General features: G+C 59.6%; 80 protein-coding genes, 7 pseudogenes and 2 riboswitches (2 of these 89 only partly in view). Of the genes and pseudogenes, 30 read left to right on the top strand and 57 right to left on the bottom strand.

Annotation, left to right across the window (positions count from 1 at the left end):
- A protein-coding gene (gene cobN / locus AYM40_RS25520; protein WP_063498969.1) for a cobaltochelatase subunit CobN crosses the window boundary here: on the bottom strand, positions 1–1,941 show its 5' portion. It extends 1,860 nt beyond the left edge of the window; only the first 1,941 of its 3,801 coding nucleotides appear in the window; the start codon lies at positions 1,939–1,941; the stop codon falls past the left edge of the window.
- 6 nt (positions 1,942–1,947) lie between these two features.
- Positions 1,948–3,048 carry a cobalamin biosynthesis protein CobW gene (gene cobW / locus AYM40_RS25515; RefSeq protein WP_181448463.1) on the bottom strand — a complete coding sequence of 367 codons (1,101 nt, stop codon included), beginning with the start codon at positions 3,046–3,048 and terminating at the stop codon, positions 1,948–1,950.
- A gap of 197 nt (positions 3,049–3,245) precedes the next feature.
- A riboswitch (cobalamin riboswitch) is annotated at positions 3,246–3,519 on the bottom strand.
- Positions 3,520–3,598: 79 nt separating this feature from the next.
- Positions 3,599–3,827, top strand: a riboswitch (cobalamin riboswitch).
- 223 nt (positions 3,828–4,050) lie between these two features.
- Between cobW and cobA the strand changes: the two genes are divergently transcribed.
- From cobA to bluB, 5 genes are read left to right on the top strand one after another with little or no spacing between them, the layout of a single operon-like run.
- The gene (gene cobA / locus AYM40_RS25510) at positions 4,051–4,947 is read left to right on the top strand and encodes a uroporphyrinogen-III C-methyltransferase (protein ID WP_420488517.1); all 897 of its coding nucleotides are present in this window, start codon (positions 4,051–4,053) and stop codon (positions 4,945–4,947) included.
- Positions 4,944–5,567: a cobalamin biosynthesis protein gene (locus tag AYM40_RS43845; RefSeq protein WP_148662299.1), complete on the top strand. Its 624-nt coding sequence runs from the start codon at positions 4,944–4,946 to the stop codon at positions 5,565–5,567. Before cobA ends, AYM40_RS43845 begins: the two co-directional genes overlap by 4 nt.
- The gene (cobO, locus tag AYM40_RS25500; protein WP_063498968.1) at positions 5,564–6,166 is read left to right on the top strand and encodes a cob(I)yrinic acid a,c-diamide adenosyltransferase; all 603 of its coding nucleotides are present in this window, start codon (positions 5,564–5,566) and stop codon (positions 6,164–6,166) included. The genes AYM40_RS43845 and cobO overlap by 4 nt, the downstream gene beginning before the upstream one ends.
- A 3-nt stretch (positions 6,167–6,169) precedes the next feature.
- A complete protein-coding gene (locus AYM40_RS25495; protein ID WP_082855298.1) occupies positions 6,170–7,549 on the top strand; it encodes a cobyrinate a,c-diamide synthase in 1,380 nt (459 codons plus the stop codon).
- The gene (gene bluB, locus AYM40_RS25490; RefSeq protein ID WP_063498967.1) at positions 7,533–8,192 is read left to right on the top strand and encodes a 5,6-dimethylbenzimidazole synthase; all 660 of its coding nucleotides are present in this window, start codon (positions 7,533–7,535) and stop codon (positions 8,190–8,192) included. The genes AYM40_RS25495 and bluB overlap by 17 nt, the downstream gene beginning before the upstream one ends.
- Before the next feature lie 16 nt (positions 8,193–8,208).
- Here bluB and AYM40_RS25485 read toward each other — a convergent pair whose 3' ends face one another.
- The 4 genes from AYM40_RS25485 to AYM40_RS25470 all read right to left on the bottom strand — a co-directional run bounded on the left by AYM40_RS25485 (position 8,209) and on the right by AYM40_RS25470 (position 13,642).
- On the bottom strand, positions 8,209–8,868 hold the full coding sequence (locus AYM40_RS25485) for a DUF4136 domain-containing protein (RefSeq protein WP_063498966.1): 660 nt from the start codon (positions 8,866–8,868) through the stop codon (positions 8,209–8,211).
- On the bottom strand, positions 8,865–11,378 hold the full coding sequence (locus AYM40_RS25480) for a CHASE2 domain-containing protein (protein WP_063498965.1): 2,514 nt from the start codon (positions 11,376–11,378) through the stop codon (positions 8,865–8,867). Before AYM40_RS25480 ends, AYM40_RS25485 begins: the two co-directional genes overlap by 4 nt.
- A gap of 66 nt (positions 11,379–11,444) precedes the next feature.
- Entirely contained in the window at positions 11,445–12,908 is a 1,464-nt protein-coding gene (locus AYM40_RS25475) for a FecR family protein (protein WP_063498964.1), read from the bottom strand.
- Positions 12,905–13,642 (bottom strand): response regulator transcription factor, encoded by a 738-nt coding sequence (locus AYM40_RS25470; protein WP_063498963.1) that lies wholly within the window; start codon positions 13,640–13,642, stop codon positions 12,905–12,907. The genes AYM40_RS25475 and AYM40_RS25470 overlap by 4 nt, the downstream gene beginning before the upstream one ends.
- Before the next feature lie 243 nt (positions 13,643–13,885).
- On the opposite strand from AYM40_RS25470, the gene AYM40_RS40620 reads away from it, so the two are divergent.
- The 3 genes and pseudogenes from AYM40_RS40620 (at position 13,886) to AYM40_RS42710 (ending at position 15,067) form a co-directional block, all read left to right on the top strand.
- Positions 13,886–14,077, top strand: a complete 192-nt coding sequence (locus AYM40_RS40620) for a hypothetical protein (protein WP_148662298.1) — start codon at positions 13,886–13,888, stop codon at positions 14,075–14,077.
- 300 nt (positions 14,078–14,377) lie between these two features.
- Positions 14,378–14,626, top strand: a pseudogene (locus AYM40_RS43840) (Arm DNA-binding domain-containing protein); the annotation flags it as partial.
- A 162-nt stretch (positions 14,627–14,788) separates the two neighbouring features.
- Positions 14,789–15,067, top strand: a complete 279-nt coding sequence (locus AYM40_RS42710; RefSeq protein WP_236721084.1) for a hypothetical protein — start codon at positions 14,789–14,791, stop codon at positions 15,065–15,067.
- A gap of 11 nt (positions 15,068–15,078) precedes the next feature.
- On the opposite strand, the gene AYM40_RS25460 is transcribed toward AYM40_RS42710, so the two are convergent.
- The 8 genes from AYM40_RS25460 to AYM40_RS25425 all read right to left on the bottom strand — a co-directional run bounded on the left by AYM40_RS25460 (position 15,079) and on the right by AYM40_RS25425 (position 25,022).
- Positions 15,079–17,091 carry a hypothetical protein gene (locus tag AYM40_RS25460; protein WP_236721083.1) on the bottom strand — a complete coding sequence of 671 codons (2,013 nt, stop codon included), beginning with the start codon at positions 17,089–17,091 and terminating at the stop codon, positions 15,079–15,081.
- The gene (locus tag AYM40_RS25455; RefSeq protein ID WP_063498961.1) at positions 17,088–18,362 is read right to left on the bottom strand and encodes a hypothetical protein; all 1,275 of its coding nucleotides are present in this window, start codon (positions 18,360–18,362) and stop codon (positions 17,088–17,090) included. Before AYM40_RS25455 ends, AYM40_RS25460 begins: the two co-directional genes overlap by 4 nt.
- A gap of 171 nt (positions 18,363–18,533) precedes the next feature.
- Positions 18,534–18,980 carry a hypothetical protein gene (locus AYM40_RS25450; RefSeq protein ID WP_236721082.1) on the bottom strand — a complete coding sequence of 149 codons (447 nt, stop codon included), beginning with the start codon at positions 18,978–18,980 and terminating at the stop codon, positions 18,534–18,536.
- 84 nt (positions 18,981–19,064) lie between these two features.
- Positions 19,065–19,472, bottom strand: coding sequence for an SMI1/KNR4 family protein (locus AYM40_RS25445; RefSeq protein WP_063498960.1), 408 nt, complete (start codon positions 19,470–19,472; stop codon positions 19,065–19,067).
- A 13-nt stretch (positions 19,473–19,485) separates the two neighbouring features.
- On the bottom strand, positions 19,486–20,073 hold the full coding sequence (locus AYM40_RS25440) for an HNH/ENDO VII family nuclease (protein ID WP_063498959.1): 588 nt from the start codon (positions 20,071–20,073) through the stop codon (positions 19,486–19,488).
- Positions 20,070–23,375 carry an ATP-binding protein gene (locus AYM40_RS25435; RefSeq protein WP_063498958.1) on the bottom strand — a complete coding sequence of 1,102 codons (3,306 nt, stop codon included), beginning with the start codon at positions 23,373–23,375 and terminating at the stop codon, positions 20,070–20,072. The genes AYM40_RS25440 and AYM40_RS25435 overlap by 4 nt, the downstream gene beginning before the upstream one ends.
- Positions 23,376–23,380: 5 nt before the next feature.
- On the bottom strand, positions 23,381–24,403 hold the full coding sequence (locus AYM40_RS25430; RefSeq protein ID WP_148662297.1) for a hypothetical protein: 1,023 nt from the start codon (positions 24,401–24,403) through the stop codon (positions 23,381–23,383).
- Positions 24,324–25,022: a hypothetical protein gene (locus AYM40_RS25425; RefSeq protein WP_063498957.1), complete on the bottom strand. Its 699-nt coding sequence runs from the start codon at positions 25,020–25,022 to the stop codon at positions 24,324–24,326. The genes AYM40_RS25430 and AYM40_RS25425 overlap by 80 nt, the downstream gene beginning before the upstream one ends.
- Positions 25,023–25,132: 110 nt before the next feature.
- Here AYM40_RS25425 and AYM40_RS25415 point away from each other — a divergent pair.
- A protein-coding gene (locus tag AYM40_RS25415) for an IS3 family transposase (RefSeq protein WP_148662111.1) occupies positions 25,133–26,694 on the top strand; the annotation gives its coding sequence in 2 pieces (ribosomal slippage) (positions 25,133–25,571 and positions 25,571–26,694; 1,563 coding nt in all).
- Here AYM40_RS25415 and AYM40_RS25410 read toward each other — a convergent pair.
- The 7 genes from AYM40_RS25410 to AYM40_RS25380 form a co-directional block, all read right to left on the bottom strand.
- Positions 26,641–28,140 carry a dynamin family protein gene (locus AYM40_RS25410; RefSeq protein WP_236721081.1) on the bottom strand — a complete coding sequence of 500 codons (1,500 nt, stop codon included), beginning with the start codon at positions 28,138–28,140 and terminating at the stop codon, positions 26,641–26,643. The two genes, AYM40_RS25415 and AYM40_RS25410, sit on opposite strands and share 54 nt — an antisense overlap.
- Positions 28,141–28,247: 107 nt before the next feature.
- Complete coding sequence (locus AYM40_RS25405) at positions 28,248–29,333, bottom strand: dynamin family protein (protein WP_201788179.1); 1,086 nt, start codon at positions 29,331–29,333, stop codon at positions 28,248–28,250.
- Between the two features lie 79 nt (positions 29,334–29,412).
- Complete coding sequence (locus AYM40_RS43290; RefSeq protein ID WP_082855294.1) at positions 29,413–29,691, bottom strand: H-NS family nucleoid-associated regulatory protein; 279 nt, start codon at positions 29,689–29,691, stop codon at positions 29,413–29,415.
- A 127-nt stretch (positions 29,692–29,818) separates the two neighbouring features.
- A complete protein-coding gene (locus AYM40_RS25395) occupies positions 29,819–31,450 on the bottom strand; it encodes a nuclease-related domain-containing DEAD/DEAH box helicase (protein WP_063498954.1) in 1,632 nt (543 codons plus the stop codon).
- A 51-nt stretch (positions 31,451–31,501) separates the two neighbouring features.
- Positions 31,502–32,521: a helix-turn-helix transcriptional regulator gene (locus AYM40_RS25390; protein ID WP_063498953.1), complete on the bottom strand. Its 1,020-nt coding sequence runs from the start codon at positions 32,519–32,521 to the stop codon at positions 31,502–31,504.
- 95 nt (positions 32,522–32,616) lie between these two features.
- Positions 32,617–33,546: a hypothetical protein gene (locus tag AYM40_RS25385; protein WP_063498952.1), complete on the bottom strand. Its 930-nt coding sequence runs from the start codon at positions 33,544–33,546 to the stop codon at positions 32,617–32,619.
- 180 nt (positions 33,547–33,726) lie between these two features.
- Positions 33,727–34,530: an SIR2 family NAD-dependent protein deacylase gene (locus tag AYM40_RS25380; protein ID WP_063500687.1), complete on the bottom strand. Its 804-nt coding sequence runs from the start codon at positions 34,528–34,530 to the stop codon at positions 33,727–33,729.
- A 300-nt stretch (positions 34,531–34,830) separates the two neighbouring features.
- Here AYM40_RS25380 and AYM40_RS25375 point away from each other — a divergent pair, with 300 nt between their 5' ends.
- From AYM40_RS25375 to AYM40_RS39020, 4 genes and pseudogenes are all read left to right on the top strand, one after another.
- Complete coding sequence (locus AYM40_RS25375; protein WP_335341235.1) at positions 34,831–35,766, top strand: GlxA family transcriptional regulator; 936 nt, start codon at positions 34,831–34,833, stop codon at positions 35,764–35,766.
- Entirely contained in the window at positions 35,763–36,518 is a 756-nt protein-coding gene (locus tag AYM40_RS25370) for a hypothetical protein (RefSeq protein WP_148662296.1), read from the top strand. Before AYM40_RS25375 ends, AYM40_RS25370 begins: the two co-directional genes overlap by 4 nt.
- A gap of 73 nt (positions 36,519–36,591) precedes the next feature.
- Positions 36,592–37,826 (top strand): IS3 family transposase gene (locus AYM40_RS25360; protein ID WP_236721080.1). Its coding sequence is split into 2 segments (ribosomal slippage): positions 36,592–36,946 and positions 36,946–37,826, totalling 1,236 coding nucleotides; the frame shifts between segments, so codons are not numbered across the junction.
- A gap of 87 nt (positions 37,827–37,913) precedes the next feature.
- Positions 37,914–38,453, top strand: a pseudogene (locus AYM40_RS39020) (IS5 family transposase); the annotation flags it as partial.
- 64 nt (positions 38,454–38,517) lie between these two features.
- Here the strand turns inward: AYM40_RS39020 and AYM40_RS25350 are convergent.
- From AYM40_RS25350 to AYM40_RS43835, 3 genes and pseudogenes are all read right to left on the bottom strand, one after another.
- Positions 38,518–39,825, bottom strand: a pseudogene (locus AYM40_RS25350) (methylmalonyl-CoA mutase family protein); the annotation flags it as partial.
- A 1,011-nt stretch (positions 39,826–40,836) separates the two neighbouring features.
- Positions 40,837–41,199, bottom strand: a complete 363-nt coding sequence (locus AYM40_RS25345; protein WP_063498945.1) for a helix-turn-helix domain-containing protein — start codon at positions 41,197–41,199, stop codon at positions 40,837–40,839.
- A gap of 429 nt (positions 41,200–41,628) precedes the next feature.
- The gene (locus AYM40_RS43835) at positions 41,629–41,823 is read right to left on the bottom strand and encodes a hypothetical protein (RefSeq protein WP_420488508.1); all 195 of its coding nucleotides are present in this window, start codon (positions 41,821–41,823) and stop codon (positions 41,629–41,631) included.
- Positions 41,824–42,848: 1,025 nt separating this feature from the next.
- On the opposite strand from AYM40_RS43835, the gene AYM40_RS39005 reads away from it, so the two are divergent.
- From AYM40_RS39005 to AYM40_RS25320, 4 genes are all read left to right on the top strand, one after another.
- Positions 42,849–45,995, top strand: coding sequence for an EAL domain-containing protein (locus AYM40_RS39005; protein WP_158515324.1), 3,147 nt, complete (start codon positions 42,849–42,851; stop codon positions 45,993–45,995).
- A 567-nt stretch (positions 45,996–46,562) separates the two neighbouring features.
- Positions 46,563–47,306, top strand: a complete 744-nt coding sequence (gene phbB / locus AYM40_RS25335) for an acetoacetyl-CoA reductase (protein WP_063498944.1) — start codon at positions 46,563–46,565, stop codon at positions 47,304–47,306.
- 1,054 nt (positions 47,307–48,360) lie between these two features.
- Complete coding sequence (locus AYM40_RS25325; RefSeq protein ID WP_063498942.1) at positions 48,361–50,742, top strand: YjbH domain-containing protein; 2,382 nt, start codon at positions 48,361–48,363, stop codon at positions 50,740–50,742.
- 20 nt (positions 50,743–50,762) lie between these two features.
- A complete protein-coding gene (locus tag AYM40_RS25320; RefSeq protein ID WP_063498941.1) occupies positions 50,763–51,485 on the top strand; it encodes a hypothetical protein in 723 nt (240 codons plus the stop codon).
- A gap of 124 nt (positions 51,486–51,609) precedes the next feature.
- Here the strand turns inward: AYM40_RS25320 and AYM40_RS25315 are convergent.
- Positions 51,610–52,227, bottom strand: a pseudogene (locus AYM40_RS25315) (UTP--glucose-1-phosphate uridylyltransferase); the annotation flags it as partial.
- A 407-nt stretch (positions 52,228–52,634) separates the two neighbouring features.
- Positions 52,635–53,645, bottom strand: a complete 1,011-nt coding sequence (locus tag AYM40_RS25310) for a GlxA family transcriptional regulator (protein ID WP_335341234.1) — start codon at positions 53,643–53,645, stop codon at positions 52,635–52,637.
- Between the two features lie 381 nt (positions 53,646–54,026).
- Here AYM40_RS25310 and AYM40_RS43830 point away from each other — a divergent pair.
- From AYM40_RS43830 to AYM40_RS25275, 8 genes and pseudogenes are all read left to right on the top strand, one after another.
- Positions 54,027–54,238, top strand: a pseudogene (locus AYM40_RS43830) (GDP-mannose 4,6-dehydratase); the annotation flags it as partial.
- Positions 54,239–54,406: 168 nt separating this feature from the next.
- Positions 54,407–55,831 carry a UbiA family prenyltransferase gene (locus AYM40_RS25305; RefSeq protein WP_063498939.1) on the top strand — a complete coding sequence of 475 codons (1,425 nt, stop codon included), beginning with the start codon at positions 54,407–54,409 and terminating at the stop codon, positions 55,829–55,831.
- Between the two features lie 3 nt (positions 55,832–55,834).
- Entirely contained in the window at positions 55,835–57,151 is a 1,317-nt protein-coding gene (locus AYM40_RS25300) for an FAD-binding oxidoreductase (RefSeq protein WP_063498938.1), read from the top strand.
- Entirely contained in the window at positions 57,148–57,888 is a 741-nt protein-coding gene (locus AYM40_RS25295) for an SDR family oxidoreductase (protein ID WP_063498937.1), read from the top strand. The genes AYM40_RS25300 and AYM40_RS25295 overlap by 4 nt, the downstream gene beginning before the upstream one ends.
- 39 nt (positions 57,889–57,927) lie before the next feature.
- Positions 57,928–58,326, top strand: a complete 399-nt coding sequence (locus tag AYM40_RS25290) for a GtrA family protein (protein WP_063498936.1) — start codon at positions 57,928–57,930, stop codon at positions 58,324–58,326.
- 230 nt (positions 58,327–58,556) lie between these two features.
- On the top strand, positions 58,557–59,876 hold the full coding sequence (locus tag AYM40_RS25285; protein ID WP_063498935.1) for a hypothetical protein: 1,320 nt from the start codon (positions 58,557–58,559) through the stop codon (positions 59,874–59,876).
- 181 nt (positions 59,877–60,057) lie between these two features.
- Positions 60,058–61,146 (top strand): annotated as a pseudogene (locus AYM40_RS25280) (IS5 family transposase); the annotation flags it as partial.
- A gap of 408 nt (positions 61,147–61,554) precedes the next feature.
- A pseudogene (locus AYM40_RS25275) lies at positions 61,555–62,877 on the top strand (IS5 family transposase).
- A gap of 62 nt (positions 62,878–62,939) precedes the next feature.
- Here AYM40_RS25275 and AYM40_RS25270 read toward each other — a convergent pair.
- From AYM40_RS25270 to AYM40_RS25185, 18 genes are all read right to left on the bottom strand, one after another.
- Positions 62,940–64,031: an IS110 family transposase gene (locus AYM40_RS25270; RefSeq protein WP_063498934.1), complete on the bottom strand. Its 1,092-nt coding sequence runs from the start codon at positions 64,029–64,031 to the stop codon at positions 62,940–62,942.
- 536 nt (positions 64,032–64,567) lie between these two features.
- Positions 64,568–65,650, bottom strand: coding sequence for an acyltransferase family protein (locus AYM40_RS25265; protein ID WP_158515323.1), 1,083 nt, complete (start codon positions 65,648–65,650; stop codon positions 64,568–64,570).
- Positions 65,651–65,663: 13 nt separating this feature from the next.
- The gene (locus AYM40_RS25260) at positions 65,664–67,010 is read right to left on the bottom strand and encodes an IS4 family transposase (RefSeq protein ID WP_063495219.1); all 1,347 of its coding nucleotides are present in this window, start codon (positions 67,008–67,010) and stop codon (positions 65,664–65,666) included.
- Positions 67,011–67,275: 265 nt separating this feature from the next.
- Complete coding sequence (locus AYM40_RS25255) at positions 67,276–68,307, bottom strand: nitroreductase family protein (protein ID WP_063498932.1); 1,032 nt, start codon at positions 68,305–68,307, stop codon at positions 67,276–67,278.
- A 99-nt stretch (positions 68,308–68,406) separates the two neighbouring features.
- Positions 68,407–69,717: a polysaccharide pyruvyl transferase family protein gene (locus tag AYM40_RS25250; RefSeq protein WP_063498931.1), complete on the bottom strand. Its 1,311-nt coding sequence runs from the start codon at positions 69,715–69,717 to the stop codon at positions 68,407–68,409.
- 43 nt (positions 69,718–69,760) lie between these two features.
- Positions 69,761–71,221, bottom strand: coding sequence for a lipopolysaccharide biosynthesis protein (locus tag AYM40_RS25245; RefSeq protein ID WP_063498930.1), 1,461 nt, complete (start codon positions 71,219–71,221; stop codon positions 69,761–69,763).
- 373 nt (positions 71,222–71,594) lie between these two features.
- On the bottom strand, positions 71,595–72,839 hold the full coding sequence (locus AYM40_RS25240; protein WP_063498929.1) for a glycosyltransferase: 1,245 nt from the start codon (positions 72,837–72,839) through the stop codon (positions 71,595–71,597).
- Complete coding sequence (locus AYM40_RS25235) at positions 72,836–75,175, bottom strand: DUF4838 domain-containing protein (RefSeq protein WP_063498928.1); 2,340 nt, start codon at positions 75,173–75,175, stop codon at positions 72,836–72,838. The genes AYM40_RS25240 and AYM40_RS25235 overlap by 4 nt, the downstream gene beginning before the upstream one ends.
- Before the next feature lie 26 nt (positions 75,176–75,201).
- On the bottom strand, positions 75,202–76,029 hold the full coding sequence (locus AYM40_RS25230; RefSeq protein ID WP_063498927.1) for a glycosyltransferase family 2 protein: 828 nt from the start codon (positions 76,027–76,029) through the stop codon (positions 75,202–75,204).
- 45 nt (positions 76,030–76,074) lie between these two features.
- Positions 76,075–77,160: a glycosyltransferase family 4 protein gene (locus tag AYM40_RS25225; RefSeq protein ID WP_082855290.1), complete on the bottom strand. Its 1,086-nt coding sequence runs from the start codon at positions 77,158–77,160 to the stop codon at positions 76,075–76,077.
- Between the two features lie 3 nt (positions 77,161–77,163).
- Positions 77,164–77,982, bottom strand: coding sequence for a glycosyltransferase (locus AYM40_RS25220; protein WP_420488516.1), 819 nt, complete (start codon positions 77,980–77,982; stop codon positions 77,164–77,166).
- A gap of 196 nt (positions 77,983–78,178) precedes the next feature.
- The gene (locus tag AYM40_RS25215; RefSeq protein WP_063498925.1) at positions 78,179–79,408 is read right to left on the bottom strand and encodes a hypothetical protein; all 1,230 of its coding nucleotides are present in this window, start codon (positions 79,406–79,408) and stop codon (positions 78,179–78,181) included.
- Entirely contained in the window at positions 79,395–81,635 is a 2,241-nt protein-coding gene (locus AYM40_RS25210; RefSeq protein ID WP_236721078.1) for a polysaccharide biosynthesis tyrosine autokinase, read from the bottom strand. Before AYM40_RS25210 ends, AYM40_RS25215 begins: the two co-directional genes overlap by 14 nt.
- Positions 81,632–82,813, bottom strand: a complete 1,182-nt coding sequence (locus tag AYM40_RS25205; RefSeq protein WP_082855289.1) for a polysaccharide biosynthesis/export family protein — start codon at positions 82,811–82,813, stop codon at positions 81,632–81,634. Before AYM40_RS25205 ends, AYM40_RS25210 begins: the two co-directional genes overlap by 4 nt.
- Positions 82,814–82,932: 119 nt before the next feature.
- The gene (locus tag AYM40_RS25200) at positions 82,933–83,484 is read right to left on the bottom strand and encodes a hypothetical protein (RefSeq protein ID WP_148662295.1); all 552 of its coding nucleotides are present in this window, start codon (positions 83,482–83,484) and stop codon (positions 82,933–82,935) included.
- 152 nt (positions 83,485–83,636) lie between these two features.
- A complete protein-coding gene (locus AYM40_RS25195) occupies positions 83,637–85,016 on the bottom strand; it encodes an undecaprenyl-phosphate glucose phosphotransferase (protein WP_063498922.1) in 1,380 nt (459 codons plus the stop codon).
- A 50-nt stretch (positions 85,017–85,066) separates the two neighbouring features.
- The gene (locus AYM40_RS25190; RefSeq protein ID WP_063498921.1) at positions 85,067–86,599 is read right to left on the bottom strand and encodes a mannose-1-phosphate guanylyltransferase/mannose-6-phosphate isomerase; all 1,533 of its coding nucleotides are present in this window, start codon (positions 86,597–86,599) and stop codon (positions 85,067–85,069) included.
- 84 nt (positions 86,600–86,683) lie between these two features.
- A complete protein-coding gene (locus AYM40_RS25185; protein WP_236721077.1) occupies positions 86,684–87,586 on the bottom strand; it encodes a helix-turn-helix domain-containing protein in 903 nt (300 codons plus the stop codon).
- A 1,336-nt stretch (positions 87,587–88,922) separates the two neighbouring features.
- Between AYM40_RS25185 and rfbC the strand changes: the two genes are divergently transcribed.
- The 3 genes from rfbC to AYM40_RS25175 all read left to right on the top strand — a co-directional run bounded on the left by rfbC (position 88,923) and on the right by AYM40_RS25175 (position 91,032).
- Positions 88,923–89,471, top strand: a complete 549-nt coding sequence (rfbC, locus tag AYM40_RS25180) for a dTDP-4-dehydrorhamnose 3,5-epimerase (RefSeq protein WP_063500683.1) — start codon at positions 88,923–88,925, stop codon at positions 89,469–89,471.
- A gap of 112 nt (positions 89,472–89,583) precedes the next feature.
- On the top strand, positions 89,584–89,853 hold the full coding sequence (locus AYM40_RS43825) for a DUF1488 family protein (protein WP_082855288.1): 270 nt from the start codon (positions 89,584–89,586) through the stop codon (positions 89,851–89,853).
- A 174-nt stretch (positions 89,854–90,027) separates the two neighbouring features.
- Positions 90,028–91,032, top strand: coding sequence for a GlxA family transcriptional regulator (locus AYM40_RS25175; RefSeq protein WP_063498919.1), 1,005 nt, complete (start codon positions 90,028–90,030; stop codon positions 91,030–91,032).
- A gap of 70 nt (positions 91,033–91,102) precedes the next feature.
- Here the strand turns inward: AYM40_RS25175 and AYM40_RS25170 are convergent, their stop codons facing one another.
- The 3 genes from AYM40_RS25170 to AYM40_RS25160 form a co-directional block, all read right to left on the bottom strand.
- A complete protein-coding gene (locus tag AYM40_RS25170; protein ID WP_063498918.1) occupies positions 91,103–91,405 on the bottom strand; it encodes a hypothetical protein in 303 nt (100 codons plus the stop codon).
- 461 nt (positions 91,406–91,866) lie between these two features.
- Positions 91,867–92,250, bottom strand: coding sequence for a hypothetical protein (locus tag AYM40_RS25165; protein ID WP_063498917.1), 384 nt, complete (start codon positions 92,248–92,250; stop codon positions 91,867–91,869).
- Between the two features lie 598 nt (positions 92,251–92,848).
- Complete coding sequence (locus tag AYM40_RS25160; RefSeq protein WP_063498916.1) at positions 92,849–93,655, bottom strand: IS5 family transposase; 807 nt, start codon at positions 93,653–93,655, stop codon at positions 92,849–92,851.
- Between the two features lie 1,373 nt (positions 93,656–95,028).
- Between AYM40_RS25160 and AYM40_RS25155 the strand changes: the two genes are divergently transcribed.
- Positions 95,029–97,161, top strand: a complete 2,133-nt coding sequence (locus AYM40_RS25155) for a S53 family peptidase (RefSeq protein WP_063498915.1) — start codon at positions 95,029–95,031, stop codon at positions 97,159–97,161.
- A 27-nt stretch (positions 97,162–97,188) separates the two neighbouring features.
- Here AYM40_RS25155 and AYM40_RS25150 read toward each other — a convergent pair whose 3' ends face one another.
- Both AYM40_RS25150 and AYM40_RS25145 read right to left on the bottom strand, forming a co-directional pair.
- Positions 97,189–98,223 carry a helix-turn-helix domain-containing protein gene (locus AYM40_RS25150; RefSeq protein ID WP_063498914.1) on the bottom strand — a complete coding sequence of 345 codons (1,035 nt, stop codon included), beginning with the start codon at positions 98,221–98,223 and terminating at the stop codon, positions 97,189–97,191.
- A 142-nt stretch (positions 98,224–98,365) separates the two neighbouring features.
- Entirely contained in the window at positions 98,366–98,641 is a 276-nt protein-coding gene (locus AYM40_RS25145) for a hypothetical protein (protein WP_063498913.1), read from the bottom strand.
- Positions 98,642–99,506: 865 nt separating this feature from the next.
- On the opposite strand from AYM40_RS25145, the gene AYM40_RS25140 reads away from it, so the two are divergent.
- On the top strand, positions 99,507–100,433 hold the full coding sequence (locus AYM40_RS25140) for a helix-turn-helix domain-containing protein (protein WP_236721076.1): 927 nt from the start codon (positions 99,507–99,509) through the stop codon (positions 100,431–100,433).
- 180 nt (positions 100,434–100,613) lie between these two features.
- Here the strand turns inward: AYM40_RS25140 and AYM40_RS25135 are convergent, their stop codons facing one another.
- The 8 genes from AYM40_RS25135 to AYM40_RS25100 form a co-directional block, all read right to left on the bottom strand.
- Positions 100,614–101,294, bottom strand: a complete 681-nt coding sequence (locus AYM40_RS25135; protein ID WP_063498911.1) for an SOS response-associated peptidase — start codon at positions 101,292–101,294, stop codon at positions 100,614–100,616.
- Between the two features lie 174 nt (positions 101,295–101,468).
- A complete protein-coding gene (locus tag AYM40_RS25130; RefSeq protein WP_063498910.1) occupies positions 101,469–101,738 on the bottom strand; it encodes a hypothetical protein in 270 nt (89 codons plus the stop codon).
- 106 nt (positions 101,739–101,844) lie between these two features.
- Positions 101,845–103,209 (bottom strand): aminotransferase class I/II-fold pyridoxal phosphate-dependent enzyme, encoded by a 1,365-nt coding sequence (locus tag AYM40_RS25125; RefSeq protein WP_063498909.1) that lies wholly within the window; start codon positions 103,207–103,209, stop codon positions 101,845–101,847.
- Between the two features lie 85 nt (positions 103,210–103,294).
- Complete coding sequence (locus AYM40_RS25120) at positions 103,295–110,893, bottom strand: type I polyketide synthase (RefSeq protein ID WP_063498908.1); 7,599 nt, start codon at positions 110,891–110,893, stop codon at positions 103,295–103,297.
- A 91-nt stretch (positions 110,894–110,984) separates the two neighbouring features.
- Positions 110,985–111,728 (bottom strand): outer membrane lipoprotein-sorting protein, encoded by a 744-nt coding sequence (locus tag AYM40_RS25115; RefSeq protein WP_063498907.1) that lies wholly within the window; start codon positions 111,726–111,728, stop codon positions 110,985–110,987.
- A gap of 21 nt (positions 111,729–111,749) precedes the next feature.
- Entirely contained in the window at positions 111,750–113,000 is a 1,251-nt protein-coding gene (locus AYM40_RS25110; RefSeq protein ID WP_063498906.1) for an ABC transporter permease, read from the bottom strand.
- Entirely contained in the window at positions 112,997–113,734 is a 738-nt protein-coding gene (locus tag AYM40_RS25105; protein ID WP_063498905.1) for an ABC transporter ATP-binding protein, read from the bottom strand. Before AYM40_RS25105 ends, AYM40_RS25110 begins: the two co-directional genes overlap by 4 nt.
- Positions 113,735–113,815: 81 nt before the next feature.
- Positions 113,816–115,343, bottom strand: the 3' portion of a protein-coding gene (locus AYM40_RS25100) for a polyketide synthase dehydratase domain-containing protein (RefSeq protein ID WP_063498904.1). The gene runs 332 nt beyond the window's last position; 1,528 of the gene's 1,860 nt are visible here — the last part of the coding sequence; its start codon lies beyond the right edge, outside the window — the gene reads right to left on this strand; the stop codon is at positions 113,816–113,818.

The raw sequence follows: 115,343 nt of genomic DNA, 5'->3' as shown, positions 1-115,343 counted from the left end.
CCTCAACAGCTTCGAGCGGCGTGGATCGACCATCAGCGCTTCATAGTATTCGTCGACCTGGCGTTCGAGGTCCTGCAACGGCCCGTAAGTTTCGGCGCGCGTGAGCGGCGGCATCAGGTGATCGATGATGACGGCTTGCGCGCGGCGCTTCGCCTGACTGCCCTCGCCCGGATCGTTGACGATGAACGGATACAGATGCGGCATCGGCCCGAGAATCAGATCGGGCCAGCAGGCATCGCTCAATGCGACGCTTTTGCCCGGCAGCCATTCGAGATTGCCGTGCTTGCCGACATGCACGACCGCATCAATGCCGAACTGATGACGCAGCCAGAAATAGAACGCCAGATACGCGTGCGGCGGCACGAGCTCAGCGTCGTGATAGCTCGCGTAATCGCCCTGTTCACGAGAACGCGACGGCTGAATCCCGACGAACACCTGCCCGCAGCGCCAGCCCGCGATCATGAAACGGCCGCGCCGCAACGTCGGATCCTGGTCGGGCGAACCCCAGCGCGCGTTCAGCGCATGGCGGGCTTCCGCCGGCAATGCGTTGAAGTACACAAGATAGTCGTCGAGTGCCAGGCTTTGCAACGCGGGCCGCAAGTCTCGCACCACAGGATCGTTGGTCACGCCTTCGGTCAGCTTCTTCAACAGCGCGTCGCCGTCAGCGGGCAAATCGCCTAACCGATAACCTTCATCGCGCAGCATGGACAGAATACCGACAACCGAGGCCGGCGTATCGAGCCCCACCCCATTGCCGATCCGCCCTTCGCTCATCGGATAGTTGGCGAGGATCAGCGCGAGTTTCTTGTCCGCGTTGTCGAGCGTGCGCAAACGGCACCAGCGGCGGCTCAGTTCAGCCAGAAAACCGACGCGTTCGAGGTCCGGTTGATAGCGGACCACATCGACCTCGGTGTGCGGACAACGATAGGCAAGCCCCTTGAAACTGATCGCCCGCGTGATGATGCGGCCGTCCACCTCCGGCAGCGCGATATGCATGGCGATATCGCGCGAGTTGAGGCCCTGATTGTCCTTGAGCCAATCCTTGCGGTTGCCGCCGCTCAGGATTACCTGCATCACCGGCGCGTCGCCAGCGAGCGCAAGCGGCTCCGGGTCGTCGATCGCAGACGCGGCGAATGCTGTCGTATTCAGCACCAGCGCGACATCATGTTGCGCGCACAGCCGCTGAACGACGTCGCGGCTCATTGCATCTTTCAGCGAGGTAATTGCGATCGGCAGCGGATTCAGGCCTTGTGCTTCGAGCGCATCGATAAGCGCATCGAACACGGCCGTGTTGGCCGCTTGCAGATGTGCCTTGTAGAAGAGAATCGCAGCGACCGGTGCGCCCTTACGCCAGCGTGCCTGCCAGTCGGCCACGGTCGGTGAATCGCGTTCGGGATGGTAGAGCGTTGCGGCGGGCAGTGCGCGCGGTGGCGCAGGCTCGCGACCCCAGCCAAGCGAGCGGTACGCGATGCAGCGCAGGAACGCCTCCGCATTCTGCGGGCCGCCTTCACGCAGATAACGCCATAGCTGATGACACAGATCGGCGTCGGCGGTGCTGCGCGCGAGCAGATTCGGGTCCTCCTGCAGATCGCCGGAGAACATCGCGAGCGTCTGCTGCTTGCGCTCAGCGAGCGCGACCACCTGTTCGATCCCGTACGGCCAGTACGCTTCGCCGCCAAGGTGATCGACCACGACGACACGCGCATGCTGCAGCACGTCTTCGACATAGAAATCCACCGAAGCCGGCTGCCGCAAATACGTGACGTTCGCGAGCCGCACGCTCGGAAAACCGTCGCCCAGGCGCGGAAACACGCTCGCGAGCAGCGACAGCGTGGTGTCGGCGGAGCTGAGCACCACGATATCGGCGGGCTGCTGGTCGATACGGATCACACCTTGCGTATCGTCGACAAAACCGCCCGGCGTGGTGCGCAGCAGATGCATGACCGGTTACGCCTGTTGCGGCTGGGCGCTCGCCACGGCGCCCAAGGCGGCGTCGAATGCCTGTTGCAGCGCGGCCTGGTCGAGGTCTTCGCCGATCAGCACGAAGCGGCTTTGCTGGCCTTCGCCTGCTTCACCCGCTTGCCAGCGCCGGTCGAAGTAACTATCGAAACGGCGGCCCACGCCCTGGATCACCAGACGCATCGCCGCGCCCGGCAATGCCGCGAACCCTTTCACGCGGTAAATCGTGTTCGTTTCGACGAGCCCTTGCAATGCTGCGATCACGGCCTCGCGCGACGAAACATTCGCGTGCACCACCACCGAATCGAATTCATCGTGGTGGTGATCGGCGTCGTCAGCCGAACCATGGTGATCGTGGCGCAAGTGGATCGTTTCTTCCGAGGCCGCTTCGAGACCCAGCAACGTATGCAGGTCGAGCTGGCCCATTTGCGCACGCACGATCTTCACTTGCGGCGGAATTTCTTCGCGAATGACGGCTTCGACAGAAGCTTGACGCGCTTCGTCGAGCAAATCGGTTTTGTTCAGAATCACCAGATCGGCTGCCGACAATTGGTCTTCGAACAATTCGTGCAGCGGCGATTCGTGGTCGAGATTCGGATCGGCCTTGCGTTGCGCATCCACGGCGACCGGGTTGTCGGCGAACTGGCCGCTCGCTGCAGCCGGGCCATCTACCACGGTGACGACCGCGTCGACAGTAAAGCTATTCTTGATCTGCGGCCAGTTGAACGCCTGCACCAGCGGCTTCGGCAATGCAAGACCGGAGGTTTCGATCAGCACGTGATCGATCTGCTCGCGGCGCTCCACCAGCTTTTCCATCACCGGGAAAAATTCTTCCTGCACGGTGCAGCACAGGCAGCCGTTCGCGAGTTCATACAGTTGCCCTTCGGTTTCGACACCGTCTTCATCGCAACCGATGCCGCAACCCTTGAGGATTTCCCCGTCGATGCCGAGTTCGCCGAACTCGTTGACGATCACCGCGATGCGCTTGCCGCCCGCGTGCTGAAGAATGTGCCGCAGCAGCGTGGTCTTGCCGCTGCCGAGAAAGCCCGTGACGATGGTGACGGGGATCTTGCGCATTTGAGTTTGCATCGTGAGGTCTATCCGTAGGAGTTGCACGAGCACGCCGACGCGCCTTCGCGTTTTGTCTGCATAGGTCATGCGAGCGGGTTCATGCCCTGCAGGCAACCACAATAACAAAGCACGGGGACGAACAACGGCGTTGCCGAGGCAACCGAAAAACAGAAAACGGGAATGAAGTCCTGAACGCACCGCCGCATCCCCGCGGTGGTCGTTCTTCCTGGTCTGGCCGGTATCCGGGCTGGCGAAAGCGCCGCTTCCCCTTCCCGGACGAGTGGTTTCTCGCCCAGTGGTTATATGCCGACGCGGCCTTGCGCGTGGACATCGAAGCCGGCTCCGCGGCGCTGGAGAACGCACCGCTTTTCGCTTACCGTTGCGGGGGCAGCACAGGTTGACCCGATCCATTGCAGGCGGGCACCCTGTTTCCCGTTTAACTGCATGCGCACGAGCGCGCACACGAGCACCAAAGTGCGTGCGAGTTTAGGCCGAGAGCCCTGTGCCGTCAAGGAAACGCCGGCCGCGGCAGGGCTTTTGCGCAGTGCCGGCGCGGCCTGCCGTGTGCTATCGTATGCGCGCGTTTGGTGCCCGCATATGCGTTCGCATGTGCAGTTAAACGGGAAACAGGCCGCGCTCGCTGCGCTTAACCTGTGCTGTCCCCGCAACGGTAAGCGACCTGCGGTGCTCTCGCATCGCGCATGCGTTTTTGATGCCACTGTCTGACGAATCCGGACGGGAAGGCAAAACGCATGAGGCCGTCAGCCCGGATACCGGCCAGACGCGGAGGCAGTGAACGTCACGCTGCCGGCCGCCGGAATCCGCGAGGGACGGATGTGAAGGCGCTAAAGCACGACGTGGCGCAGCCGCTAGCGTTTTCCTGAGGGAAACGCAGCGAGCAGCGTTGTTCGTCGCGCGTAATCTGTAGCACCGCATGACCTCGATTTCCGCCGCCTCCGGCCGCATCAAGCCTCACCCGCTCCCGCTAGTCACGACATGGCGCGCGCCATGCATGCCGCGATGACCCGCGCCTGGCTGATCGGCGCCGGCCCCGGCGATGTCGAACTGATGACGCTCAAGGCGACTCGCGCCCTGGCGCAAGCCGATGTGGTGCTGGTCGACGATCTGGTGAACCCCGACGTGCTGCAGTTCGCACGCGCCGACGCGCTGGTCGTGTACGTCGGCAAACGTGGCGGGCATCCGTCGACGCCGCAGGCCGGCATCGTCGCGCAGATGCTCGAACACGTGCGGGCCGGACGCAGCGTCGCGCGTTTGAAAGGCGGCGATCCGTTCGTGTTCGGCCGTGGTGGCGAAGAACAGCAGGCGCTGCACGCAGCGGGCATCAGCGTGGAGGTGATCAACGGCATCACGGCCGGGATCGCGGCGCCCGCGGCAATTGGTATTCCGGTGACGCATCGGGATTACGCGCAAGGCGTGGTGTTCGTCACCGGGCACGGCGCCGGCAGCAGCGAGCCGGACTGGGGCGCGCTTGTCGCCACGCGGATGACGCTGGTGATTTACATGGGCATGCGGCGGCTGAACGATATCGCCGGCGCGTTACTCGCGGCCGGCATGAGCGCAGATACGCCGTGCGCGGCGATCGAATCGGCCACGCGCCCCGAGCAACGGCATGCGCTCTCGCAACTCGGCGAGTTCGCGGACGCGGTCGCGCGCGCCGGACTCGGCTCGCCGGCGATCGTGGTGATCGGCGGAGTGGCATCGCTGGCTTTGGCGCGGGATGCTGTGAGTTCTGGCGCGGTGCGTGAGGCGGGTGCGGTGGGGGCGGTGGGGGCGGTGGGGGCGGTGGGGGCGGTGGGAACGGCGGAAATGGCAAATATGGCGAACTCAGCCAGAGCGGCAGACGCCGCGGACGCTTCGGATACCGCGGAAGATTCAAACGCCGCGGACGCGCAATGAAAACCCTCAGCATCGGCATCGGTTGTCGCTTGCACAGTTCGGCTGAGCAGATCGAAGCGGCCGTGCGTGCCGCACTCGGCTCGCATGCATTCGATGAAATCAGCGCGATTGCCTCGGTCGACACCAAAGCCCACGAAGCCGGCCTGCTCGAATTCTGCGCCCGTCATGCGCTGCCGCTGAAGCTGTTCAGCCGCGCGCAGATTGCGGCGATCTCCGTGAGCGATCCGTCGGCGGCCACGCGCGAGCATCTCGGCATAGACGGCGTCTGCGAGCCATGCGCCCTGCTCGCCGCGGCGGCCGAATCTGATGCGGGCAGCGCAGTTCGTGCGGCCTATGCATCGGCATTGGCATCGGTTGCCTCTGGTGCATCGGGTACCTCAGTTGCCTCAGCTGCCGCAGTTGCCTCAGTTGCATCAGTTGCATCAGTTGCATCAGTTGCCTTAGCTGCCTCAACTGTCCCAGCCGCCTCAGTTGCATCGATCACGCCCAATCCCCCCAACGCACGGCTACTCGTGCGCAAAACCATCCACGGCGGCGTCACGGTTGCGATCGCCTCGATCACCGCCCAGCCCGCCCGCGAACAGACAAACAACGCCCATCAGGAACAGGACCTTTCATGAAAACCGACCCCGAATCGCACCAACGCATGACCGAACGCCGGCGCGAAGGCCACGAGAAAAAGCAGGCCAACGCCACCGTCGAAAAAGGCCTGCTGATCGTCAATACAGGCACCGGTAAAGGCAAAACCACCGCCGCGTTCGGCATGGCCGTGCGCGTGCTTGGACACGGCATGCGCCTCGGCGTCGTGCAATTCATCAAAGGCGCGCTGCACACTTCGGAGCGCGACTTCCTCGGTGCGATCGCCAATTGCGACTTCGTCACGATGGGCGACGGCTACACCTGGAACACCCAGAATCGCGACGCCGACATCGCCACCGCGCGCAAAGGCTGGAACGAAGCGCGCCGCATGATCGAGAGCGGCGACTATCAGATGGTGATCCTCGACGAGCTGAACACAGTGCTGAAGTACGAATACCTGCCGCTCGACGAAGTACTGTCGGTACTGAACGCACGCGCCGAAATGCTGCATGTGGTGGTGACCGGCCGTCACGCGCCCGACGCGCTGATCGAAGCCGCCGACCTCGTCACCGAAATGCGCATCGTCAAGCACCCGTATCGCGAGCAAGGCGTGAAAGCGCAGCGCGGCGTGGAGTTCTGAGCAATGCCCACCCGCCCCGAGAGCACTTCCTGCGGAACGTCGCCCAAAGGGACTTCCCCCGGGGCGTCCGCCAAGAGCACCTCCCCCGGGGCGTGCCCCGCCCTGTTCATTAGCGCGCCCGCGTCGGGTCAAGGCAAGACCACGATTACGGCGGCTCTGGCACGCTACCATCGGCGGCTGGGGCGACGCGTGCGTGTATTCAAGACCGGCCCCGACTTTCTCGACCCGATGATTCTGGCGCGCGCCAGCGGCGCGCCGGTCCTGTCGCTCGATCTGTGGATGGTGGGCGAGCCGGCCTGCCGGAACCTGCTCGCGCAAGCGGCCGCTGAAGCGGATCTGATCCTGATCGAGGGCGTAATGGGTCTGTTCGACGGCACGCCGAGCAGCGCGGATCTGGCAACCACGTTCGGCGTGCCGGTGCTCGCGGTGATTTCAGCGAAAGCGATGGCGCAAACCTTCGGCGCGGTCGCCTTCGGCCTCGCGCACTTCAGGCCGCAAGTGCCGTTTTACGGCGTGCTCGCCAATCGCGTCGGCTCGCCAAGGCACGCGCAGATGCTCGAAGAGGCATTGTCGCCGGCGCTGCGCTGGTGTGGGCACGTCGCCGGCAACGACGAAATCGAGTTGCCCGATCGCCATCTCGGCCTGCATCAGGCCGCGGAGATCGACGATCTGGACACGCGCCTGGATCGCGCCGCCGATGCGCTCGCGCAAACCGCGCTGGCTGAATTGCCGCCGCAGGTCGAATTCGGCGCGCCCGTGCCAGAAGCGCTGCCGCGTCTGCTGGAAGGCAAGCGCATCGCGATTGCGCGCGATGCCGCGTTCTCGTTCATCTATCCGGCCAACGTCACGCTGTTAGACACGCTCGGCGCGCACGTCGACTATTTCTCACCGCTCGCCGATGAAGCCCTGCCGGAGCACGCCGACGCCCTGTACCTGCCAGGCGGCTATCCCGAGCTGCACGCGCCCTTGCTGGCAGGCAACACGCGCAGCGCCGCAACGATTCGCGCGCACGCGGCCGCGAGCAAGCCGATCGTCGCTGAATGCGGCGGCATGCTTTATCTGCTCGACCGGCTCACCGACACGCGCGGCGCCAGCACGCCGATGCTCGGCCTGCTGCCCGGCCATGCGACAATGCAGACGCGCTTTACCGCGCTCGGCATGCAACAGATCGACAGTCTGCACGGTCCAATGACCGGCCACACTTTCCATTATTCGAAGCTGACGACGCCGCTCACGCCGCTGCGTTCAGCCACCCGGCCAAATAGCGATGGACCCGGCGAGGCCGTGTTCCGCGCCGGGTCCATCGTGGCGACCTATATGCACGCTTATTGGCCCTCCAACCCGGCCTTCACGGCCGCCCTGTTCCATGGCGAAGCCTTTTAACGATTCCGAGCGTGCCGCCGTCTACCGCGCGATTTACGAACGGCGCGACATGCGCCACTTCGTGCGCGATCCGGTCGACCCTGCCGTGTTGCAACGCCTGCTCGACGCGGCGCATCATGCGCCGAGCGTCGGCTTCATGCAGCCGTGGCGCATCACGCGGATCACCGACCCGGCTTTGCGCATGGCGTTGCACGCGACCGTCGAAAGCGAACGCCTCGCCACCGCCGACGCACTCGGCAAGCGTCGCGAAGAGTTCATGAAGCTGAAAGTCGAAGGCATGCTGGAATGCGGCGAACTGCTGGTGATGGCGCTGATGGACGGCCGCGAGCGGCACATCTTCGGACGCCGCACCTTGCCGGAGATGGACCTGGCTTCCGTGGCGTGCGCGATCCAGAACATGTGGCTGGCGGCGCGCGCGGAAGGCCTCGGGATGGGCTGGGTGTCGCTATTCGACGTGGATACGGTCCGTACGCTGCTGCATATGCCCGAGGGCGCGCGGCCAGTGGCGATCCTGTGTCTCGGCCACGTCGATCGGTTCTATAGCGAGCCGATGCTGGAAACCGAGCGCTGGGCAAGCCGTATGCCGCTCGCCGATTGCGTGTTCGAAAACCGCTGGCCGGAAGAGAACAAAGCGCCAGAATAAGGCGGGCGCGGGCGTCTTACGGCTGCGGCTGAAGACGCTGAACAGGTTTAAGCGAAACCACCTCCGGCACACCGCCCGTCGTCTCGGTGCGCAGTTTCACGCGCCAGTCGGGCGGAGCATCGAACGGAAATTTAGCCAGCGCACTTTTCACGAGCACCGGCATGGCGTGCAACGGATCGGGATCGCGATCGCTGCTGGCGGCACTCACTTTGTAAACTTCCTGTCCACTCGACCGCTCGAAAAACCGCAGTGTCAACGCGTGCTGATAAGCGCGCCCGCCAAACAGCGAAAACGGCGCTTCGGGCGAGCGTTCGCACGCACCTGGCACGCAATCCTTCGCGCCCACGCCGACCGTGGCCGGCCGCGTGTCGTACGCAATCGACAGTAAATAGTGCGCGGACTTGCCCGCTGTATCGACCGTATCGATGAAGCCGTTCTTCGCCAGCTCATCACGCAGCATGGTTTCGAATTGCGGGTAATCCGCGCTCGCATCCTGCGACGGCATACGCGCAATCGCATAGGTGCGCTCGCCCTGCAGCACGGCCGAAGGGTTCGCCGTGTGCACGTCGGCGTTCAAGCCCGCGCATCCGGTCAGACTCGCCGCGGCCAGCACGGCACAGATCGATATCGCTTTCACCAGCTTCTCGCTTCGATAACGTGAGGGTTCATGGATCATGAGCGCATCGTTACGGCGGAATCGGACTGCGCATCATCGAGTGCCGGCAGGGAAATCGTGAAAGCCGTTCCCTCGCCAGGCGCGCTGACTACGTCGACATCGCCGCCATGGCGCGTCACGACGATCTTGACGAACGCCATGCCCAATCCCGCGCCGCCCACCTCCGGCCGCTCCGTCTCGTGAAAGCGCCGGAAGCGCTCGAACAGACTCGTCTGCTGCTCCTTGGAAATACCGTAGCCTTCGTCGCGAATCGTACACGACACGCGTTTTGCCGCGCCTCGGGCGGCCGCCTGTGCGAGGCCGCCCGAGGCGCCGAGGCTCTTCAGACTGCACGTGATCCGCGTGTCCGGCGGACTGTACTTGACCGCATTGTTCAGAATGTTGACGAGTGCGCGCGTCATCAGCGAGCGGTCGGCGCAGATCCAGTGCCCCTCGTCGGCAGCGGTCTCGCCATCCGCATCGGTTTGCAGCGTGATGCGTTTGGCGTGGGCCTGCGGCCAGACTTCGTCGCTGGCGTCGATCATCAGCTCGGCCATGCTCACCGGTTCGAGCACATAGGTTTGCGATTCGGCGCGCGCGAGTTGCACGAAATCGTCGGCGAGCGTCAGCGCACGCTGCGCATAGCGCTCGATGCGCTCGAGCAGGCCGCGCGCGAGCACCGGCTCGCTGCGCGCCCGCTCGATCTCCACCAGCGCCAGAATCGAAGCCTGCGGCGAGCGCATATCGTGCGACAGCAGCTGCAATGCGTCTTCCCGTTGGCGCTCGGCCGCATGCAAGGCCGATACGTCGACGAGACCCGCGATCCAGCCCGTCGTCTCACCTTGCTCGTTCGTGCAATTCGCGTAGCGCAGCAGATGGTCGCACGCATGGGCGTCGCGCACCTCGACGCCTTGCGCCATCAGCGCGGCGAACTCGCGGCGCGCGGGATCGAGCAGCGCCGGCCATTGGGCGTGAGCAAGCAGATTGTTTTCGGCGTCCGTCGCCGCGCCGCTGTCGATGGTCTTGACCAGCGTCAGCCCGCCCAGCACGGCGCGCATCGACCGGCCTTCCGGCAGCGGCGCGCCAAGGCGCGCGAAATGCGCCTTGGCGGCATGGTTCGCGATCAGCACGATACCCTGCACGTCGCTCACCAGGATCGGCTCGGGCATGCTGTCGAGGCTGTCCCATACAAAGCGCTTCATGTCCTGCACGCGCTGCGCGGCCTGCGCCATCAGCGCCATATGCTGCTCCAGCACGTCGCCGCCGAACTCGCGGCGGCGCTGGGGCGTTTCCGGCAGAAGGTGAGGCTCGTCGGCGAGGCGCTGCAGCTCTTTGCGCAGATAGGCCATCGTCATTTCGAGGCGCCGCCAGTTCCAGATCGGATACACCACGATCAAACCGAAGACCGCCGGCATCGGCGACATCCATAGCCGCGCGCCGTATAGCAGGACCGCGCTGCCGGCCGTGGCGAGCACACCCAACGCGACCGTCAGCAGCAACGAGCGGCGCGGCGACAGCACCAGAAAGCCCGCGAGCAGCGCAGCGAGCGGCCACAGCGACACCGCGAACAGCACCCACGGCTCGGCGGGCTCGAGCTCGCGTCCGGTCAGCAGCGTATCGAGTACGTTCGCGTGGATATAAACACCGGGCAGCGGCCCGAGCTCGCCCGACACCGGGGTCGCAAAGCGGTCGTACAGGCCGGACGCGGTCACGCCGATCAGCACGATGCGCCCGCGCAGCCTGTCCGCAGGGACATCGCCCGCGAGCACGCTGGCGAAACTCAGCTTCGCATAGTTCTGCGCATTCGGACCGAAGGGAATCAGGAAGCGGCCTTCGCCTTCGCCATTGTCATTGGATGGGGTCGCCGCCGCGCCGGACGACTGCCAGCGCGGCCGCTCGCTCAATCGCAGCGCGCCGCGCTCGACGGCCTGAGCGACCGGCACCATCAACTGCGGCCAGCGCGAACCCGGGTCGCCCTCGAACCGCGCGACGCTGCGCACAATGCCGTCGCTGTCGACTTCAAGATTGATATGCCCCAGCCCGGCCGCCGCCTGCGCGAGCGGCGCCACCGGTTCGACCGCGACACGCCGGCCGGCGCTGTCCGGCGGAGTCAGCAGCATCGGCAGATAGGTGGGACTCCGGGCGATCGCGCGGGCGAGCTGGGCGTCTTCCGGATTAGCTTCGGTAAAGAGCACGTCATAGATCACCGCAGCGGGCTTCGCCTTCGCAAGCTGTTCGAGCAGCCGCGCGTGGACGCTGCGCGGCCACGGCCAGCGGCCAAGCCGCGCGATGCTGGCGTTGTCGATTTCGAGCACGACGATGTCGCGCAGCAACGGTTGCGCGCGCAGGCTCAGAAAGCGGTCGTAGACCAGGTTGTCGACGCTGGCGGTCAGATGGCCGAGCGAGCTGAGCAGAATCACCGCAATGCCGAGGCAACCGATCCCCACCCATTCGAGCAGAAAGCGGCGGCCGGCGCGCCGTCCGAGGCGGGCGTGCGGGTCGAGGCTCAGGCGCGTGGGTGGGTTCGGCAAAGCGTGGCGTGGTTGAGAGCTAAGGAGCGGCTGGGCTGTTGGCTCGGTCCGATGAATCTACCAGCGTCAGCGTGCAAGCGTAAACGAGCGGACCGCACTGCTCTTCTCATAGAAGCGGCCGTTTTCGAATTGCTCGGCGACGATCGTCCAGTAGTAAACGCCGCCAGGCAGATCGCTTACCACGAGCTGGCCACCCGTCAGATCGGTCCGATCGACGAGCGGATGGCGCAGATCGGCGGTCGTGGCCAGCACGAAGCGAAAGCGCGTCTCGACCGTGGAGCGGCTGACGAACCAGCGGAACTCGTAGTCGCGGCTGCCGGCGCGCGGGCCCGCCGATGCTGCCAGACCCAGTTGACGCCGCTCGAAACCGTACACCTGAGGCAGGCCTTCGAGCCCGTTCACGTCGATCGCGGCAATGCGCACGAAATACGTGCCGTCCGCCAGATCGCCGAAGTCAGCATGCGGCGCACTCACGCGCAAATCGCGGATCAGGTCGAGCTGATCGGCATCGCGCGCAATCTGAACACGATAGGCCACGGCGTGCTCGGCGGGTACGAGGTCGAAGGCGACCGTTTTGCCGTCCTGCACTTTGGCCGGCTCGGCGAGCGACGGCGCGGCCAGCAATTCCACCGGACCGCCAATCGCGCTGCCTGCCCGCGTGATGCTGCCAAAGCGCGCCTTCACGAGTTGCGCGGACGCCTGCAGCGGCACGCCGGGCGGCGGCGCAGAGGCCTGGCCGCCGACTGCGGCCGGGTCGACGCCGACCGCGCCGTCCAGCACTTCCACCGCCGTGGTTCGGACGTCGCCGTCGTAGGCGACCTTGAAGCGCGTACCGCGCACGCCCGCTACAACCGATGGCGAGCGGATCTGGAAGCGGTCGTCCTTTTTGGTGGCATGCGTGACCTGGCTGTCGACTTCGCCACGCCGCAGATCGAGCACGCGATCGCCTGCGCCAGTCAGCACGGTGCGCCGCAGCTTGTCGATATCGAGCAGGCCATCTTGCGACATCGTGACGTGCGAGCCATCCGGCAACTCCAGCGTGACAAAGCCGTTGTCGCCGGTGCGGATGCGATCGCCCTCGCCGAGCGCCGTGCCTGCCGAGAGCGGCGTGTAAGGGCTCTCACCGAAAGCGCGGTCGGCCGGACCGCTCGTCGCCATCACGCGCGCCGACTCGGAATCCTGTCTGAGCCTGTCGGCCGGCAGACGCAGCGCGATCCCGGCCGGCATGCGGCGTGGCGCGGGCACATGATTCAGGCGGCTCAACATGGCCCAGTCGCCGGCGTCTTGCAGATAGCGGCCGGCGATTTCGTACAACGTGTCGCCGTCGTGGGTCACGTAGGGCACATAGACTGGCGCAGTCGTTCTGGTGCGTGGCTTCGGCGCGCGGGACGATTGCGCATCCGCCGATACCGGCGCGAAGCACGTCAACGCGATCAGGCCAGCCGTTGCCAGCAGCGCGCCGGTGCGGCGGCCCGGTGATACGGCGCAACCGGTGCGGCCGGGCACTGCCACATCGAAAGAAACCGTCACGCGTCCCCCGCTTCGGGGCGTGCCTCGGTCACCGCGGGCGGCGTGCCGGATTCCATCCGCTCGAGCCGGTACCCATAGCCGTAGATCGGCGTCAGACGATAGCCGTGCTCCGGGCGCAAGCCGAGCTTGCTGCGCAGCATCGACACGTGCGTGTCCATCGTGCGCGATGGAATGTCCGTCGCCTGCTTCCAGATCACGTCGAGAATGTGCGCGCGCGACAACGGCCGGCTCAGGTGCTGGAACAGCAGCAGGGCGAGCTCGAACTCCTTCTGCGTCACGACGACAGTCGCACCGCGCACCACCACGTGCTTCGCGCCCACATCGAATTCGAATTCGCCGAAAACCTCTTTCGTCGCGGGCGGCTTCAGGTGATACGCGCGGCGCAGCAACGAGCCGACGCGCGCCAGCAGGACCGCCGCGGAGACAGGTTTGACGACGTAATCGTCCGCGCCGGTGTTGAGGATCGAGGTGATATCGGTTTCGCGGCCGCGGCTCGTCATGAACAGGACCGGCAAGCGCTCGGAGAGGCTTTCGCGCACCCAGCGCAGCACCTCTTCGCCCGACATGTCGGGTACGTTCCAGTCGAGCACGAGCAGGTCGAAGGTCTGGCGCCGCAACTGCCGCACCAGTTCGCGGCCCGCCCCGTACGCGTGACAGACGTGACCGGCCGCCGACAGCGTTTGGCAAACAAGGTCGGCCTGCGCCGAATCGTCATCCAGGACTGCAATTCTCATAAAACCCCGCAACGCGACATCGTCCTTCGTAACTGGTGGCCGGCGAGCCGGCAGATGGCCGGGATGACGGCACTCACACCGACAATCCAGCTCCCTGTTTTCATCTTCGGCTGCACGCTTATTCGATTAATGGACCGTTGCCTCGCGCCCCGTTCAGCTTTGCTGCCGTCTTGTCTCGAAATTGGCGCGTATTTTTGGCTTTAGCGCGCTGATTACCGAGGGGGCAGACCATCATAAGCGAAAATGACCCTGCTTTTTCCCGGATGCAATGATGCGGCGATCCGGCTCGGCTCGGCCACGGCGAGCCGCTCAATGGGATTTTCCCCAAACATCTCTCAAGCTCTGCCGGTTATTGAAATCGACCTCGATGGGTCGTTATTCGGGTCGGCTGGTCTCGCCCGCACGGTGATTGGCCCCGCCCGCCTTTTGTCATAGGTGGCCGTGCCCGGCATTCGGGTAACGGCGATTCGACAATTTGCGAGTCAGTATAGGAACAGTCTCAAAATAAATCGTTTAAGAATTGTCAAACCGGTTTGAGGATGCGATGGCAGATATACATCGAAACACACAGACACCGCAAAAACAACTTTAAAAACAAACACTTAAAACATAAATCGGATCAATCAACGTAGTGGCGACGTGCGCTGTCGCGTTGCAAAACTTCGCGGCCAGCGTAACATTTAGCGTAGGTTTTTTTCCAATCTAAGTAGTCCGGAAACCGACATCAGACCCAAGATGAAGTTCGACGCCAGACGAGCCAAGCTCCTCCAGCCGCAACAACATATAGCGTTCGACGACCTCCCCAGCTTACGACTTGAAGCTACGGCGACGCGACGCACTTGGACGTACCGATACCGATCGCCTCTCGACGGTAACATGCGACAAATCAAGCTCGGGGATTGGCCAGCAATGCCTCTCGCCGCCGCAGTCGTTCAGTGGGAGACAAAACGAGGCATCCGTGATACTGGCAAAGATCCCGCCCTCGCGCGACGCCGGGCCAGGGGGCACGTCGCCGTACTGGATGCCAAACATGGTCTCGGTGCATATACCGTTCGGTGCCTCGTCGCCGATTATCTAGCTGGACACGTCGAGCACAACGCTAGCCCCGCAGTGCAGGCAAATACTCGATACGCACTCGGCAGCCCCATGGAACCGATTCTGGACAAGCTTCCTGAAACCGTCACTCGCAAGATGGCCTTCGACCTGTTGGAAAGGTTACGAGATCGCCCAACCTATGCGAACCGCATCAAGATGGAACTTAGCGCGGCATGGGACTACGCGCTCGATGCCGGCCGGCTTCCCGAAAATACCCCAAACTGGTGGCGCCAGATCATGCGCGGGCGGCTGCGCAGCAAGGGCCGCAGTCGCAACGGTGAGCGTGTCACAGACAAGCGTGTACTGACTGGCCCCGAGATCACTGTTTGAACCGCCCCCGTTTAATGACTCACTTCCCGGCCAATCTCCTTGCGAAACCAGGCAAGAAAGCCCTCGACGCGTGTCTGCGTGGCCTCGCCGAACATTGACCTGAAGGACTCCGATTTGCCGAGCAGGGTCACCATCTCTGCATGAAGCGCAGCGATCTCCGCTTTAATGTCATTTCGCAACGTCTCGGGCGACTCGAATGGCTTCATCCCGTCCAGACGCGCGACGATGTCGTGCATCTCCGACAACTGGATATAGCGGCCGATCTTTTCCTCGTGCGTAATCGCGGCCTGCGCGGTGATCGCCCGATATAGCGTCACGGCGCCGTGTGGTGCCAGTTCGTCGTATGGATCACGCCCGCCCCCCGGACTGCCGGGCCGCTGGTAATACTCGAGGAGCTTCCACGCCCCCTGAAATAGGCCAAAGAAATCGAAGGTCGGATCGGCAGGTACTTCTTCTCCGTCCCCCCCACCGTCAGCGAGATCGGACAGTGCGCGCTCCTTCGCCTTGCGATCGGATGGCTGCGGATTGAGGCCGCGCAGCAATTCGAGAACTTTGCTGAGCCGCGGGCGGGGCTGATAGCCGAGTTGATCGTCGTCGGCATTGACCTGAGTGATCAGGCCACGAAAGGTCATGGGTTCGCTCTGGCCGGCGCGGTAGGTGACCGAGAACGAACGCACCGGTTGCGCGCCCTTATGCCACCACTCCGACATAACCTGCGTCTGACCGGAGACGGCAGCGTTGAAGCAGTGGTGACGGCTGCCAATCCAAAGCGCGATATCGCTGACCGGCACATCACCCGTGACGGTCAGATGCGCGCGAAATTCGCCCACCGCCCAGTCGTATAGCACGGTTACATCGAACGGCGGAAGCGGAGGCGCGCCCTCATCCTCGTCGTCCGGGGCGGCTTGCGCGAAATGCGGCGCCTCCAGCGGCTGTAGCAGTGCGCTCCACGGGTCAGGCACGCCGCCGAGGTCATAGCGAAGCATCGCCTCGATATTCATCAACCGCTGGTCCTGCGCAGTGAGCATCGCCGCCTGGGTGAAATTCGCCGAACCGATGCAGAGTACGCGCTGCTCCTCGTTTTGGAGGAGGAGTGCCTTTGCGTGCGTGTAGCGTTCACCACCATTCCTGAATCCGGCAAATGTATGACGCGTCAGGTCCGACGAGTCGCGCGGAAAGCGGTACAGGCCGTCTGCAGTGAGCGATGGCACAAAGCGGCATTGCTCGACACCGAGCGCCTGAACCAGCGTGTCCACCGCGCTCCAGTACGGCGATACGACCGTAGCCGTGTGCCAGTTGCTCCCTCCTTTCAACGCGTGGAGCATTGCGCTTTTTCCGTACCCCGCGGGCAGAGAAAGATGCAGCGTCGGCGTGCCTGGCGTAGGTGGCGCGAACGGATTGGCGCCGTCCAGCGCAGCGTGCAATTCGTCCAGAATGCGCCGAACGTCGCCCTCTTCCTTGCACCCGGCGTTGCCCCCGAATTCGAATTGGCGCACGGCCTCGGCTTGCAGCCATGTGATCAATGGACGCAGTTCCTCAGCATGGCCAGAGGTCACAGGTGTCATGCCGACGACTTCGCGATTGATCGCCCAACCGGACAGCGTCAGATTGCTACTGCCGGCCGACAACCACATGCCCTGCTTCTGCGTGTCTTTCAGCGTGCCGGCCATCAACATCAGCTTGGGATGAAAGCGGCCGCCAGCAAGGCCAACCGGCAGCAAGCCGTAGCGCATGTCGCCCTTGGGCTCGGGGCAGGTCGAGCGGTCGCACACCACGAGGCATTTGACAGTATTCAGGTCCTCGTTGATCGCATAGCGCGTCTCCGAAGCGCCTTTCAAATCGTTCACGTTATCGCCGACGAGCAGTGGCAACACGTTGGCCTCGAAAAACCGTGACGCAAAGTTAAAGGTCGTAAAAAGAACGTAACGGGGATGATCGGTCGAGAAGCGGTCACGGATATGCTCGAGCGTGGTACGCATGACGTGGTCGACGCCGGATTTGGGTGAAGTTATATCGGTACTCAAAATACCTGCTCGTAGAGATTCGATGCAGTGTTCAGGTAGTAGTCGTTCATCCACGGTTGGCCACTTGCGAGGCGCTTCCTCGCGTCTTCCCGGCTTCGGTCGCCGGTCACGGGCAGCAACACCGCGTCGCCTTCGATCAGCACCATCGGGTCGCGCCCGCGCTCTTTCATGCATCGCGTGTGATAGGCGACCAACTCGCGCAGGAACGCCATCAGAACCGTCTCGTTCAATGGGGCCACGGTAGTTGCAGCACTGGCAAGAATGTCGGCTAGCACCTGCATATGTTTCATGCGCATGGAATCCTGTTCACCCGCGAGCGTCACAAAGCGGACAGCGCGCTCGCGCATGGCCGGCAGCATGGCGTCCAGTTCGCGTGCGACGAGATCGAGTTTTTTGCCAGGTGAGCTGCGCAAATAGTCGAACGCGTCCTGCATGACCAGAAGAAACGGTTCACATCGCTGGACACAGTCGATCGCATGGGCGAGCTGCGGTAATACGAGCTCGCCGACGCAGTCCTGAAAATGCCACTTTTTCGTCTCGGCGAGATTGCGTAGCGCGAGGAATTGACGAGCCAGTGTTTGCTGATACGTATCGCCGAACAGGCACTCCTGAAGCGTTTGACGAAGCGTGTCCTGATTGAAGACACCCGTCAGCGCACTCGCCAACGCACCGCTGAGATGTTGCGCGGGAAACAGCGACTTGCTGGCGGTTTTGAGCGGTTCAGCCAATGCGGCTTCGAGTTCGGCTGTTGCACGCTCCGTCCAGCAATCGGCCGTTTGACGGGCGACGCCGGGTGCAACTACCCAGCTGTCATTCACAAGGCCGGCGCGCCTGCACGTGCCGCGGTAATACTGGTAAAGCCCGTTCGCAACGGTCTTGCCCATCTTCGTCGTTACACTGAAGTTCACTCCCCCGGCTGCGAGCGCGTTGTAGCCGAAGCAGGCTGAATACCCATTGTGATACAGCCAGTATTCGACGAGACCTTCCATCAGCCGGAAAAAGCGTCGACGGGCACCGTCGCGCTCGAGCAGCGGTTGAAGTTCATCCAGATTGACGAGCCATTGGATCAAGACCACTGCCTTGATGCCGTTCATCTGGCCAACCGGCGACGCCAGGTTTGGAACGAGTCTGCGCCCGAACGCGCTCCATACCGGTAGCAAGCCCAAGGGATCGCGGCCGCCGGACGATCTGCTCAACTCAGGGTCCGCATCGGTGAAATACGGAAGACCGCCCGCCGGCATGGCGGCGGCATTGCTGTCAAAGTCGGTCATGAAGAGCCGTCAAATGTGTGGCAAAAAAATGGGGGAAACGCCCAAAGACGTCTTCCTCCCGGTAGAGAATCCGATGCATTCGAGAATATGAAAAACCAGGGGAGCGCCGCTCGCGTTGCCTGCATGGACGTAGGTGTGCACAGCCTGTCCGCGCGCCGCCGACACCCGGCTTTAGAAATTTTCCGCCCAACGCTCCCAGAAACCGGGTTCGTCGTGATGCGCGTTCGTCATCGCAACATCCAGCGAAAGCACCCAGAAACGCATGTTCGGCAAACGCACAGTGCCGTCGGGCAACTCAAGCAACGCAGCCAACTGCTGATAGACCGGATCGTCCACGTCGTAGCAAACGTCGACATAAATGCTGCCTCGATAGCCGCGCATCACATTCGGATTGGCGATTTCGCCACATTCGCGCCACGCGATACCGTGTGCGTCGAGCCACTGGATAACCTGTGCGCGCGTTTCATTCTCCGGCCATTCGCACGCGGTTCGCTTGCCCTGCGGATCGTCAAAAAAAGTCAGGTACAGCACGTCTCGCTGTTTCTGACGAGCGATAGCGTCTATATGTTCGAGTACAGTTGGCATATCAGCAGCGACCGGCCACAAAAGAGGGGACACCCATCCTAATCCTGCAAGGAGACAAATCGTGTCCCGGCAGAATGTGCTCCCATCTCCCACAAGCCGGACGCGTTTTCACCAGGACTATTCGCCGAAAATCTTCTGCGACAGAAACGCTTCGAGGCCTTCATCCAGTACACGAACGATGCCACCATTCGGCATGGCCCACAGTACGATCCGCTGTGCCTTGTTGTCGTATAGATAGTACTGGCCATCCCCGACTTCCAGCAGCGGCACGGCATTCGCCGGATAGCTGGAATCGCGGCTCAGGTCGGCGTAGGCATTGAGCACGTTGAGGTAGTGGTCTTCCGGCACGCCAAGACCATAGGTCTCGTAGGCGCCGAACACAATCACGCCGAAATCCGAGAGGAATGATTGATACTCGCTCGACAACGGAAAAGGCAGCTTCTGCTCAAGCGCCTGGATGCTTGCCTGGTCTGCCGGACGGGTATTGGCCTGATGGCGTTCAACCAGTTGTTTGACGATTTGCATAATGAACTCGCGGTTAGCTTTGTGACTCGATCTGTTCGGCCCTGGCCTTCCAGTACTCTTGCCGCTCTTTGCCGAAATCTTCCCGATTGATTTCCGACTCTTTCAGCTTATTGTGCAGCACGTTATCGTTGCCGTTGCCGCGATGCTCAGCGCAGGTGAGTTCGGCAAGGGGAGAGTCCTGCTTCTGGCCGATGTGGTGCAATTCAATCGGCCGTCCATTGGCATCGAGCGGCGACCGGCCATCCTTCATCCGCTCAAGGTTGGTCATGCCGAAGAGGTCCACCTTGTCGTAGTCGATGTCCGTTCGGATCAAGGCATCTTTGCCGTTGACCACCGTTGCCTCGAGATTGGCATTGTCATAGATCTGGCCTTCGGCATCACTGCCAATAGCGTCCAGGACGCTCTCCGGAAAGCCATCGCCCTTCAGTTTCTCACGGGTTTCGCCGCTGAGCGACGGGAGCTCAAGGCGGTTTTCCTGAGTCAGGAACATAGGGCTGTCAAGCTCGACGACATCCAGACACAGGTCGGGGATCTCGCCGGCTAGCTCCGCCAGCTTGTTGGGGACGTCGGTCTGCTCAAGCGCGAAGGTTTCAAAATTCACAGGACGCTCCCTTTTTCAACACTGGCTCGCCAGGCGGCGTAGATCTCTAGATAGCCTTCTTTCTGCATGCTGTAGTCCTTCATCAGACACTGCTGGGTCGCGAGGAGCAACTCCGCTGTCAGACCGTCGGCGAGCGGGGACAGCAACGCGTCCAGCAGCTCACGTAGTGCGTCGAAGTCAGGCGCGGCCTGGATGGCCTGCTGGACGCTGGAACGGCAACCCAGGACATCCACGATCAGCGCAGCGGTGAATGCGAAGCGCTCCGGTTTCCACAGCGTAAGTGGCTGCTCGCGCTTCGACTCGTTGAGGGCCTGATAGAGGGGTATCTTGCTTCCCGTGAGCAACGGCAAGCTCCGCATGCCCTCTTCGATCAGGCTCACATCGGCTGGGGCGGTGCTACGAATACGCGTCGCCAGTAGCAGCTTGAGCACCTGCTCGTTGAACGCGCTTCGGTTTGACATCGCTCTGTCCGCCGGGCGGTAGACATAAAGCGTTTCATGGCCCGCGAATTTTCTGACCTGACAAAGTACCGGCTCCAGCCAATCGTTCTGGTAGACGATGGCGACGCCCTTCGGCAGTCTCGCGATCTCTTCAAGCTGGTCGTCGCGCAAGGCAACGGATTTGCCGATCAGGCGCCTGTCCATTTCATCCGGCAGGCGCATGATGATTTTCGTATTGGTGTTGCGGATCGCGGCAATATCCACTGCGTGCGGCGATTGATCGGCAATGATGAAACCTTCACCATACGTGCGCATCTCGGCAATCGCATTGGTCAGCATCTCAACGGATTTGCCGATCACGCTCGACCCTTCGGCGCCGCTATCGCCTGCGCTACGCTTGAGTATGTTGTGTGCTTCCTCGAGAACGGTGACATGGCGTAGCTGCTGGTTCATGCCGCCGTGAGCCATCCGGTATTCACTCAGGCGCATCACCAGAATGCCCATGATCAGGGCCTTGGTTTCCGATGAGCCAACCCGGCTCAGGTCCACGATCACGTTGCTGTCGAACAAGGTGGCACTGTCGATCTCGTCGGCGACGAAGATCTGACCGTTCAAGCCGTTGGTCAGCGATTTGATCCGCGTCGATAGTGAACCGATGTAGTTACCCTTGAGCTCCTGCGAATAGGCAGATGCCGTGATCACGCTTTCGAGAGCAATCAACAGATCGGCGAACGTCGGGAAGAGACTGTCGCTGTAGCGGTTAGCCGACGCTTCGAGGTCCCAGCCGCACTGCTCGTAGGCCTGGAGAATGGCGTCCTTGAGCACCGCCGGCATCGCTGCGTACATCGGCCAGCAGACGTTGAAAATCTCCACTAGCCGATCCACGTGCTCAAGCAGATGAATGGCTGCGGGGAATTTGAAGGGATTGATCCGCAGCAGTTCGCTGTGCGCCGGATACGTGCCGAACACGCTTACGTCAGGGCGTTGGCCGAAGATGTGCTTGTACTCGCCCTTCGCCGGCTCGATCACCAGAAACGGCACGCCCGCGGCTTCGATCTGGTTGAGCATTTCATAGAGCGTATTGCTTTTGCCCGCGCCGGTCGAGCCACTCACGAACACATGGCTGGACAACTGATTCAGATCCAGCGAAATAGTTTGCGGCAGGTTTTCCCAGAGATGGCGGATGTTGCCGAGGGTGAGCGTTCTTCCCGCGCCTGCCTCGGCGAAGGTTCCGTCGAGCCGCTGCACCTTGCGTCCGAATGCCTGCGTTTCCAGCACAGCCACCGTGGAGGTCGACCGGCGAGGCAGGCTCAATTGAATCGCCAGCTCCTTACCCGAAACAAGGGTGGCGGGTGTCAGGTAGCTGATCGGTACATTCTTTGAGAAATTGGGCCTGAGTTGCGGATGGCTCAACGCGGTCAGCCAATCGATGATTGATTTCTTACGGCCTGATTGCCAGGTCGTCAACGCAAAGTTCTCGTGGCTGGATTTGCTGCCGCGGATCAACCCGAGAAAAATGCTGGCAAGGGATTCGGAAGACGCGGTGCTATCGCCGATAAAGTACGCGGCGGAATTCCAGCCACCATAGGTTTTGGCCTCGTCGATACGTTCGAGGTGGTGGTCGATCTTCGACAACAGGCGCTCGATGGTCTTGTCGATCGCCTCGATCGACATTTGCCGGCTCGATCCGGTAGTCTGATTCAGCGAGCGGGTGTCTGTCGTACTCGTCGTCCTGGTGTTCGAGGTCGTTCTGGAGGCGGCTTCGCTCCACGACGTGCCGCGGCTTTCGCTACGGCCATTCGACGTGGATTTGCTTGTGCCGGTGGTCTGCTGCTCGTTGAACGCCGTCGCGGCCGCGTTGGCGACCTGACCGGCAACGACCATCGTCAACGGCGCGAACGGCCCGGTAGCCACAGCGGCGGCCACGCCAGCCATGCCAATCGCCGCGCCCGCCACGGAGCCGCCGATCGAAGCGATCTTTGCCGTCGTGGTTTGCGAGCTCAGTGAACTCGACGTACCGGTGGTCTCCGTGGTATTCGTTCCGATCGTTTCGGATGTGCCCTTGGTTTCCGTCAGGCCGAGGCTTTGCCCCAAGGATTGACTCAACCCCTCGCTGATGCTGAGACCAACACTGTCGCTTTCCTGCTGCCCGAACGACACCTGTTGCTTCAGCAGCGGGGAAAGCTGGGTGGCGACCTGCTCGTATCCGGTGCGGATCAGGTCCAGGCTCGATGAGGACACGGGTTCGGCCAGAATGATCGCTTGATAGACGCGGCTTTCGGCGGCGTCGATAAAGCGTTCGAGACCTTGCATGAAGTGTTCGCGATTTTCCGTCGACAGTGCCGGCACGCCCGTGACTGCGGTAATGCTAGCCGCCGCATTGTCTTTTTCGACCGCTACGCCGTCGAGCAATGCATTGACCTCCTGGACATTGAGCGGGCGCAGCGAACTGCCCGAAAAATGGCCTTTGAAGGTCTCACGCAAAAGCTCACCCGCATTCTGCCCGAGCGTTCTTCCCGGCTCGCCTCGCGCGCCAATGAACACCTCCGTTTCGACGCCATCCGAGCGCAGAAACAGGAATACCGAATAGCCCGCGGCACCCAACGCCGTATAGGCCGCCGTGGTGCTCTCGAGCACCGACTGCTTGTTGCCCTGGACGATCCGTTCAATGCGGAAGATCCGCACGTCGCTGGCGCGGTTGAGCGGGACGCCCTTTTCGGTGAAGGCGTGAACGGGATAGTGCTCCAGTTCCGCCAGATAGCTGCGGTTGATCAGGGACCGCCCGGCTTCGAGCATAGTGGCGGTGTTCTGATTGATTGAGGGAATCTGGATCTCAGGTTGGCGTACGGATGTCACTGTCATGGCGCTTATTTCACCAGCGAGAGATAGACCACCACGGCCGCAAGCGCGCCGCCGAATAGCAGGGCAATCTTGAAGATTGGATTCAGTTCCGGGCGCGCCGTGCGTGATTCGGGGCTCGGCGTGGATGATGCCTGATCCGCCGTGGGCTGGGCAGCGCGCTGGCGTGGGGCCGGTTGGGGGCTCTGTGTGCTCGGTGTAGCGATGGAAGCGACGGGAGCGAAGCCTTCCACGCCGAGTTGACGCAGGTGCTCCCGCACCTCCACGAGGTGCAGGAAACGCTCTTCTGAGAAGTTGGTCTTCAGATAGACGGTCTGGTTGTTGTAGTACTCCGGAAGCCATTGATTCCGGTCCGGGTCGATCGCGCGTGCGAAGTGTTTCTCCGCGTACGACTCGCAGAGGCCGGGTAGTTGTCCTTTTGCCCAAGCCAGCGCATTCTGAAGATCGTGCCCGCTAACCCGGCTATCGTTGAGTTCAAATCGCAGCGCCGTTCGAATGGTCAGCAAGTCGCCTTCGTCGACGAACTTCTTCAGGTTGCTGGACGGCCGATAGGCCGAAGGCGTGCCTTCGAAGCGCCTGGCTTGAGAAACCTTGTCCGAACCGACGCCTCCGCTGCTCGCTGCCTGCGGGACAAACCCTTTATAGCCTTCCTGCCGAAAATAGTCGCGAACGGCGATCAAGTGTTCCAGACGCTCTTTGGAGAAGTTGTATCCTGCACAACGCTTCTGCCGGCGGTAGTATTCGACATCCCAATTGGATCGCGCCGTATCGATATCTGCGAGCATCTCGTCCGCAACATATGAATCCAGCAGGTTGGGCGTAGCGTTTTCCGCCTGCACCAGAAACTGCATCAAGAATTCACCAGTGACTTGCGTTTCGTCGAGCGCCAGTAGAAATTCACGGCGGGCATTGTTGACAGTCGTGTCTATTGTGTTCATGAGTTCCCCGATCTCAAACAGCCAAAGTTTGATCAAGTTTGGACTTGAAACTCGTGATCCAATCGCGCAGGACCTTGGCCTCCTCAAGAGCAAGCTCGCGCTCCTTGCGCTCAGCTATCTTCCCTCTCAGCGAGTCCAACAATGCGTTAAACCTGGGTTCAAACTCATTATTCATGTATTCGATGAAGCGGTCGGTCAGTTTATTCTTTCCGTTCTCGATTTCATTGCGTGCATCCTGTATCAGCCGCGTGAAGGCGATCTCGATCTGGATAAAGCGCTCCTTCCAGAACTCACCGAGATCAACGTATTCCTCATCTCCGTACACGTTTACAGTCTTCTTTCTTGTCCATGAAAACGGGTTGTACCAGCGGCTGTCGCTCTCTTCACGCTGACCCACGACCACGCGCCGTTTTCTGATATCGTCGCGCTGAAGCGTGAGATTCAACGAAATGTCGCCCATTTTTCTCTGGATGCCTTCGAGAACCGGCAAATTCAAGTCCTGGCTTCCCGCGAATAGTCCCTGGATGTATCTCTCGTAGTTATTCTGAAGCTCTTCGCCAATGAGATCCTGACTGGAGACAAACAGCGCCTCATAAGCGTTGATGATTTTCTTGTACTCGAACCTCAGCTTATCTTCCGCCTGGTCGACCTTCGTTTCGGCTTTCGCTATCGAGACCGTGCCCTGGAAATCCCCTTGCATCACAAGGATCATCGCGCCCGTCGAGGCCTCGAGTTCAACGAGGTCATCCTCCCCCCCCGCGTCAGAATACTTGTCGCTCCATTAGAATCGGTGAACCCCGGGGGCGATGATGAGAAAGCGAATTGGCAAAATACGGACAAGCATTCAAGGACAGAGCGGTTGCGCGGTTGCTGCCGCCGGAGAGCGCGACGTTGGAAGACGTTGCGCGTGAGGTTGGCGTAGGCGTGGGGACGCTGGAGCGCTGGCGCAGTGATGCGCTGTCCAGGCCCGCTCGCGAGCGGGCCTGGACAGCGGTGGCCCGATTCGACGCCGTGCTGACGACCGCTGCGATGGATGAGGCTGCCAGGAGCGCATGGTGCCGCGCCAACGGTGTGTACCCGCATGAACTGGCTTGCTGGCGGCAAAGCGCCACACAGGCGCTGGCCGAGCCCGAGGAGGCGCGCGCCAGCCCGCAGCAGACCCAGCAGGACCGGCGTCGCATCAAGGAACTCGAGCGCGAACTGCGTCGCAAGGACCGTGCGCTGGCTGAGACGGCCGCGCTGCTGGTCCTATCAAAAAAAGTCGCGGCGATCTTCAGCACGGGCGAGGACGAATGATCGGCCTCGAAGATCGCCAGTCGCTGGCTCATGATATCCACACCGCGCACAAGGCCGGCGCGCGGCTACGCCTGGCCTGCGAGACGGCCGGCATCGACGTGCGCACGCTGCAGCGCTGGAATACCGGCGCGGGCCTCGTATTGGGCGATGGCAGGCCTCATGCGGTACGCCCGCAACCTGCCCATGCGCTGAGCGTCGCCGAACGTGCCGAGGTGCTGCGCGTAGCCAACGAGCCGCGCTTCGCCGATATGCCTCCTGCGCGTATCGTGCCCATGCTGGCTGATGAGGGCGTGTACATCGCCAGCGAGTCCACCTTCGCCCGCGTGCTGCGCGAGCATGGGCAAACCACACATCGCGGCCGGGCCAAAGCACCCAGGGCGGGTCGACCGCCGACCACGCACATCGCTGGCGCAGCACGGGAAGTCTGGTGCTGGGATATGACCTATTTACCCGCCGAGGTCGCCGGTCAATGGTTTTACCTGTATCTGATCCTCGATCTGTACAGCCGCAAGATCGTCGGATGGGAGGTGCACGAGCGCGACGATGCCAGCCATGCTGCCCATCTGGTGCGGCGCACAGCGCTGGCCGAGGGCATCGCTACTCTGGCGGACAAGCCGGTGCTGCACGGAGACAACGGCTCCACGCTCAAGGCCACGACCGTGCTGGCCATGCTTCACTGGCTTGGCGTGAAGCCCTCGTACTCGCGCCCACGCGTCAGCGACGACAACGCCTTTGCCGAGGCGCTGTTCCGCACGGCCAAGTACCGACCGGAGTTCCCCAACACGGGCTTCGCCGATCTCAATGCTGCACGCGACTGGGCAACCGACTTCGTGCATTGGTACAACTTCGACCACCGTCACAGCAGCATCCGCTACGTCAGTCCGGCGCAGCGCCATGACGGCGACGATCACGCGATTCTTGCGGCGCGTCACGAGGTGTATGTTCGGGCGCGGGAACGCAACCCGGCACGCTGGTCACGCTGCACGCGAGACTGGACGCCAGTCGGCGCAGTCACCCTCAATCCGGAGCGCGAGTCAGTCGTCACGATGGCCTCGCACGCCACACTTAAACAGCCTTTGGCTGCATGACTGAGGCGACAAGTACCTTGACACGCGCCGCTCCACAGCGCGAGGCAATGCCATGCCCTCCGCCTGAACCTTTTCTCTGTAGGCATCCGTTTCAAACCCCTGCTCCTGCCGCGCCTTCAACGCTGCGATTTCCGCCTCAACCCGGCGAAGCGTCGCTTCATCCTGATCCAGTTGCTCGACCAAGCCAGTTTCGTTGAGACCAACCTCAATCGCTTTACTCAGCGCATCGTAGGCACGCTTAACGCGATGCGGGAAGTTGTACTTGTCGATGTATTCATCGATCATCGCCTCCACTGCCGGCAGGCCACTACCCAGCAGAAGACTGGAGAGATTTTTCTCTTCCAGATTGCGCCTGACCCTTGATGTAATCGGCATGTACTGCAGCATGTTCATGCGAGGTTCCTCGCTGAACAGATCCGCCATACTCTTGTAGTCATTACGCTCTTTACGCGTATGTTCATCGCTCGGCTTGCGAATCAGTCTCGCCAGGTTAGCCGAGATCGGATAGATCGTCGGGTTCTGAATCCCGTTGCTGTCGAGATAGTGCCTGACGCGCGTCAGGACCGACGCCGGGTCCTCGCCGTTCTCAGGATCGAACACATCCATCTTGTTGATAACGAAGATAAACCGATCCTTGCTCTGCTTGCCGCCTTTGCGCATCGTCTTCGCCACCAGACCGAGCAGATGCTTGTCATCGTTGGTGCCAAGCTGGCTGGCATTGAGCACGTAGAGGATCAACGGATTGCGCCGGGAATCCTGCACGAAGCCCATCGTGGTGCGTTGGTGTTCTTCGTCCTGGCTATTGTTCGGACCGGGCGTATCAGTCAACACAAGACGAACGTATTCCCGCTCTTCAACGCCTTCGATATTGCCCTCGATATCGATAAGCTTCGTGTCCGCAGAGGTATTCCAGTCTTTGATCGTCTCCGCCGTGACGTTCTCCGAACTCGCCAATACCTGCCCTTGTGCGCCCACGCGTTTGGCCGTGAAGCACTGCTCCATCGAATCGTTGTCGGTGATTCTTGCGATGGTGGCCGTGGTCGCTTCATTGGCGGCGGGGAGCAGATCGCGGCCGAGCATGGCGTTGATCAGCGTCGATTTCCCCGAAGACATGGTGGCGACGACGTAGACGTCGAAATCCTTATTGAATGCTTCCAGGAAGGATCTCTGCGCCTCTTCGTTTTCGGAGATGAAAAGTTTGAACTCCGGGTGTTCGGTGGCTTCGTCCATCAGGCCGCGGATTTTTTCGAGGCGAACCTCGCTGGAGTCGATCTGTTCCCAGCTCACCGTCACCTGCATGCCGCCCGCGTTGGCCACTTCAGCCGCCGCAACCACGTCCAGAAAGTCCGATTCAACGCCGGTAAAGGTGACGTCGAAACGCGTGTCGCCATTGAACAGAAGACTCAACTCGTCGAACAGTTTCTCCACCCACACTTGCAGGCGCATTTCCTTGTAGCTCGACAGCTTGCAACCTGCGGCAGGAGGCTGGCCATTGGCAAGAAACTGGGTATCGACGATGAACGGATTGTGGATGATGTCGATTCTATTCATTTTTATTCGGCCAAACGGCGTTGACGTTGAATGAGCATCTCTACAGTCCTGAGTCCGCTGTAGATGATCAGTTGCTTCAGTTCGTTTTCTTCTGCGAGTTTCTCGTCGGAAGCAAGCGCGCCACTGCGCTGCTCCAGGCTGTCCAGTTCTTTGAACAGCCGCCTTTTCACGGCGTCGGGCGCGGTTGAGACGTGGATCAGCGAGCGTTTCCTGTCGCTGAATTCATCCAGCGTTCGATTCAGCTTCGAACGCTGAAGACGCGTCATGCTCGATCGATTCAACGCTTTCCTGGCGTAGAGTGCCGCGTCAGCAATGGTGGGAATGACAATGGGATTGTGGAAACCGGCGTCGCTCAGATACTTGTGCGCACGCTCGACGTGATCCCCGACATGCTCGCCGTTTTCCGGATCAAGCAAGTCGATTTTATTCAGAACAAAGTAGATCTCGTGCGTGGGATCGTCTGCCAATCCGTTAAGCAACAGGTCGAGACACGCACGATCATCGACCGTGCCTAATTGACCCGCGTTCAGCACGTAACACAACGCCTTGAACGGAATCTGCTGCACGGCCTCGCGCATTAATTGGCCATGCCGTTCGTCCTGACTGTTATTCGGCCCCGGCGTGTCATAAACGACGAGCCCTGAGGCGGGGCGCGGGGCAACGTTAAAGCTGCCCTTGAGTTCAATGCGCTTGACACGGCCATCCGAATTCCAGTCGCGAAGCAGTTCGGCCGAAGCATCGCGTTGCGTGGCCAATACCGCACCCGAGTCGAGATAGCAGACCCCTCTGAAAGACTGAACCCCTTTTCTGTGCTCGACCCGTGTCAGACAGGCGGTCGTAGCCTCATTGGCGACGTGCAGGAGTTCATCGCCAATCAAGGCGTTGATGAACGAGGACTTGCCAGCACTCATGGGCGCAGCGACCAATACCTCGAACAGATTCTTCGTAGAGGACGTGGTCCTTCTTTTCCCCGGCGTACGCGCTCTCTCCTGCGCGGATTTTTTCATATTTTCACCATCGACATCACTAGCTCCGTCCCGGCAATGCGCTAACGCGCGGATGCCTTCGCGATCCCCTTCGTCTCCCATCGTTAATGGTTGCCACGAGACAGTGCGAGTAGACATACCGGTCTGGCCGGCATCAATTTCGGATGCATACTGGGTGAGACTAGGGGCGGCTCCCGCTGGGAAAGGGCCAGGCCGCTGCGGGATTCAGCGACGTCTTGACTGCCGGTGCCGGATCTGGTGAATGGTGTTCAGCGACAGCAGCTTCTTCTACCACGTTGGAAGACGCCCCAGCGCCAAACACCTGCTCGACGGTAAGTCCATACTCCGTCACACGCGCACGAACCTCATCGAGCACAACCTGCAGTTCTTCGAGTCGGGCTTCTTCAGCTTGTGCAGCGAGAGCTTCGGCTTGCGCTTTGAGTTCAAGGTAATTTGCCATTTTGTGCCGCCTTTATAGGAGATTAAAAATGCCACTCACGCCGCAATATCGACCGCTTTTAAAAATTCTTTAGTCTGTAACGGAGAATAATGGCTGGACGGGACATTTCGAGTCCCAAACGCCAAACTCATATCCGGGCAGTCACCTCACGGGCCGCACGTTCGGACATCACCAGCACGAGTTTCATCGTGGCGCGTGTGGCACCGACGAAAAGACGCCGCAACACTGCCTCATCCAGCGTGTCGAAATCTATCTCCGCGAGGATGATGCAAGGTGCGCACTGCTCTTTGAATCGGTAAACCGACTCGAACAGCAAGTCGCCGTCGCGATAGATAGGCTGCCCGTCTCTGTCATACGTGCCGGTAAAGCTACTCAGCCGATATTCACCTAGCCTGTCAAGCGACGCCAACGCAGACTTCTCACGGCCCTTGAAGCTGAGCACGACGATATCGTTAAGCCGGAAGCCGGCCGCGCGTGCAGCGCTCACCGCCTCCTGAGTGGCATGCGCCGCAGTAGCATTCGCGTACGAGAATGCGCCGATTTCAGAATCGTCGAACGGACTCGCCGCGTCAGACTTCAGCTTTCCGCCCGAGATCCGCTCCAGCGTCCGCAAGATGTCCCGCGGTGTCCGGTAGTTGAGCGACATTCGCACCTCAACCCAGCCCGTCAATGTCAGCGGCGCGCGCGAGTACAGGTTCTGCATCGGGTCCTCAAGCCGCCACCATCGCGCACCGGACCCGAGCTGCCGCTGGCGTGCCTCTACCCACGTCTGCTGGAAGTCCTGCCCTTCATCGACTACTAACACGTCGTATTGGACGTGCCCCGGCAGCTCACAATGCGCAAACGCTGCTTCGAGCCTCGAAAACGCGTCGGGCTGGGTGAAATCGAAACTGATCCCCTGTGGCTTCAGCAAGGACACGCATAGCTGGTGGTAGCTCATCACCGTAACGCCCGACGGCACAACCGTCCTGAGATGTTCCGCAAGGGGCCTGTTGTAGCAGACATACAGGGTTCGCTTGGCCGCCGCCATGGCGTCTTGCATCACGCCAACCGCCAGCTGTGTCTTGCCCGACCCCGCTGTACCCGTAACACGGAGGCGAAACGGATCAAATTCGATATTCCGCGCCCACGTTGCGGGTCCGTCGGAAATGCGGGTGGTCAGCTTGGACGACTCGTCAATCATCGCCGCCACGTCAGGCAGGAGAGACAGTTCGTCGGCAAGAAATGCGTGGAGCTTCCCTGCACACGGCAGCGGCATCTCGTCCTCGGGCAGGACACGTTCGATCATCGCGGCGAGGTTCGAGCGCCGTGTCGCATCGACGATGCGCGACGGATTGACGCCGGCAATCGACGGGTCCCTGACTGTGTAGTCCGGGCAATACAGCAGTTCTTCGATCTTGAAGTTACCTGTCCCGAACGCCGTCGACATGCGGCTGTACAGGTTCGAAACCGTGCGCGCAATCTGAACGCCCACAGACTTGCGCTGATTCGAGTAGATCTTGAAGAGGCCGTTCGGCGTTTCTTCGAAAAAACCGGATTTCTGCTCGATCACCATCAAGCAGCCCGAGGGGCTCACCACAATGAAATCGACCTCTCCGAAGATTGAGAAACCGCTACGCAGGCGCGTCCAATGTACACCGTGATACACCGAGTAACGATCCGGCAAGTCTGCCCGCAACATCTCGAGCGTCTCGATTTCTCGCAGGGCTGCGCCAGTCACGGCCATGTGATTCCAGCCGGCCGGGAAGATCTTCGCCATTTCTCTGGCACTCGAATTTAAAATCGGATCGACCGTCGCGTCGGGATTGACTTACTGCGGGTAGAGCTCAGCCAGCGCGCGTGCTTCCTGCGCGAACTCCGCACGCAGGCTCTGCGGCCCGATCACTTCAACGTACGGCCCAAACGAACGCAACCACCAGCGTAGGCGCTGGCTCAGCACTGCGGTGCCTTGCACTTCGAGTCCATCGCCGGTCTGCTGGGCCTCCTGATCCGCAGCGAACGGGGTCTCCAGAAGGTGATTGCCGGCGTCATTCAGGAACCGCAACGTGAGGGTGACTTCGCCTTCAACCATGAAGTCGAACTGCCGCTGCTGCTTCACATAGTCGTCCAGCTTGAAGGCGCGCGGATACGAAAATGACTCCAGCATCATCTTCGCGCTGTCCAGACGGTCCAGTCGGTACATCGTCGGATTCGGACGGCCTTCAGTGCCGCCGATCAGGTAGACAAGGCCGCCCACCTCGACGAGGCCGAGCGGCAAGATGACCTTGCACTTGTCATTCGTCACATTGGAGCGCGGGCGGTAAACGATTTCCAGCTTGCGTTCGTGAAAGAGCGCTTGGGAAACGATGGCGAAGATCTCGGCATCGATCGCTGGGTAACGCAGCGCGAACCCGCTGTTTTCCACGGCAACCTTGTCCGCCCATCGCCTGTAACGGCGCTCGTCCTCCGTCACCGCCGCTTCGAGACGCTTGTCCGCGACCTCGAACAGGTCGACAAGCGCTTCCGCGACGAGGGTCGGGATCTGCCGCGACGTGAAGCCGCGTAGCATATGCAGGGCCAGCGCTTCCTCTCGCGTCATGATCGCGCCGGATTTCCCCGCCATGCCGCCCGCGCCGGAACCTTTGCGCCAGTACCAAGCCGCGCCGCGTTTCTCCATGTCGACGATTCCCTCGAGCTGTAGCTTCTCCAGACGCCGTTGCACCGTTTTGATAACCGGCGCATCAGACTCAATGATCTCCAGCTTTTTGTGGACCGCCGGCGTGCTGAGATACTGATTGCTCGCCCCGGCATTAGGCAATACGCTAATGATCTTGCTATCAAGAATATCCATGCGGGAGAACGCTCGCTGAGTTGTAGGCTGCATTACATCGTGGTTAACGGCGACGCGCGGCAAATCTTAAGCGGATGCACCAAAGATTGGATTTCTTATTTGGCGTCAATGGCTTGCGTGCCGTTCAGATTGCCGGCGAGGCATCGCACGTCATAGCCGATCATGAATAGCGACGCTTCAAATGCATGGAGGCGCGAGTGTGGTTGTGCACTCAACAATTGCGGAGCCTGTCTGAGTATGTCTTCCGCGATCCAGCCAAGCCGCAGCTTGGCCGATGCCCAACGGGTCGACATGTCGGGCTGGGTGTAGTGCATCAAGGCGCCTTTGGAAATCAGCGCCCCGGTATGCAGGCCGATCAATTTACGGCGCGCTGAAGCGTCCATTGTCGGGAATAGAAGCCGAGCCGGAACCTGCCGCCATGCACGCCGAGTTTTGATGCGGAATAGTTCGACGAGGGAGGCCATTGCGGCAGCCACGCGCGAGTCGTAAATCGGCAGCCCATCATCCGATGCCAATGCATACACCTTGGTCAGCATCGAGTTGACGTTTTCGATCGCACCGAGTTGGTCGAGACGCCCGCTGCTCAGGCGAAACGCCTCACGCGCTGCCTTGAGATAGGTGACGAGTTGTCCGCTCGCGCGTTTTGCCTCAAGGAATGGCCGCGCACCGACGCCAATATTGCGCTCGCCGCCCCACTCAAAGATCGCGCGGCACGCTCGCATCGCAGCCTCGTCCGACTCGCTTGCCAGCGCCGCCCTCAATGTCTCTCCGAGACGTTTGAGGCTGCGCGCCGTGCTATTCCAGCACAGCGATTTCACTGGCGATCCCCTATCATCGGTCCAGTCTGCGCGCCAGACATAGGTGTCGATTACGCCGTCAAAGCCGTGCACGGTCTTGACAACGCCCTGGGGCATGCGCCCCGACCTGCCGATGTCCAACGCGACCGGCAAGCGGCCTGCAAAGCCGGCGAGCCACGTGACGAATTCTGCGACCTCGGGGTCGTCTAGGAATTGTTGACGGTTCATCTGGTTGGCGCCTCTCTGATCAAATAAGTCGCCTGGCGAGCGGCTCTTGCGGTCCTTGCGGTCCTTGCATTTCGCCGCGACAGCCTTATATCGGCGTCAGAGGTGATTTCTTTAGGCAGAGCCTCGAAACACAGCATGTCCCGAAGCGTTGTGCGATCAACTAGCGGCTGATCCTTTTCGCTATGCGCACAGTGCCGCGTCTATCAACGTCAATACGTCTAGCGCGCGCCCTTCCAAACCGATCCCGATTGCAGGATCAATCAGAGGCTTGCGGGCATTGATGCGAATGACGCGAGGGCCGTGCCGCTCGCTGAAGCGCCGAACCGTAGGCAGTGCCGTGCCCGCGCCCACCTCCAGAACAACGAGGCGCTTGACTGACGCAAGCCACCGGGCACGGCGCGCCGCCTGCGCGTCAGCACGGGACGACAGCCACGCCGAGTCCCAGAACATCAGGATATTCGGCCTCGCCACCGCGCCGCAGTGCTTGCACCGCGGCAACGGACCGGCGTGGCGGCATGCGCGTTCGTCTACCTGCGGCACGAAGTCCGTCGCCGAATCAATACGCGACGAACAAGGTTCGGTGCACTGCAAATAATGAATCGAGCCGTGATGCTCCTCGATCCGGTCCTCTGCGAAACCCGCCTGTTGGAAGTGTCCATCCACGTTGGTCGTGAAGACGAACGCACCGCGCTCCGCGCGTTCGCCCCAACGTTTGAGAATCGCAAAGCCTGGGTGCGGTTCGGTCTCGCGATAAAGTTGGAGGCGGTGTCCGTAGAAGCCCCATGCGAGCTCCTGCTCGTCTTCGAAGGCGCGTGGGTTCGCAATGGACTGAAAATCCCGCTTCGCCTCGGCAAGGGCCGGGTAAGCACGCCACAACCCCGCGTTGCCGCGAAAATCCGGCAAGCCCGAGTCGACGCCCATCCCCGCCCCCGCCGTGACGAGCAGACCATCTGCTTCGCGTAGCCACGCGACCGCTTGCTGCATACGCGCTTTCTGCAATGAGGTTTCCTGCACGTCATTGGATGTTGAATACCGTCCCAGCCGGTATTCGCGTCCGGGCTCCGATCAACGCGACGCCCATACCAACGCCCATACCATAGGCCGTCATGCTAGCGCGTCATTGGGACAATCAAGGTCTCGATACGGCGGCCTCTCGCCAAAAAACGCATGGGACAGCAGTTGTCCGAAAGCGTCGCTATCTTCTAGCCGTGCCGACGTCGAACCACGCCGGCGTTCAAGATAACTCTGCTTTGAGAGGACACGAAACTGCTCGATACAAATACAGTGAAACACATTGGCATTGTCTTGTTCAACGGCTTTGCGCTCCCCGAGGCGGCGTCTGTCGTCGAAGCATTTCAGTCGGCGAATACCGTTGCTGGCAACGCGCCGCACGGCGCCACGCGCTATGACGTACGGCTGTTATCAACCGCTGGCGGCCGCATCGCTAGTTCGTCGCTCGTGTTTGTCTGGACTGACAGTGTGGAGGCGCACCGCCAGGCAGACAACTTCGATGCGCTCTTCATTGCAGGCGGAGAAGGGGTACATAACGCGACCCGCGATGAGCGGTTGCTGACGTGGCTGCGCCGCACGTATTACCGCAGTGAATTGGTGCTCCCTATCGCGGAGGGTCGGTTCCTGCTCGAAGCGGCCGGATTTGCACATCCGCCCGATAGCGGACGCGACAACGAGTCCATGCCATACGGCAGCCGTCGTGGAAGCCTCGATCTGAAAGCATCACTTGATGTATCGAGCCCACTGCAGACCGCGTTGAGTCTCATCCGGGATGATCTCGGCGCGGAGATCGCGCGTAAAACGGCCGAGTGCATCGCGCCGCCCGCATCGACGCCATTCACAGCGGCCTTGTGTAGAACCGGCTCGCGAGCCGTCAGCGAAAAAATCCGGAACTCGGCGCGCTGGCTCGAGGCAAACTGCGGTCAGCCGGTTGTCATTGACGAAGCAGCGCAACTCGCCGCCATGAGCGAGCGCAATTTTTTGCGACGCTTCAAGATGGAAATGGGCGTAACGCCGTCGGATTATCTGGCGTATGTCCGGCTTGATATGAGTTGCCGACTCCTTGTCGAGACGACTCTGCCGGTCGACAAGATTGCCCGTCGTTGCGGCGTGGGCAGCGGTGGGCAACTCGCGAAGCTTTTTCGCAAGCACCTTGCGGTCACACCCACCGGATACCGTGCAAGCAAACGTCCATCGGGCGCCTCGTGACAGCGCTTCCCTCTAAAGCGATCGATCTGGTTCAAAACGCAACGACGATCGACGGCTTTTGTAGGCATGCCAAGACATTGTGGATCTATCAGACACGATTTGACTCCGTAGGCCGCCACACTATCAATCTACTGAAAAGCAAGGAGAGCGACAGTATGCGAAACCTCAATTCAAATGCACTTGAAATTACGGCACGTCATGGCAATCAGCCGACGCGCACGGACAGCGCTACGTTACGCATCGGCCTGCGGTTGTGGGGTTTTGTCGAATCCGAGGTCAGTATGTGGATCCCGGGTCTGCCAACACTCGGCGGATTGCTCGCATGGGAAATCGCCCAGCAGCGAGACGGCGAAGGTGCTGGCATGATCATCCACCTGGTCAAGTCCTCGTCGAACGCATTGGGATCATTCTGCTGGAACTGCCTGGGCGCCAACGAGGCGATTCGTGCTTCGGCAAATGCAGCGCGCGTTGAAGTCGCGTTGTTCTCCGGCGATGTGCGCCGCTTGCCCGCCGTCCGATCCGGACTCTGGGCGATGGCCGGTACTCGTCCGGTCGAAACTGCGCTTCATACCCTAGCCCATGCAGTCACCATTCCGCAACTAATGCATGATCGCGCGTGCCAGAAAGTCTGGTGCGGTTCGCGTGGCGCCGCCGCGCGCCGTTCTAACGGGTGCCGTGACTTGACTATCAAGCTTGCACAGCCCAGTCTTTATGGACTTGATTTTGGGCAGCGGATAGGCACCGACAGCTAGTTGCATTATTGGGCCGGCCCCGGCGAAAACCGGACACGAGGTAACGCTTAAACTTTGAGGTAGTCTTACGCCTATGTTTAAGCCCAGCTCTAACGTGGAACCCATTGAAGTTTTGACCCAGCCCGAACAGCGCCGCCGGCGCTCCGTCGAGGAGAAGCTTGCGATAGTGCGCGAGACCTTCGAGCCCGGCGCAACCGTATCCAGAGTTACCCGTCGTCGTCAGGTGAATGCAAACCAGGTGTTCGCCTGGCGCAAGCTCTATCAGGACGGAAGCCTGTCAGCAGTCAGTGCCGGCGAGCAGGTGGTACCGGCATCCGACCTGGCCGAAGCGATGAAGCAGATTCGTGAACTCCAGCGACTGCTGGGCAAGAAGACGATGGAAGTGGAAATCCTCCGCGAAGCAGTGGAGTACGGCCGGGCAAAAAAATTGATTGCGCGCTCACCATTGCTGCCGGGGGACGACCGATGAAGACGGTCTGTGAAGTCCTGGGTGTGTCGCGCTCTAATCTCACGGTGAAATCAAAGCGCGACGCTGAATGGGTCGACAAGCGCAAGACGCCCGCCCGTGACGACATGCCGCTCGTTGCGGAGCTGCAGGGGCTGGTTGCTGATTTGCCTACTTACGGCTACCGGCGCGCCTGGGCCCTGCTACGGCGAAACCGGGACGCACAGGGGCAGCCTTGCGTTAATGCAAAACGGGTTTATCGGGTCATGCATACCCACGGCCAGCTGCTCGAGCGCCGCCCTCGACATCCCCAATCCACGCGCCGGCACGACGGCAGGGTCGCGGTGGACCGGAGCAATGCGCGCTGGTGCTCGGACGGCTTCGAATTCCGTTGTGGTGACGGCTCACCGCTGCGCGTCATCTTTGCACTGGACTGCTGCGACCGGGAGGCCATGAGCTGGGCTGCGACCACTGGAGGCTATACCGGAGACATGGTGCGTGATGTCATGCTTCAGGCTGTAGAAAACCGTTTCGACGGTGCGCTGAAGGCCGACAACGAAATCGAATGGCTCAGCGACAACGGTTCCTGCTACATTGCCGAGGAGACGCTGACGTTCTCGAAAAAAGTGGGCCTGAAACCCATCACGACGCCGGTCCGAAGTCCGCAGAGCAACGGGATGGCCGAGAGCTTCGTCAAAACGATGAAGAGAGACTACGTCTCGTGGATGCCCAAGCCGGACGCGAGAACGGCGTTGCAGAACCTGGCCATCGCGTTTGACCACTACAACGAGTCGCATCCGCACAGCGCCCTGAAATACCGCTCACCACGCGAGTTTCGCCAGCGAGCAAATTCACCAACCTAAGCGTGACCGCATGTCCGGTCATGCAGGGGCAAGTCCATGATCATTGCCCCATCGATTTACGTGCACACGCTCACTGAAAGGCTCTGACTGCTACTTGACAAGCTGCGCGAATCTGGCCAGCTCGATTTCTCATATGCGGCTGTCGATTCATCGTCCGTACGAACCGTTGGGGCGAGCCAAAAACTGGGCCAAACCCCACCGATCGCGCACGACCAGGGTCCAAACACCACGTCCTCGTAGACGCGATTCTGACCGCCGCGAACCGCAACGATGTCACGCAACTGCTGCCGCTGGTCGACGCTATCCCACCGATTCGCGGCACTCGCGGCCGACCGCTTCGCAAGCCCAAGGTCATCTAGGCCGACCGCGGCTACGATTCCGACTCGCATCGCCGCCGGCTTCGCGAGCGCGGCGTCAGACCGGTCATCGCCAAACGCCGCACCGAACACGGCTACGGCCTCGGCAAATTCCGTTGGGTCAGTCGAACGGACTCATTCGTGACTCTATGGCTTCCGTCGTCTTCGCATTCGCTTCGAACGCCGATCTGACATTCACGAAGCATTCCTCAAACTAGCCTGCTCACTCGTCTGCTGGAACATCTTCAGCCGAACTGCACAGCCTTTTTGAACTGGCCTTTAAGAGGTCCCCGTGCATTATCTGGACACGGATTCACGGACTCGGATCGCCCCTGTCAGGGCACTCGAGCGCGACAAGCATCACGCGTGGCTTCGACACATGCGCAAAGCGATCGGACAATCTCGTCTAGCGGCGTGCCGGGCCCGAATATCGCGGCAACACCCATTCTGGTCAGAGCAGGCACGTGCGCGTCGGGAACGATTCCGCGAAGCACGATTTTGCTCGACAACCCGCGCGAAGCCAGTACCTCGAGCAGACCTCCGACGAGTTCGAGATGCGATCCTGACGGCGACGAGATGCCAATGACATCGACGCGTCCTGCGTCGGCATGATCTGCAATCGTAGTCGGCTGTTGAAACAAGGGCGCCAGCGCGACGTCGAATCCCGCATCCTCGAGCGCGGATGCGACGACAGCGGCCCCTCGGTCATGACCATCCTGCCCGAGCTTCGCATCGACCTCACGAGCTTGATGCCCGCCGGTCCGGTCGTCCGCCACAAACCGGTTGACACCGACAACAACCTGGCGGGCTGCGTCAACGTCTGCCTGAGTCGCCGCCGCCGCGGCCTGGACGCGGCGCTTGATCCAACCGGATTCGATCGCTTCAAGAACGCCGCCTCGTTTCTCGAGTTCCGCCAGTTCGATACGCACGCGCGCCGCCAGGTCACTGGTGAGCGATTCCATCATGTACGATCCAGCCCACGGATCAGCGGTGTCGCGCAGCCCCGTCTCATACTGCAAAATCAGCTGGGTGCTACGTGCAAGCCTCGCAGCGGCGGCTGACGGCAGCGCAAGCGCCTCGTCGTATGCGTTCGTGTGAAGCGATTGCGTGCCTCCGAAAACCGCCGCCATCGCCTGCGCGGTCACACGCACGATGTTGTTTTCGGGTTCTTGGGCGGTCAGCGACCAGCCCGAGGTCTGGCAGTGCATTCGCAGCGCCCGCGCTTTGACCGATTCGGCGCCGCACGCAGCAGCCATCTCTGCCCACAACAACCGGGCCGCTCGCAATTTCGCGATCTCGGTATAGAAATCGCTGCCGACACCGAAAAAGAAGCTCATTCGCGAGCATGCTTCATCCGGATGCATGCCGTGGACTTTCAGCGCATCGACATACGCGCGCGCGTTTGCCAATGTCAGCGCAAGTTTGAGTACTGCGTCGGCCCCCACCTCCTGAAAATGATATCCGGATACCGACAATGCATTGAATCGTGGCGCGTGCCGCGCAAGCCAGGACGCGACATCTGCGACGATGCGCATCGAGGGCTCCGGCGCGAAGATCCAGGTATTGCGGACCACGTATTCCTTCAGAATGTCGTTCTGGATCGTTCCGGATAATCTTCGAGACGGTACCCCCTGCTTTTGCGCTCTCCGCCGCTTTTATCTGGACCTGCTGATTCTCAACAGGCCTCAGGAGGAATCGATCTGCGGCCCATCGCCCGGAGGTGGAAACACATGCCAGCATCCGTCATCGTGCCGAAAAAAATATAGCGTTCGCACGCCGTCCGGCTGGGGGGGCGCGAGGCGTACGCGGACATAACGTCTGCGGCCCAAACGAGTGCGACTGAATTCGATTACGCGGACCGGAACCGTTGGACCTGGGGCGAACCATTTCTCGACCTGGAAACGTAGGGACTGCGCATTCACGCCTTTCATACCCGTCTCCGTCACCACGGTCATTGTTCGGCGAAGCCGGCTAAGGGACCGACAATTATCCTGACAGCCGATGCGATAGCGGCGCGTGTTACCGGGCTCCAGTGCGCGTCGCCACGAACTTCGCTCCTGGCTGAATGCGTCGAGAGTCCCCCGCGCGGCGTGCGATTCAAACCTGGATGGCGGCGATGCGATCAAGCAATCGCTGCAGTCGTTCCTGTTGGGCTTGCGTAAGCCCGGGCGTCGCATATACCTGAAGAGATCGACCGTACCAGTAGGCTTTAGGGAATAACGTATCTGCCCATTCCGAGCTTAGGGCTCGCTCGAGATGGACAATTGCGCCGTCGATGGTTTTTGCGTGTACGGATTCATACTCTCTACATTTCCATTAAACTGCTTCATTGCGTACCCTCCCGGTCGAGTCCGCTTGGTCGGGGCGGCGGACGTCGCGTTGATATTGCTCCTGGCAATCTCCGCCACTTGTTTCGTAGCTTTCTTTTACAGAGTTATTAGTCATACTGATCGCCTTGGTGAACGCCTTCCATGTTGCCACGGCGGTTTCGCTTCCAGCCGGTGCGTTCCTCTCAAACTTGTCGGCGAACTCTTGCGGCTCACGATAGTAGTGCTGGAGCTGTGCTTTACCCGCCGCCGCGAATTAACCTCGTGTTCTGGAAACGATTGAGTAAACGTGGCGCCAGTACGATTGCAATATTAGACGACGGGTGGCTATGTCTTTCGGAAAAGTGTCATAGGAATCAGACAATCGTGGGTAGCTGGGGTAACCCGACCGTGCGCGTCCTGCACCCCGCAGGCCAGCGCGATCAGTTGCAGCCGCACTTCCTGCGTGATGCGAGCCGACCGACCGCTACGCTCGCCCTCCCAGATACCTCGTGCACCTTGCCGCGCAACACGCTGGCGCCACTGGCCGACCGTTTGCACGGACACGCCCAGTTCCTGCGCGATCGCTGCGCCTGAGTGGCCCTCATGGGCCATTAACGCGATGCGCGCCCGCGTCACATCACGCTGTGCCGCCGTCGTGCGCCTGATCAGCGCCTGCAGCTCCTCTCTGTCCTTCCTCGCCGGCTTCACTAACGTGGCCTACGACCTCGCAATATAAGCAGTACTTCGCATATCGATCTCGCTCGCACTTCGATCCTTACCGCGACAAAGCCTCCACGCTTCCTCCCCACGCCCGTTCACCCTCACGCAGTTGCGCTGCGCTCGCTGTGATCAACTTACGGTGGAACTTGCACCCACAAGAGTGCGCCCATGCTGGGCGCACAAAAAAAGAGCCCGCTCGCGCTGGGCGGCAGGCTCAAAACTCCGAGAGGATCCGAGGGCTTATCTGACCTCCCCTCGGAGGGCCAAGTGGGATCATAGATCGACAGCCACGTATCGCGGACGAGATTGGCCGACTGAGCCACCGTGTTGACCGAATGCGACAACAGAATGCGGTTCTCCAATCTGCTCGGCGACCTGTGAGCTTGGCATCGGCAACGGCATCCCTGCGATCTCCGATCAGCGCAAGTAAGGCATTTCGTACGTTTCGTGAACGCGAGCGGAAGGCCGACGGTCTACAGGTTGGATAACGGGAGCTGTGTAAAAGTTGGTACCGGTAAGGGCGCCGCTGCCACCGGTGCCGACTTTGAAAATCCAGACCGCGTTCGGGTTGCCCTGTCCGTCGAGCGTCAACGTGGCGCTGCTGAACGTCACCGCCCCCGTACCACCAGGCGCCGCACTCAGGACTGCGAAGCTTGATACCGTACCCAGTGCTGGTATGGTTTGAGCCCGTGCCCACGGAGCTGTGGAAAGTGACGCGCCCAGCGCAATCAGGCACGCAAAGAGATGTTTTTGACAGTAATTCCCAGCAGGTCTCTCAAAAAAATTCAGAAATAAACAGGAAAATCACATACGGATATGCGCTGAGTAGCCACAGTCAATAACACATGCACAACTCGGCATCGCAGGCTAACGATGCATGAAACATTGTTCACTTTCAACGACTTGATAATGGTTCGAGCCCTCAGTGACGCACAGCTATCCCATGCACTGCTATGGCGCCTCTCCTGCCGTTCAATGCCCCAGCCAGTTGAAGGCTGGGGACATTGCCGAGGAGGTCATGCGATGTAAGGGCGCCTGGGTGATAAACCCAAAAAAACAATCGAACCTGTCTGGAAGGTTTATTGCGTTTAAAACGCGCTAGCTGCGATTCGCAAAAAAGCGTTGCGTCTTTGCGTGATTGCCAGCTTTACCTGCAATCTGTCAATCAATCGCGAAATAACTATAGACTCTTTAAGTCAAATATTTCGGACATTTTTTTGGCGATTTTTGAATGTGCATGAAGATTCATGATCTGGGCGTTAGGTATTCGCCAACAGCATTGTCAAAATCCGCCAATGCAAAACCGGATACTGATCCTGGCCGGGACCGTCAATCCAGATATGGTCCGGAAACGACAGAAACAAAAAACCCGCGTACGCTGGTGATATCTTTCCCATTTAGTCGTGCAATCTTCCGGGGAACGCGACATGACATCTCACCGTCTGCCTGAGTACCGGGCTGCGCGTCGCGCCGGCGATATCAATGCGACCATTGCCACCGGCACAGCTACGTCAGTTTTTGAGGAAGTCGCCCGCGTTGCCGCGGCGATTTGCGAGGTGCCGATCGCGGCGGTGACCTTGCCGGGCGTAGACTTGAACTGGCTCCATTCAGATGTCGGACTATCCGCAGAAGCGTGGATGGCCGCTGAAGCAGCATTCTGCCGGCTCGTTCCGGGCAACGATCAAGGAATCGAGGTGGTCGATACGGCTGACGATCCACGCGTTGCCCAGAATCTGCTCGTCTTCGATCGACTTGAGATCCGGTTCTATGCGAACGCGCCGATCATTCTCCCGATGGGGCACTGTATCGGTGTGGTGTCAGTAGCAGCATGCGCGCCCAGACACCTGACTCATATACAACGAGCCGCACTGGACGGCCTGGCTCACATTGTCAGCTCCTGTCTACTCAATCTGTCTACGGGCGCCCTCGCCGGCAACTTGTCCGGAAATGACTCCGATGTGAACACGCTCCCTGAACAGGAAGCAGACCTTATCGTGCTCGCCAGTTCCGGTGGAGAGATTGGTTACATGGGCGACGCCTCCGCCCGCTACGGAGACGGCTCCTCGTTGAGGCTTTTAGGCACCAACCTGCTTGACACCGTTGCCGATGAAGACCGCGCATCGGCGGCTGTGGCTCTGCGCGACGCGATGACGCGTCGATCAGGCGCGACGCTTGTCGCCCGTATGGCCTCAATGGATAACGCCGAGCGATGGGTGCACTGGAACTACCGGCCGATGTCAGACATGGCTGGACGGACCGTCGCGATCTATGCCGTGGGACGCGATGTTAGTGAACGCAGGCGCGCCGAACAGGCGTTGACCGAGAGCGAGCGGAGATATCGCGAACTCTACGAACGCACGCCGGCGATGCTTCACTCGATCGATATGCAGGGCAAGCTCATGAGTGTGAGCGACCTATGGCTTCACACGCTTGGGTATAGCCGGGCTGAGGTACTGGGGCGCTCCTCATCCGAGTTCCTGACACCGGCATCGCGCGAGTATGCACGTCAGGTGGTGCTTCCCGAATTCTTCCGTGTTGGCCATTGCCGCGACGTCGAATACCAGATGGAGCGGAAGGACGGGGAAGTGATCGACGTATTGTTGTCCGCCGTTCTCGAGAGGCAGAGCGATGGCACGCCATGGGGATCCATGGCCGTTATCGAGGATATCACTGACCGCAAGAAGATCGAGGCGACCCTGCTCGAGAGCGAGGGCCGATATCGCGCGCTGTTTGAGCACATGCAGGTGGGATTCGTATTGCTGGATATTGTTAGCGACGCAAACGCGAAAGTCGTCGACTTACGGTTCATCGCGGCAAATCCGGCAATTGCGAGGACGAGCCGTATTCCGTCCGAACTCATGATCGGCAAGAACGTCTCGGAGGTGTTTGCAGGTCCGGCTGATCAGGGATGGGACTGGCTCGGCACGCTGACTTCGGTTGTACTAACCGGCGAGCCAGTTGCGCGACAGGATCTACCTGCAGCGGGCGGCGGCTGGTTTGACATGGTTGCATATCGTCCCGGACCCAATCAGTGTGCTGTTCTGGTCCTCGAGACGACTGAACGCAAACAGATGCAGGCGACCCTGGCTGAACAGCATGAATTCCTCCGGATCACGCTGCATTCAATCGGCGACGGCGTCGTCACGACCGATCCGGACGGTCGCGTCACCTACCTGAATCCGGTCGCGGAGCGGCTAACTGGCTGGCTCGTTGCCGAGGCGCGCGGCCTGGACCTTGAGGACGTATTTGATGCCCGCAACGAATCGACTCGCGTACGCGCTCCAAGTCCCGCTATGCAGTGTCTGAGCGAGAACCGCGTCGTGAGCAGCACCGACAATTCGGTCCTCATATCACGGGGGGGTACAGAACATGCGATCATGGATTCCGCTGCCCCGATCGTCAGTACGATTGGAGAAGTCCTGGGTGCCGTACTGGTGTTTCACGACGTGACGGAAGAACGTCGGCTCGCCAAAGAAATGAGCTACCGTGCCACGCATGACGCCCTGACCGGGTTGCTCAATCGCGCAGAATTCGAAACGCAACTTAACCGCGTGCTATCCCACGCACGCGAGGCCGGCAGTAGACATGCCATGCTGTACATCGACCTGGATCAATTCAAGGTTGTGAACGATACCTTCGGTCATATCGCCGGCGACCAGTTGCTGCAGCAGGTGACGAACCAACTGGGACAGTGTATCCGGAATACCGACACCCTGGCCCGGCTGGGAGGCGACGAGTTTGGCGTCATACTGGAGCAGTGCGATACGGAGCGGGCCCATTGGGTCGCTTCCCGGATCTGCGAGCACCTCGACGAATTCCGGTTTGCCTATAACGAACGGCGCTTCCATATTGGCGCAAGCATTGGTCTGGTGCCCATTGACGATCGCTGGCCGACGACTGCGGCTGTGCTCCAGGCTGCCGATAATGCATGCTACGCCGCCAAGGACGCCGGACGTAACCGGGTGCACGCGTGGTTCGACGCAGATAAGGCCGTACTTGCACGGCACGGCGAGATGCAGTGGGTCACGCGTCTGGAGCAAGTCCTCGATGAAGACCGTTTCGAGCTTTATGCCCAGCGCATACAGGCGCTTGGTCGCGAGGAGAGCCACGTTCGGTGCGAACTCCTGTTGCGTCTGCGCGAGCCGGATGGGAATCTGGTCCTGCCCGATGCTTTTCTATCAGCGGCTGAGCGCTTCCACATGGCCTCACGCATTGATCGCTGGGTGGTCAAATACGTATTCACATGGATGACCCGCAATCGCGACCAGCTGAACCACGTTGACAGTATCGCGGTGAACCTCTCCGGCCAGTCCATTGGCGACCACGCCTTCCATCGGTACGTGTGGGATCTGGCTGACGCATTGCAATTCGACGCGCATAAGCTTTGCTTTGAAGTAACAGAGACAGCGGCGATCACGAACCTGTCGGTGGCAACGGAGTTCATCCAGTCGCTGCGATTGCGAGGCATGCACTTCGCCCTTGACGATTTCGGAAGTGGCGCTTCATCGTTCGGTTACCTTAAAGCGTTGCCCGTGGATTACCTGAAGATCGACGGACAGTTCATTACCAATCTGGCACATAACCTCATTGATCAGGCAATGGTACGGTGTATCTGCGATGTGGCAAAGGCAGTCGGCAAGCGAACCATTGCGGAATTCGTCGAAACATCAGCCGTCGCGGCATTGCTGAGAAACATGGGCGTCGACTATATACAGGGATACTTCGTCCACGCACCTGCTCCCATGGAAGAAGTTCTTGTTCATGGATTTGATGCACGTAGTTGACAGGCGACAAGGTCCCCCTGGGAGCCGCTGTGCAGGTAGTGGCTTGTGCAAGAGGCACGAAAAAAAAATGCCTGCCGGAGGGTAAGCGGCAGGCTAACCTTCGAGGGAGTTGCACATCTGAGAGACCCTCGAATGGACCGAGGAACAGTGTAGGGTGAACAATCGCACGACGATCACCCGTGGCGGATTGGGCCAAGCTGTTGACTGAACAGGACAAAGGCGCATTCGCTTAAATCGGTTCGATGGGCCGTGGGACGTCGAATTTCCAACGACCCGACGCTGACTCCCCGCGGCTCCCGCTCCTGCATCGCATTCGCGAATGGCGGATTACACCAATCGCTTGACGGAATCGACGTTACCTCCCCTCTTAAGATGATACGACCAGACCCGTCTCGGCCAGACGCCGTGTCTCTCGAGGCGCGCAGCCTTACGCAATGCAATCGATGTTCAACCGACTACCTGAGCAGGTGAAGGTGGCGGCGTATTGCTGAAATGCATTGGCGGGATGTGCGGGACCGCCACGAAATGCGCAGGACTCCCGCAGATATCACAACCAGGAAAAAAACGATGGTGAAGCGAATCGCGGTAGTGACGGGTGGCATGGGTGGACTTGGGGAGTCGATCAGTACAAAGCTGCATGACGCGGGTTATTCGGTGGTGGTCACACACTCGCTGAACAACCTCGGCGTCGCTGACTGGCTGGCCGACATGGAGGCTAGTGGACGAAGCTTCCGCGCTTACCCGGTAGACGTCACCGACTACGACTCATGTCAGCACTGTGCAAGCAAAATCCGGTCTGAGATTGGCCCCGTCGATATTCTGGTGAACAACGCCGGCGTCACACGGGACATGACGCTCCGGAAACTCGACAAGATCAACTGGGATGCAGTCATTCGGGCCAATCTGGATTCGGTCTTCAACATGACCAAGCCGTTGTGCGAGGAGATGGTCGAACGCGGTTGGGGGCGCGTCATCAACATTTCCTCGGTCAACGGTTCGAAAGGATCTATCGGCCAGACCAACTATGCGGCGGCCAAAGCTGGCATGCACGGTTTCACCAAATCGCTGGCGCAGGAAGTGGCGCGCAAGGGGGTAACCGTCAACACCATTTCACCTGGCTATCTCGCCACCAAGATGGTCACCGCTATTCCCCAGGAGATTCTGGATACGAAGATCCTGCCGCAGATCCCCGTCGGCCGGCTCGGCAAGCCCGAAGAAGTGGCAGCGCTTGTGCTCTATCTATGCTCGGACGATGCCGGTTTTGTAACGGGGTCCAATCTCGCCATCAACGGCGGCCAGCATATGCACTGAGTCCACGGCAGATCGACTGATCGCACGCACCGCAACCTTTCACCTGGGCGTCGCGGTGCGCTCAATCAGGCTCGGGCCATCCCGCCTGTCCGCCCAATTTCATGCCCACCTGCCTGAGCACGGGTCTTGCGCAGATCCTCCGTTGCAGCAGGCACCATGCGCGATACGAAACGGCCTCGCGAGGTCAACAGTACCTCCTCCCCGCTCTCCTGTGACAACAGCTCGCGAACGAGCAACGCTTCTGGTGCGTCGCAGCCCATAAACGAGCAACGCGAGAAGGTGTCGGGCCGCATTCGCCAACATCAGGTCGCATTCGGACACTCGATGGCGGAAGTTTTAGTCGTTCTATAGGATCGACCCCAACGACTAGAACTCCTCAGTAAAGACCCGGACATTGCAGCGATGAAAGATGTGATGTGGGACAACAGGATAGTGAAGCAGTGACGAGTGGTGGGCGACCCTTGAGCCTTTGCCATAGAAAGTGCCGCGTTCTCTGCACGGCAGCAAGCCTCGGTTGAACCGCCCCAATGATGTCAAACAGCACGGTCCTTTTGCTGCGTACAGGTATCGCCAGGGAGATTGGCCTTGTCGCAACCGGAGGTTTGCCAGGGCGGCCGCGGCGGCGTCCACTACGGCTTTATGCCGAAGAGCTACAAGCACGCGCAACGCAGGCGGATTGAATATCTGCAAGGCTCGACGTTTCGATATCCGGACTGCGCTGCCCCGGTCCGCCGTCGCCAGATGCGCCAGGACCCTTGTGGCCGCTCCCTCTCCTATTCCGTCAGCCGGGTCAACCCAACACCGCCCAGGCGGATCGCGTTAGTGCGTAAAGCGGGCACCGGATCTGCCACGCCCATACAGCGTTTGGCCTTGCCACGTGGCGGTCAGGCGTGGCCGTGTTGTGTACGTTCGTGCGTGCCGACGACACCTTCTTGTTCGTCGAAAGAAGCTGATGGTATGGAGCACATCCACGGAATCGGTCTGCTCTATCGCGCGATCCCTGCTTTGCAACCTCGCCCGTCAACCGGTTTATCGCTAAAAAGGACTCAGCAGATTGCGCGCAAATCGACCTCAATTCGCCCCGCAAGCCTTGGCACTCGGCGCTGCACTGGCATTTTCCGGGTCGGCGCATGCTGTCGATCCGGCGCTGAACTCGCTTGGCCAGGCAGGCGGGCTGGTGATCCCCTATGCGTTCGCATTGCCGGAAGGTGTTGGCGAAGCACAGTACAACGATTACATCGCCCCCCGCTACGGCAAACAGGCGACGGGTTCTCAGATCTACTGGGGTGCGTTCGGACTCCTGCCGTATGTTGAGCTGGCTGGCGGGTTGGTGAACTATCCGGGGGATGTGCCGGCGCCGTATGCCGGCGCGGACCACTTCATTTTTCGTCATTTGATAGCCGACGTTAAACTGGAAGTACCGCAGTTCTTCAAATATCAGCCGGCCATTGCGTTCGGCATGACCGACATCGGCGGTCAAACCCATTTCTTTCGCTCCAAGTACGGCGAGGTGTCACAGCCCTTCGGGCCGCTCAACCTGACAATCGGCTACGGGCAAGGCGATCGGCTTGACGGCCTGTTTGGAGGTGTCCAGCTGTCGCTCTGGCAGACGGGACTGTCGCTGCTGGCGGAAGATGACTCGAAGACACCCTACGCAGGCGTGCGTTATCAGTCGCCCCGCATTAGCTGGCTAGCCGACGCCAACATCATCGGTACGGTGACGCGCGCGCTCAGATCGACAGACGGTGTATCGCCGCGCACGTCGATCTCGGTGGGAATTCAGATACCGCTCGGCAAGCGGTTCAGTCCACAGCGCTGCGCAGGCGGTCTGTGCGACGATACCAACGCTCAGGTACAGCAGGGACCGACCGACCCAGGTGCAGGTGCAGGTGCAGGTGCAGCTATCGTGCCGCGTAGCTTGCCGCCGCCTCACGAACTGGCCGTGGCGGAACACCCGAATGATGTTGCCCAAGAAGCGATTTCATTTGTGCCGCCGCTGCAGTCCTACGCGTCCGTCGTCGTGGCCGATGCATCCCCTGCGGTGCCCGCTGAGCGCACGCCGGTCATTCCCGAGCCGGTGGACACCTCAGCGCTCGATTCGATCGCTGCGCAACTGTTTGCCGCGGGCCTCGAACACGTGCGAGTAGGGATCAGCGGCCAGGATCTCATCGTCGAATACGAGAACCACCGATACAACCAGAACGAAGCTGACGCGCTCGGCATCGTGCTGGGTGTGGCGAGCATCAATGCACCGCGTGGCATCAAGCGAGTTCATGCGGTAGTCAAGAAGGCCAATGAACCGCTCGCCGACGTTGCCGTCGATCGCGAAGCCTACGCACAATTCCTCGCCGGGGGGGCACCCGCAGCGGCAAGCGCATCGATGACGATGCGAGCGCAACTGAACTATGACGCAGACTCGATTGTGTGGTACGGCAATGACCGGTACCACGGGCTCACGCGCATTCAGATCTCACCCGTTACGAGCTATCTATACGGCACCGAATATGGAAACTTCGACATTTCGGTTGGGGCGAATATTGAAGGATTCGTTCCGCTTTGGCGGGGTGCTGAGCTGTATGCAAGCTATATTGCGCCGCTGTACAACACGAAGAACATGGACGACGGTCGCGTGTTCAGCCAGTACCGTCTGCGCGGCGGGCTGTCCAGTGCGGCGTTGGCACAGAGTTTCTGGATCATGCCGCAAGTCCTGAACGTGGCCGCCGTGGGCAAGTTCGACTACCAGTACGTTGGCATCGAGAACGAAACCACGGCATTTGTCCCAGGCCGTCCAGACATCGTCCGACTGCGTCTCGCGTATCTGCACCAGGAGCCCGGCCGGGAGACGCTGCCGCACGAAACGAACGCGATGCTCACCTACAGATGGGTACAACCTTCGTGGAAGCTATGGATCGAGGCTGGCGTGGCCCGCTATGTTGGGGGCGACAAGGGCCCGCTCATCACGCTAACGCGCTGGTTCGACGATGTATCTGTCAGCGTATATGGCGAACATAGCGGCCGAGGCAGCTTTGCAGGCGCAGCCATCAGCTTCCCGCTCACGCCGCGCCAAGGTATGAAGCCGGGCATTACCCAGGTCTCTGGCTCCGGGGCGTTTGCACTGGACTTCCGCACGCGCGTGGGCTCGACCAACTACCTGACGCCTGATGCAGCGCAGAACCTGAGCTTCGCGTATAGCACCGACCAGGTTCTTCTGAACCAAGGGCGCTTTAGCGCGGCGTATTTCGCGACGCAACTCTATCGAATGCGCGACGCGTACGACCGTTATGCAAGACCTCACGACGATCCGTCGAAATTGGATCGTCATGGCGAGCCAGCCGGTCCTTCTGCTGCGATAACAGTGGCGCCGGCCGGTGCCTGTGAAGCCAGTTTGCAGGATGTGACGAAAGTGCAGGCTCAGTTGCCTGCCAATTGCGAGTGACTTTCTTTTGGAGAAAATCGATGAAGCTATTTGACGCCCGCGCGTGGCGCACGCTGCAGTTTGGATCAATTGCGCTGGCAAGCAGCGCGCTCGTTGCGTGTGGCGGAGGCGGTAGTTCGCCCACTGCGACCATCCATGGAACGGCGGCAGTCGGCGCTGCACTGGCTAATGCGACCATCCAGTTGAGCTGCAAGAACGGCTCAGGTAGCACGACTTCGAATTCAAGCGGATCTTATTCGGATACGTTCAGCTTCGACGGCCCGTGTCTGATTACAGCGACAAGTGGTTCGATCGTCCTCAATTCGTTTGCTTCCGGTGCTGGGACATACAACGTTACGCCGCTCACGCAGTTGCTTCTGAGTTACCTGGCCGGACAGCTCGGCACGACGCTCAATGGCTTGATTGCCGGCATCACGACCAATCCGACCTACCAGAGTGCGCTGACGAATAGCACGGTGATAGCAAACGCAGAAAACGCCGTCGCGCAACTGATAAAAAGCACATATGGCGTGACGTTGTCCACGAACTCGTTCTTGACCGTATCGTTCACGCCAGGTCAACCTGGAGCCGACGCGGATCTCGACACCCTGCAGACGGATGGGGCGATTACGAGTGAAGGCCAACCCGCCGCATCTCTTGCGGCCGCGGCAGTTGCCGCGGGCGCTGCCGCGCCCATTTCAGGTGGCTCCGCGCCAGGCAAGACAACCGGCGGTACGGGTGGCACTGGCGGAGCGGGGACGTAGACGAGGTGTCTGCCTGCCGGCCCCCAAGACGAGCAGGCTTTTTTTCCCTCGGGTCGAGCCTGTATAGAGGCGATCACTGACGTCTCCAGTTCGCAGCCTCAAGGCGAGACAGTGAGCCTATCCATCAACCAACCTGCGGCACGGCCAGATGCTCTTCCAGGTATGCCCGGAAGTCTTCGCTAACTTCCGGGTGCCGCAGTGCGAACTCGACGGTGGCCTTCAGATAGCCGAGCTTGCTGCCACAGTCGAAGCGCCTGCCGTGATATTTGTATGCCAGCACCTGCTCGTCGGCGAGCAGCGACTGGATCGCGTCCGTCAACTGCAGTTCGCCGCCGGCGCCCGGCTTTAGCGCGCGCAGGTGTTCGAAGATCCGCGGCATGAGCACGTAACGGCCCACCACGCCGAGGTTCGACGGCGCAACTTCCGGCGCCGGTTTCTCGACGATGCCCGACATCTTGATGATCGACTGTTCCCACTGCTTGCCGTCGACGATACCGTACGACTTCGTCTCCGACGACGGAATCTCTTCGACGCCGATCACCGAGCTGTGATAGTGGTCGAACACCTCGATCATCTGCGTCATCACGGGTGGTGTGCCGTACAGCAAGTCGTCCGCGAGGATCACCGCAAACGGGTTATCGCCGACCAGCTTCTCGGCGCACAGCACCGCGTGGCCGAGGCCGAGCGCCTCAGGCTGGCGTACGTAGAAGCAGTCGACATGGCTCGGCTTGATGCTGCGCACTGGCACAGAAGAATTAAAAAAGCCTACCCTCCTGAAGGAGAGCAGGCTCAAGTTCCGAGGCACATCTGCTCGTCCTTCAGACGTCGTTAGGGACCCATGCTGGAGCAGTCAAACCAGGCAACTTCTGAAATCGCAATCGTTTGTGCAACCTGAATCAGGCTCACTCAATATGTTTTGTCCACCTGACAATTGATCTTATGATGACAAATGCCCTTCTTCAGGCACTATTCGGCAAATCTCAACTATCGAATTCCATCCAGCGAATATAAGCTTGTCATTCGATACGATGCAGTGTTCTTTAACAGCGCATCGCACCGCATTATATGGCGTTATATGGCATTGCACACAAATCGTAATCCGCGGTCTTTATGGCGGCTAAACCGCCATTACCGCAGACAGATCGGTTATCACGACGTGCTCATGAGACGCTTGCTGGCGCGGTACTCGGTTGGCGTTGTCGCAAGATGTTTGCGGAAGAGTTTCGCGAGCCAGCCACCACCCCCAAGTCCGCAACGGCGCGCGATCTTGTCGACCGGCAGATCGGTTTCGACAAGAAGGCGGCAACACATGTCGAGCCGCACATACGACAGATACTCGGACGGCGTGACGCCCATTTCGATCTTGAAGCGACGCAGGAAGTTTCGCTCACTCATTGCGGCAACCTGCGCCGCCTCATCGATGGAGATCGGTCGGTCGCCATTCGCCTCCAGCCACTTGGCCGATGCCTGAATCTTTTCGCTCACGTAAGCGGGTGCATTCTCGCGGATAGTCGCCGTAAAGCGCGTCTGATGGGGCCGAGGCAGGACGTGATCTTCGATCAGGCGCGCGATTTCAGTACCAAAATCTTCCTGAACGACCGCCAGCGCACTGTGCAACGGACTAGCGAAAGCCGTCGAGACGCCAACGGTGGGAGCACAGTGTTGGAAGGTTTCCGAAGTGCGTCCGCCCCCCCAGCGCTGGCTGCTGCCAGCGCGTCCGAATCCGGCGGCTTCGAGCAGCAACCGCCCTTCGCCGATCGGGACTACCAGTCCGCTGCGCGGGCACTCGCGACGCAGCCAGGTAGTCAGGCGTTCATCACGTGTTGCATTGCGCACCCCGCCTCCACCGCCAACAAATAACGCGTGGAAACCGTCTGAATAGCGACGCGCCTCGACACCTTCGGTCCAGACGAACACGGAAGACGAACTGTCAACCCGGCCACCGGCCGCCGATATAAGGCAAACCTTGTACCGTATCTGGCCGCCCTGTGTAGTCTCTGTCTCGGTGAGCGCATTCGCCGACTGGAATATTTCCAGGACTGTGGCTGCTTCCGGCAACGCAAAGCCGCTGAACAAGACTATGCCGATATTTCTCACCGTGCGCGCGTCTTGCAGAACGTGTAGCCGCGCTACGCTGTTACTGTGAACCGCCTCCATCATAATTTTTCCCCGGAATTTAGTGGACGTTCCAGCTTGCGTTGAGCTGGATTTATTTACGGATTTTATCCTACAAAAAAAACTGCCCTTTCAATATGTACTGGCCGAATCTCTCCACATGTTGGCGGTTTTAGGCAATGTGAAAGATGGATGTAATTTGCATGCACCAGAAATGGAGATTCCCCAAAGTTGGGCGTGATCGAAAAAAACCGAAAGATAAGCAAGCGAATTTCGGCTCGAATCGGTGGCCATCGCAAAGATAGCATTGAAATTCAAAATGAGTTCAGTAAGCGATTGCATTCAAAATGGGCGTTGTTGCATAAATCCGGCTGCTGCGTGTTGGGGGCGACGTTTACACGCAACAAACGGAACGGTACTGCTGGTTTTACAGCCGAGAGCCACGTCGACCGCTCGATTAACGGCCCGGCTGATTTCGTTCAGACCATGCGGTCGGCACGTTCACGCTGCTGGAAGCGACCCGCTCGTACTGGAACACACGGAGCGATGCCGACAAGGCAGCCTTCCGCTTCCTGCACGTTTCGATCGACGAAGTACCTGGTTCGCTGTCCGCAACGGATCCGCAGTTATCGGAAAGCTGGATCTTATCCGGAAGAACTGGAACGTTTAAGTTAGCGTCTAGCACTTTTTGGAACCGACTCTCGACGGAATCAACCAACGTTTTGGCGGAAGCGGTTAATTCAAATCGAGGATCCTCCTTCATGAGATTCCCGATCCCCGTTTCCACCGTCTACAGGGCCGACTGAATGCGCGGCATACCACTCGTCGTCGATCTTGATGGCACATTGATTCGCTCAGACATCCTGATCGAATCCGGGCTTGCCTATTTGAAAGCAATGCCGCATCGGTTCTATGAACCGCTTCTTTGGCTCACGCGTGGCGGCAAGTCAGTGTTGAAAGCACGCCTCGCCGACGCGACGAACGTCGATGTTACCGTCTTACCCTATGACGCGACCGTACTTGAGTGGCTAAAGGCCGAGCGCGATGCGGGCCGCTCGCTGGTGCTCGCCACTGCGAGCCACGAGCGCTATGCGCTAGCCATCTCTACGCACCTAGGCCTTTTTGACCAGACATTCGCATCACACGATGGCCTCAATCTGTCCTCGCACAAGAAGCGCGAAAAGCTTGTCGCCGAATATGGAGAACAGGGCTTCGACTATGCCGGCAACTCGCACGACGACGTCGAAGTCTGGCGATCGGCCGAGCGCGCCTACGTGGTCAACCCCGGCAACGGCGTCGAGCGAGCCGCACGCAAGATCGGGAACGTTGAGCGTGTGATCGAGTCACGCCCGCCCGCAGCGAAAGCGTGGGCCAAATCGCTGCGGCTGCATCAATGGCTGAAGAACCTCCTGATCTTCGTGCCCTTGCTGGCCGCACACAAATTGTCGTCCCCGGAATCCGTCTTTGCGGCCCTATTGGCATTCTTCACGTTCGGCCTGTGCGCTTCAAGCGTTTACCTGCTCAACGATCTGCTTGACCTGGAAGACGACCGCCATCACCCCGTCAAGCGCAAACGCCCCCTCGCTTCGGGTGCGTTGCCGCTCACCGGGGGGCTATGGCTGATCCCTGTCTTACTTGTCGGCGCATTCGCTGCGGCATGGATCTTCCTGCCCTGGCGCTTCTCCGTCGTGCTGCTCGGCTACTATGCACTGACGCTTGCTTACTCGATGTTCCTCAAGCGCCAGGTAATCATCGACGTAGTCGTGCTCGCGATGCTCTACACGATCCGCATCATCGCGGGCACTGCAGCCGTCGGAGTGCACCTGACGTTCTGGCTTCTCGCCTTCTCGATGTTCATTTTCCTGAGCCTTGCCCTCGTCAAACGATACGCCGAATTGCATTCATTAAAAGCGCGTGGCCTCGTCAAGACTCGAGGGCGCGGGTACGACGCGAGCGATTTGCCGCTGATCTCGTCGCTCGGTACGGCATCGGGCTACCTGGCGGTGCTCGTACTTGCGCTTTATATTCAGGATGCAAAGACGGCCAGCCTGTACCGTCATCCTCAAGTGATCTGGCTCGCCTGTCCGCTACTGCTCTACTGGGTCAGCCGCACCTGGATCATTGCGCACCGCGGTTCGATGCACGACGACCCAATCGTATTCGCCGCGCGCGATCGTATAAGCCTCGCCATCGTCACGCTTTGCGGTCTCGTTTTTTGGGCGGCGACCTAGTCGATGAGCGCCGCGCTGTCCTGGGGGCGCTACCCCAACTCGCCGCAGGAAGTACACGCCGTCGCATGGCGTGACGCAGCTCGCAACGCGTGGGTCGAAGCCAGCCGCGAACACGGCACAAGCCTCGTCTTCGGCAATGGCCGCAGCTATGGCGACAGTTGCCTCGCCGCCTCGGGTCATGTCGTCCAGACGTTGTCGCTCGATCGCCTGATCGCGGCAGACTGGCAGACCGGTGTGCTGCGCGCCGAGTCCGGCGTCACGCTCGAACAGATTCTGAATGTTGCCATTCCGCGCGGCTGGATGCTGCCGGTGACGCCTGGAACCAAGTACGTGACATTGGGCGGCGCCATCGCCAACGACGTTCATGGCAAGAATCATCACGTGCGCGGTACGTTCGGGCGGCACGTACGCCGCTTTGCGCTGGCACGTAGCGACCGCACCCAGTTCGAATGCGCGCCGGACGAGCAGTCGGAGTTCTTCTCCGCCACGATCGGCGGACTCGGGCTCACCGGCATGATCTTGTGGGCGGAAATCCAGTTGATGCCAATTCGCTCGAGCATGATCGATGTGACGAGCATCCGCTTTGCGAATCTCGACGAATTCTTTGCGCTTTCCGAACGACTCGATGCGCTGCATGAATATAGCGTGGCCTGGGTCGACTGCCAGAGCCGAGGCTCAGCGCTCGGTCGCGGCATCTTCATGGTCGGCGACCATGCCAAGGACGGACCGCTTGAACTCGCGAGCAGGAAGAAGCGCACCGTGCCGTTTACGCTGCCCATCCCCGTGTTCAATCGGGCCACTCTGCGCGTCTTCAACGAGCTTTATTATCAGAAGCAGCAAAGCAACGAAATCCGCGCGACGGTCAGCTACGACGCCTACTTCTATCCACTCGACAGCCTGCTGGAATGGAACCGCATATACGGCCGCGCGGGGTTTCAACAGTATCAGTGCGTCGTCCCTCCGGGCGCGGCGCGCGACGCGAGCCGCGCGATCCTCGACGCTATTGCCGGGAGCGGCACCGGCTCGTTCCTTGCCGTGCTGAAGCGGTGCGGCGACGTGTGCTCGCCGGGTCTTTTATCGTTCCCCCGGGAGGGCACGTCGCTGGCCCTCGACTTTCCGCAACGCGACGCGTTGAACACACGGCTCTTTGCCCAGCTTGACGCGATCGTGCGCGAGGCAGGCGGCCGCATCTATCCGGCCAAGGACGCGCACATGCCGGGTGCCGACTTTCGCGCCGCTTACCCTCAATGGCAGCAACTCGAAGCACTACGCGACCCTGCTTTGCTATCGCGCTTCTGGGAACGGACCACTCGACCATGAAAAACATTCTTATTGTTGGCGCCACCTCGGCGATCGCTATTGCCTGTGCCCGCCAATGGGTCAAAGAAGGCGCACGCTTCTTTCTGGTTGCCCGCAACGGCGAGCGTCTCAAGCAGGTCGCGGACGATCTGACCGCGCGTGGAGCGCAACTCGCGGCCTGTCATCAACTCGATATCGATAGCCTCGACAGGCACTTCGGCATGCTCGAACGCTGCGCGAGCGAACTCGGCGCGCTCGATATCGTGCTGGTGGCGCCCGGCACATTGCCGGACCAGGCGGCGTGCCAGGCGGATCCCGCTGTGGCGGCGCGCGAATTCAATACCAACGCGGTTTCCGTGATCGCTTTGCTGACGCCGATCGCCAATGTTCTCGAAGCGCAGAAGCGTGGCGCGCTGGCGGTGATTTCCTCAGTGGCAGGCGACCGCGGGCGGCCTTCGAACTATCTGTACGGTAGTGCGAAAGCGGCGCTTTCGGCGTTCTGCGAAGGTCTGAATGCACGGCTCTTCAAGGCCGGCGTCCATGTGGTGACAATCAAGCCGGGCTTCGTCGCTACGCCAATGACGGCAGGACTGCCGTTGCCGGGGCCGCTTGTGGCGACACCTGACCACGTGGCGACGGACATCGTGCGCGCGATCGAGAAGCGCAAGGATGTGCTGTACACGCGGTGGTTCTGGACGATCATCATGTTGATCATTCGGTCGGTACCGGGATTCCTGTTCAAGCGCGTGTCGCTGTAACTCGCCGTTCATATAGATAACCATCCTCATCAATCCACCATGACCGGTTCAAAAATTGTCTTTCTTTATTCCCTGTTCGCTGCCATTTCGATCGGAGCAAACCTCGGAACGCAGAAGGTGTTCCTGATTACATGGCCCTTGCTTTACGCAGTCCCTCTATCCGTACTGACCGGCACAATAGTAGGACTAGCGGCAAAATTTATCCTGGATAAGATCTGGATATTTAAATTCCGGCATCGTGACTTAGCACACGGACTCAGGAATTTCATTCTTTACGCGACCATGGGTCTCGGAACAACGGCTATTTTTTGGGGATTTGAATTCGGTGCAGACCGACTTTTTTATACCGAGTCGGCCAGACTGGGTGGTGGAGCGTTGGGGCTCACGATGGGGTATTTAGTCAAGTACCATCTGGACAAAAAATTCGTATTTTCATGAATCGCAATGTAGAAAACCGCGTAACCTCTGACTGAAAGCAGGCCAGGTATCAATTTCATATTCAATGCCCATGATTCATTATGCAAATCTGCCCCGCTGTCCGGAAGCATCTGCATCTCTGATGCGCGCTGCTCTGCTTAGGGAGGTAGCACTGAGTGATACGTGGCACAGAATTAGCGTTCATAATTCCCCAGAAGCGAATGGATTCCACTAAAGGACAGCGAGGATAAATGAAAACGAACGAGATTTGCATAGATGGAACCACCAAAAAAACAATACAGAATTTTTCTGTCGTATTTGTTGTAATTTTGTATTATTCGATTGTTGTGAAATTCTGCCCAAATGCACCGTATTTTGATGATTTTTTTTCGATCCTGGAACCGCTTACCCGTATTGCGGAAAATCCGTCACGTTCAAACATTATAGCCAGTCTGGTAAGTCAGAACAACCAGCATCGCGTCATTACGACTCATATCGCCGCAATTTTCAGTTGGCTTGTGGCCGGCAAGGTATCGTTTTGGGCGCTGAATCTATTTGGAAATACACTCCTGCTCGTTGCAGCTTTTGCGATTGTTCGGTCATTACAGCCAGCCGATCAATCCATGGAAAAATCGAATGAAGTCGGCACGTACAAACTGGTGGTTGCATTTCTATTATTCAATTTGTCATTTTTCCGTTTGCTATCTTTTCCGATGGCGGCAGTCTCCAATTTCGGTGTTTATGCTTTTGCTATACTTGGGTATTGGGCGCTCTTTTCAGGCCGAACGGTAGTGGGCTTCCTATCTCTCGTCGCCAGCGTCGCCTCTCAAGCCAACGGCTTGATCGCTCTGCCGCTGGCCGCGATCTATCTCGCTCTAAACAGGGACTGGCGCCGGGCGGCCTGGGCCTCAGGTTTGAGCGTTGTTACAATCGGGTTATATTTTTTTCATTATGATTTCCACGCGACTATGTCGCCCCTAATAATCGCAAATTCCCAAACCGACGGCGGGTCATCGGTTTCCCTACCCACGCGCCTACTGTACCTGTTCGTCCAGATTGGTTCGCTTGGTATGTTAAATAATCGCGCCGTAACCCTGCCCAAAGAGCTGGTGATAATTCCCGCTCTCACTGGGGTGGCGTTAATTATTTTACATTTTAGACTATTATGGGTTGGCGCACTCAAGGAGCGCCGTGCATTATCGGCATTTCTCTGGTTCCTGCTAGCTGCTTTCGCGGCAATTTCAATTGTGCGCATCAATTCTAATATCGATGATTGGGTTGCCGTTCGCTATAAATTGATATCCTGCCTCTACGCGGCGAGCCTCTTAGGACTAGTCGCGAAGACTACAGAGAAAAAGATTTTTGCAAAATACTCTTGGAGTGGAGTCTTGATTTCTATAACGTTTATTTACTGGACGACGTCATTTGCATATCTTTTACCTCATATCTCTCACTTTAGGAAATTTACCGCCCCACTTACCACGGAACGATGGGACTCCAAACAGGAAGCTGATGCAGCAGCTCTCGTATTGAGCAAAGCCGAAAGCCTTAACATCTATAAGTGGAAATAACACAGTTCCGATTTGAAGCGTAGCGAGTTTGCGTCACCGCGTCAGCCGATCAATCAAAGTTATGAGATGAAAACATTTCAGCAAGTTTTTTGCGTCATGGATTTGTAGGGTTTCGAGTGAGGTTGCTGTCGCTTTGAGATTCCTGTTCGATGACGGAACCTATGCCGTGCGATGAGGGCCAAGGCGTACGCCAGCAAAGTCGCCGCGGCTGCTTGAGGGGTGGCTGTATTTGCAGCACACGTTCGATCTGTCCGACGAGGAGGTCGTCTGGCAATGGGTGGAGAACCCGTATTGGCAGGTGTTCACCGGCGAGACCTATTTGCAGACCGAACCGCCGATCGACCCGTCGAGCCTGACACGCTGGCGCAAGCGACTGGGTGAGGCCGGCGTTGAAGAGTTGCTGGCCGAGACGATCGAAGCGGCCAAACGTGCCGGCGTGATCAAGGCATCGAGCGTGAAGCGCGTGATTGTAGATACGACCGTCATGGAGAAGGCGATTGCCCATCCAACCGATTCGCGCTTGCTCGAGCGGTGTCGCGAACATCTGGTGAAGGCCGCGGCACGGCATGGCCTGAAGCTGCGGCAGAACTACAACCGCGAGGCGCCGCGTCTGGGGCTGCAGATTGGCCGCTACGCTCACGCGAAGCAGTACAAGCGCATGAGGAAGGCCTTGCGCACGCTGCGTTCGCGCGTTGGCCGTGTCATGCGCGATGTTGAGCGACAGGTCGCTCAGGTGGCAGACTCAGGTCGTACTGTGTTGCTGGAGCTGATCGCGAGCACGAAGCGGATTCTGTCGCAAAAGCCAAAGAACAAGAACAAGCTGTACGCGCTGCATGCGCCGGAAGTCGAATGTCTGGCCAAAGGCAAGGCACGCACCCCTTACGAGTTCGGCGTGAAAGTGTCGATCACGACGACCCACAAGGAAGGACTGGTAGTTGGCATGCGCTCGATGCCGGGCAATCCGTACGACGGTCATACGCTGGCTGAAGCGCTGGAGCAGGCGGCAATCCTGAGCGACACGACGCCAGAGGTGGCGATTGTGGATCGCGGCTACAAGGGTGTCGCGATCGACGGCGTGAAGATCTACCACCCGGGCTTGCGGCGGGGCATCACACGCGGACTACGCGCGATGATCAGGCGGCGCAGCGCGATCGAGCCAGCCATCGGTCACATGAAGACCGACGGAAAACTCGACAGAAATTGGCTCAAAGGGGCGCTCGGCGATGCGATGCACGCGGTGCTGTGCGGCGCGGGCCACAACCTCCTATAAGGACTTTCCCTTTTTTGCAAGCTGGGGTTGATTTATCCATTCATCCATTCGATTCCCATGTCATCGGGGACACATTCGGCATTCAGCGGCGAGACAGACTGCACACCTATAAGCGGCCTTGTTGAGCACCATCGTTGCGGGTGCCCGGGCCCGGATAGTAACCGCGCAGCAGGACTCCATCCGGATGACGGCGAATACATGCGATGTAGCGCCTGAAGGTTGTTCGAGTTCGCCCGCTGCCGGTCTGACCTGTCGCTATCCTTGCCTTTGCGTCCTGGGTTACGAAGTCGAGCCTGAACAATTCGGAGAGCCTCGCGCGGCGGAGCTTTGAGGCCGAAATGGTGTTGTGAGATTTGCAGGAACCTGGCACATTAACGCAAGAATCCTGCATTTTTCGACGAGGTGCAGATGGGTCCGAAGACGCCTGTGCCGGAGGGAGATTTCTTCCGGCAACCGCTGCGCGAACAGATCAACCTGAAGCATCCGCTGGTACGCCTGACTGACCTGATCAACTGGGAGCGGCTGGGCGCATTGATGAGCGAGAGCTTCGTGTCGGGCAAAGGTCGACCGGCGAGCTCGCCGCGGCTGATTGCGGGGCTGCTGTACTTGCAGCACGCGTTCGATTTGTCCGACGAAGAGGTCGTCTGGCAATGGGTTGAAAACCCGTACTGGTAGGTCTTTACGGGCGAGACGTACCTGCAGACGGAGCCGCCAATCGACCCGTCGAGCCTGACGCGCTGGAGGAAGCGTCTGGGCGAAGCCGGCGTTGAAGAGTTGCTGGCCGAGACGATCGAGGCGGCAAAACGTGCCGGCGTGATCAAGGCCGCGAGCGTGAAGCGGGTGATCGTCGACACGACGGTGATGGAAAAATCGATCGCCCATCCAACCGATTCACGGCTGCTCGAGCGGTGTCGCGAACATCTGGTGAAGGCGGCCGCGCGGCACGGCCTGAAGCTGCGGCAGAACTACAACCGCGAGGCGCCGCGTCTGGGGCTGCAGATTGGCCGCTACGCTCATGCGAAGCAGTACAAACGCATGAGGAAAGCACTGCGCACGCTGCGTTCACGCGTTGGACGGGTGATGCGCGATGTGGAGCGACAGGTCGCTCAGGTGGCAGACCCCGGCCGTGCAGCATTAATGGAGCTGATTGGCCGCACGAAGCGCATCCTGGCGCAGAAGCCGAAAGACAAAAACAAGCTTTATGCGCTACACGCGCCTGAAGTCGAGTGTCTGGCCAAAGGCAAGGCCCGCAAGCCTTACGAATTCGGTGTGAAAGTGTCGATCACGACGACTCACAAGGAAGGGCTGGTAGTTGGCATGCGCTCGATGCCAGGCAATCCGTACGACGGTCATACGCTGGCTGAAGCGCTAGAACAGGCGGCAATCCTGTGCGACGCCAGGCCGGAAGTGGCCATCGTCGACCGTGGCTACAAGGGTGTCGCCGTCGACGGCGTGAAGATCTACCACCCGGGCTTGCGCCGCGGCATTACACGCGGACTCCGCGCGATGATCAGGCGGCGCAGCGCAATCGAGCCAGCCATCGGCCACATGAAGACAGACGGAAAACTTGATCGCAACTGGCTCAAAGGTGCGCTCGGCGACGCGATGCACGCGGTACTGTGCGGTGCCGGCCACAACCTGCGGATGATCCTGAGGAAGCTGCGGCTTTTTTGCGTCTTCGTTCTCGCTGCTTTGCTCAACCGCTGCATTGCCGCCGACGTGATGGTGTGACGTCGGCGGCCCGGGAAATGAATTGTTCAGGGTCGACTACGAAGTCACACTTTTAGGTGACGCTACGAATTTACCTGTTCGTGCTGTTGTCCTACCGTGGCTGGCCTCAGTGTTGATGGAGTGGAGACATACGAGGGATCGAAGCGCTCGCCCTTGGCCAGAATCGCCCACAGGATGCGCGCGTGCTTGTTGGCGACGGCCACCAGCGTTCGATACCAACCTACGCGTGCCTGGAGCTGAACGATCCAGCGCGAGAGCCGGTCGGTTCGTCGATGAGCGCTCGTTACGGCCGAGCGCGCGCCCTGGAACAGCAGCGTGCGCAGATACGTGTTGCCCTGTTTGGTGATGCGGCCCAGCCGGGTCTTGCCGCCGCTGCTCGCCTGTTTGGGCACCGTGCCGAGCCAAGCGGCAAATTGGCGACCGTTTTTGAACAGGCGAGCGTCGCCGACGGTGGCCACCGTGGCCGACACGGTGAGCGGCCCGATGCCGATGACCGCCATCACGCGCTGCGCGTTGCTGTCGTGCTTCACGTGCGTGGCGACTTGCGCGTCGCACCAGGCGATTTGCCGGTCGAGGGCCTGCACGTGCTCCCAGCCTCGCGCCAGCGCAGTGCGCGCGACACCGTTCAGTTCAGTGGCCCCGTCCTCCAGTGCCTCGACGAAGTGGGCGCGAAATGCGTCGATGCCTTGCGGCAGGAACGCGCCGAACTCGACCAGTTCACCGCGCAGCCGGTTGACGAGCGCGGTACGCTCCTCAACGAAACCGTCCCGCATCCGGTGCAGCACCAGCACGTTTTGCTGGTCCGCCGTTTTGACGGCCACGAAGCGCATATGCGGCCGGCCCGCGGCCTCGCAGATGGCCTCGGCATCCAGCCTGTCGTTCTTCACGTGCTTGCCGCCTTTGCGATACGGCGCGGCCAACTGCGGCGCGATTAGGCGGACTTTGTGGCCGAGCGCGTGCAGCTTGCGCCCCCAGTAGTGGGCTGCGCTGCACGCTTCCATTGCGACCAGGCACGGCTCGAGGTTGGCAAACCATTCGGGAAACTTCTGCCGCGAGATTGCTTTCCTGACCACCACGCGTTCCATGCTGTCCACGCCGTGTACCTGGATGATGTTTTTGGCCAGATCCACGCCGATACGAGTAATCTCGTCCATGACTTTCCCCTTCTCAGATGGGTTGCACAGCACCAACCATCCTCGCATATCGCTATGCCACGAGATCGGGAAAGTCCTTACTAATTCGGATGATCCTGAGGAAGCTGCGGCTTCTTTGTGTCTTCGTTCTCGCTGCTTTGTTCAACGGCAGGTATTGCCGCCGATCTGATGGCGTGACGCCAGCGGGACGAGCAACGAATTGTTCAGGGCGGACTAGCTAACATCTAGCGAAGGCCGCGGCGCGGCCTGAAGCTGAGGCACAACTACAAGCGAGGCGCCGCGTCTGGGGCTGCAGATTGGCCGCTACCGAGAGACGGCACATTGTCGTAATCCGACATTCCGCTAAATTACTCGCGCTTTGGGTCGCCGCCGGCTGCGGAAACTCATCCCTTCACGCTGGTTTCGACGCATCAATCCTACAGGGGCATTGGCGACGTTGCGCATCGGAACTCGTCAGGATGGTGCCGCGTGGAACGGTTTTATCAAGCGCCTCATCTACGTGCCGTTCCAGCGTGCTGCCTCTCAGTTGTGGTAACTCATTGAGCCGGATCCGCCGCGGTAGGCGTATCGAATGACGGCCTGATTTTCCTCCTCCCGATCACCATAAATCGCTTCTCGACATGCTGGTATAGCAATTGACTGATCGGAATCACAAGTATTAGTACGCCGAGAACCGCGGTCCGTACCATCAATTGAACGTGCGGGCCGCCGATCTTGATCGCGAGGCTGACTGCAACAATGAGCAATGGGATATGCACAAGGTAAGTTGAGTAAGATGCCTTGCCCAGCCAGACGACAAATGGATTCGCCGCAAGCCACGCAAGTCCCCGGACTGGGGTTAAGCGCGACTCCTGAAGGGCTGCGGCCACGAAAATAGTCCAGATCCAGAATTCATGCTTGAGCGCGCCAAGGAACATCCCTGCGACGATCCCGACAAGCAGCACCATGCCCACCGGTATGCGCCCAAGCTCACCCCAAAATACCCGCGTCAAGATGCCGATCAAGAAGAGCGGCATAGGGATCAACACCATCGATGGATACTGCCATGTCCAGATCAGGTCATGACGAGATATCCATGACATCGCGAGCAGGACGACGGAAGTAATAACCAGCGAAACGCGCGAGCGGCTAACGAGCGCCACGATCAGCGGGGCTATCAGGTAGAACTGCCATTCTAGGCTCAAGCTCCATGCCGGGCCGAGCAGAGTGCGCGCACTGTACGGAAATATGCTGTCGGGTACCAGCCCGTGCAGCAACGAGACATGCAGTAGGAAGTGGGCCGCAAAATGCTCGCGTTCAGAAGCCGCGCGCACCTGCCACATGTGCGGGTCAATGCTCCAGGGCGTCGAATGAGCAGATAGAAGCGCAGGCAATGTCGCGATGCCGAGGGCGAGGCAAAGCAGGTAGACTGGATAGATGCGGAATGCGCGCTCGCGAATGTATTGAGCGTACGACGCGCGCTCGCTCAGGCATAGATGCGTGATGACGAACCCGCTGAGCATGATGAAGACGTTGACAGCTGGTTCACCACCATCCATGAAGGCAGTTACTCGCACGGGGAGAATGCGCTCGATACCGGTCAGTTGGCTGGAGTGGGCGAATACCACCCACCACGCCATATAGCCCATCTCGTTATACAGAAGTGTCGTAGCCGTCGCGCAAGATCTGGATGGTGCTCACAGCATCCATGACTCGCTGCATGCCAATCCACAACGTCTTCGCGCCCGGTTCACCATCGCTCTTGCGCCCGAGGAATCCACCCAGTGACGCGATCATCCGTATCATCTGGTTCAGTGTCGGTGGTTTTTTCGGACGCGCCTTCTTGCAGAGCACGTGAGCACCATGTATCTCGTCAGCCGCGAAGAATAGCGACGCGTTTAGCTCCGGACACGTTCTGCCCACACGCATGAGCCGTGCAATACGCCACGATACGACCATGTACAGCGCAAGTGCCTTCTCTACCCGTTCCATCTGCGAGAGCTGCAGCGCCTCAACCCGGCAGGCGTTCTTCAGGACATTGAAGAACATTTCTATTTCCCATCTCGCGCGGTACCAGTCGATGAGTTCGATGAGCGCATCCGCATCACCCGCTTCGCGGTTGGTCACAAGACGCCAGATGACTGGCTTTACGCCCGCTGGCGCATCCACCTCATACGCCTCGACGCAGGTGAGCGTGACGCTGACGCGACCGGGCAGCGTAATGCGCTGGCTGCGCAGTTCCTGCTTCACTTCACGTGCCTTCTGGCCACTGCGCCCGGGCAGCACGAAACTGATACGGCCGAGCACGTTACCCGCGTGCACCTTGTCCCACAGCTTTTCTTCGTCCTTCAAGGCACGGTTGTGCTGCGAGCGGATCAGCCAGTCCGCCGGTTCACCCAATTCCTGCGCACGCTGCATGAGCGCCGCGATGTCGCCTTCACGATCGGCCACATACACCAGCCGCGCGTCTGGCAGGGCCCGTGCCTGTTCGGCCACGATCTCATAGCTTTCGATCCACCGCGCACTTTCCCTGACTCCGCCACGCCTGCCGTTTGCATCGCGTGACTCGCGCGCCCACATCCAGGCATTCATCACACCCAGCGGCTCCCGATCCGGTGTCACCGCATAAGTCGCGTGAAGATACATGCCCACCTGTGCTTCATAACTGAGTGGGCCGGCCCCTTCGATGTCCTGACCGTTAAAGTTCAGCTCTGTCGTATCGGCAATGCACAGCACCACCGGCAACGCTCCCATGCGCGCCGTGGTGCGATCCCAATGCGGCTGCATCATGTCGCGCCAGTCGATGCGCTCATTGCCTAGAAAGCGATATGCTGCCATCGTCTCGGCCCAGCCTTCGCACGCGCCCGGAATGCTGGCCGTGGGCCGGCTGGCAAACCGTTTGATCAGTTCCTTCGCGCGCCGGTCTCGCCGTGGATCGCCCAAATCCAGAGTCTCAAATTCTTCGTCCACCCATGCTCCCGCGTCGTTTCGGATCTTCATGCTGAAAATCCGAGAGTAAACGCGAAATCCGCATTGTTAACAACCCCCTTCCGGCTACTTTGCTATCCAACATCGTCTCCGGAACTGTCGATTTGTGTATAACGAGATGCATATAGCCGCGCAACCCATCGAAAGAGTGAAACTTTTGCCCAGTATTTTTGCTTGTCATGTGCGTCCCGGTTTCCGTACGATAATCTGCGACGCTACGGCAGAAGTTGGAAGGGCGGTTTCAAATACCAAGTGCAACAGGCGGGTCGATAACAATTCAATGGCGAATGAGGACGGAACCCATATCACGCCTCGCGGACCTAGGAACGACACTGCTCTCAGCAGGAACTCCCACAGCCATATACATAATGATTCTCTCCTGACCAGGTATCGCCCCTCGTTCGTGCGCCTCCATGTCGTTGTCCGGTGATACGCACCAGTTCAGGCAACATGACGACAAGCCCCGCGCGTGAAGCGCAAGAATCAACGTCATTGAAAACAGGCCCGCGTCAATAAAGGCCTGATTTCGCTCAGACCCGTCGAAAAATGAGTGACTGTCGACCGTAATCACCAACAGCATCTGGACCAACTGTCCAAAACCTGCATTGCCGTTTTGCAATGCAAGTAGCGCGTCGATCTGGCTCCGCTGTTCATAGACATGCACGTGCCACGGCTGCCGGTTGCAAGCGCTCGGACTGAGTTGAGCCAACGCGATCGCAGCCTTAACATCGTCCATAGAAACACGAACAGCAGCATACGCACGTACGCTTCGACGCGATTCACAAAGCGTTCGCAACGTATCGAAAGTACTCGCCGGAGCCGCCTCACACGACATCGGCGTCACAAATTTCGCTACCGTTTCTGTACCCTGGAGGCATTTGTCGATTTTGGCGACCAGTTCCGCCGCAACATCTTCCGGGGGCGCCGTAATGTCGAGTCGCCGACGATAGGCCCGCACTGTTTCGAGAGCACCGAGATAGATTGAATCGCTCGTTGGATATCCTGCCTGTCGCCAACGATCGATCAGCCCTACCGTGGCAAACGCCGGCTCATGACCAAAGAACCGTGCCGGTCCTGGCATGCAGAGACCCTTCTCAAGTTTATGAAACTGAAATATCAGCTCAGAGCTCAGTTTCCAGTAATTGCTCGCGGTAAACTCCCAGCGCATATGCCGGTATGTGTGCAAAGCGTCGTAGATATGGTACAAGGCTGCCTTGAGAAGACCGATCTTTCTTCTCTGGCGCCAGTAGGCTTGGCGCAACGGTGGGAAAGCGGTGAATACCGATCGGCCAATAATTTTGAGGTTCATGTTCACGTCGAAAAACACCCAATCGAAGAAAAGTCAGCAACAGGCATCGCTGTCGAGCTTGCTGCACCGGAACTATTGGCCTAAAGCGAATTTCAACGACTAAGATGGCAGGTCTCGCAGTAGTCCATGGAGGTTTGCGCGTGCAGCTTGCGTCACGTGCGGAAGAGCATGAGCAACTGCGTTCTGCAGTTGCGGAAGCTGGGTGACAAAGCTCTGTAGCATCGCCGACAACTTTTCATGCCTTACGATATCCTCGGGTCCCAGTAGCAGCGACTCTGGAAGCCGGAAGTGCTCGAACAGGCCTTGGAACTTGTCCTGGTAGGTCAGTGCAGCAACTGGCACACCCATACCAAGACTCGCGATCGCGAGATGCATCCTCCCGGTGACAACGCCGTCAGCCAAACCCGCTACGCCTTTCAACTCTGCGGCAGACATCCTGTCACGGGGATAAAACACCCGCTCCTTCAATCTCTTTTCGAGTTCGGAATATATCGGCGCAAGGCACAGGTCGTCTCCGCCTATTTCCCTGTAGTCATGGGAAATAAGAAGAAGACTTACCTGGTGCGACAGGGTCAGATTTTCCAGCGCCATGGCAGTCACTTTAACCAGCTCCGTTACCTGAGCGCGGTCTGCGTGACGAATAAGAGAGGGATGGATGTTAAATCCAATCACCTTGTCCCCATTCGCACGACGTGTCCGAACCCACTCCGCAACGGCCGCCACCCGGCAAGACGCCTCGTCCGCACGCAGCATGAACGCCGAATCAGTAACCAGTCGTGCGTGCGCCGAGCTAAACTTCCTGAACCGACCAAGAGAGACGCCGTCACGCACGTTGATCACCAGCCTGTCGCAAAGTCCGTCAAACACCTTCTTTAGCTGGTGATAGGGTGCGTTGTTAAAGCTGAACCCAAGCAGTGCCCCCCTCAAGCCGTGTCTTACGAGCAGGTCGGCGGTCGCTAACAGACGCGCAGCTGTGAGTGGAGAGTAGTATCCATCCAGCACGTCCGCGCCCAACACGACGACCGTGTCCGCACCAATCGACAATAGTCTCTCCATCGTTTCATCAAGATTCCACGGCTCATTCCAGACGCAAATTGATTCGAATCCCAATTGCCGCGCCGCTGTCGCCGCCTGATCTGTCGCAATAGCGACTGTTACCTTGAATTCGGGCTCCGCGGCTGCCAATTGATCGACAACTGCACGCATCATGGCTTCGTCGCCTTTCGCGCCAACCAGCGTCCACGGGTCACTCGGGAGAATCAGCAAATGCTTGACCGGCCCGCTGCCTCTTCCGCTCGTGGCGACCGCCGAACGATGGCGCCACCTGAACGTCAGGATTTTGACTTTAGCCCAAAGAGTAACGTCGCGCTTCAGAGCGCGAATTCTCGAAATTTTAAGGACATTACTCATATTGTTTCCACCCGGTTTTTGTTACGACTAACCGCCCTTCTTGCTATGAAGTGGCCGGCCTTCTCCCCTTAAATACCGCCATCACTTCTTCAATGTGATTTTTCGCAAACAGAATAGTAATAGTCGAATAAATAAGCAATCCTGTTGATGAAAGAAATAATAGCCGAAAAAATGGCGTCCACTGCACGATCCATTCCCCGGCTCTTATCAGCCATACGCCACCTGCGGCCACCGCGCATGCAACGAGAAATGGCCAGATCCTCATCGCGATCTTACGCAACGAGATTCCCACGAGCAATTGGACCAAAATGAAGCTTGGGGGCGCTGTAATGATCTGTCCGAACGCGTACCACCATACGACAGACTGCAGCCCCATACCATGCGTGAGCACAAGCGCCAAGCATGTCACTATGGTCTTGAATACGAGGAACACCAAACCAATCGACGGCTTACCCAACGCGTTGTAGACGGTTCCATTGTAAAACTGCAATGCTTGCACCGCCCCTAGCAGCGCCATCGGCTGCATGATTGCGGCACTCGACTCCCATCTCTTTCCAAAAACTATGACAGTCACCTCCGGCGCAACACATGCCAGCAGGACAAACACCGGCACAGCAACTGCGCTTGTGAGTGTGATCGCCTTGTAGTACACGCGCGCAAGTTCATCCTTATCATGCGCGATCCGCGAAAACCCGCTATGGGCCACGTCAAGGACCGCGCCACTAAGCGCCTGCATGAGCGCCTGGTAGATCTTCACGCCAACCAGGTAGCACCCCAGTGCTGCTGCCCCAAGGTTCACAGCGAGATATATCTCAAGGTAGCGCGTGTTTCCAAAGTCCAGAAGTTGCGCACCAAGTTTGTTGATTCCATAACTGAACAGACCTCGCACTCCGGCGAAATCAAACTCGAATGAGAATCGCCACTGCGAGCGAACCCATAGCAATGCAGAATTCATTAGTGCATTTATTAAAATCTGTATGACCAGGCTCCAGGCGCCATATCCGGAAAACGCCAGTATCGTTCCGCAGACTCCCGAAACGATGGTTGACGAGACCGAGCATATGGCGAGCCATCGGTAGTGGAAATTTCTTCTCTGCATAGCCTGCTGGCTGAAACCCAGCGCGGTCAGCAGGACGCAAACACTTGCGGCTCGCAGGATATTGGTAAGTTCAAGGATTTTCATGTACTTCGCAATGAACGGCGAAGTCACCCACAACACCGCAAACACCAGAACTGAAAGCACGAGATTGACGAAGAATGCCGTGTTCAGAAGTTGCGGTGTTACCGATGGCCGCTGAACGATTGCTTCACTCAATCCTTGATCGACGAAAATGGTCACAAACGCAAGGACCGCCATCGCCGACGCGAACACACCGAACGAATGTGAATCAAGCAACCTCGCAAGGATCGCGAACAACGCCAGCGTTGCCAGCTTTCCGCCCCAGCTCTGAATAGTCGACCAAAGCAAACCAGACAATACCTTCCGACCAAGATTATCGGTCATTTTCTCTCACCCAAAATAAGATTCCCTCTCTCCGCCAACTCTTCTGGTTGCCCTGTCAACTGGCAGTTCAATGCGCATCGCTTATGCCTTGCATATCTATCCCCTATCGGCCGAACCAAGCATGTGTTGCGTTGCCGCGACCCAGTAATAGCGCCCGCGACGTATCGCCCTTAAGGAACGACAAGATACAACCCGTCATCGGTCGTACAAGCAAATACAGCACAAAATGCAAAGGGTAGCCATTCGGGGTCCGCGAGCAATGCGAGGAAGGGGAAAATCACCCCGACACTCAGCACCTCCGCGCACGAGACCATCCAGCAAACGGACTAATCAATCTGTCCCGCCCGGCCACTCCGCTATCGCCGGGATCCGCTCAGACTCCCGATACGACACATTCCCCAAACCGTATCGGCTCGGAAGTCCCGTCCAACGTGCGTCGCAACACCTGAAGTTGCATCTCATGCCACACACGCGCGGAATCGCGCGCGGCCGCACCCTCCGCCGCTCGACGGTTAGCATCCCGTACCAGCTTCACTACCGCATCGGCAAAGCCCTGTGCGTCGCGATCGCCCACGACTGTCACGCCGCGCAGGCAGTTAGACGACAGACCGCGGGCACCAAGCCGGGTTGTCACCACCGGCAAGCCATACTGCATGCTCTCGAGCAGCTTGATGTTGATGCCAGTGCCAAGCAACATCGGATTGATCGAAATGGGCGCCGACGCGAACGCTTCGGCCAAATCCTTCACCGGTCCACGCCTGATCAGGTTGGGATGATCATCCACCGCACCGGCGATCCCGCCCAACAGATGTAGCCGAAATTGCGGCACCTCGGCCGTAATGCGCGGCAACACGTCGTTCATGAAGTACGCCAACGCGTCACGATTAGGCTGATTGTTACTGCCAAGAAATGCCGCATCGGGGTGGAGCCGGCTATCAATACCCGGAATCGTCTCGAGCAGATGACTGAGCACCGCCACTTCCGGACCTTGCCCCTCGTCAGCGAGGCGCTCGGACAAGGCCGCGCCTTCATCCGATTGAATCGCCAGCACGACATGTGCGCGCCGGAGGCCGTCCTCCTCGCGGCTTGGAGAAATCGAGAACATGTAGTTCATTGCGCCTGGACGTCCGATGAAGGGTACGTGCCTGTCTGCAAAGATGTCGTGTGTATCGAGCACCTTGATCACGGAGTCAGGAAACGCATCAAGCGCACGCGAGTAAAAAACGTACTCGACGAACACGGCATCGAATCCGCGCTCGCCTTGCAAGCGGCGCAACTGGCTCGAAAACGTAGCACTGAACAGTTCGTCGAGGCCGGTGTAATACGCCTCGCGACGAACCAACACGCGAGCTGCGGTGCGCCGTAGCAGCCAGGCGACGCGCTTGGCCCGGTAGGTCCACAGTGCAGCCCCCGTGCGTCGCAGGACCGTTACGCCCGCGATCCCGAACTCATCGCGGTGCGCCTCGATGTCGATGCCCTCAGGTTGGCGGGTTTCGAGATAAGCGAAATGCACCTCGTGGCCCAACGAGCGGATCGCCCGGGCGAGATTCAGGACGCGGCTTCGATTGCCCGCGTTGAGCGGAAAAAGAGGGATCGGAGAAACGATGGCGACTTTCATGGCGCAGTCCCATTGAGCATGGCTGAAGTGGCGGCGGTGGCCGCATCGTGACGAATGGCGACAAAGCGATCGATCAACAAGGTTTGCCCTTTTGCGAAGCCAACCCCGTGGACGTAAGCGCCGCGTTCATGGTCGGTGCCGTATGAAAATGGCCCGCCGGGGACCGGCAACCAGCCATAGGCCGATCCGGGCAGCGCGCGGACAGGCGTGTCGATCCGGCGCGTCATCGGTGGATAGGCGCCGACGCGAATCGCTGCGGCAGGTGGTGCGAGCGTCGCGTCCGGCACACGGACCTCGGCGAACAGATCCCAGTTGCCCCCACGCGGCAATTTGTCGAATTTGAGCTGGACGGCCCAAGCCTCCGAATCCCCGCGCAACGACACCGCGCCGCCATGCGCTGCCTCGGTGTCCGTCACCACGCGCGCGCTATCGTAGAGGTTCAACTTGAGCGCACCGATTTCCTGCCAGTCGGCCGTGGTCAGCGCCGAGACAATGGCCGGCGCCGCCGACGGATGCCACGCTACATCCAGCAAATCCCGAAGCGCACTCAGGTCTCCGCTTTGCCGGTATTTCGTCGTGTGCTCAACAGCCAGCGCGGCGAGCAGACGGGCCTTGCGCACCGGAATGTCCATGTCCCAACCACCTTCCCGCGCGCGCTCAGCGTAGCGCGCGCGCAGCGCGAGGATGACGACATCGAGCGGCATGCGTGCCTGGCGGACCCGGGCAAGCTTCGTCGGGTCATCGGCCACCGCACGCTCGGCCGAGTCGAAGTCCTGATCGGATTGCCGAACGAATCCATAGGTGTACATGGGGGCATCGATCGGCGTCTGCTCCGCCAACACGTCGCCGGTGACACGCACGGCCTCATGCATTCTGTCGATATAGCGGGTGATGGCCGGGCCGGCCGCGCCGTAATAGGCGTTGCAATATTCCCGCACCAGCGCCCGTACATCCTCCGAGGGCGACCAGAGCTGGCGCGCGATGAGCCAGACCCGCAGGCTCGAAAACTCGCCGCCACGCGATTGCCAGTCACCTTCGCCGAAGTAGCCTTCGACATGCGGAAGCGTCGCCAACCACGCGATGCTGCGGCCGATTGGGTAAAGATTAGGGGTGGGTTGCAGGTAGCCACCAAAATTGACAATGTGGTCCCAGACCAGCACGTGACGGGCGATCTCGTTCCAGCGTCGAATGCCCTGACCGAGCGACGCGTTTCGCCCTTCGTTCAATGCGGAACTGTAATCGACCTGAATCGTCATCGGATACACAAGGACGTCATCCGGCACGGTCATGCCTTCGGGCGGCGCAAAGCCCCAGTGATAGGCCGGCATGGCAACCCGCGCATCCGGAACCGACTGCCGCACGCGTGACGCCACGTCACCGACCATATCGAGAAATGCGGCCGAGGGCGCACCACCGTGGGCGTCAACAAAGGCGCGACTCGACGCATCCATGTCCCACCCCCAGTCCATATCGTGGATACCGAACCAGATTTTCTTAGGGGCGTTCGGTGTCTGCAGTCGTTGAACGATCTCCTGCGCCATGACGCGCCGCACGTCCGGCGACATCATCGCGAGCTGCCCCCCTCCAAACCAGTCGGGATGCGTCGCCCCGTAACGCGAGCGTGGCACGAGTGTCCAAAAGTCGAAGTCACCGCCACGGGCCAGCCAGCTGTGATCCCACATATCGATTCCCGAGGGCGACGGCCGGAATGACGTACCATGCGATTCGCCGTTCAGCAGGTTATGTGCGCGAAACGCCTTGTCCTCCCCTTCGGCGCTGAGCACTTCCCGGTAGGCAAAGCGCGGCTTCTGGCGGATGCCAGCGGTCGAAACCCGCAACGTACGCTTGACCGGAACCTCTACTGCATCCGGCGCGAGCCATTTGACCCCGAGTTGCCGGTCCAGCCACCAATACACCCCAAACAACGTGCCGCGCGGCGTATTGCCCGCGATGACAAGGTCCCCTGACCATTGGCAGATAACAAAGCCGTCGTCCCCGAGCGCAGCCTCGCGTCCTGCAGTGCAATGTTGCACGGCGCCCTGGCCGCCGACGACGATCACCGGCAGATCACTCGCGCCATCCTCCAAAACCACAAACCGCGCATTCGAGATGCGGGACAAATAGTCCGCAAGCTCGTCCGCCGCGTGTCGCGTCACAGCATCGACCGCCCCGGCGCGAATCACATAATGCGCCTGGCCATTGTCGGCGAGCGTGGCGAAGGCCTGGCGGGCGGGCAGCGCGGCAGTTCCCGCAACTTGCGCGCGCGGCGCCGCGCAGCCGGCGACCACGTAAATGTAAACGGATGCGAACACCGCCAGAATGGTGAGCCTCCACATCCGCAACCCGAATCGACTTAGCGCATTCAACGCGAAATCCCCGAGATGCCAGGCGGAAGCGAGAACGGCACATGGAATTTACGCCGGAACCGCAGCAGGCTGCGCAAATGATGCCGGCCAGCCCCCGACATGGGACCTGCCGCCGATTGCCGCTGATGCAGGTGAACCAGCGTCACCCCGGGCATGCACAAGACCCGGTACCCCGCCTGCCAAGTGCGTGCGCACAGATCGACGTCCTCCATGTAAAGGAAATACGCCTCGTCCATGCCTCCAAGCGCCTCGTACATCTCACGGCGCACAACGAAGCCGGTACCCATCACCCATTCGGCGTCGAAGGCGCCGTCACCCCCCCATGCTTCGACCATCAGGTGATGCGCCAGACGGGCCCTGAAGGGCGCCATGCGGCCAAGCGCCGTCCGCCGCCCAAGGATGTCGAGCCAACTGTAGAAGCGGCGCGCCGAATACTGACGCCGCCCGTCAGGGTATTGCAGGTCGAGACCGACCAAACCGGCCTCGGTCCGCGTGTCGAGCAACTCGAGGACCGCCGAAAGTCGATTCTCTGTGAATCGCGTATCGGGATTGACCACCAGCACGTAGTCTCGCCGACAAGCCGCCATGCCGAAATTCACGCCCGACCCGAAACCCCGATTACACGCCGCCCGAAGCAGGCGTATGCCCGCGGGGAGGCTGGCGCGGAACCGGGCGTACGAGTCGTCCGGCGATGCGTTATCGACCACGACGACATCTTCCGGAAGCGCGACCTCCAGTTCAAGCAACGATGCTACGCAGGCTTGCGTCAACTCCGGCGTACCATAGTTGACGATGATGACGTTCAGGCGTCCTTGTGTGTTCACCGTTTCACCCCGATTCGTATGTTTTTGTTTGTTCCGCTGGTATAGCTAGAACGATCTGCTGCCCGATGTGCCAACGTCTTCGACAAGCGCCCAAAGCGCGGCCGCCGACGCGTCCCAGTCGAAGCACCGAACGCGCTCGTATCCACGCGCGATCAGTTCGTCACGCCACACACGGTCCTGACCGAGCTGCTTCATTGCCGTCGCGATGGCTTGCACCGACAACGGATCGACGAGAACCGCTGCCTGCCCCGCCACTTCGGGCATCGCCGACAGATTCGAAGTCAGCACCGGCACACCCGAGGCCATCGCCTCAAGGATGGGCAGCCCGAATCCCTCGTACAGGGACACGAATGCAACAAAGAGCGCGCCTCGATATAGCTTCGGCATCGCTTCATTCGGCAACACGCCCGTGAACACAATTGACCCGTCACATCCGCATTGGCGCGAATGATCGACGATGGACTGGTCGCGGTCGCCCGTGAGCAACAAACGAACGCCTGCCTGCGCCAACCCGCTGGCACTGAAGGCCTCGATCAGCCGATTCAGGTTTTTGTACGAGCGTCGGTTGCCCGGGTACAGAACGTAGGGAAAGGGATAATCGAGCGTCTCGCGATTTCGCGCGTAGACAGGGTCGACCCCGTTGACGATCACGTGAACCCGATCCGATGGCATGCCCGACCACGCGAGAAACTCGCTCCGGGTGAATTCGGAAACGCAAACGACCGCAGCGCACCGGCGGTAAAACAAACGGAACACGTAGTCGTAATAGGTCCGGTGTGCGCGGCTGTAGAAATGACGATGGGTCAGGTCATGAACCGTGACCACGGACGGGCAATGCTCGCGTAGCGACGGTACCGGCGGCACAAACCCAGGATTCCAGAACACCCCGTCACGCGGAGAATGCGCGCGCAGCGCACGGGTCAACGCGAGAGGCGTCAATGGGCGCGCGACTCCACCCGCAACAGGCAGCGACTCGATCTTGACTTTCGATGGCGCCCGGGAGACGTACGCCTCCATGACGTTGTAGATACCCGTGCCGATCGGCCAACGCATATCGGTGTGCACGACCAGCGGTTTGCGTTGAAGCGCCGGGGATGCCGGCGTCTGATGGCGCGCTTCGGCGACGTTCATGGTTCAGTCCATCCAACCAAGAAGACGTTGGGAAGCGGCAATCCAGTAGTAGCGGGCTTGCGCCGGACGATATCGAATGCACGAAAGCAAGCACCCAGCGACGGGGCGGGCAACCATGTAGGCCACGTAATGCGCGGGATACCGGTTGAGCCTCAATACGCGGCCAAATCCGCGGTTGTAACGGCGACCACGATGAAATGCTTTTTCGTCCAGTACAGCAAGCGGCTCTGGGTGGTTGACCCGAAAGTCGACTTCATAACGCACACGGTACCCGCGATCCAGAACCCGCAACAGGAAATCGACTTCCTCTCCCGATCCCCAGCGCGAACTGGTTCCTACACCGAGTTCGACGTCGAACCCCCCCGTCGCCTCCACTGCGCTGCAACGCAGGAAAATCGTGTATGCCGTCGCGCATATCCAGATGTTGAACCGGTCGACATCCTGCGAGTGGCGCGCCCAGCGGCCTTGTGAGGGTGTGCCGTTAGCGTCGATGCTGTTGCCCGTCAGGCCTTCGATGTCGGGATTGGCTGCGAACTGATCTGCAATGTACCTCAGCGTGCCGGGCCTGTACCAGCAATCATCGTCCGGAAACGCGACGATTGATCCAGTCACCGCTTTCAAGCCGACATTCAGTGCACGAGACTTCCCCTTTTCAGACCTGAGGTAGACGATATGAAACTGGTCACTGTACTTGTCAACGATCTTCACGACCCGGTCATCCGGGTTCTGATCTACGACGATCACTTCGAAATCCGAATAGTCCTGAAGCACGATGGAATCGAACAGGCGCACGATCTCGTCGCTGCGTCCGATCGTTGCCATGATGAGCGAAAATTTCATAGGAAATAGCCCCGTGACGAAGACTGGCGACGAGAATGAAAAACCTGGTGACCGGGGGTGATGCCGGGGCGCCGACTCAGGCTCGCAGACACCGCAAAAGAAGCCAGGACGCCACGGAACAGGTAGGAGGTCTCGCTCTCATCACTACGGCCCAGTGTCGCCATAATCAGTGAGAATTTCATCTCATCTCCGAGTAGATTTGCCCTGATCCCGGGGGACGCGCTTTCCAGCGCGCCTTGCCAGATCGCCCCGCAAGCCGGTCGACGACCACCATGCCGCGTCCCCATGACACCAGATAACCCGCAAACAGATAAGCCATCTCGCTTTGGTGCATAGGGTTCACAACGGACCAGGCAGCAAGCGGCGCCAGGCACAACATGGTTCGCCAGCCGTGGCCCAGACCGCAAAAAAACACCAGCCACGCGATAACTCCCGGTATTCCCGCTATCAGCATTAGGTCGAGAGGTGCGCAAAATACCGAGTTGGTCCCCTCCCCAAGCCCTTTGACGGTAATGGGAGAGGTCGCGAAGTAGCTCTCAACAAAGCCGAATCCGTAACCGAGCCAGTCTTTCGTGACGAGTGCAATACTCGTCACGAAAGCAAGACCACGCTCCTCCTCCAGGCGAACCCGTAGCAGATCACCTGACAGTTCGTGGCTAAAACGGTAGTAGTACAGAATTGCACCGGCGGAGATCGCGAGCACCTTGAGAATATTGCGTCCTTTGATTTGCGTAAGCAGCACAATGCCGCAAGGTATCAGGACAGTCTTTGACTCACTGAGCAGGGCAACAGCAACACCAACGCCAAGGAACCATGCGACATCGGACACCCTTCGTTCCGACTGTAAAAACAGCATATAACTCATGAAGAAAAAGGTTGCAGCTAGCCAGTTGCGTTCCTTGAATGAACCGTGGAGTGCGCCCTGCGCGAAATCGACTGTCTGATACAACACGGGGACATCAAGCTGCTGGAGCAAGATCTGGAATAACAGGAAACCGAACAAACTGACGTAGCCGAAAGGCAACTCCGCGCTCAGGTAACGGCGCCCGAAGTACCGTCCCAGCAGGTAGAAGACAGGATAGACCACGACAAATTTGATAATCTGATCGATCTCCTTGATTCGTGGATAGCCGCTGAACTCCGTCAGCAAAAGAGCAACACCGATGAAAAGTGAGAACGCCAGCGCCTCATGTGCCCGCACCGAAATGGATCGCTTGACCAGTAACAATGGAATCAAGGTCACCGCCCAAAGCTGGCCCAGTTGGGCGCCACCGATCTGTACAAACTGAATCGAAAGCGCCAGAAGACCGCAGACAAGCTGAAAGCTGTCCGCACGGGGAGACAAGCCACCGCTCAGTCCGAGCGGCGCGATGTACTTCCCCCGGCCAATGTAACTAGCGGCCTTCATACGCGTAGTACCCCGTTCCGTAGCCGCCGTATCCAAACCTGCCCTGCGGGACGTCCGTGAGCACGGCTCCTCGAATTACGATGTCGGAATTACGTATGCGCCGCGCAGCCTCAGCGATCTCGCTGGCCGTCTGCCTGCCGTGGCGTACAGCCATCAGAACCGTTCCGGCGTGCGGCGCGATCAGGATCGCGTCCGTCACAGCCAGCACAGGCGGGGTGTCGACGATCACCGCGTCATACTGCGTCGATAATGTGCCCAGCAACGCTTTCAAACGGCCATTCATAAGAATCTCCGCCGGATGCGCCGTCTTGCTGCCTCTGGCCAGCAAGTCGAGCCGCGGCAAAACCTCACGATGGATGGATGCATCGCCGGCCTCGCCCAGCATTACATCCGAAAGACCTGGCGCGACGTTCTTGCCAAAGCAAGCGTGGACATTGCCCCTTCTTAGATCAGCGTCTATCAATAGCACGCGCTTGCCGCCCGCAGCCAGAACCGCCGCCAGATTGACCGAAAGAAAGGACTTACCGCTTTCTGGGCTCGAGCCCGTTATAAGAATGATGTTGTTCTCCGCATTGATGGCACCAAGGTGCAACGCAGTCTGCAGGCTTCGAAGCGCCTCAATCGCCACGTCGTTGCGAGCAACGCCGGCCAGCAGGAATTTCCCAATACCTCCCTTGCGCAGCAGCCGCTCTATGCCAGGCTGCCGATCGCTATGCGGCACGACCGAATACACTGGCGCGGACAGAATCTGTTCGATCTGGTCGGTGTGTTCGATGCGGACGTCCAACGCGCGGCGAATGAACGGAACCGCCACTCCAAGAACAAGCCCGAGGATCAGAGAGATTCCAACGACAATCAGCTTCTTCGGTTTGACCGGCTTGTCCGGTTGCATCGCCCAGTCCACCACACGGACGTTCCCGACCTGGCCGGCCTCCATCACGCTTAACTGTTGCGAGGTATCAAGCAGATTGGTGTATAGCTGCGTATCGACACGGACGTCCCGAAGCAGCCTGAGCGCCTCTTGCTCGGTATTCGGCAACCCCTGGACCCGGTCGCCGAGGTTCCTTTGTTCAGCGGCGAACGCTGCAATGTTGTCGGTAAGTGCCGCTACCGCAGGGTGATCATCCGAGAAGCGCTGTTGCAACTCAGTGCGCTTCTGCTCCAACTCCATCTGCTTCGCTCTCGAGTCGACGAGCTGTGACAGCAGCAACCGACTTTCCTCGCTCAGATCGACCGTTCCTTTCCTGTTCCGGAATTCGTTATACGCACTCTCTGAGGCTTCCAGCTTTGCCTTCAGGGCAGGTAGCTGCTTCGCGAGAAAATCCAGGGTCGACTGAACCTCATCTCTTTTTCGCTTGACGTTCTGCGCGACATAGTTACGTCCAATGCCGTTCACGATCTGCGTGATCTTGCCGCTGTCCTTGCCATCGAGCGTTACGCTGATGATGCCGGACTGCTTGGTCTTCTCCTCCACATTGAGCTCGTCCTGCAAGCGTGCAATCGTGTCAAGCTCGCTTGAACGCTTCAATGAAAATCGGGTCCCTTCATTAGCGATAAAATTGTCGACTTGCATCGTGAATGGCAGACCCTCTAGCATTCCTGAGCAAAGTGTGCCGACCACGCACTTGGCGATAACATCATTGTCGTGGTCCAAAAGCTGGTAGCCGTTTGCCCTACCAGCGATCAGCGTGAAATCGGTGCCATACGGCAGCTCAAATTGGCTGACATCGATGCTTGCACCACCCCACGAAAATCGACGCATGCCGAGCCAAGGCGCGACCAGCTTGCCCGGCGTGGCATGACGTGCAATGAATTCGCCAAGTAAGGGGAAATAATTCGGCACGGCATCGATATCCAGGTGCTGTTGCCGTACCGTTTTCTGTATCACGAGTCGGGAAAGTATCAGCTGAGTTTCAGCCGCCGCGGTCGCGGTGGTATCGAACAAGGCAGCGAGATCCCCAAACGGCTCCTTCGCGCTCGAGGTCGGATCCTCCACCTGAATCAAGGCGTCCGCTTGATAAACGGGTGTTGAAAATATCGCATAGCTAACGCCGATGGCAAGAATCACCGTGGCGATCGCTATGATCGTTTTCCAGTTATGCAGAACAACCAAAACGTACTCGGACAGTGAGGGTTCTGCCACACCGGAACTTGTTTCATGCAACTGGAGCACCGGAGAACTCATTGGTGCGTGGGGGGTCTGTTCGGGGTTAAAGAGTTTGTTCATTTTGTGACTACCGCCCCGGTCATACCTGCATTGATCCCAGGCAACAGCAAACTGAGGACACGGCTAAACCGCACAAGACCGTTGCCATCTATGTAGACCACGTCCTTCGGCTGCAACTGAAACTGATTGGCGACAACCATTGCTACCGGCGAAGCGGCGTTCAGGCGATACACCTCCGGTGTAGCCGAAGACGAGCCGCGAATCACAAAGATCTGCGCTGCATCCCCGCTGCTGCTATTCAGGCTGCCGGCTTGCGCTAGCGCGTCACCTAACGTCAACTTGCCATCATGCTGCGGAGTAGCGAATATCGGCTTGTTCACCTCACCCATGACGTAAGCGCCGTTCTGGTCGCGTGAAGTCACGCGCAGTACGTCGCGATCCCTCAGCAGGATCTGCGAACCGCTAATGTTTCGCTCGAGCATTGCGGTCAGATCAATGGGATAAGACTTCCCGTCGCGGATCAGATCCAGCCGGCTTTCATCGGCGGTCGGCAGCAAGCCGCCGGCCCGATTGAGCGCCTCATAAAGGGTCATCGGGACGTCGTTGATCGGCTGTACACCGGGCGTATGCACTTCGCCGTCGACGTAGACCTGCTTGCTTCGAAATGACGCAACTCGAACGGTTACTTGTGGCTTTTTGAAAATGGTGAGCGCCCTCATGACAACATCTTGCGCATCTTCGGTTGTCAGCCCAGCCACCTTTAATTTGCCGATGTACGGGAACTGTACGTCGCCATCGCCGCTCACCACGAAGCCTGCCGCGGGATCCGCAGCACGTTGCGCGCCCGCGCCCTGTGCCGATCCGGATTCGGCAGGCGCCAGTTCCGGATGATCCCAAACAGTGATCTGCAGCACATCACCAGGGCCGATCAGATATGGGGCGGGCGGCTCGTCCATGAGGGCCGTGAGGTCGGCGGTGGCCGCCCCCTCCGGCGTTTCTCGCTGCGCTCGAAGCAGCGAGATGTTAATTTCCCGTACCGGAACGGGAAGTTGCTTCGCCGCGCTCGCACCGTCGCCGCCAGGAACCGCTAAAGGCACCATCTCGGGCATCCTCATCCCTGGCGCCATTGCGCAAGCCGACAGACCGAACGTCAACGCTACGGAGCTGACGATGCGGATACGCCGCCGCAGATGCGCTTTTCTCAAAGCTTCCCTTGTACTGTTTTGATCCTGTTCCATCAAATACTCCCTCGGACTAACTGCTCTTCTTCTGATTTACCGACTGGTGCAGATCTTCCTGCCTTCCGGTTGTCTTCGTTGACGTCTTTTCTGTTGGCAACCTTTTGAACCAAACCCGCTTACCAAGGCTTCCGGTACACCGGATCGCCGCCGAACGGCGGCTGTTCCGGCGCGACCCAAATCCCCTGCCCCAGTTCGATGTCGAACTGCGCTTCGGTATCGCCCGCTGAACTTGCTTTGCCAGCCCGCGACTGCTGGGTCAGCTTGAGGGCGAAGCCGCCGCTATCGGCACTCGGAGCAGCCAATTCGGGTTCGACTGCAAGCAGCGCCTCGGTGGGCGTCTGCGGCTCCTGCCTGAACGATTCCGACGGGATGGCAGGTGCATCGGTCGGCGCGCCACGCAGCTGCAGATAATCGTTGTCGAATGCGCTCGGACTACCGAGAAGTTGCGTCTCCTCCAGAGATAGCTGCGGGTTTGCGTCACCCGAACGGCGTGGGCGTGCACCACCAATCGCCGTAGAGAAACCGAATGCTTTAGACGTCGTATCGGCGACGGACGAAAAGGTCTGCGCTTCGGCAGGTAGTGACATCGCGCTCGTTAGCACAAACATCGCCATGACCACACCCCACTCCCGCTTTACGCGATTCAACCTGAAGACCTTTCCTGGCATTTTCGTTCCCGCGAAAACCCAGTGAGCCGAGCCCAACCTCAATGTGCCCATTGCTTTTCCTGTCGAGAAACCCAAACCGGCTCGTCAACTCTGCCGGGGAGTTATAGCCACACTCGCCTAATCGCCTCCGACCTGGTATCTTGTTCGTTACTTCAGTACGCGTTTTTATGTATAAAACCCTTGACGATAGTCGCCGCGACAATACGCATATCGAGGCTGAATGACCAATTGCGAAGGTAGTGCAGGTCGTGCTCGACACGCTCTTGCATTTTCTCGAGCTGGTCCGTTTCCCCACGCAAGCCGTTTACCTGGGCCCAACCGGTTATGCCCGGCTTGATCCGGTAACGATGGATGTAACCAATGACGAGCTTCTGATAGAGTTCGTCGTGCTCAATCGCGTGCGGCCGCGGTCCAACCACCGACATATCACCAAGCAATACGTTAAAGAACTGCGGCAGTTCGTCGAGACTTGTTCGACGCAGGAAGGCCCCGACCCGTGTAATGCGCGAATCATTGCGTGTGGCCTGCTTCACCACGCCGGCGTCTTCTACATGTACGCGCATGGTCCGGAACTTATAGATCTTGAATACGCGTCCGTCGGCACCCTTGCGTCTCTGCGTAAAGAACACCGGCCCGTGCGACGAGAGCTTCACCGCAATCGCGATGGCGAACAAAACCGGCGTCAAGGCAATCAGCGCAGCAGCAGCGAACGCGCGATCGAAGATTTCCTTCGTGACTAGAGCATGCTGAGACAGGGGCGAGGCAACCAGATTGATCGCAGGCACGCCGATCAGGTCGGTCACGCCGCTTTCGAAAAGCGCGACGCTGCTGACGTCTGGAACAAGGCGGATGTTCACGAGGTCATCACGAAACTCCCTAAGGATGCGCATGATCGTGAGCTCCTCCGAAAACGGCAGCGCAAGCCAGATCTCCTGCACACTATTGCGACGCACGTGTCCCAAAAACTGATCGAAGTCGTCGAACACCGGCACGCCCGCGGATGCCCCGCTCGCCAACGGACGCACATCGAACATCGCTGAAGCTCGAAAGCCGCTCGCCGGTGACGCCTCCATTTTGCTGACGACATGCTGGCAATGCGCGCCGTACCCCACCACTGCCACGTCGCGCAAATTTATGCCCGCGCGGCGTACCGTGCGTAGCACCCCATACGTCGACAACCGCGACACGACCAGCGCCCCATCCGTAATCGCCGTCCAGTATGCAAACCACAGGCGCGAGATAAAATCAGTGCGGTGTAGCGAAAACATCAACACCAGACCGCAGGCCTGCACCACTATCCAAGCCAGTGATACGCGGCCTATGAGCCGCAGCATCGAACGCCCGCGCCACGACTCGTACAAACCAAATGCAGGAAACGACACTAGCGCGAACGCCACAGAAAACGTAATGAACGCACCATCGAGCCGACTTTGCACCGTGTCCTCAAAGCGGATGTGCGACGCCAACACAGCTCCCGCGACTATGAAAAAGACATCGACTAGTCGCGCCATTAACCCCTGTATGCCACGCATTTTTTGCGACTCCCCTGCCAAAAGCTTCGATTGCGCCACCCTTCAACGCTTCACGCGCGACCGTACGTATCGTCAAACCGAACGATGTCGTCTTCGCCGAGATACGATCCCGACTGCACTTCAATGAGTTCGAGCGGCAGCTTGCCTGGGTTCTCCAGGCGATGCGTTACGCCCAAGGGAATAAACGTCGACTGGTTTTCACTGAGCGTGAATTGCTCGTCGCCGCGCGTGACCAGCGCCGTACCTCTGACCACAACCCAGTGCTCCGCACGGTGATGATGCAATTGCAGCGATAGGCGACCGCCCGGGTGAACGACGATCCGCTTGACCTGAAACCGATCTCCGTGGTCAATCGAATCGTAATAGCCCCACGGTCGCTGCACTTTCCGGTGCGCATCCGCTTCGGGTGCGTGCTGCGCCCTGATCCGGCTGACCAGACCCTTGACGTCCTGCACACGCGACCGGTCCGCAACCAGCACCGCATCAGCGGTCTCCACGACGACTACATTGGTGACACCAACGCACGCAACCAGTCGTCCATCGGAATGCGCGAAGCTCGACGTCGCGCCCTCGAATACGACTCGACCCCGCGCGACGTTGCCATCGGCGTCCTTGTCCATGGCACCCCACACGGCATCCCACGAACCAAGATCGGACCACCCCGCTTCGAGCGGCACGACCACACCAGTTGGCAACCCCTCCTTCGACCAGAGGCGCTCCATTACCGCGTAGTCGATCGAGTCAGACGGCGACTGTTTGAAGGCGTCAGCGCCTGGCCGGAAAAACGGCCCATCGGTTGTGCCCTGCGCGTGCGCCAACACGCACGCATCATGCATCGCCGGCTGCAGCGTTCTAAGGGTCGAGAGCCATACGCTTGCGCGCACGACAAAAATCCCGCTGTTCCACCAGTACTGCCCCGATGCCAGATACTGTGCAGCAAGTTCAGCGACCGGCTTTTCCACAAAGCGCTCGATCCGATGCGCGCCGGCGCCAAGGCCAGCCCCAAGCTTGATATAGCCAAAGCCGGTATCTGGCCGAGTCGGTGGCACACCAAGCGTTGTGATCGCACCGTCCTGTGCGTGCTCCACAGCCAGCGCAATCGCCCGCTGGAACGCGTCCACGTCGGCGATCGCGTGATCTGCCGGCATCGCAATAACGATCGCGTCTTCTCCGTCCGCGCAGGCAGCTGCGGCAGCGAGCGTGAGCGCTGGCGCCGTGTCACGTCGCACAGGCTCGACTACGATGCGCGCGTCGACGCCGTTCGTGCGAAGCTGCTCCGCGGTCACGAACCGGTGCTCGTCCCCGCATACGACAATCGGCGCACCCGCTAAGCCTGCTTCAATGGCGAAGCCCTTCATACGCCCGACGGTGGCCTGCAGCAACGAGTCAGGACCAAGCACGCCAATCAGCTGCTTCGGATACTGTTCACGCGACATCGGCCACAACCGCGAACCTGAGCCGCCGGCCAACACAACCGGTGCGAGACGCACCGACGCCCGAAGCCCGTCAACACCGTCCTCGCCGCCGTGGACCGGCTCACTAGTGCCACTGCCTTGGCTTATTTCATCTGTCGATGTTGACATTTCTAGTACTCCTATTCTTACTCTGAGCAATACCAGTGACTAGCGGCTAACTTGATGAAATTCTGTGGCTACGATCCTTTTCGACTACGAAGGATCGTCAGGCGCCAGCCTTCGAGCTTGCGCGCGGTACTCCGAAGGCGTAAGCGACATGCGCTTACGGAAAATCTTGGCAAGGCGGTCACCGTTGATCCAACCGCAGCGCTTCGCAATCTTGTCAATCCGCAAATCAGTTTCTGCAAGCAGCCGGGACGTCATATCCAGACGGGTCTGCAGCAGGAACTCAGACGGTGTCACACCAATCTCCTGCTTGAAGCAACGCAAGAAGTTCCGTTCGCTCATTGCGGCAACCCGTACTGCGTCGCTCACGGAGATCGGTCGTCCACAATTCTCTTTCAACCACCGTGCCGACGCGCGCACCTTCTCGGCCTGCGTCGTCGTACTCGTGTCCGATAGCAACGCGGCCAGGAGGCCCGGACTCCTTAACGACAGACGTCCAGCTGTCTCCCGCGCAACTTCAATGCCAAGATCGCGTTTGACCAGCATCAGAACCGTCTTCGCCGGCTCATCGCGATCAGCGGCGTCGCCAGGATCCTCTCCCTCGGCCCCCGCGATCTGTTGCGGCGAGTCGGCCGTCCCGTTCGACGCTCCCGAACTACCAACACCCGCAGCCTCCAGCAACATCCGCCCTTCGCCAATCGGCTTCACCACCTCGCTGAGCGGCAAGACCTCCCGCAGCCAACCGACTACACGCTCGTCACGAGCCGCGCTTTGCGCACCCTCGCCACCTACAATAAACAACGCGTCAAAACCGCTAGCGTTTCGGGTGTCGCAGGCGTACGTCCAGACGTCAATAGATGAGGAACACGCCACACTCCCTCCCTCAGCCGAGTAAAAACGAACGTCATACAACGCACCATCTTTCGATCGTGCAGCACCGATCTCGTTGGCCATCTGAAACACCTCCGGAATCACTCCGGCGGTGAGCAACGAGAATCCTTCGAACAGGACAACGCCAATGTCTCGAACCGAGCGCCTTCGCCTTTTACCTGTGGCAGACGCCGCTCCGTTATCCGGATTGTCGAGACCTGCGTACGCCATAGAACTCCCTCAGACGTTGAACGGTTTAGCAATGTCTCATTCGCAACGAGAACTCTTGCCAGTTGCAGCGCATCATACCTAGCCCGCCACATGGCGGAGCGTGACTGACGGAACCCGCCAACATGTTGGCGGATTAGCTCACAGCATCGCGCGGAGCAGATCAGGCCACGCTCTCTCGTGTAGCATGCAATTTCGCTTAACGCACAAGCGTCAAAAATAAATCGGCCCCCAAGCTTATTCGGGTCAAAACAATTTCACTGCTGCAATTGAATGGTCGCCGTCACCCATTGTTAAATTTGCTTTCCTGATCATTCGCATCGCCACTTCAACATCGCGATGTTTCGTATATACATTGCGTGATGCAGCGAAGCTGAGCCCCTCTCGCTACGAGTGACCGTCGTTGGCAAGCACGCGCGCCGCTGGAGACCCGCAGCCCACGCCAGTTGGCCTGTCACTGGTCCCGTGGCGTCTCCCTGGCAGGTTCGCACGCACACTCTGTACGCTTGACGGGCACATGTCATCCAACGTCTCGCAGAGATTTGATGAACCAGACTTCGGACAATGAACCGGCCTCCAAAAAGGCTTCTCATTCCCATTGGATATATCGACTGACCACAAAAAATAAAATGAAGACGAACACGATGCAGAAATCACCATAGATATCGTTTTCACAACGTTGTGGACGATCCCGCGCGAAAAGAAGATTGTGCGTCGCACGAACACTTTTTCCAGTATCTGCACGCCAACCGCGGGCGTGTTCAGCCTGCGCCGCGTTGGGGGAAACTGCTAGCGCTAGCCCGCCAACGACATCACGGGATCAAAAAAAATACGGCATCGCAGTAGGCGCATGCAGCCATTTCCGTATGCCGTTTAACGCCAGAGGTCGTCGTGTCCGCGCATACGATTTGCGCTAGACCGACCATTTCCACGATGCATAGCCGACGCTGAATGACATTGCCACTCCACACCAATTCGATCGCGTAGCAGGAAAATGGCGGCCTGCTCCACATTTTTGGCGGAATAGACATTCGCCCCTCATATAGGATCAAGTCGATGCGACAGGCATGCGCACAACGCCTCTCTCTCGCTATCATCGCTGACTCGGAATGACCGACTTCGAGGCGAGCCTGGAGTGCCGGCAATCCCGCTAACGCACCTCACCGCGCTGTCGGAGTAGATGCGCTGCGACAAACACTTTCTCGTTTCTATCCCGATCGCCCCGCCCATGACCATTAAGGTTCAGCACACACAGATTCGCGACGTCAAGCTGATCGAACCACATATCATCAGCGATGCCCGCGGCGCGTTCTTCGAGAGTTTCGACCAAAGTGAATTCGAGGAAAAGGTAACGCGCGGCTACACCTTCACGCAGGAGTATCACACCGTGTCAGCGCGCCACGTGCTTTGCGGCCTGCATTATCAGATCCAGCGTCCGCAGGGCAAACTGATCCGGGTCGTATCAGGCGAAGTGCTCGACGTGGCGGTCGACCTGCGGCGCTGGTCGATCACCTTCGGCCGATGGGTCAGTGCACAACTATCGGCGGCCAATTGTCATCAACTGTGGATTCCACCCGGCTTCGCACATGGCTTTCTGGTGTTATCAGAAGTCGCGGAGGTGTTGTGCAAGGCCACCGAGCGACGCAGTCCCGAGCATGAACGCACGTTGCGGTGGGACGACCCCGACGTCAACATTGCATGGAATCTCGACGGCGGCTCGATCCCCGCCGCCGGGGATGCGGACGGTGTGAGCTTTAGCATGGCCGAGGTCTACTGATGGTGGCCACGCGATGCCACTTCCCGCTCAGATTAGTTCGAAACGAAAGCCGGTCCGAAGCAACCCGACCGCCGTTAAGTTCGGTCTGACATGCGTCCAGTAAGCAACTGCGATGGACATTACTCTCTCAAGGGACACCCGTCTGTCCGATGATGGCAAGCTAATCCGCTTCATCGCGGTATGGCGGGGCCGTTCGGTGCAGTGCGCCATCTCGATCGAAGCACTCGAAGAACACTTCTGGGCTCCAGATCGTGCCGACAGCGAGCGCTTGTCCAGGACATACTGGGACGGACGCATTCGCATTGCCGCAGCAGTCGAAAGACGACTTCTCCGGAATGGTTCAGAGCCAATAGTTATCCTTACCAAGCACTTTTCGCGATGACGCAACTTGCAAGTAACATACCGCCGGATGCACCGCGGAATCAGTCCGCGCACGCCAACGTATTAGTCTATTCGGCCACACATCACCGCTATCGGAAATCCGTATGTAGGATGCCCCCCAAAGAGAACAGACTCGAAGGCGGGAGGAGGTCACTTATCTTCGGGGGATGTTCGGATGGCAGATTTTCCGGATCGCTATGACCGGCATTGGGCGCAATCTCAACTCTTGGCGAATGCTTGTGCCGTGAAACGCATCGGCATTGTCCTGTTTGACGGCTTTGCGTTGCCTGATGCCGCCGCGGTCGCGGAGATTTTCCAGTCAGCAAATGCGCTCGGCGAGACCACCCGGAGTTGCGCCGTACGATACGAGGTCTGCCTGTTATCGGCCGCCGGCGGCAGGATTTCAAGTTCCTCGTCTGCCTTTGTCTGGACTGAGGGGATTGACGCGCGCCATGATAGGAACAAATTCCACGCACTGTTCCTATCCGGTGGCACAGGTGTGAAAACCGCGCTGCGAGATGAAACGCTAATCAACTGGCTGCGACGCATTTCCTCTGATGCGGAGCTGATATTTCCGATCGCCGAAGGACGCCTGCTGCTCGATATCGCCGGATTGGGGCTCGCTGCCGGCGAACCACGGCGCCACGAGCGCTCCCCTCAAATGTCGCGCAACGGTTTGAGAGCCCGACTGTCCCCCGACACCACCGATCCACTGCAAGCTGCACTAGCGGTAGTCGAAAGCGACCTCGGCGCCGAAATCGCGCGCCAGATCGCCAGTGGTATTGATCCGCAGTTGGAAACGCGGTTCACAGCGATCCTTCGCAAGGGTGCGTCAAACGACGTTAGCGAAAAAATCCAGACCTCAGCGCGGTGGCTCGAGATGAACGGCGACCGCTCAATCACGATCGATGAAGCGGCAAAGGTTGTCGCAATGAGCACGCGCAACTTCTTACGACGTTTCAAGACGGAAATGGGTGTGACGCCGTCCGACTACCTTTTGTTCGTGCGACTGGACATGTGTTGCCGCCTGCTGGCTGAAACCAATCTTCCAGTAGACAAGGTCGCGCGACGTTGCGGTATCGGCAACGGTGGGCGACTGTCGAAAATCTTCCGCAGATATCTCGGGACGACTCCGACCGAGTATCGCGCGATTAAGCGCCGGTCGATCGAGTCGGCGTAGCGGCCCGGCAAGCGCCTGCGCCGGGCGAACCTCGGGACGATCGTAACGGCGCGCCCCCGGGGATTGCCCGTTATTCGAAGCCGAGCCGATGACTCAGAATGGGCGCGGAGAAAAGTGCGATGGTGCACCCGAGAGCCTTGCCTTCGAACTCAGGAAGCGCAACACGCACACGGTACAACTGCGTTAGTAAATCGAATAGTTGCGGAATACAGTACAGCACCGCTACAGCAATGAAGCATTTTTCAAGAATCGTGATACGCCAGCCTTTCGAGAACGCGACGGCTGCAGCAATGACCCTCAATACGCCAAATATCACGAGCGCACCCACCGCAGCCTGTTCGCGAATCAAATACGCTGGAAGATATTCATCCATTGTTTTCGTGTCTCCATGACATGGTCCGAAACAGAAGCGGATTGATCGACTGCGGCGCCGCCAAATGAAAAGTCGTGGCGACAAGTTTAAAAACGAGTCGACAAGAGTTTATTTTCCAGTCGGCTACATGATCGACTTCTCGATTCCTTATTTCCGCTACTACCGTGACATTGATTTTATGGTTTTCTTTGGATAACCAATGTTCGACCGTGTACGTGTAAATGAATGCTCTGACGGGCGCTTAGCGGCATCATCGGCCACTGCGTATTACATAGTACATAGCTCTTTCCAGCCCGAATATTGAATGACCGAATCCACCATCATGTTGGCGGATGCAGCGGAACCTCACGGGAAGCGTACTGCCTTGAGTACACACGGTCCGCCTGCTGCAGGATGTCGTGCTAGAGCGTTTCAGGCACTTTCTGTTCCGCTTACCTTACTGCGACGGAACCAGGCGAACATCAGGCAATCCTCGATGTGCCAAGGAACCTAATCAGCCCGGGAAGATTGGCCGCACATGCGATGAAGATCTCTATTACCGCCGGCGACTTGAAGTCGAGACGCACGCCACTGAAAAACGCGCCTGCGACCGTCTTCGCGTCAGGCCTTCTTTGCGAGGCCCACGTTCCACGTTCCGCCAGATATTGCGCGCGGCATGCAAGTGACACGCGCTGCAGCCAGTCGGCTTCGTACCCGTTTAACTGCAACCAGAGATGTGTAGATTCGACAACGTGTTCGGTCGTGAGCCATCGTCCAGTCTTATGACGCATTGCCAATTGCGAAGCAACGAGATAGGTCAGCAGTTCCGTGCGCGCAAGCAAATCGAATTCAAGCAGCCGAATCATGGTGAATTAGGTGTGTAGATGGAGTCGTCCCAAGACCGATACTCCTCCGTCCTGCTTCACCGCTTTCGCCAAAACATTGGCTGATTCCGTCGATATGAAATCAGGCCCGGGGTGGATGGATCGCTGGCGCGCCGGGCAAACCTTTCTCATTTCATGGCGGAAAAACCAACGGGCTTCGGCGCATTTCGGTGTCGCATTCAGCCAATTCCGTGACCTTGTCCGCCACTATGATCACCGTCACTTCGAGTCAATCTATGATCGTGCATGGCCATCTCAGGGGCTGCCCCACGTATCGGCCGCTGAGATTTAGCCCGCCGCCCGCATGGGACGAGCGGGCATTTTTTGTTGAGAAGTACCGGGCCAGTGACGTGTCGTGATTTTCTATAAAATTGTCCAGGACGGACTTCTACGTAATCTTGACTGCTGCGGTTGTGGAATACGAATCGCTTTGGCGCCCCAAAGCATGGATGTGCGCAAGCAACTCGACGCTGCCAAGTGGCTTCTCGAGGCAAATGTTTGCGCCGCTCTCCAGTCCTGAGACGATCACCTTATCCGGCGTACCCGGCGTCACGCACAGGATGATTGGGATTAGAGGGTGTTAGGCACTTTTGTTAAGGGCTGCAAAGTGAACAAGCATAAGCACGGAGAATACGACGAAATGCAAACCAGCCAAGGTTTCGGGCAATCGTTCGTAGTCTCTGGCCAGTCGGCGGAACCGGTTGAGCCAGCCGAAGCTGCGCTCGACCACCCATCGGCGCGGCAGCAGCACGAAGCCCTTCTTCGCCTCCGGCAGCTTGATTACCTGAAGCTCGATCCCTTCGTCGAGTGCCGCCTGCGCAGGCTCTTCGCCGGTATATCCCTGATCGGCGAACGCCACCTTGACCGTCTGGCCCGTGGCCTGCTGAACCTGACGCGCCAGTTCTCCGACCTGCGCGCGTTCCTGTTCGTTGGCCGGCGTAACATGCACAGCAAGCAACTGCCCCAAAGTATCAACCGCCATGTGGACCTTACTGCCGCGTTTGCGTTTGTAGCCGTCGTAACCGGCGCGAGGCCCACTCTCGCATGTCGACTGCAGGGTCCGCCCGTCGAGAATGACCGCGCTGGGTTGACCACGGCGCTCCTGTGCGATCCGGATGATCGAACGCAGGTCATTCACCATCGCCTCGAAACAGCCTGCCTGAATCCAGCGTTGCGTCTGCTGGTAGACCAGTTCCCACGGTGGAAAATCATTGGGCAACAAACGCCACGGCGCACCCGCACGTACGATCCAGCGCAGCGCGTTGAACATCTCGCGCAGTTCGTAGCGGCGCTGCGGCGCGTCTTTGTTCATCAAGGTCAGGTACGGAGCGGCGAAATACCACTCTTCATCCGACACATCCGTTGGGTATGGCCTGCGTTTTTTCATTCCGCCAGGATACCAGGTCTAACTCAAAGTTCCTAACACCCTCTAGGGACTCGTGTTTGGCGAGATAGCGCAGGGTATCGTACCGGACCGCATCCGGCGCCGCCCAATCGAGTATGACCAGGTCGACGGACACCTGTTTGAGCAATCCGGGTAACGATTCGTCGCTTGACAGGCCAAAGCAGAAGTGTCCAGCGGATGACAGCATTTCCAGCGCGCAATCAAGTGCTCTGAGATCGGATTCTAGTATGGCGATTTGCATATGATCGGGCGCGCTCGCTGAGCGCAGCGACGAGGTTAGTTTTGGGCGAACAGGTCCATGAACTTCTCTTGCCACGCCATGCGGAACGGACGGGTGCGTTGTGACGGCCCGAGTTTACGCGAAAGCAGTCGGAAAAGCTGTTAAATATTGCGAAATCCGAAGGGATTTCACAGAAGAAGTGCACAAGGTTCGACTGGCCTGAACGACCGTCCGCCATCCGACCTTTCTTCACGCTTTCACACGACTGAACCCTCGTTCAAGCATGCGGACCGTATGTCAACTGCCGAGGCGCTTCGCCAAATCGCACTACGCGTAACAGAATTCTCTACGAAATAGCCAGACCTGCTATATATGAAATGATACCCGACGGCAACGCCAAAGCTGCCGATAACGCCATTCGCTTCAGCAATCTTGCCCTCGCAGCTTCCCTGCTGCCACGCGCACGATATGGCTGAAACTCGAGAATGACAAATCCGCGACTATGCCGTGCGCCGACCCATAAGGCGGACTGAAAGCTGAAGGTCAGATAGACAAGGATCCAAGCAAAGCAAAGTTTGGAAAGAATAGAGAGAGCGATGTCCATATCACCTTGCGCTGTGTGGTCCGCGCAAAAAGCGAGCGGCGGTTAATCAGATCGCATGCAGTTTACGCTGCAATGCAGCACATAGGGTAGGACAACATTTGGGCCTTATCCGCCGGCTTTCTTTCGAGCCATTTCATCGGGAGCAGCCGCGCTTCGTACTTTCATTGTCCGATTCTTCTGCCATTTATTGGAATCACGTGGGCGGCCTCCAGCTATATTGTTCTCATGAAGCCCGCTCGCAAGACAAGCGTCGCGACCTTTCTGAGCAGCGTTTTCCGGCCGCCGGTCAGAGCTGGCGTCCGAAATTCCTACCGACGAGGTAACGACGATAGAGTTCCTATGATATGGAATGCGAAGTGTACCGACTGGCGTATGCATGCCGCGTTACCGACTTGACTCGCCGCTTCACGTGGCAGCGCCATGGCGGGCTCAATACTGATCGGCAGGGCCTCGCTCATAAAACCATCTGATTGATTCGAAAGAGCGGAGAGGCTGCCCCACGAGAAGCTTGCGGACACAGCGAGGACCTACATGCTCAAGAAATTCAACTCAAGCTTTCCGGTACGGCTTGCAATACTCATCACCCTGATCTGTGCCGCACCCGAATCAATGGCGCAGGCGGCCCGACAGGTGGTCACCCGGGTGATCGACGAGCGACAGACCGTCGAGATGATTGCCAATACCCGTCCTGAGATGAACAGCGAGAATGATCGCGGGCGTGTCGAAGACGCGCTCGTTCTCGACCATATGCAACTGCTCATGAAGCGGCCAGCGGAGCGAGAAGCTGCCCTCGCACATTTTATCGACCTGCTCCATGACCCGAAGTCGCCGTATTTTCACCAGTGGCTCAGTGCGGAGCAGTTTCGCGCGGATTTCGGCCCGGCAGACGCGGACGTGAACGTAGTCAGCGATTGGCTTTCCAGACATGGTCTCAAGATAAACGGCGTGCAGCCGAACGGCATGGTGATTGACTTTTCTGGAACGGCAGGACAGATCCGCGACACATTCAAGACCGAGATCCATCAGGTCGAGGTGGGCGGTGTCGCCCACCTCGCCAACATGAGCAATCCATACATTCCAGCCGCCCTTGCCGACGCCGTGAGCGGGATCGTGTCGCTGAATGACTTCCGTCCGCATTCAAATTTCATGTCCCGCCCCCAATACACATACACCAGCGGCAGTTTGACCTATCATCCGGTCGTTCCGGCTGATCTCGCGACGATCTACAATCTGAATCCTCTATTCAAAGCCGGCATCTCGGGTCAGGGCCAGACGATCGTCGTGATCGAAGATACCGACGTATACAGCGCCGCGGACTGGACGACGTTCCGCTCGACCTTCGGACTGTCGGGTTACACATCGGGCTCCTTCACGCAGGTCCATCCGGCGCCAGCGAGCGGCACTAACAATTGCAGGGACCCGGGCGTCGTTGCGGGCAATGAAATGGAAGCCGAACTCGACGCGCAATGGGCGAGCGCTGCAGCGCCAAGCGCGGCCATCGTCGTCGCGTCCTGCAAGGATACGGGTACGACGTTTGGCGGCCTGATTGCGCTCCAGAATCTCGTGAACAGCAGCACCCCCCCAGCGATAGTCAGCATCAGCTACGGCGAATGCGAGTCGAAGAACGGAGCGGCGGCCAATGCCGCTTACAACTCGGTTTACCAGCAGGCTGTCGCCCGTGGTGTCTCGGTGTTCGTCTCGGCTGGTGACGAGGGGGCGGCGAGCTGCGACGCTGACCAGAAAAATGCGACTCATGGTATCGGCGTCAGCGGCCTTGCTTCGACGCCCTATAACGTTGCCGTCGGAGGCACTGACTTCGGAGACACCTATGCCGGGGTCACCGCTTCCTACTGGAATGCGGCCAATGCTGCGAACTACGGCTCAGCGATATCCTATGTCCCCGAGATTCCGTGGAACGATTCCTGTGCCAGCGGGCTGATCGCCAAAGTGGAAGGTTATGCTGCGTCTTATGGCAAAAACGGTTTCTGCAACAGTGCAACCGGCAACGCCAACTTCCTGACGACAGCGAGCGGCAGCGGGGGCCCGAGCGGCTGTGCCACAGGCGCCCCATCGAAGAGCGGCGTCGTTAGCGGCACGTGCAAGGGATACGCCAAGCCCTCCTGGCAGTCACTGGTAGGCAACCCGGCAGACGCCGTGCGTGATCTTCCCGACGTCTCCCTGTTCGCGGCCAACGGTGTCTGGGGTCACTACTACATCTTTTGCGACTCCGACAAATCCGACGGCGGCGCAGCATGCGCCGGGGCTCCGAGCACATGGACAGGCGCTGGAGGAACCTCGTTCGCCTCGCCGATCTGGGCTGGCTTCCAGGCCTTGGTAAACCAGAAGGCCCAAGCCCGTCAAGGTAATCCCAACACGGTCTACTACGCCCTCGCCGCGGCAGAATACAGATCGGGCGGCAGCGGCAACTGCAATTCCAGTCTCGGCAACGGCGTCGCCAGCAACTGCATCTTCTACGGCATCACGCTCGGCGACATCGACGTGAACTGCTCGGGCACGAACAACTGCTATGTACCGAGCGGCACTTACGGCGTCCTCTCGACAAGCGATAGCACCTACTCGAAAGCCTATGCTGCGGGTATAGGCTGGAGCTTCTCCACTGGCATTGGCACGGTCAACGTCAGCAATCTGGTGAACGCGTGGTAGCGTGGCTATTGCCCCTTGCTGCCCGCGTCACGGTGCGGCTCTGGCAACGGGGCTCACGCGCGTTTGACGCGTCGAAGCTCGATTGCGCATGCGATAGGCCGTCGGCGTCATCGCAAGATACCGCCGGAAGAGTTTCGAGACCCGCCCACCACCGCTGATTCCACAGCGCAGCGCGATCTTGTCGACCGGCAGATCGGTTTCAACCAGAAGGCGGCAGCACATGTCGAGCCGAACATACATCAGATAATCGGACGGTGTGACGCCCAGTTCGGTCTTGAAGCGCCGCAGGAAGTTTCGCTCGCTCATGGCGCAGACTTGCGCCGCCTCATCGATCGTGATCTGTCGGTCGCTATTCGCTGCCAGCCATCGCGCCGATGCCTGAATCCTTTCGCTGACGTTCGGCGCGGCGTTCCTGCTCACAATCGAGGTGAATTCCGTTTCGACTAGCGTCGCTACGCCAGAGGCAATCTTCCTTGTGATGTCAGTGCCGAGATCTTCCCGGATCACGTTCAACGCGGCTCGCAACGGGCCCACAGCGTTGGCATAATGAGCAGCGTCGAGATGTTTTGCGGCCAGGCTGTCCGCGCGATTGCCCCATGCATCGTCGGTACCAGCCTGTCCGAGCGCAGCGGCTTCGAGCAGCAACCGTCCTTCGGTGATCGGGAACGTCAGTTGGCTGCGCGGGACAGAGCGACGCAGCCAGCGGATCAAATGTTCGTCGCGCAGCGCGCTGCGAGCCCCCGCGCCGCCAACAATGAAGAGCGCATGAAAATTGTCGGTATGGCGGCACGCATCGATATTTTCGGTCCAGACGAACACCGATGACGAACTGGCAATCATGCCGCCGGTGGCCGACAGCAGGCAGACGTTGTAAAGCGCGGTACCGTGCCGGGTAGATTCGCAGAGCGCATTCGCCGACTGGAAAGCCTGCCCGATGGCAACCACCTCCTGCAGTGCGAAGCCGTTGAACAGGGTAATGCCAATGTGTCGTACGGCGCGGGTACCGTGAACTACGTTCTCCCAGACCTTGCCGTTACTGTGTACCTCGGAAAAGCATTCCATCTCACTTTGCCCCCATAGAACCACTGAGCCGTTCCGGCTGTATTTAAGCTCATGCGATTACGTGTAAGTTTCCGATGTTTGACGCGATATCCGATACTCTGCAGTTAATTGCCCGAAACAGGTCCGCAAAGCACCAACCTCATCAGGCCCGGCAGTTTTCTTCAGCAATCGCAATAGCGTCCTCAATCAGGCGGCACTCGTCGACGTCAAGGGAATCGGAATAAGAAAGCATCAAATCGTGGAGCGATCTGGATAGATGCCTCATCAAAGTCGGCGTTGGCTTGGGTATAGGCCACGCGTGCATCAAATATGCAAGGGGAACGACGCGCCTCTTTTCGCACCAGCGGTCAAATAGCGCAAGACAACACGCTTCGATCTCTGCAGAAAGCTCTGGCCGCTTGCTCATATCGATCAACATACGTGCCCCCTCTCACCAAACGAGTCCGCGTGAAATTCAAGCGAATATTTATTGGACTGCCTTGATGGCTTGGCCAGTGCGCGTTCGGGCACCAGCTGACATATGACATCCGCCTGGAGACACCGGAATATGTGGGGATTTGAGGCGACGCCCATTACTCAGACGAATAAATGACTTCGCTGACGAATACTTTGCTAGTAATCGGAAGGCCATAGCGCACATGCCAATCGCACGCGGCAGCGCGAACGTCTGTCGCGTGCGATTCGCAACACCTTTCCCCGACCGAGTATTACTCATGCCTGCCCCCGCTCTCGTTGCTCATATTTACGCTATTGCGTTGCAGCATAGCAATAATACGCCAGCAGGCGTAAACCTTGGCGGGAAAAAATACACATTTGACGGATTACAACACGGGAGGTACTTATTACTACTTTCCCGTCTTAAAAGGCCGGCTTTCTTCGTCGCACACGTTTGCGCGCGAAGCGCCAGAAAACGTCGAAAGCCGCTCGGGGAGCGTTTCCGCGCCGCACCAACGCTGGGCGTCGCAACACCGTTGGCATGTGGGTGCGAGCCCTCGATCTGCAGTGGGGACATCTCGATGTGGCGCAATCATCGTACGAATAGCACGAACGCCTTCGCTGCAAATGATCTCGATCCGACAACATCGTGACTAATTCGGTCAAATCAAACACTGCAGCGAGCCTGGCTGACTAGGATCGGTTCAGGCACTGAGTCTCGTGCAAACAAAGCAATAGAACATTTCCGGGGAAGCCACATGAATTGCCGCTTCGATGAGGAAACGGGTTGCGAACTTCAATCCCATGTCCGGCCTGGCGTCACCGCCCGGAGATGTATCGGTGTCGCCTTGTACGACGGTTTTGCGCTACCGAAGGTCGCCCGCATCATAGAAATATTCCACTCCGCGAACGCGCTGACTGACTACGCCGCGCAAGGAGGTGCGCCTTACGACGTCCGCCTCCTGTCGGCCCCCGGCGGTAGAATCGCAAGCTCGTCATCGTTGTTCGTCGGAAGCGAGCGTATTGAAGCGCTCAACGGCGCCGGTTATTTTTACGCGCTCTTTATTGCTGGCGGCTCGGGGGTGAAGAACGCACTGCGCGACCAACGCCTGATTACATGGTTGCGGTACACCTACGCGTCCACCGATCTGATCTTCCCGATCGACGAAGGACGGTTGCTGCTCGAAGCCGCAGCAGGCAGAGCGCTCCCCTACGGTTTCCATGATGGAATACGGGCTGGCGACATCGTAGTCGGTGCTGCGAACGCATGCGCTTCCCCGGACCTCATTAACCCGATGCAAATCGCGCTAGCGATAGTCCAGCAAGACCTCGGCGCGGAGATCGCCACACGGATTGCCGACTGGGTAGCGCCCGCGGTGCAGACGCATTTGAATGCAATCGAGCGCACGAACGCAGGTGCCTGCGTCAGCGAAAAGATCCGGGCGTCCGCGCGATGGCTGGAGGAAAACAGCGATCATCCCATCGCAATCGACGACGCAGCACAGGCGGCCGCCATGAGCGAGCGGAACTTCCTGCGACGGTTCAAGATTGAAATGGGGATAACACCTTCTGAGTATCTGTTACACATACGCCTTCACAAGAGCTGCGACCTGCTTGCTGAAACCAACCTCCCGGTCGACGAGGTCGCACGGCGCTGCGGAATCGGCTGCGGTGCGCGGCTGTCAAAGCTCTTCCGTCAGCATCTTGCGACAACACCAAGCCAATATCGGGCGAGCAAGCGGCCGTCGGAGCGGCTCGCCCTTAGAAACGCTTAGGTGAGTAGCTCACGGGAATCGCACCCGCAGGCCCTCGCAGGTATCGACAGGCATTTCCTTGGGGAATGCGCGAGTCATCGGGCGGCTTTACGGCGAAGTGCGCGTAATGTTTCGGCTGCCGATCGGTGAAAACCAGAATCACGAGTCGGCAGATCGACTGATCGCACGCATCGCAACCTTTCACCTGGGCGCCGCGGTGCGCTCAATCAGGCTCGGGCCATCCTGCCTGTCCGCCCAATTCACGGCACGGCTGACCGCAAACCGGTCGAAGGATCCGGCGGGCAGCGCCACACGATGCACCAGATAGCTTGCCAGCTCGGGCGACGTATCGGGGTCGAGCCATACGCGTGCATCGGGAGCGGCAAACACCACAGGCCGCAAGGCGTGCACGTCCAGGGGGCCTGCATCGGCGGCGGTGACAACGATCATGAAACCATCACCATCGTGAGCTTCCGTTTCCAGCTGCTGGCTGGTCAGCGCTGCCATGAACAGTGGCTCGCCATCCATGCGCCGGATGAAGTACGGCTGACTTCCGTCCACAGCGTCCACCCACTCGAACCAGCCGTCGCCAGGCACAATCACCCGGCCATTTCTCCAGAGCGCTTTCCACGCCGACGAGTCAAAATTTCCGCTTGTGGCGTCGATGATGGTACGCGGGCGTTTACGCATGGCCCACGGGGTCCGGTAGCCCCAGCGCACGCGGCGGGGCGTGCCTGCCGGGTAGACGATCGGCTGGCACGTGCCAGGCGCGATGTTCCAGCTCGGGCACACATCAAGCCCCACGGGAAAGTCACCATGACCGGACACCAATGGCGCCAAATACTCCAGTCCAGCACGCGCGCGAACATAGCGGCCACACATACCTGACACTCTCCTTGTCTGGCTAACGGTCTGCAGCCAGCGCGCGGCATCCACACACCGCCCCCGCCCGCACCGGCCGCAACGACGCACCTCATCCATGGCTGCGCACCCCGGTACCTGACCCATGTCGATCGAGCACCGGACAGCCGGGCGTGGTCATCCAGTTCCTGTCCGCTAAATCACACGGTTGGCAATCGCGACTACTGTGTGAATGAGCTGGCGGTCGTCAACGTCCAACGACTCACAATAAGCATTCATCAGGTCTCGCAGTACACACGACAAACGCATGATCCGCAGCGGCGTCGGCGCAGCGAGCGGCCAACTGTGCATCAAATAGGCAAGCGGAACCACACTGCGCTTTTCGCACCATCGATCGAAGAGCGTGCCGCAGAGATTTTCGATTTCAGCTGCCACGTCCGATACTTCATCCTTGACACTGAACATATAAGAATCCCCATAGGTGATGCGGGTCTTTGTACGGCTTATTCTGTTTGGCCTGACGACTGCACATCCCCTGGTCGACCTCGCATCACCCAAGTGCTTATCGCACCTAGCCGCCAGCGATGCGCTCAAGCGCATCGATCACGACGCGAATGTGCTCGGATGTATGCGTCGAACAAATGAAAAATCGCAGTCTCGCCAGCTTCTCTTCGACCGCCGGATAAAATATCGGCTGAGCGTTGATACCCTGTTCGAAGAGCGCGTTCGACCATTGAACAGCCTTCAGCGAGCTTCCGGTAATCACCGGAATAACCGCATATCCAGCACTTGTCCCTGTGTTCAAACCGACGCGCCGGGCTTCCTTCAGGAACTGCTGGCCGCGCTCGCGAAGCTGGGTGACCCGTTGTGGTTCAGATTGCATGCACTCGAGCGAAGCGAGCGAAGCGGCGGCAAGCGCCGGCGCAAGGCCGACGCTATACATGAAGCCCGGCGCAAGATGGCGCAGGATATCGATGAGTGTCTGCGCGCCGGCGATAAAGCCGCCACAACCGCTAAGCGTCTTGCTCAGCGTGCCCATCCAGATGTCGACGTCGCGCCCATCGACACCAAAATGCTCGCGCACCCCTTTGCCGGTTTCGCCCAGGACACCCAGCGAATGCGCCTCGTCCACCATCAGGAACGCCGCATGGCGACGCTTGATCTCGATGAACCGGGCGAGATCGGGGATGTCGCCGTCCATGCTGTACAGCCCTTCAATCGTAATCAGCACACGCTGATAGTTGCCTCGTACGCGCGTGAGCAATTCGTCCAGCGCAGCCCAATCGTTATGTGGAAAGGGGAGCCGCTTCGCACCGCTCAGTATCGCTCCTTGTATGACGCTGTTGTGCGAGAGCGAATCGTGAACGATCAGATCAGACGGACCGAACAACGAGCCAATAACGGTCACATTCGTTGCATGACCACTCACAAATACGACACAGTCGTCGACCTCGTAGAGCTTCGCTAGTGCACGCTCGAGTTCGCCATGAATCGGCCGCTCTCCGGCGACCATGCGACTTGCCGACGCGGAGGTGCCGTACTGGTCGATCGCAGCTTTCGCCCGGGCCAGAACCACGGGCGAACCCGAGAGACCGAGATAGTTATAGTTCGCGAAGTTGACGTAGGTCTTCTCGCCAATCCGCGTCGTCGCACCCGCATTGCCTTCGTGCACGCGAAAAAACGGCGACTCGATATGAAGCTGTTCCCGCATTTGCCGCATGATCGCCACCTGCTGATAACCGGGCATCGTGTCGAAACGGCGCAGCGCCTCATAATCGACGGAGCCATTCGCGGGCGAGCGCAGGCCCGATGGCGAGGAGCGCAGTGCTTCATGCACAACCGGGGTGACCCCGCTGATATCGTCGCCCACACGCTCGAGCTGGCGCTTGAGCGCCTTGGCGGCAAGCTGTTGCCTGAATTGCTGACCCAATCCCATATCCCGCTCCTTTCTATCTGTTAGCCATCCTTATTTAATGACCGATTGCCGGCCACCACCTTGACGCACGTAAGCGTGCCGTCATTTACCGGCCGGATGCCTGTTTCCGCGAGGGTTGCATCGCACGGTCGGCCATTTCCCTGACATCATCCGCACTGACCTCGACCGCGTGCGTTGCCGCCAGGGCGCTGACCTGCTGCTCCAGTTCCGATTTCTGACTACTGTCCTGGCCGTCCCCCCGGATCAACTCAACGATTCTCTGCGCGAGCGAATTCACGGTGACGCCCTCGGTCAGCATCATGACCGACAGCTTGACCTGGAAGCATTCCTCGATCGCCATGCGCAGTTCCATACCCATCAGTGAATCCATCCCCATGTCGAGGATCGATCGATCCAGTTCGATCTTCGCCGTCGACAGGTTCAGGATGCGCCCGATCTCAGCCCGCAACGCCTCGGCAACCAGTTGCTGGGCTTCTGTCACCGTCAGCGCGAGAACGTCCTCTCGCAGGCCCGGGCCCTCGGCGCGTTGCGCGTCGTTAGACTCGCGCTTGCGCATCTCGATGTAGCGCTCGGAACGTGCTGACGGAATCACCCGCGTAATCGCTTCCCACTCTAGCCATACCACCGCCTCCCCCGCCCGTTGCGCGACCAGCACGCGCTCCAGCGCGGCCATTGCTTCGCCCGAGGTAATCGAACGACCACCGATACGCGCTTCAAGCGCATCGCGGGTCTCCCTGTTGCGTGACAAGAAACCGACATCATCGATAGGCCCCCATGCCATGAAGCACGCCGGCTGTCCTGCTGCACGGCGCAACAGAACCAGCGATTCGAGGAATGCATTCGCGGCAACATAATTGGATTGCCCTGGATTTCCAAGGAACGTCGTTGCCGACGAGTACACAACGAAAAAGTCAAGCGACAGCCCGCGCGTTGCCTGATGCAGATTCCACGCGCCCGCCACCTTGGGCGCCATCACCGTACGCATGCGCGCATCGTCGAGGTTCGCAACGAGGCCGTCGGAAATGCTCAACGCCGAATGCACCACGCCCTTGAGCGGCGCCACCGCCTTGTCAGTTCTTTCGATGAGCTGCGCTACCGCTGCCGCGTCCGTTACATCGCACGATGCGAGCGTGACCGCCACCCCCAACTCGTCCGTCCAGTATTGAACTTCGGTAGTAAGCTCCGGCGCGAGTTTCGCGGTACGGCTCGCGAGCACAAGATGCCGCGCGCCCTTTTCGACAAACCAGCGCGCTGTTGCAAAACCCAGCCCGCTTGTGCCGCCGACAACCAGATAAGCGGCGTGTGGGTCGAGCCGCAGAGGGGTGGCGGGTGCCGTTTGCGGTGGCGGCACGCCCGCATCGAAAGTCAGCAGTATCTTCCCGACCTGCTTTGCCTGTTGCATGTACCGGAAAGCGTCCCCGGCATGTTCAGCCGCGAACGTGCGGTAAGGCAACGGATGGAGCGCGCCTTGCGCGACCAGGTCCATGATCTCGTCGAACAGGCGCGCCGCCAGTTGCGGCAGTGCACTCATCAACTGGTCTGCGTCGACGCCGAAGTAGCTGATGTTATTGCGAAACGGCCGCAGTCCAATCAGCGTGTTCTCGTAGAAATCCCGCTTGCCTAGCTCGATAAAACGGCCAAACGGACGCAGCACATCGATACTGCGGACCATCGCCTCGCCAGCCAGCGAATTGAGAACGACGTCGACACCTGCGCCTGCGGTGCGATGCAGGATTTCGTCGGCGAAAGCGAGGCTGCGTGAATCGAATACGTGATCGGCGCCGAGCAGCCGGACAAACTCTCGCTTCTCCTTGCTTGCGGTCGCGTAGACTTCGGCACCCAAGTGTTTCGCGATCTGGACGGCCGCAATGCCGACCCCCCCTGCCGCGCCATGCACCAGCACGCGCTCGCCGGGGCGCAGCCGGGCGAGTTCGCGCAGTGAGTAGTACACGGTTAAAAAGGTCGTCGGAATCGTCGCTGCTTCCGCGAAAGTCAACCTCTCCGGCTTGATCACAATCGCCGTAGCACGTGTCCTGACACGCGACGCAAAGCATGCGGGCGCAAAGCCCAGCACCGCGTCGCCGACCTTGAAGCCGTCCACCTGCGGACCGGCGCGCACAATTCGCCCCGAGACTTCCATCCCGATGGTCGGCCCCGCAAAGCCATTTTCGACCGCCTCGTCGGACAGCAAACCCATCGCGTACATCACGTCGCGGAAGTTAAGGCCCGCGGCAACAGGTTCAATCTCGACTTCGTTTGACGCCAGTTCGCGCTCCTTCAGCGCGAACCACTGAAGATTACGCAACGATCCGGGCGCCTCGAACCCGAGCACGGCTGGACGCTCGTGCGCACCTGCCTGAGCACGGGTCTTGCGCAGATCCTCCGTTGCGGCAGGCACCATGCGCGACACGAAACGGCCTCGCGAGGTCAGCAGTACCTCCTCCTCGCTCTCCTGTGACAACAGCTCGCGAACGAGCAGCGCTTCTGGTGCGTCGCAGCCCGGTTCGACGTCGACGAGGCGGCAACCCAGTTCCGCATGCTCATTCATCAGCACGCGCCCGAGTCCCCAGAGCGTGGCCTGTTCGGGACGGGTTGCCAGTGCATCGCCGGTCTCGCCCAGGATCGGAGCGCCGCCGCTCGTCACGATCCACAGGCTCGCATGCGCGTCCGGCGCACTGCCGATGATGGTGCGTACGAGCCGTGCGAGCGCAATCGACGTGCTTTCCTGTGCCTCCATCAGCGCGGCACCGTCCGCGTTGTGCGGTACGGCATCTGCCGTTGCCGCCATGAACACAATGCGAGGCGTGCCGTTACCCATTGGTCGAGCAAGCCGGGCCGGCTCGTCGGCCAAAGCCTCGAGGGTGCAGCTGGCCGCGACCTGACTGGCGGCCTGCAATGCATTCACGAGGGTATCCGCCAGCGGCTGCTGCGCTGCCCCGGCAAATACGACGAGCCAGTGCGCCGATTGGGGCTCAACGGTTGCTTCGGGTGTCACGAGCGCGTCGTTCGCAGGTAGCCGCGCGGCGATCACAACCGGCGCACCTTCGATCTCGAGGTCACCTTCCATATGACGCACCAGGTCCTCAAGCCCCTGGCCATGCAGCAGCGTCGTGATCTGGTTCGCGCTGAGCAGTCCGGCGCGCTCGTGCGTCCACGCGCTGGCGTCGAGGCCAAATACCAGGTCCGAGACGCGGCTCGGCTGGCTTTCGCTCACCAGCAGGATCGCATCCGGCGTCATCCACGAGCGTGCCGCCTGTATCAGCCGTGCCGGTTGCGCACTCGCACGCAACATGTTTTTGATCACCACCACGTCATACTGCGCGGGCCGCCCCGGTTCGGTCGCCAGCGTCGGTTCCTCGCCGAGCTCCAGCGAAACCGTGCGAATGTATGGATGGCTGCTCGCATCGATCGTACCTAGCTGCTCCACGCCCGCTGCGATTGCATAATCGCAGCGGGTCTGCAGATGCGCAGCGACTGGGTGAAATGCACCTATGCCAGGTGTCGCGATTTCGAGCACCCGCAGCCGACGGGGCTCACGCCACGCGTCGACTGCTGCCTCGAGGCTCGCGCGCACGAATGCATTGGCGTGTGACCAGCTCGGCGAGGACTCGTAAAGATGATCGACCAGATCACTGCGAACAGGAGGGAGCACCGTATCTGCCTGCGCCTCGCTGCTCAGCACGGCAGGCAACGCTGCACCGCAGCGCGCCATCAGCGCGAGCTCGGCGGCATGACCAGGCGAGAGCGCGAGAAGGCCGCGCCACAAGTCTTCGATGGACGGCAACGCTTCCTGACCGCGCTCAACATGTCCATCGACGATCTCGAGCACGCCGTCCTCGACGAGCATCGCGACGAGACGCTCGAGCAGCGGCTGGTTCCGGGTGGCTGGCAACGACGTGCTGCCGATGATGTTCAGCGCTTCGATAGCGCGCAGCGCATAAGCCGCGGCGAGCACGTCGAGAAGGGGCAAGACCTGCGTCAGATGCGTATTGCGGTGTTGCGCATCTTCTTTTGCGGCCACTGCGCCCGAGGCAGACTCAAACAGGACTGCAGGAGCCGGCAAACCGGCCGCGATAACGTCACCGTTGTACGGTCGCGCCTCTGCGACGAATACGAAACGCCCGGGTTCGGGGCGGTGACGGCCAGTGAAGTCCACACGGCGGAAGCGGCAGGCGCTGATCCTTGCAATGACGCCTGCGTCCTGGTCAAGATAGGTGAATGAGGCGACGAGGGAATGAGGGCTGCGCCGCTCGATTCGCACGAGTACGCGAGCCGGCGCGTTGCCGCCGAAAAAGTCGATGCGTCCCATGTGTACCGGAACGTACGCGGGATGCCCCTCGTCAGTGCTGTCCTGGTTCGCGACGAGAGCGAACAACGGATGAAAACCGCTATCCATCGCTGCCGGGTGGAAGACATAATCCTGCAGCGCGCCCTGCAGCGCGGGCGGTGCGGCGAGCTCGCCGAGCGCGGCGTCGCCCGCCAGGCGCAACGATTGCACCCACCGGAACGCATCACCGTAGTGCAACCCAATCGACGCTGCGCCCTCATAGAGCGACGCAGCATCGATCCGAGGGTACGTGTCGAACTGCGCCAGCTCATCGGCCGCAACATTTGGCGCGCCAGCGGAGTCTGGACCGCCTGCCAGCAGGCGACCGGTTACATTGAGCGCCCAGGGCTCGTCCGACATGCGCGTGCGCGTCTCAATCGTAAAGCCAGCGGTGTGCGTGTCGAGTGTGAAGCGGAACAGCTTGGCATGTTGCGGCTGAAATACGACCGGTGTCCGGATTTCAAGGTTTTCAACCGCGCATTTCACCGTGCCGAAGTGAATCCGCGCCGCCGCTAGTGCCATTTCTGCATATCCCGCACCCGGAAAGGTAGCCGCGCCATCGACTTCGTGGTCTGCGAGCACGGGCATCCTGACCGGGTCGATCTGATTTTCCCAGGCAGCCGCATGATCTTTCAGTGGATAGCCGAGCAGTGGATGTTCGCGGCGCCGGTTGACGAGGTTGTAGCCTTCTGGGGTCGGCGGCGACATGTAATGCTCCCGTTGCCACGGATAGGTCGGCAACGAGCAGTTCATGCTGCCAGCACTGACAGGGAAACCCTTATCGAGGTCGATGCTGGCGCCGTTCGCGAAAGCTGCGTGGATCGCGAGATGCAGATCCGCGGCGCTGTCCTGGTTGCGCATGAGCGTGGGGAGTGGACGGCCTTTCACCTTCGACTGTTCGATCGTGTGCGTCATGTAGGTGCGCAGGATCGGATGCGGGCCCACTTCGACGAAAAGCCGCACGCCAGCGTCGATCAGGCTGCGAGTCGCTTCGTCGAAGCGAACCGGCTCGCGGATGTTTCTCCACCAGTACGACGCATCGAGCGCGTGTCCGGATAGCAGGCCGCCCGTCACCGATGACGCGAACACCCGCTGCGTATCATGCGGACGAAGATCGTCGAGACCGTCGAGCACGAGTCCCTGAATTGCGTCCATGCGGTCGCTGTGAAATGCGTAGTCGAGATCGAGAATCTGGAAAAATTGCCCTCCTGAGAGAAGGACCTGTTGGACTGCCTCCAGTGCCTGCAGAGCGCCAACAAGCGTGACTGCCTGCGGGCTGTTGATGCCCGCAATTTCAAGTTCATCCGCAAGACCCAGTGTGTCGATCAACTGGCGCGCCGCCGCCTCACTCAGACCTGCCGCCGCCATTCTCCCTGTACCACGGGTTTTCGCCTGTGCGCCGCTGCGAATCTTGATGACGTGCACCGCCTGCTCGATCGTCAAAGCTCCGGATGCCCAGGCAGCAGCGACCTCGCCGACGCTGTGGCCGAAACATGCATCGTATTGCAGGCCGCGTGACTGCATGACGCGCACGACGCCAAACTGGAGCGCGAAAAGCAGTGGCTGGGCACAATCAGTGTCGGCAAGCCGTTCGGCCGTGACGCCAGCGCGCAGTTCATCGACGAGGGAAGGACTGCCGTCCGCTCGCCACAGTATGTCGAGTTCGGTCAGTGCTGCGCGGAAGTTGTCGTCCTCTTCGAGCAGACGTTGCCCCATGCCAGCCCATTGCGAGCCGTTGCCAGAGAAGACCAGCGCGACCTTTCCGTTCGGGTCCAACGCCTCCCCGGTGACGATCGAGGATGTCGTTTCGCCCTGGGACAGCTGGTCGAGCGCTGCCACGCCGTCTTCCAATGCTGCGGGACTGACGATGGCGCGATGACTCAGCCATTCCCGTTTGCGTGCGGCGCCGAGCGCAAGCGCTGACCACGGATCGCCTCGCTCGAGACGAGTCTTATACGCGGCGGCCAGTGCATGCAACGCCTTCGGAGAACGCGCGCTTAGCATGAGCGGCAGCGGTTGTGCACCCTCCTGCGGGACCAACCCAGGATGCCCCGCGCGCGACGCTGGGTCAGCCTCGCGTATCAGCACATGCGCATTCGTCCCCCCGAATCCAAACGAATTGATGCCTATCGTCAATGGATGCGCGTGGGCCTCGAGCGGCGTATAGCGATCGACCACCTGCAGTCCGCCCCCGGCAAAGTCGATGTTGGGATTGGGATTCCTGAAATGGATCGAGGCCGGAACGGCGCGGTGTTTGAGGCAGAGAATCGCCTTCAGCAGGCCGGCCATGCCAGACGCGGGCTCGAGGTGTCCCAGATTGCTCTTCGCCGAGCCGATCAGCAACGGGCTGCCTGGCGCGCGTCGCCGCCCGATGACCTCGCTCAGCGCGCGAGCTTCGACCGGATCGCCGACCGCGGTGCCCGTGCCGTGCGCCTCGATGTACGAGACATAGGCTGGATCGATACCCGCACGCGCGTAGACGTCTTCCAGCAGGCGCGCCTGGGTCGCCGTGGCGGGCACATTGATCCCGCCTTGCGAGTGACCGTCCGAATTGACGCCGGACGAGACGATCACGGCATGGACCGAATCGCCGTCGGCGATAGCCTTCTCGAGGGATTTCAGCAGGATGAGCGCGCCGCCTTCCGCACGTACGTAGCCGTCCCCCGCAGCATCGAAAGCGCGGCAACGGCCCGTTGGCGAAAGCATCGACGCCTTCGAAAACCCGATGAAAGCGAACGGGTGGAGCAACAGATTGACGCCACCGGCAAGCGCTGCGTCCGCTTCACCCGACCAGATCGACCGGCAAGCCTGATGCACCGCCACCAGCGAGGAGGAACAGGCCGTGTCGATCGACATGCTCGGACCACGCAGGTCGAACAGGTACGAAATCCGGTTCGAGACAATGCTGGACGTATTGCCAGTCGCCGAATAGGCGTCGATGACGCTCAGGTCGTCCACATTGCGGTCGCCATAGTCCTGACTCGAAACACCGACGAACACCGCGCAATTGCTGCCGGCCATCTTGCCTGGCAAGCGGCCGGCGTCCTCAAACGTCTCCCAGGCGAGTTCGAGCAGGAGTCGCTGCTGCGGGTCCATTTGCGCCGCTTCGCGCGGCGAGATGCCAAAAAATTCCGCATCGAAACCCATGACATCGTCGAGCACGCCTGCCGAAAATGTGTAGCTCTTGCCGGGCTCGCGCTTTGCTGGATGCTGGTAAAACTCGGTACCGAAGCGCTCTGGAGGTACCTCGGTTACTGCATCCTTCTCTGCGACCAGAAGATTCCAGTAATCGTCAGGATTGCACACACCGCCAGGAAACCGGCATGCCATTCCCACTATCGCAATTGGCGTATTCATCCCATTTTCCTCGTATTTCTTTAGCTTGCGGCCGTGATGGCGTGGCAAGCAATCGAAACGAACGTGATATTCACATTTGGCAAACACTTCTTCATCGCATGAACAGATTCAGGTCGAACACGTAATCTGGCAAAGGTTCGACGCGCGGATTGCGCAAATTCAGATAAGTGACTTCCCCGTTCATCAATTCCCCGTGAAATGTGATCCGGGAAATAAACGGCCGAGTTTCTCCACCTACACGAACGACGTTGTCGTAGTCCATGGTCGATGACTTGAATGCCTTCCCTGACACCGTGAAATATTGCGCCTTGATGCCGAGCAGGCGCTTTTTTGAAACCCAGTATTTGATGCGGTCGTAAGTGGTATTGTCACTCTTCGCCTTGAGATCGAAAACGTAACAATCTTCACCCTCCACCGCTTCATCGGCAAGCTGGGTTGCATCGTAGTCCTCTGCGTAGTTCGTCGACGCAATATCACCGTACGCCGCGTCGCCCATCAGCTTCTGCCGCTGCGAGATCGGCACAGGCTTGCTAAGCCCCGGCTTGTAAAACCACATGCTGGTGCTGAGCATGAGCAGCTTCTCGCCTCGATATTTCGGAGGGGCAAGGCTCAGGCCAGAGATGTTGAAACCGCGGGCCTTGATGTCATACCTCAGAGTGTCCGTGATCTGCTGATTTTCCGTTGATTCGATCGTCACTTCCCACGCCACCCCTGCCACGTTGCCACGCGCCTCATCGGCCGCCTTCAGAATGTCCCGCGGGGTAAGCGCCGCGTGAGCGCTCGCGCAGCTCAGGAAGCTCAGCAGGAGAAGCACGATGTACTGGATTCTCTTCATGATTCCCTCGTTCGTTTGCCGTCACGCGTAAGCCAATGCGCCCACGATTACCATGCGTGCCGCCTTCCGCGCGGGCAGCAACGCCGACAGTAGCGACAGAAATATCAGAAGCAGCACGCTGTACCCCCAATAGTCCGGCACCAGGTAGATTTGCAGCGGTACTTCCCGGCTCACTTGCGGTGGGACCCATGTTGGCTGAAGCAGCCAGACCGCATAGAGAACGAGCAGGTTGAGGGCGATCCCGAGCAACGCGCCAAAGATACCCAGCATCAAGCTTTCCAGCGCGAAAAGTGCGACGATACCCCTGCGCTTCACGCCCAGCGCACGCAAGGTTCCGATCTCCCGCGTACGCTCCATGATGGCCATCGTGACCGTATTGACGATGCTCATCACAACGATCGTGAACACGATCAGGAAGGTGATCAAAAATATGACATTGAACATCTTCTTCACCTTGGTATAGAACGGCGAGAGTTCATTCCATGTCCTGACATCCACGTTCAGGCCGGCTGCGGCAAATTCCCGGGCCACGATCGTTCTCATGGCGCCGGTCCGTTCGTCGTTAGACAGCAACACGGTCAAACGATCGACGCTCGTTGTGTCATACAGGCTTTGAGCGAACTTCAGCGGAACGGTCGCAAAGGTATCTTCCAGCGCTTCGTCCGGTGCATCGATGAGCTGAACGAGCTGCGCATCGAGCGCATTGATCTGCCCTGACACCGTAGGCGACATGGCGACTGCGTCCGAACCGAGCTGTAGATTCAGCTGCCTCGCGAGGCCGTGAGTTACACCGATACCGTGGTCAAGCTTGTCCGAGAGCGGATTGCCGTCATACAGCTTCGCCTTGCCCATTACGCCAACCGCATGGCTGGCAATCGCCTGAATATCCGAAGGGACCCGGCCCGGTGCAAAAAAAATGGTCGACACTTTTCCGTTGCTCAGCAAGCCCGATATCTGCAGCTGCGGTGTGACGACGATGACCTCCGGGTGCCGGGCCAGTATCTTTCTCATGGTCTTCACGTCGCCTTCGCTCAATAGATATTTCGTCGGCTCGAGCTTGCCGTGATCCAGAAACCCCGACTTGAAGATGGTCAGGTTCCCGTTCGCTTCGGCATAGATATAGCTATCCTTCAGGCTCGTGAAGATATATCGGGTAAATCCACCCAACGTATTGACCGCAAGGAAACCCACACCAATGGCGACTATGGTGAAAAGGGACCGTCTCCCGTTCCTGAAGAGATTTCTGATTGCGAGCTTGATCCAGGTCATCATGAGTCCACCCCCATTGCAGAACGGTTATCCACAGCCACCCGCTGATCGTCGATGACTTCGCCGTCGCGCATCATGATCCGACGGTCCACGCGATCGAGTAAGCGCTCATCATGGGTGGAGAAAATGAAGGTCGTGCCTTCCTTCCTGCTGATCTGGCGCATCAGGTCGATGATCCTGAGCGCGTTTTCCGAGTCGAGATTGGCAGTCGGCTCGTCCGCAACGACCAGTGCGGGGCGGGTGATCAGTGCCCGCGCGATCGCCACGCGCTGCTGCTGCCCCCCCGAGAGTTTCGCCGGGCGATGCCCGGCATGGCTCGCGAGGCCTACATCGTTGAGACGTTTGAGGGCCATCTCCCGGGAGGATCGAGCAGCCAGATTCCCGATCTGGATTGGCAGCATCACGTTTTCGAGCGCTGACAGCACCGGGATCAGATTGAATCCCTGGAAGATGAATCCGATGGCGTGATTGCGCGCCTCGCTGCGCTGATCATCCGAGAGCGTCGCGGCATCTTGTCCCTTGAAAAATACGGCTCCCGAGGAAGGCGTGTCGAGCAATCCGACGAGATTGCACAACGTCGACTTACCCGAACCGGACGGCCCCCATACGGCCACGAACTCTCCGGAGCGGATGGCCACGTCGACGTGTTTGAGTGCGGTGATCTGCGCCTCACCAAGTTGGTAGTGCTTAACGACCTGACGTAGTTCGACAAGAGGAGTCAAATCTGCTGAAGACATTTTCCGTTTCCTCGATGTTTGGGGTGTTTGACGAAGCACATCCCCGGACGTCGTAAATTTCCGCGCCACCCGCCCCGTCGATCACCCTGCGCGCGCCAGATCCAGACCAATGGCAACAATGAAATTGCCGTCGCGCACTGTCGTGATGACCGCCTCGTGACCGCTGCTCCGATGACGCATCTGAACACCGCCGTCGGCGTCGATGACGGTGGCCTCGAAGTGCTGAGGCGCGCCATTGACTCCCGTCCCCATGAGCTTGCCGAGCGTTTCCTTGGCGCACCACAAGCGCGTGATCCACTCTTGACGCTCGGCGCCGGAAAAGTCCGCCAGCAGCGCACGTTCCGACTCGCTGGCGAAGGCTTTGACGAAGTGCGCATCGTGCTCGGCAATCCGCTCCAGATCGATCCCAACCGGTTTCCAATGAGCAATGGCAATGGCCTCATCGTCACAGTGAGCGATACTCACTGTGGGAGGTGGCACGCCATCATCCCGCCAACGGGAGACGACCGGCTGGCCTTTCTCGTCGTTGCCGATGGCAAACGCGGCCGGGTGAAGCGTTTCCCCGGTGCGGCGTTGTCGGGCATCCAGGGCCCGCACTGCGTCTTTCGCGGCGATACGACCAAGCAGCCATTGCATCTGACGGGCGCGCGTACCGTTCTTGCTCGCAAAGATCGCCATTTCATCCATATGCAAGTAGTGGCGTGCAAGGAGGACGAGATCGAATCCGGCGAGGCGCTGCTTCGTGACTCGCTGACAGACCGGCTCCGGGCGTGCCTCGAATGCGGGTAGCTGGAGCGTATCGCTCAGGAGATACCGGGTTGGCAGCCGGCGAAACGCCGTAAGCCGTTTGTCCCACTGGAATCGCCACGACTTCCAGTCCTTGATTCGCAGCCACACGCCACCGGCACCGTCCTGAATTTCGACGTCCGCGGTCAGGGTCTTCCCTTTGCTCGCGGTCACCTCGACGCGCATCGGGACGCGCGTTCCGCAAGCCGGGGCGGGCCGGTAAAACTCAAGCTTGCCGATTCCGACCGGAAAGACGATGTCCCCCTGTTCCATGGTCCATATCGCCATCGTCTGTCCGACCGTGTCGAGCAGAGCTGGATCGGTCAGTAACTGCGGACGGGTGGTCGAGCGAAACATGTCGTCCGGCGAGCGAACCACTAGCTCAACCGCCGCGCCATGCTCGCCCAGTTGCATGGTTCCCGCCAGACACTGAAAGCGCGGGCCGTGAAACAGGTGGCGCTCCTCGTAGGCCTGCGCAGCGCGCAACGAACGGCGTCCTTCGTCGGCAGGCGCACCTGATCCAAACGAAAGGCTGAGCTGATAGTGCGCGCCGAACAGGACAGTCGCACTGACTGAGGGACGCGACTCTCCCTTGATGAAAACGGCGACGCTGAGCCGGCAGATCTGGGCAGACGTATCGACAGCCTTGACGGCCCCCTCCACTCGCAGCGTCAACTCGTCAGTATCCGCAAGCGCAATCCAGCGCCCCGCAGAGACATCCTCGAAACCGATGAGGCCGTACCCAGGGGCAAGGCACGCTGCAGCTTCAGCCATGATCTCGAGGCTTACCGTCATCGGAACGACGGGAAAACAGGCGGCGAGC

The sequence above is a fragment of the Paraburkholderia phytofirmans OLGA172 genome (genome assembly GCF_001634365.1).
GTDB lineage: Bacteria > Pseudomonadota > Gammaproteobacteria > Burkholderiales > Burkholderiaceae > Paraburkholderia.
This window is presented reverse-complemented; position numbering and strand designations above follow the sequence as displayed.

Coding starts and splice junctions, on each gene's coding strand:
- cobW (WP_181448463.1), bottom strand. CDS start 3,048: ATGCAAACTCAAATGCGCAAGATCCCCGTCACCATCGTCACGGGCTTT.
- cobA (WP_420488517.1), top strand. CDS start 4,051: ATGACCCGCGCCTGGCTGATCGGCGCCGGCCCCGGCGATGTCGAACTG.
- AYM40_RS43845 (WP_148662299.1), top strand. CDS start 4,944: ATGAAAACCCTCAGCATCGGCATCGGTTGTCGCTTGCACAGTTCGGCT.
- cobO (WP_063498968.1), top strand. CDS start 5,564: ATGAAAACCGACCCCGAATCGCACCAACGCATGACCGAACGCCGGCGC.
- AYM40_RS25495 (WP_082855298.1), top strand. CDS start 6,170: ATGCCCACCCGCCCCGAGAGCACTTCCTGCGGAACGTCGCCCAAAGGG.
- bluB (WP_063498967.1), top strand. CDS start 7,533: ATGGCGAAGCCTTTTAACGATTCCGAGCGTGCCGCCGTCTACCGCGCG.
- AYM40_RS25485 (WP_063498966.1), bottom strand. CDS start 8,868: ATGATCCATGAACCCTCACGTTATCGAAGCGAGAAGCTGGTGAAAGCG.
- AYM40_RS25470 (WP_063498963.1), bottom strand. CDS start 13,642: ATGAGAATTGCAGTCCTGGATGACGATTCGGCGCAGGCCGACCTTGTT.
- AYM40_RS40620 (WP_148662298.1), top strand. CDS start 13,886: ATGACCCTGCTTTTTCCCGGATGCAATGATGCGGCGATCCGGCTCGGC.
- AYM40_RS42710 (WP_236721084.1), top strand. CDS start 14,789: ATGGAACCGATTCTGGACAAGCTTCCTGAAACCGTCACTCGCAAGATG.
- AYM40_RS25455 (WP_063498961.1), bottom strand. CDS start 18,362: ATGACCGACTTTGACAGCAATGCCGCCGCCATGCCGGCGGGCGGTCTT.
- AYM40_RS25445 (WP_063498960.1), bottom strand. CDS start 19,472: ATGCAAATCGTCAAACAACTGGTTGAACGCCATCAGGCCAATACCCGT.
- AYM40_RS25435 (WP_063498958.1), bottom strand. CDS start 23,375: ATGACAGTGACATCCGTACGCCAACCTGAGATCCAGATTCCCTCAATC.
- AYM40_RS25425 (WP_063498957.1), bottom strand. CDS start 25,022: ATGATCCTTGTGATGCAAGGGGATTTCCAGGGCACGGTCTCGATAGCG.
- AYM40_RS25410 (WP_236721081.1), bottom strand. CDS start 28,140: ATGCGCCTGCAAGTGTGGGTGGAGAAACTGTTCGACGAGTTGAGTCTT.
- AYM40_RS25405 (WP_201788179.1), bottom strand. CDS start 29,333: ATGGGAGACGAAGGGGATCGCGAAGGCATCCGCGCGTTAGCGCATTGC.
- AYM40_RS43290 (WP_082855294.1), bottom strand. CDS start 29,691: ATGGCAAATTACCTTGAACTCAAAGCGCAAGCCGAAGCTCTCGCTGCA.
- AYM40_RS25395 (WP_063498954.1), bottom strand. CDS start 31,450: ATGGCGAAGATCTTCCCGGCCGGCTGGAATCACATGGCCGTGACTGGC.
- AYM40_RS25390 (WP_063498953.1), bottom strand. CDS start 32,521: ATGGATATTCTTGATAGCAAGATCATTAGCGTATTGCCTAATGCCGGG.
- AYM40_RS25385 (WP_063498952.1), bottom strand. CDS start 33,546: ATGAACCGTCAACAATTCCTAGACGACCCCGAGGTCGCAGAATTCGTC.
- AYM40_RS25380 (WP_063500687.1), bottom strand. CDS start 34,530: ATGCAGCAAGCGGTCGCGTGGCTACGCGAAGCAGATGGTCTGCTCGTC.
- AYM40_RS39005 (WP_158515324.1), top strand. CDS start 42,849: ATGGCCGCTGAAGCAGCATTCTGCCGGCTCGTTCCGGGCAACGATCAA.
- phbB (WP_063498944.1), top strand. CDS start 46,563: ATGGTGAAGCGAATCGCGGTAGTGACGGGTGGCATGGGTGGACTTGGG.
- AYM40_RS25320 (WP_063498941.1), top strand. CDS start 50,763: ATGAAGCTATTTGACGCCCGCGCGTGGCGCACGCTGCAGTTTGGATCA.
- AYM40_RS25310 (WP_335341234.1), bottom strand. CDS start 53,645: ATGATGGAGGCGGTTCACAGTAACAGCGTAGCGCGGCTACACGTTCTG.
- AYM40_RS25305 (WP_063498939.1), top strand. CDS start 54,407: ATGCGCGGCATACCACTCGTCGTCGATCTTGATGGCACATTGATTCGC.
- AYM40_RS25300 (WP_063498938.1), top strand. CDS start 55,835: ATGAGCGCCGCGCTGTCCTGGGGGCGCTACCCCAACTCGCCGCAGGAA.
- AYM40_RS25295 (WP_063498937.1), top strand. CDS start 57,148: ATGAAAAACATTCTTATTGTTGGCGCCACCTCGGCGATCGCTATTGCC.
- AYM40_RS25290 (WP_063498936.1), top strand. CDS start 57,928: ATGACCGGTTCAAAAATTGTCTTTCTTTATTCCCTGTTCGCTGCCATT.
- AYM40_RS25285 (WP_063498935.1), top strand. CDS start 58,557: ATGAAAACGAACGAGATTTGCATAGATGGAACCACCAAAAAAACAATA.
- AYM40_RS25270 (WP_063498934.1), bottom strand. CDS start 64,031: ATGGACGAGATTACTCGTATCGGCGTGGATCTGGCCAAAAACATCATC.
- AYM40_RS25265 (WP_158515323.1), bottom strand. CDS start 65,650: ATGGCGTGGTGGGTGGTATTCGCCCACTCCAGCCAACTGACCGGTATC.
- AYM40_RS25260 (WP_063495219.1), bottom strand. CDS start 67,010: ATGAAGATCCGAAACGACGCGGGAGCATGGGTGGACGAAGAATTTGAG.
- AYM40_RS25255 (WP_063498932.1), bottom strand. CDS start 68,307: ATGAACCTCAAAATTATTGGCCGATCGGTATTCACCGCTTTCCCACCG.
- AYM40_RS25250 (WP_063498931.1), bottom strand. CDS start 69,717: ATGAGTAATGTCCTTAAAATTTCGAGAATTCGCGCTCTGAAGCGCGAC.
- AYM40_RS25245 (WP_063498930.1), bottom strand. CDS start 71,221: ATGACCGATAATCTTGGTCGGAAGGTATTGTCTGGTTTGCTTTGGTCG.
- AYM40_RS25240 (WP_063498929.1), bottom strand. CDS start 72,839: ATGAAAGTCGCCATCGTTTCTCCGATCCCTCTTTTTCCGCTCAACGCG.
- AYM40_RS25235 (WP_063498928.1), bottom strand. CDS start 75,175: ATGTGGAGGCTCACCATTCTGGCGGTGTTCGCATCCGTTTACATTTAC.
- AYM40_RS25225 (WP_082855290.1), bottom strand. CDS start 77,160: ATGAACGTCGCCGAAGCGCGCCATCAGACGCCGGCATCCCCGGCGCTT.
- AYM40_RS25220 (WP_420488516.1), bottom strand. CDS start 77,982: ATGGCAACGATCGGACGCAGCGACGAGATCGTGCGCCTGTTCGATTCC.
- AYM40_RS25215 (WP_063498925.1), bottom strand. CDS start 79,408: ATGAAGGCCGCTAGTTACATTGGCCGGGGGAAGTACATCGCGCCGCTC.
- AYM40_RS25210 (WP_236721078.1), bottom strand. CDS start 81,635: ATGAACAAACTCTTTAACCCCGAACAGACCCCCCACGCACCAATGAGT.
- AYM40_RS25205 (WP_082855289.1), bottom strand. CDS start 82,813: ATGGAACAGGATCAAAACAGTACAAGGGAAGCTTTGAGAAAAGCGCAT.
- AYM40_RS25200 (WP_148662295.1), bottom strand. CDS start 83,484: ATGCCAGGAAAGGTCTTCAGGTTGAATCGCGTAAAGCGGGAGTGGGGT.
- AYM40_RS25195 (WP_063498922.1), bottom strand. CDS start 85,016: ATGCGTGGCATACAGGGGTTAATGGCGCGACTAGTCGATGTCTTTTTC.
- AYM40_RS25190 (WP_063498921.1), bottom strand. CDS start 86,599: ATGTCAACATCGACAGATGAAATAAGCCAAGGCAGTGGCACTAGTGAG.
- rfbC (WP_063500683.1), top strand. CDS start 88,923: ATGACCATTAAGGTTCAGCACACACAGATTCGCGACGTCAAGCTGATC.
- AYM40_RS43825 (WP_082855288.1), top strand. CDS start 89,584: ATGGACATTACTCTCTCAAGGGACACCCGTCTGTCCGATGATGGCAAG.
- AYM40_RS25175 (WP_063498919.1), top strand. CDS start 90,028: ATGGCAGATTTTCCGGATCGCTATGACCGGCATTGGGCGCAATCTCAA.
- AYM40_RS25170 (WP_063498918.1), bottom strand. CDS start 91,405: ATGGATGAATATCTTCCAGCGTATTTGATTCGCGAACAGGCTGCGGTG.
- AYM40_RS25165 (WP_063498917.1), bottom strand. CDS start 92,250: ATGATTCGGCTGCTTGAATTCGATTTGCTTGCGCGCACGGAACTGCTG.
- AYM40_RS25160 (WP_063498916.1), bottom strand. CDS start 93,655: ATGAAAAAACGCAGGCCATACCCAACGGATGTGTCGGATGAAGAGTGG.
- AYM40_RS25155 (WP_063498915.1), top strand. CDS start 95,029: ATGCTCAAGAAATTCAACTCAAGCTTTCCGGTACGGCTTGCAATACTC.
- AYM40_RS25150 (WP_063498914.1), bottom strand. CDS start 98,223: ATGGAATGCTTTTCCGAGGTACACAGTAACGGCAAGGTCTGGGAGAAC.
- AYM40_RS25145 (WP_063498913.1), bottom strand. CDS start 98,641: ATGTTGATCGATATGAGCAAGCGGCCAGAGCTTTCTGCAGAGATCGAA.
- AYM40_RS25135 (WP_063498911.1), bottom strand. CDS start 101,294: ATGTGTGGCCGCTATGTTCGCGCGCGTGCTGGACTGGAGTATTTGGCG.
- AYM40_RS25130 (WP_063498910.1), bottom strand. CDS start 101,738: ATGTTCAGTGTCAAGGATGAAGTATCGGACGTGGCAGCTGAAATCGAA.
- AYM40_RS25125 (WP_063498909.1), bottom strand. CDS start 103,209: ATGGGATTGGGTCAGCAATTCAGGCAACAGCTTGCCGCCAAGGCGCTC.
- AYM40_RS25120 (WP_063498908.1), bottom strand. CDS start 110,893: ATGAATACGCCAATTGCGATAGTGGGAATGGCATGCCGGTTTCCTGGC.
- AYM40_RS25115 (WP_063498907.1), bottom strand. CDS start 111,728: ATGAAGAGAATCCAGTACATCGTGCTTCTCCTGCTGAGCTTCCTGAGC.
- AYM40_RS25110 (WP_063498906.1), bottom strand. CDS start 113,000: ATGATGACCTGGATCAAGCTCGCAATCAGAAATCTCTTCAGGAACGGG.
- AYM40_RS25105 (WP_063498905.1), bottom strand. CDS start 113,734: ATGTCTTCAGCAGATTTGACTCCTCTTGTCGAACTACGTCAGGTCGTT.